Genomic DNA, 111,317 nt, shown 5'->3' with positions numbered 1-111,317 from the left:
CACGTGCTCAGGTGCTCCGCCGTAGGTCAAACGAAGAAAACTGCCCGGCGGTTCAGCGGCGAACCACGGTCGTCCCGGGAACACCACGACATCACGCGCCGCGGCGGCCGTCGTCAGCTCCAGGTCGTCCACGCCGTCCGGCAACGTCGCCCACAGGTGCAGGCCACCGGACGACTTCGCGAGCTCGAACTCCGGCAGGTGTTCACCGATCGCGCGCGTCAGAGCGTCACGCCTGGACCTCAAGGACTGCTGGAGCGTGCGCAGGTGCCGCCGCCAGACCGGGGACGTCACGAAGTCGATCGCCGCCTCCTGCAACGGCCCCGCGACGTACAGGTCCTGCCGGGACCGGGTGTTCTTCAGCCGGGTGCCCGCCGGGCCGCGCGCGCCGATCGCGGCGACGCGCAGTCCGGGCGCGGCGACCTTGGTGAGCGAGCGGACGTAGACGACGTGACCGTCGGTGTCCTGCGAGACCAGCGTCGGCGGCGCGGTGCCGTCGATGGTGAAGCCGCGCGCCCAGTCGTCCTCGACGAGGAACGCGCCCATGCGGCGGACGATCCGCATGACCTCGGCACGACGTTCGTCGGAGAGCACGGCGCCGTGCGGGTTCGCGTGCAATGGCTGGCAGTAGAAGACCTTCGCGCCCGTGCGTTCGAAGGCGGCCTGGAGCAGGTCCGGCCGCACGCCGTCCTGATCCGCCGGTACCGGCACGACCTTCAGTCCGGCGTCACGGGCAGCCGCGATCGCGCCGAGGTAGGTGGGCGACTCGACCAGTACAGCGTCGCCACGGTCACCGAGCCCGCGGAACACCGTCGCGAGTGCTTCCTGGGCGCCCGCGCACACCGTGATGTCGCCGGCTCTCAGGTCACCGCCGGCCTCTTTCGCGAACCACGCCCGCAGCTCTTCCTTGCCCTCGACGGGAACGCGCCCCCACGAGGCCGGTCGGCGCGCCGCGCGGCTCAGCGCGGCACCGAGTGCGTCGGTGGGCTGCAGTTCGGGGTCGAGATAGCCGCTGGTCAGCGGGATGGCCTCGGGTTTCGGCACCGCGACGAGGTTCGCCACCAGGTCCTCGCCCGGCCTGCCCTCGCCGAGCGCGACGGCCTGCCACGACAGGTCACGGCCGGCCGCGGTCGTGCGCGCGGCGACGTAACTGCCGCGGCCGGGCCGCACCTCGACCAGTCCCTCGGCGGCGACGCGCTGGATCGCCTGCTGGACCGTCGCGGGCGAGGCCCGGTGCCGCGCCATGAGATCGCGCACCGAGGGCATGCGGTCTCCGGCCCGGCCGGAACGTGCCGCTGCTCTCAGCTCCTCGATAACGCGGACGGCTGCGTTATCCTCATTCATGAGAGCCAAGAGTAACGTTATCCTTCCGGCGGGGGTAACACTGGGCGCGCTCGGCGTCCTGGGGTTCAGCTACTCCCTGCCCGCGACCCGCCTGGCAGTGGCGGGACTGGACCCGTGGTTCGTCGCATTCGGACGGGCGCTGGTCGCAGGCGTCCTGGCGATCGCCTACCTGGCGTTATCGCGAGCGCCGCGCCCGTCGGCATCGCAGATCCGCCGCCTGGTCGTCGTGGCCGCGGGCATCGTGATCGGCTTCCCGCTCTTCACGTCGTTGGCGCTCACCACCCAGACCTCGGCCCACGGCGCCGTCGTGATCGCCGTGCTGCCGATGTCCACCGCGATCTGGGCCGTCCTGCGCGCTTCCGAACGTCCGCCCATCGCGTTCTGGCTCGCCAGCGGCGCCGGCCTGCTCGCGGTGCTGGCGTTCGTGGCCACCGGCGGCGGCCTCTCCGGTTCACTCGGTCTGGCCGACGTCTACCTACTGGTCGCCGTTGTGTTGTGCGGCCTGGGTTACGCCGAGGGAGGCGCGCTCTCCCGCGAACTGGGCGGCGCCAGGACGGTCTGCTGGGCGCTGGTCGTCTCGTTGCCCGTGACGATCCCGGTTTCCTTGTACACAGCGGACTTCTCGCGTGCTGACGGCGTCGTGTGGCTCAGTTTCGCCTACGTGTCACTGATCTCGATGTTCCTGGGCTTCTTCGCCTGGTACGCGGGCCTGGCCGCGGGCGGAGTGGCCAAGATCGGCCAGATCCAGCTGGCCCAACCGGTTCTGACGCTCATGTGGTCCGCGCTGGTCCTGAGCGAACCGGTCGGCTGGCAGGCTCTCGCCACCGCGGCCGTCGTGCTCGTCTGCGTCGTGCTGACCCAGCGCAGCCGCGTGCCCAGCAGCCGAAAATTGTCAGACCCTCCTGCCATCCTCGACCCATGCCGATCGAAGTCGCCAGCAAGCGACGCAAGCTGAAGCGCCCGGACGCGGTGGTCGTCGACGTGACCTCCCGCGGCCCCGATCCGTGGGTGCGCTTCAGCCCGTTCTACCCGCACGGGCAGATCCCGGTGCCGTTGTCGCCCGGCGTGACGAGCGAGTCCGTCGAAGGCCTTTGGCAGGCCCTGAAGGTCTTCGAGGGCACCGATGTCGATCCGTCGAAGCTCGCGGTGACGTCGATGAAGGGCCTGAAGCGCACGGTCCGCCGCTTCGGTCAGGTCCGGGGGCATCGTGCGGGCCTGGCCGGCGAGCGCCTGCTCGACTACCGCACGGCCCGGCAGGAGATCTACTTACCTGCCTACCGCTGGGTCCTGGAGCACCGGCTGCGGGAGGAAGTCGCGCGGCTGCACGAGTTGGCCGAGTCCTCCGACGTCGTGCTGCTCGACTACACGACCAACGGCGACGTCGAGGATCTCAGCACGCCGCTGTCCCACGCCGCCCTGATCGCCGACCACCTGAGGAGGCTCACCGCGCACGCGTCCTGAAAGCCGGATTTATACTTTCCGCTCTTCGGCTTTGGGGGTCGGCAGTGGCGACAACGAACAAGCAGCTCTTCAAGACCTTGGACGGGCTCCCCGAGGTGCAGCGGTCGTCCGGGCAGCAGTACGACTCGTTCCGCGTGCGGGGCAAGTTGTTCGGCTACTACTGGCCGCGCACGCAGACGGTCGGGCTGAAGCAGACGCTGTCCGAGCAGCTGGCGCTGGTCGCGGAACGGCCAGACGTGTTCGAGGTGCAGTTCACGGCCGGCGGCTTCGGCTGGGTCGTGGTGTACCTCGAAGGCATCGAGGCGGACGAGATGAGGGAACTGGTCTTCGAGGCGTGGCGGTTGTCGGCGCCGGAGGAACTCGTCGCCCAGGTGCCCGATCTCGCGCGATGATCAGGGTCAGGTTCGAGCTGCCCGCCGGCGACCTCGGGCGGGATCTCGCCGAGTGTCGACTCAGGACTGACGGCGTACGGCGAGCGACGAGCCGTCCGCGAACGTCAGCCTGACGACCGGCCGTGCGGGCAGGCTTGCTCCCACGTAAGGGGTTTCCAGCGATCGCACGGCGTTGCGAGGGATTTCGGCGAACGTCGTGAACACGCTGGAAGGCTTGGCCTCGAACAGATGCGTCGGGTAGACCACGGCCACGCGCTGGTCGCTCACGGCGAGTCGGGCGTTGCCGCGGCTGAAGGCGAAGTGGTCCGCCAGCGACACGGCGAGGCTCGAGGCGGCGGACGCGTCGACCCAGTAGCCGAGCGTCGGGTCGTCGGTCCAGTCCTGCGGTGACGGGGGAGCGGGCAGCGGCCACCGCTGCTTGTCCAGTTCCAGCGCGGGCATCGGGCTCGAAGCGGTCAGCGGCAGCTGCACTGAGCCGGCGACGACACCGCCCACGTAGCCGATGACCGGGGGCAGGCCGAGCACGAGGCGTTCGCCGGGGCGCAGCCAGAACTTCGTCAGCTCCGAGACGACCACCTCGTCGTCCGCGACAGCAGGGGTCTCCAGCAGGAACTCGAAGCCCGAGCCGTCCACGAACGTCACCCGGCCAGGCTCGACCGAAGCGATCTGGGCGCGCGGGAACTCCCCAACGACCCGGTAGTCCGGTACGGCGACGGGCTCGCCCTCCACGTGCTCGCCGTACTTCCTGCGGTTGTCGGCGAGGATCTTGCCGACCTCGCGGCCGAACCCGATCGCCTTGCCCAGGAACGACTTCTCCGCAGCGACGACAGGCGCGACGTGCCGCTCGGCGATCACCAGCCGGGAGGAGGTCAACGCCCACAGGCGATCCACGCGCGTGCCGGGCTCGAACCGCGACATCGCCGACGCGGCCAGGGAACCGGAAGAAGCCCCGAACACCAGGTGGTCGGCGGCCGGAGCCTTGTCGTCGCCCGAGTCGCCACCGCCGCCCAGCACCGTCAGCGCGAAGTCGCCCACCCCGCGCCCGACGGCGGAGGCACCGCGGGCGAACAGCGAACGGCCCGGTGTGCCGAGCTGGTCGAGGCCGTCGACGGCGTAGTAGAAGGTCCGCCGGTACATCGCCCACACCAGCGCCTCGCCCGCCCGGCAGACCTGCTGCCGGGCGACGTGGCCGGGGCCCAGGGGCTCCGCGAAGATCACTCGTACTCGAATCCTCGGTTCATCGCGTCAGCACGGTCCTCGTCGGAGGACGGGTCCTGACCCTTGTTGTAGCCATATTTGATGCCCTGCTCGACGGCGAGGCCGGGAGCATTCTCCATGACACCGTTGGTGATGGCGGTCGGCACGTGGGTCGTGCCGCTCAGGCCCGCCGTGCGCAGGCCGGCCTCGGTGAGGTTCGTCGTCAGCGAGTCCGAACCGGGGCCGTCGACGCCGAACCGGCCGGCGAAGCGGTTGCCGGTCTTGGACGCCATCGTCGCCGGGTCGGCCTTGGTGACGATCTTGGCCAGCGGGTTCGCGTCGATCTTGCGCATGAGCCACTTCTCGGCCATGTTGCCGTCGCGCAGGCCCTCGGCCTTCTCGACGAGCTTGCGCAGCGGACCCTTGCGCAGCGCCTGCAGCAGGTCCTCCAGCTTGTCGATCAGCGGCTTGAGCTTGCCGAGCAGCTGCTTGACCTTCAGGCCCAGGCGCGCCATCGTGCCGCCGACCTGGGCGGTGGTGGCGACGCCCGCGGCGGCCATCGAGGCACCGGCGGTGATCCACGAGGCGGCCAGCGCGGCCAGCCACTCGATGATCAGGCCCATGACCAGCTCTTGCAGGATGTCGATGCAGATCTCGACGAACGCGTCGAACAGGTCGGCGGCGAGCTCCAGCATCTGCTGCAGGCCGCGGATCTCGTTCGAGAACGCCTCCGCGCCCGCGCCGAACTCGTCCATCTGCTTGCGGAACCTGTCGCCCGCCTGCCCGGTCCACGGCTCCGACGTCGCGGCGGCACGGGTCTTCTCGTGCTCGCCGGTCTGCTTCACCCAGTCCGCGACCTTGCCCCAGCCGGCGCCGGTGCTGCGCATCTGCTCCGGGTCGCCGATCGCGGGTTCGAGCACGAGCTCGACGATCGGGCTGATCACGATGCCGATCAGGAACCCGAGGCCGTTGTCGATGAACGACTGGCCGGGGCTCATCACGAACTGCAGCTGTTCCATGCGCGCGTTGACCGCCGCGATGGCCACGTCCGGCGGGCTGCCGGCGCGGGAGATGTCGCCGCTCGTGCTCACCCACGAGCTGCCGTAGCCCGCGTTCTGCTCGAAGTCGCTCTTGCGGTTGCCGTTGCCCGCGCCGTTCAGGTCCGCGAGCGAACCGGGGCCGCCACTGCTGAACTGCTGCAGCCCCTGGTGGATCGCTTCCTCGACGTCGCGGTAGGTCTGCGCCGTCTGGTCGGTGCGCTCGGCCACGCCCTCCAGGAAACCCTTGGCCTTGTTGGCCATCTCCTGGCATTCCTGCAGGCCCTCGAAGTACTTGAACGCCATCAGCTCGCCGAGCGGACCGAAGCAGTCGTCGCTCACGCGTGCCTGGTCGAGCAGGGTCGCCAGCTGTCCGAAGTGGCCTGCGGCCTCCCGCGAACCCTGGCCGTGCGCCGTCAGCGCACCGCCCTGCACCTGGAATCCCGTCATGCCCCCATCACCTCAGGATCGAGTTGCCGCCGAAGTCGTCGTCGTCTGAGACCGGCCTCGGCCTCGGACGGTTCCCGGCAGGCGGTGCGGGCGGCGTCACGTTCTGCGGCACGTACGGCGCCGCGGGAGGCGCGGCATGAGGTGCGGGAGCGTCCGGCACCATCACGGCCGAGTGCGCGCTGAACGCGTCCTTGAACCGCTCGGCCTGATCACCCAGCACCGGCGTCACGGTGTCCTGCAACGCCTGCGCGGCCTGCTGCGTCGCCGCCCTGATGGTGGCGAGGATCTCCTGCTGCAGCTGCGTGTGGCTGTACCTCATCGCGGTCGGCGACAGCTGCAACCCCAGCACCGCCCCCGACGGCGCGACGGTCACGGTGACGGAGCCGTCGCCGCTGCGAGCCTGGCCGCGCAGCTCCGCGATCTTGTCCTTGAGCTGGCCCGCCCTGGCGGCCTGCTCCTGGAAAGAGCGGATCTTCTGCTCGATCTGTGCCCTTCTGTCCGGCACGGCGACCCCTTCCCCAGTGTCTGAACAGGTCGCTCACCACCGTAGCAACGCGGTCTGACACCTCACTGACGCTTCAGCGGAAGAGGATGCGGGTGATCTCCGTGTCCGTGGCGCGGCCCTCGTCGTAGGCGCCCTCGCCCTTGAGGTTGTTCATGATCGCGAGCGTGTACCGCGCGTCCTGACCGACGAACCCGACCGAGTTCATCACCCAGCCGCCCTCTTCCTCCGACCAGCCGTTCTTCGCGCCGGAGTCCGGTCCCCAGACGCCCCACTGCTGCACGGCGCCGACCTGGCGCATCTGCCCGACGATGTACTCGCGGTCGTCGGCGGGGACGGTGTCGAGGATGTAGTTCATCAGGCGGTCGAGGTCGTTCGCCGTGCACTTCTCGAAGCCCCAGTACGGGAACGTGGCCGTATATCCCTTTTGTGGCACCAAATCGGTCATTCCGTACTTGCCGAACGCCGCGTTGAACGTCGCGCCGTTGTACTTCTTCCACAACGAGTCCGCCGCGTCGTCGTCGGACGTGTGCAGCATCGCGTTCATCAGCGAGCGGTCGTCGCTGCTCAGCTTGATCTTGCCGGCGCGGTGGCGCTCCAGCAGGTTCACGACCATCGCGAGCTTGATCGTCGACGCGGTCCACGTCATGTCGCCGGCGTGGTCGTTGCGCCAGGTCGCGCCGTTCTTGCGGTCGCGCAGCACGAAACCGACGGATCCCGGCCTGGTCTCCGCGTAGTCCTGGGCGGCCTTGAGGCGCTTCTGGAAGTCGCACTCGAACCCGCTGTCGGGCAGCGGGCAGACCTCGGGCGTCGCGACCAGAGGCGCTGCCGCGGGGGTGTGGGACGGCGGCTGCGTGCGTGCGGCGGCGGGAGGTTCCGCCGTCACTGCGTGGCCACATGCCGTGAGGGCAAGCGCGCACGCAACAAGGATCGGACGGAGCATGCGCCGCACGCTAATGGGTCCGATCGGAGGTAGTCGACCGCCATACGGACGCGTTGATCACGAAAAGGTTAAGTCAAAGATGTTTGACACGATGTCTGCTTCGCTTTACCTTGGTGATGTCAGGTTTCTTTGACATCAGGAGCGGGACCATGGCGTTCGAGGAGAAGCGGGCGTGGGCACTGGCGGTCATCGCCGTCGCTGGTTACGCCGTGTATGTCGGGCTTGTCCTGACTGGAGCGGCAGGGCGTCCGCTGGTCGAGGCGCCCTACATCAGCGCGATGGTGTGGACGATCTCACTCGGGATCGTCGCCGGCATCGTGTCGGGCATCTGGTTCGGCATCGCCTCGCGCAACGACGGACTGCAGGCCGACGAACGGGACCGCGAGATCGGCCGGATCGGCGACGGCATCGGTCAGTCGTTCGTCGTCATCGGCGGTGTGTCCGCGATGGTGCTCGCGATGTTCGAGGCGCCGTACTTCTGGATCGCCAACGTGCTCTACCTGTGCTTCGTGCTGTCCGCGGTGCTGGGCTCGCTGGCGAAGCTCGCGATGTACCGCCGAGGGATGCTGTGAAGCCGACGAAAGTCACGAACTCCATCCGCGCCCTGCGGTTCGCGCACGGCGAGATGAAGCAGTCCGATCTGGCCACGGCCATCGGCGTGACGAGGCAGACGCTGATCGCCATCGAGCAGGGCAAGTACTCGCCCTCGCTGGAGGTGGCTTTCAAGATCGCACGCGTGTTCAAGGTGTCGCTGGAAGAGGTTTTCCAATACCCGGAGGAGGAAGAGCTGTGAAGGCTGTCGTGCAACGAAGATACGGATCGGCGGTGCCAGGTGACCTCGATGTGCCTGTGCCTGGGAACGGTGAGGTTCTGCTGGAGGTGCGGGCGGCGGGCGTCGACATGGGCGTCTGGCACCTGCTCACCGGGAAGCCGTACCTGGTGCGCTTCCTCGGGTTCGGGTTCCGCGGGCCGAAGTCGCCGGTACCGGGCAGGGACGTCGCCGGTGTGGTGAAGGAGATCGGGCCCGGCGTCAGCGAGTTCGCGGTCGGCGACGAGGTGTTCGGCACGTGCGAGGGGTCGTTCGCCGAATACGCCGTCGCGCCGGCCTCACGGCTGGCTCGCAAACCGGAAGGCATCTCCTTCGCGGAGGCGGCCGCGATCCCGATCTCGGGCGGGACCGCGCTGCAGGGACTGCGCGGAGTCCGGCCGGGGCAACGCGTTCTGGTGCTCGGCGCCGGTGGTGGCGTCGGCTCGTACGGGGTCCAGATCGCGAAAGCCCTTGGCGCACATGTGACTGCGGTGTGCAGCACGCGCAAGGTCGAGCTGGCCAGGTCGCTGGGTGCCGACGAGGTCTTCGACCACACGGTCGCTGACTTCACCGGCACGTACGACCTGATCCTGGACTGCGGTGGCGCCAGGCCGTTGTCGAGGTTGCGCGGGGCGACGAACGAGGGCGGCCGGATCGTGCTGGTCGGCGCGGAGACCGGGGGATCGATCACGGGAGGGTTCCACAAGTCGATCGGCGCGTTGCTCCTGAACCCGTTCTCGTCCAGGAAGTTCGTGCCGTTGATGTCGAAGGAGCTCGGCGTCGTCTTCGACGAGCTGCGCGTCATGGTCGAGGCGGGCACGCTGAAAGCACCGGTGGACAAGGTCTTCCCGCTGTCAGAGGCGCTGAACGCGGTGGACCACGTCTACTCGCGACGGTCGGTCGGCAAGACGGTCGTCGCGATCTGACCACCTATCACCACGGTCGTCACGTGGTGCAACGCCGTGATGTCCCGCATGGGATCTCCTTGCACGGCAATGATGTCAGCATCCCAGCCAGGCCTCAGCACGCCCTTGCTGACGCTCAGCGCCTTCGCCGCCTGGCTGGTGGCACTGGCGAGCACGACCGCGTTCGGAACGCCCGCCTCGATCATGTGACCGAGGGCGTGGGCGGTGATCCCGTGCGGTTTGCCCGCCCCGATCCCGCCATCGGTGCCGGACACCGCCCGAACACCGCGGTCGTGCATGCGGCCCAGGATGTTCAGCTTCGCGGCGATGCTCATCCCGGCGCGTTCGAACGCCTCCTGGACGTGCGGCGGTGGATCCTGCGTGTTGCCGAGGGTGTGGCAGACGGCGATGTCCGCCTCGGCCAGCGCGTCCATCAGTTCCACCGGCATCCGCATGCCTCGATCGGTGAGGCACGTGCAGTGCTCGATGCCGTCCACGCCCGCGGCCACGGCCCGTTGGATCGCGGCCAGGCTGTGCGCGTGGGCGGTCACCGGTAGGCCGTGGGAGTGCGCTTCCTCCACGACCACGCGGAGTTCGTGTTCGGTGAACTGACAGTCGTCGACGGCGGTGCCGGGCGTCGCGAACCCGCCGCTGGCCATGATCTTGACGACGTCGGCCCGCCGTTCGGCCCGTTCCCGCACGGCACGGCGGAGCGCGTCGTCGCCGGTGGTCTCGCCGCCCATCGACCAGCAGTGCCCGCGCGGGGAGGTGATGGGCGGGCCGGAGGCGAGAACGCGCTGGCGGTGCCGGGAACGCTGGTCGAGCACCGACCAGTTCCGGTCGCCGAGATCGCGGACGGTGGTCACGCCGGCCCGCAACTGGCGGCCGAGGCTGTCCTCGATCACCGCGTCCAGGTGTTCGGCGGTGAACTCGGGCAGCCGGTCCAGCGCGCCGTCCTCGCTGTCCGCTCCCAGGTGGACGTGGGTGTCGATCAGTCCGGGCAGGACGGTGGCGGTGCCGAGATCGACGACCTCGGCACCGGCGACGTCCGGATGCCCCTGCTCGACGGCCTTGATCGTCCCGTTCTCGGTGATGACCGTGACGGGTCCCGCGATCGACCGTTCACCGTCGAACGCACGCCCTGCCCGCAGCGCCAGCATCGAGACATTCTGAGCGCCACATGCTGGGAAAGCAATGGTCAGCGCGCGTGCGGCAGGGTGGTGAACTCGTCGACCTGAGGCAGGTCGTGCCCGAGCCGGTCGCGCTTCGCCGTCAGATAGGCGATGTTGTGGACGTTCGGGGTCATCAACGACGGCACGCGCGCCGTCACCGAAATTCCGTGGGACTCCAGCGCCGCGATCTTGTCCGGGTTGTTGGACATCAGCCGCACGGACTGCACGCGCAGATGCTTGAGCACGCGGGCCGCGGGGGTGTAGTCGCGCACGTCGACAGGCAGGCCGAGGGACGTGGCCGAGTCCAACGTGTCCATTCCGGCGTCCTGCAGCACGTGCGTGCGAATCTTCGACACCAAACCGATTCCGCGCCCTTCGTGCCCGCGCAGGTACACGAGGATGCCGTTGCCCTCACGCACGATGGTGTTCAGCGCGGCGTCGAGCTGCTCGCCGCACTCGCAACGCATGGCGGCGAAGATGTCGCCGGTCATGCACTCGGAGTGGATGCGCACGAGGACGTTCTCACGCAGCTTCGTCTTGCCGTAGACCAGCGCCATGTGCTCGTGACCGTCCGCGCGGAACGCGACTGCGCGGAAGGTGCCACGCCGTGTCACCAGATCGGACTCCGCAACGTCTTCCTCGTTGAAGGCCTGTTCGAACATCTCCGGTCCCCTTGTCGCCAGGCGCCTTCCGAACGTGCAGCTACGCTCGGATGGAGGTCGCACCGTAACCCGACCGCACAGCGGAGGTCATCCTGTTCAGCATCACCGTCCGCGATCACGTGATGATCGCCCACAGTTTCCGCGGCGAAGTCTTCGGTCCGGCACAACGTCTGCATGGAGCAACGTTCCTGGTGGACGCAACGTTCAAACGTGCTGAGCTCGATTCGGACAACATCGTCGTCGACATCGGACTCGCCACCCAGGAGCTGAACAAGGTCCTGGCCGCCTTCAACTACCGCAATCTGGACGAAGAACCCCAGTTCGCGGGCATCAACACCTCCACGGAGTGGCTCGCGAAACACATCGCGGACCAGCTCGCGGACAAGATCTCCGAGGGCTCTCTGGGTGAGGGCGCTCACGGGATCGATGCGATCGCCGTCACACTTCACGAGTCCCATGTGGCGTGGGCCGGCTACGAACGTGCACTTCGTCCTTCCGCCTGACGTCGAGGATCCGGGCAGTCCCAGCGGCGGCAACGTCTACGACCTGCGCGTGAGCGCGGGCCTGAACCGCCTGACCGTCGCTGGTGACTGGCCGCGTCCGAGCGACACCACCGCGTTGCGGCAAACGCTTGCGGCGATCTCCGACGGCGCTGTCGTGCTCCTCGACGGCCTGGTCAGCTGTGGTGTACCCGAAGTTGTGGTCCCTCACGCCGAACGGCTCAGACTCGCCGTGCTCGTGCACCTGCCGCTCGCCGACGAGACAGGTCTGGACCCCGAGACCGCACGCGTCCTCAACGCCTGCGAAGGGCAGGTCCTGAGGGCCGTCGACGTGGTCGTCGCGACCAGCCCGACGGCCGCGCGCGACATCGAGCGAAGGCACGGGCTCGACCACGTCCACGTCGTCGTCCCCGGTACCGATCCGGCGCCACGGGCGCGGGGCACGGACGGTGTCCACCATCTGCTCTGCGTCGCGTCCATCACACCCCGCAAAGGCCACGACCTGCTGGTCAGCGCGTTGCGGCGGATCGAACACGACTGGCGGCTGACGTGCGTGGGCCCGCACCGGCCGTTCCTGCGCGAACTCCCGCGAGACGACCGCGTCAGCTTCCCGGGAGCACTCGCCGGCGAGGCTCTGACCAGCGCATACGACCGCGCCGACCTCTTCGTGCTGGCCTCCAGGAACGAGACCTACGGCATGGTCGTCACCGAGGCCCTCGCCCACGGTCTGCCGGTCATCGCGAGCGCGGTCCCGGACGCACTCGGCGACGGCGGTCTGCTCATTCCCGCCGGGGACGAAAATGCATTGGAAGCTGCACTAACGTGCTGGTTCCAAGATCAGGACTTCCGGGCCGAACTGCGTTCCAAATCGCTCGCCCGGCGGGCTGTTCTGTCCACTTGGGACGAATCCACAGAGGACCTGCGGAGGGTGCTGGCTACGCTCCGGCCATGACCTTCGCCCCGGAATGGCTGGCACTGCGGGAAAACGCCGACGCACAGGCACGCTCGACCGAGCTCGCCGACGTGGTCCGCGAAACTCTGGTGAACCGAAACCCCCTGACGATCCGTGACCTCGGTTGTGGAACGGGATCGATGGGACGATGGCTCGCCGGGAGGCTCGGCGGCGTGCAGCACTGGGTGCTGCACGACCGCGACCCCCGGCTGCTCGGGCTGGCCGAGGCCGGCATGAGCGCCATGGAGAACGTCACCGCCGAGACGCGTGAGGGCGACCTCACGTCCCTCAAAGCCGCCGACATCGCGGGCGCTGACCTGGTCACTTGTTCCGCGTTGCTCGACTTGCTCACTACTAACGAGATGAACGCTCTGGCGGTTGCATGCGTAGAAGCACATGTGCCCGCTCTGTTCACGCTCTCGGTGGCAGGCCGGATCGACATCGATCCGGCCGAGCCGCTCGACGCCGCCTTCCAGGACGCGTTCAACGCTCACCAGCGCCGCGTCGTGGACGGGCGCCGTCTGCTCGGACCTGATGCTCCAGCCGCTGCCGAAGAGGCATTCGTGACAGCCGGCGCTTCGGTTCGGACGGCTCAGAGCCCCTGGCGGATGCACGGCGACGCCCTGCAGTCCGAGTGGCTCAGGGGCTGGGTCGACGCCGCGGTGGAGCAGGAACCCACACTCGCCACCGAGGCTTCCGAGTACCTGCGCCGCAGGTCAACGGCCTCCGTGACGGTCCACCACGTCGACCTGCTAGCGATACCGAGGTCTGTCTGATGAAGAAGTTCTGGCCGTGGCTTCGCCTGGTGCTGGCGTTGGCGATCCTGGTCGGCCTGGGCGTGCGCCTGGGCACCGGGGCGTTCCTCGACGGACTGCGCGCGATCGACGCGTTCTCCGTCGCCGCCGCACTGGCGATCGGGCTCGTGACGACGGTGCTCAGCGCGGGACGCTGGGTCCTCGTGGCGCGTCGCCTCGGCCTGTCGCTGTCCATGAAGTCCGCGGTCAGCGACTACTACCGCGCCCAGCTCGTCAACGCCGTGCTGCCCGCCGGCGTGCTCGGCGACGTGCACCGCGCGGTCAACCACGGTCGTGAGTCGGGCGACGTCGGACGGGGCGTGCGCGCCGTGTTCTTCGAGCGCTTCGCCGGTCAGATCGTGCTCATCGGGATCGGGCTCGCGGTGCTGCTCACGCACCCCGCGCCCGGCCTCGACCTAGCGCCGGACGGCACCACCGCCGGGCTCGTTCTCGCCGGTCTGGCCATCGCCGCGGTGGTCGGCTGGCAGATCGGGCCGGTGCGCCGCGTGCTGGTCAACACCCTCGCCGACGGCATCAGGCTGCTGTCCTTCCGGACCTGGCCCGCGGTCATCGGACTGTCGGCCGCCACCGTCGCCGGGTACGTCGCGATGTTCCTGGTGGCCGCCCGCGCCGCCGGGTCGAACGCCACGATCGCCCAGCTCGCGCCGGTCGTCGTGCTGGCGCTGCTGATCATGGCCATCCCGGTGAACATCGGCGGGTTCGGCCCGCGCGAGGCCTTCCTCGCGGTCGCGTTCGGTGCCGCCGGTCTGGGCGCCGCGCAGGGCTTCACCACGGGCATCGTCTACGGCGTGCTGGCGCTCATCGCCGCGCTGCCGGGTGCGGTCGTGCTCTTCCTGTCACGCCGGAAGACCGAAGAGGTCCAGGTAGTGGCGGAACGACTCGGCCAGTCCCGCGAGCAGGAGCTCGCCCTTGCGCGCTGACGCGAGCGAGGGCCGCCCGATGACGCCGGAGGACGTGTACGGCGCCAGACCCAGGGTGAGCATGTGCCGCCGGTCCTCCGCCAGGTGGTCAGAGCCTTCATAGCCAGGACGGATCAGATCGGGGTGCGCGTGCAGCAGGATCGAGGTCTCCAGTTCGCCGGCGTGCATGTCGCTGTAGGCCGAGGTCTCGATGCCGGACTTCTCCCGCGCGAACGCCCAGTCGTCCCGTCCGGGGAACAACGCCAGACCCTCGCCCTCCTGCACGATGTTCGACAGCACGTAGTTGCCGCCGTGGCCGTTGACCAGCACCAGGTTCGTGACACCGTTGCGCCGCAAGGACTCCGCGATGTCCGTGACCACTGAGATCAACGTGCTCGCGGAGATGCTGACGGTCCCCGGCCAGTCGGCGTGCTCCTGCGAGCACGAGAACTGGATCGGCGGCAGCAACCGGACCTCGGGGTGCTTGGCCGCGATCTCCGACGCGATGGTCCAGGCGATCACCGCGTCCGTGGCGAGCGGCAGGTGCGGGCCGTGCTGCTCGGTGCTGCCGACCGGGAGCACGGCCACGCTCTTACCCCGGACGTCGACCGTGGTGTCACTCGGGAACATGAGCCTGACCGTAGTCAATCCGGTGGCACAGCGCCGGAATCTCGCCGTCCGCGAGCTTCGGCATCACGTCCGGGAGCTCCTCGAACGCGCTGTGGCCGGTGATCAGCGCGTCGAACCTGGCGTCGGCCAGCAGATCCAGCGCGACCGCCATGCGTTCGGCGTAGCTGCGGTCGGGACGGCCGACCGTGCCGACCTGGCTGCTGCGGATCGTGAGCCGGCGCGAGTGGAAGAACTCGCCCAGCGGCACGGAGATCTTCCTGTCGCCGTACCAGCTCAGCTCGATCACGCGGCCCTCCGGCGCGAGCAGGTTCAACGCCGTGGTGAGGCCGGGCTCGGTCGCACTGGCGTGGAAGACCAGATCGCAGCCGTCGAGAGCGTTGCCCGGCAAGGCGAATCCGACACCGAGCTCGCGGGCAACCGTCTCCCGGGCCGGATCGGCGTCCACGAGCTCGACGCGGGCACCGGGGAACGTCGCCAGCACGGCCGCGATGCTCGACCCGACCATGCCGCCGCCGACCACCGCGATCCGGTCGCCGATCAACGGACGCGCGTCCCACACGGCGTTGACCGCGGTCTCCACCGTGCCCGCCAGCACCGCCCGTTCGGCCGGAACCGCCTCCGGCACGAGCGTGACCGCGGTTTCCGGTACGACGTAACGAGTCTGATGTGGATAGAGGCAGAACACCGTGCGCCCGCGCAGGTTCCCGGTTTCCACGACGCCGACGTTGAGGTACCCGTACTTCACCGGCCACGGGAAGTCGCCCTCCTGGAAGGGGGCCCGCATGACCGCGTACTGGTTCTCCGGCACGCCACCGCGGAACACGAGGGTCTCCGTGCCGCGGCTCACGCCGGAGAACAGCGTGCGCACCTCGACCTCACCGGGACCGGGCTCGGCCAGTGTGACCTGCCGAACTTCCCCTTTTCCCGATTCATTGAGCCAAAAGGCACTCGCCGTACGTGTCACTCACAACACCTCCGCCGCACGAAGTTCGTTAGGGGCACCTGATGATCACACTTCAGCACACCAGGACGGCACCCGTCCTGCGGGAGCCTGCCATCTGGGCAGGGCTTCAGGTCCTCGCGCTGGGCGTGGTCGGTGCCACAGCCGGTCTCGGGCCGCTCGGCTGGGCCGCCGGTCTGGCCTACGGGTTCGCCACGTGGGCGTTCCTCGGCTACGGCATGCAACGGCACCGCACCTCGGCGTTGGGGCCGGCTGACCGCGTCACGCTGGCCCGCGGCCTGATGGTCGGCGCCGTGACCGCGCTGGTCGCTGACCGCGCAGGGCAGGACGTGCCGGTCGCGCTGGTCGTGACGCTGGCGGCCGTCGCGTTGTCACTCGACTGGGTGGACGGTCAGGTCGCTCGCCGCACGGGCACCTCGACCGCGCTGGGTGCCCGGTTCGACATGGAGGTCGACGCGTTCCTGATCCTCGTGCTCAGCGCGTACGTCGCCGTGCACCTGGGTCCGTGGGTGCTCGCGATCGGGCTCATGCGGTACGTGTTCGTGGCCGCTTCCTGGGGTCTGCGCTGGATGAACGCGCCGCTGCCGGGCAGCTACGCCCGCAAGGTCGTGGCCGCGGTCCAGGGGATCTTCCTCGTCGTGGCGGCCTCGGGCCTGCTGCCGTACGCGGCCGTCCTCGTCGGTCTCGCGCTGGCATCGCTGGTGTGGTCGTTCGGTCGCGATGTGCTCTGGCTGTGGACCAACGCCGCTGTCCGGGTGGGACAATCCCGCCATGTCTGAGCAGACCTCGACAACGGCGAAGATCGGCAACATCGTCGTCTGGATCCTGCAGATCGTGCTCGCCGTGCAGTTCGTGATGAACGGCTACGCGTTGTTCACCGACTCGTTCGTCGCCAAGTTCGACGACATCGGCTTCGGCCAGTGGTTCCGGTACTTCACCGGTGTGCTGGAGATCGCCACCGCGATCGGCCTGCTCATCCCGCCCATCTGCGGCCTCGCGGCGCTGGGCCTCGCGGGCATCATGGCCGGCGCGGCGCTGACGGAGCTCACGCTGGTCACCAACGGCGGCTTCGACGACGCGCTGATGCCGCTGATCTTCATGGTGTGGGCGCTGGTGATCGCGGTCTACCGCCGCGAGCAGATCTTCGGCGCGCTCAGGCTCGTCAGGAAGTGACTTTCGGGAAGTAGCGGAGCACCGCGACGTCCCCGACTTTCGTGACGTCCTCCAGGTGGAATCGGCGTGCCGGTCCACCGGGGAATTCGGCGGGATTCACGAAACGCGGGGCCGTCGCCTGTCCGATCAGCATCGGTGCCACCGCCACCCTGATCTCGTCGGCCAGTCCGGCTTCGAGGAACGCCGTGTGAATGCTCGTGCCGCCTTCGACCATGAGCTTTCTCACTCCACGCGCGCCGAGATCGTCCAGGATTTCTGAAAAATCGCTGAAGGTCCTCGTTTCGGCGAGGTGCCCGACCGTGGTCTCGGCGCTGCGCGAGTAGACCAGCCGGTCGCCGCCGCAGTGCCAGAACCGCAGGTCAGGGTCCAGTTGGCCGCTGCGGGTGACGGTGACTCGCAGCGGGAACTCGGGTTTGCCGTCCGCTATTCTCCGCGCACGTCGTTCGTCGCTGTAGACGAGCAGTCGCGCGTTGTCGCGGCGCAACGTCTCGGCCCCGGCCAGAATCGCGTCCGACTCCGCGCGCATCCGGTCGACGTGATCGAAGTCCTCGTCGTTGGAAAGCGGAAACCTCTCGGTGCCGCGATCGTCGATGTGGCCGTCGAGGCTGACGGCGACGCTCAGCAGAACGTGCGGGCGGGTCACGAGAACCGATCGTAGAGCAGGTGAACCGTTCGCGGGCCGCGCCGCGTTTACCTCATAGGGCCTGGAAAGGGGAGTCTCGGTGAGGATGTTGCTGCGGCGGACGGTCACGGTCCTGGCAGGGCTGTTCGTGTTGTTCGTGCTCATCGCACCGAGCGACCTCGAGAAGTTCTCCTTCGAGGCGTTCCTTCGGGTGCCGCTCGAAGGCCTCATCGGCGTGATGGTGCTGGTGCTGCTGCCGGACCGGTTCCGCAAGCCCGCGGCCATCGCCGGTGGCATCGCGCTGGGCCTGTTCACGGTCGTGAAGATCATGGACATCGGCTTCGACATGGTGCTGTACCGGCCGTTCGACCTCGTGCTGGACTGGCCGCTGCTGGTGCCCGCCATCGACTTCGTGGACGTGACGTTCGGCCGCTTCGCCTCCGTGCTGGCCGTGGGTCTCGCCGTCGCGCTGGTCGCCGGGATCGTGTTCGTGGCGGCGGCTTCGGTGCAGCGCCTCAGTTCTGTCGCCGCCGGGCGGCGCCCGATCGCGATCCGCGCGGTGGCTCTGCTCGCCGTCGCCTGTGTTTCCCTTGCCGTGCCCGGGGTTCCGGTCTACTCCGACGCCGCCGCCACGTCGCTGGTGGATCACGCCCGGCGCGTGCAGGCGGGTCTGAACGACAAGGAGGTGTTCGCGGCGGAGGCTTCGGTCGACGCGTTCCGCGGGCATCCCGGGCTGCTGTCCTCGTTGCAGGGCAAGGACGTCGTCTTCACGTTCGTGGAGAGCTACGGCAAGTCGGCGCTCGACATGCCGGACGTCGCGTCGAAGCTGGCTCAGGGCGATGATCGCCTGAAGGCGGCCGGCTACTCGGCTCGTTCCGCGTACCTGACCTCGCCGACCGCGGGCGGTGGCAGCTGGATGGCGCAGGCGACGTTGCTGTCCGGGCTGTGGATCGACAACCAGCAGCGCTACCGCAACCTCGTGGCCTCCGACCGGCTGACGCTGCCGCGGGCGTTCCGCGAGTCGTCGTGGCGCTCGGTCGGTGTCGTCCCGGGCATCACGCAGGCGTGGCCGGAAGGCGACTTCTTCCACTACAACCAGATCTACGCGGCCCAGGACCTCGGCTACAAAGGCCCGCGCTTCGGCTACGCGACGACACCCGACCAGTTCACCTTGGAGTCGTTCCAACGCAACGAGCGCGCGAAGGCGCACAGCCCGGTGATGGCGGCGATCCCGATGGTGTCCTCGCACGCGCCGTGGTCACCGACGCCGGACTCCGTGGAGTGGGACAAGCTCGGTGACGGCTCGATCTACTCGACCATGCCCGCCTCGAACGACCCGCCGGAGTCGATCTTCGGCCGCGACCCGGCGGCCGTGCGCGCCGACTACGCGCACTCCATCTCGTACTCGCTGGAGTCCGTGCTCTCCTACCTCGAGAAGTACGGCGACGAGAACCTGGTGATGGTGTTCCTGGGCGACCACCAGCCCGCGCAGATGGTGACCGGCGAAGGAGCGTCGCGGGACGTGCCGATCACCATCGTTGCCAAGGACCCGGCCGTCATGGAGCGGGTCGCGGACTGGAAGTGGGACGACGGGATCAAGCCGGGAGGATCGGCCCCGGTGTCGCGGATGAGCGACTTCCGGGACCAGTTCCTCTCGACCTTCAGCCCGCCCAAGCCCTAGCCCATGGTCTTCTGACCGTCGATCGTCTCGCGGATGATGTCCGCGTGGCCCGCGTGCTGCGAGGTCTCGGCGACGATGTGCACGAACACGCGTCGCGCCGACCACGTCTTGCCCTCGGGGAACCACGGGGCGGACGGCAGCGCGTGGGAGAGGTCCATGTCGACCGTCTCGACCAGCTTGTCGGTGTAGGCCGCGACCTCGTTGTAGCGGGCGATGATGCTCTCCAGCGTCTCGCCGGGAGCCATCCGGAAGTTCGCCTCGTGGTTCTCGTAGTCGGTCGACTCGGGGTCGACCTCCATCGCCGAGGTGCCCTGCTCGATGAACTTGACCCAGTTCTCCTCGACCGACGCGACGTGCTTGATCAGGCCGCCGATGCTCAGCGCGCTGGCCGTCGGGCTCGACGCCGCCTGCTCGTCGCTCAGACCCTGAGCGGTGAACGTCAGGAACCAGCGGTGCTGCCTGAGGGTCTCGAGCAGGTCCGCGCGCTCGCCGGTGAGGGTCTCGGTGGTGGTCATCGCTTCTGTCCTTCGCTCGTTTGTCCCGACATGAACGACTCTAGGACCACTTGAGGTCAGCTTGTGTCCTAGACGATGGGCCGCTCTAGCGAAACTTGAGCGCCGTTCAAGCGATACGCAGCTGACCTGTGGTCACTGTCCGTGAATCAGTCGAAAGTGCTTTGTTCGGGCCCGAAGTCGAGCATCATCTCGGGATGCGTCTGGCCCTGTCCCTGTTCCTCGTGCTGACCGCGTGCTCGACCACGCCTGCGGACCCGGTGGCGCTGCTCCGGGAGTGGCAGCAGACCGCCCAGAGGCAGGGGTCGGTGCGGTTCGACGTCAAGATCGAGGTCGAGGGCAAGGATCCGCGCCGACAGACCTATGCGGGCGTGCTCCACGTCGGCAGCGGCGGTGCCACGACGCAGGAGGACGTGACCGCGCATGTCGAGAACAGGTACCGCACCACCGACTACCGCTGGGTGACCGTGGGCGATGACGGGTATCTGCAGCACAGCGGGCTCACCATGCCGCCGGGCAAGACCTTCACCAGCATGGGGCTCAACGACGCGCCCTGGGTGGGGCCGTACTCGCGGGACCTGTCGATGGCCACGCAGGACTACCACCCCGGCAACCTGTTCGGAGACGTCGACCGCGACACCCTCCGCCTCACCGAACGGGACGGCGGCCGGTACGTGTTCAGCGCGGGCGGAGTGCCGCACTCGGGCGGCTACACCAACGGCGACGTCCGGCTCGTCGTCGAGGTGGACGACGAGAACCGGGTGGTCCGGGTCGAGCAGAACACGCCGTCACCCGACAAGCAGCAGGCGCGCCTCACCGCGGTGTACAGCCAGTGGGGCACTGCGCCGGACGTGCTGAGGCCTCCACAGGAGACCGTGGCGAAACCGAAGGAAGTCGTCGCCGTCCAGCGTTAGTGTCGAAGCCATGATTGCCGAGGACCTCCAGCGCTATCTGCAGGCTTCCCGCGACTCGATCGTGTCCTCTTTGGACGGCCTCACCGAGCACGACGTCCGGCGACCACTCGTGCCCAGCGGCACCAACCTGCTCGGCCTGGTGAAGCACCTGATCGGCATCGAGTTCGGCTACCTCGGCGACAGCGCGGGCCGGCCGGCCCCGGTCACGCTGCCGTGGAACGAGGACGGCTCGGTCTGGGAGAACGGCGACATGTGGGCCAAGCCCACCGAGAGCCGCGAGTACCTCGTCGACCTGTACCGCCAGGCCTGGAAGCACTCCGACGAGTCGATCGCGGAACTACCGCTGGACGCGCCCGCCGAGGTCCAGTGGTGGGCCGAGCACAAGCGGCAGACCACGTTCGGGCACCTGCTCGTGCGGGTCACGGCCGAGACCGCGCAGCACGCCGGGCACTGCGACATCGTGCGCGAACTCGTCGACGGGCGGTCCGGCGCGGACAACCCCGACGGCTACTACGACCTCGTCCTGAGCATGGCGAGCGCGCCGACCACCGGCCCCGGTACGAGCAGCAAGAACGCGTAACGCCAGGTCACGACCTCGGCGAGCAGCGGAACGAGCTGGATGCTGACCACGGTCAGGCCGAACCCGACGGCGGTCAGCGCGGTGAGGGCCGTCCCGACGTAGCGCGGGTCGGCGACCTCGCTCAGCGACGCCGAGAACACCCCGGAGTCCGCGATCACCGCGGCGCCCCACACCGCGCAGAACGCGATCAGCAGCGGCGTGCCCCAGACCAGCGGCGAGAGCAGGCAGCAGAGTCCGCTCACCGTCAGCGCCCCGACGGCGGCGGGCGCGCGACCGAACCTGTCCGCCGCCCAGCCGCCCACCAGGCAGCCGGCGAACCCCGCCACGCCCATCGTCAGGAACACGGTGAGGCCGACGGGTTCCCGCGAGCTCAGCAGGAACGTCGGCAGCCACGTCCACAGCGCGTACAGCTCCCACATGTGGCCGAAGTAGCCGAGGTTCACCAGCCGGGGCTTGCGCTCGCGGAACATCTGCACGGCATAACGCGGGTTGAGCTGCGCGGTCGTGCCACTCACGAACGGCCCCGGCCGCACGAACAGAAGCGCGACCACGGCACCAAGGAACGCGATCAGCGCGGCAGCGACGAGCACCTCGCGCCACGGCAGCCGCCCGAACACGTGGGGGAGCGCCGACCCCAGCGTCAGCGCCCCGATCAGCACCCCCAGCGCACGGCCGCGGGTGCGGGTCTCCGACCAGGACGCCATCAGCTTCATGCCCACCGGGTAGACGCCCGCGAGCGCCACGCCGGTCAGGAAACGCAACGGGATCGCGGCGGCCAGCCCGTCCACGAACAGTCCGAGCACCAGCGTGAAGGCCGCACCCAGGGCGGCCGAACCGGCGATCAGCAGGTGCGGGCGGACGCGGTCGGCCAGGTTGAGCACCGTGGCCCCGACCGCGCCCACCACGAACCCGAGCTGCACGGACGCGGTCAGCCACACCGCCGCGCCCGCGCTGATGCCCCACTCGACCCGCAGGGAGGGAACGACGGCGGACATCGAGAACCACACGGCCAGGCCGAGGACCTGGACGAGTGCGATGGCCGCCCGTCTCATCAGCAGACCGAGTCGCTCGGCTGCGGGTTCGCGAGCCCGAACAACGGCCGCAACCTCAGCCCGATCCACGTGCCGCCCAGCGCGAACACGCCCCACAGCCACCCGTGCAGCGACCCGACGGAGATGCCGCCGAGGTACGCGCCGATGTTGCAGCCACCGGCGAGCCGAGCGCCCACGCCCATCAGCACACCTCCCAGCACCGCCGCGAGCGCCGTCCGCCACGGGATGCTGCTGTGAATCTTCCACGCTCCGGCCGCCGCCGCAGCGATGGCGGCGCCGATCATGATGCCGATGTTCGTCAGCGACGTCTTGTCCGTCCAGATCGGAGCGGCGAGCGCCTTGGCGTTGGCCGGCGTCTGCCAGAACTCCCACGCCTCGGGGTGCAGCCCGAGCAGCTGCACGACCTTCGCGCCCCACAGCGCGAACGCGAACGTGACGCCCCAGATGCCCCCGGACACCAGGAACACCGCCGCCGCCAGCACGCCCAGCACCAGCGCGCCGACCAGCAGCGGCCACGAACCACGGATCACGCGGGCGAACCCATGCGCGGTCGGCACCACGTCGGCGGGCGGCGGGTTGCGACGGGCCTGCACCAGCCGCGTCACGAAGAAGATGGCCGTGAGCGCCGTGATCGTGATCAGCCACGAACCCCACCAGCCGACGTGCTCGGACAGCACCACGGCGGGGAACGCGGGCCAGCCGTCGAACAGCGGGAACGCCCAGGTGTAGAGCACGGACCCGGTGATGAAACCGAACAGCGTCAGCACGATCGTCGACTGCCCCGACCCGACCGCGAACAACGTGCCGGACGCACAGGCCCCGCCGAGCTGCATGCCGATCGCGAACAGCACCGCGCCCACCAGCAACGCCAGGCCCAGAGGATTGCCCACGGCCTTGGGCACCGACCCGAAGAGCCCGGAACCGGTCGAGATGATCAACGCGATCAGCGTGGCCGCCGTGCCGAGCAGCACGGTGTGAGCGCGCAGGCCCGCCCCGTTGCCGACGGCGATCAGCTGCCGCCACGCCGAGGTGAAACCGAAGCGGGAGTGGAACAACGCGAGGCCCAGCGCCAGGCCGAGCGCGAGCAGCACGCCCTGCTTCGCGCCGTAGGAGGCCCACACGAACCAGGTCAGGCCGACCGCCAGGAGCCCGGCGACGACCAGCGGGACGGTGCGGACCGGTTCCTCCGGAGAGGGGACCGGGGCCGCGCACGATGTCGGGAAGTACTGCGTCGTCACCGGGAACTCCTGAACGGGACTAGTTGGGGATGATGAAGTTGGGGGCCTTGACCACGGACTCGACCAGCCCGAAGACCGGGACGCCGAGCGGCGCGAAGGTCCACTTGTTGTTGAGGTCACTGGTGTCCGGCTTGTCCACGACCACCGGGTCGGCGAACGCGGGCGAGGCGAAACCGGCGAGCACGGCACCGCTGAGCACAGCCGCCGCAACGATCTTCTTCATGGAACTTCCTTTCCTGGAGGGAAAAATCAGCCGCCGACGAACTTGAGCAGTTCGAAGATCGGTGCCAGAGCGGCGGGAACGCCGATCGTCGGGTCGAGCACGGAGCCCAGGTCGAGTCCGGGCAGGACCCAGATCGGCACGGACTCGGTGAGGAACTGCGTCGCCATCTCTCTCCTTCACGACAGCACCGGACTGACCGGTACGACGGTGGCTTTCGGGACCCATTGCCCCGCCAGCTCTTCCTGCATGGGCATGCCGGGACCGTGCGCCTCGCCCGGTCCCATCGGCATCGCGGTCACCTGCGCGACCGCGTAGATCTGCACCTGGTCGCCGGCGGACTGACCACCGAGCCAGGACCGGAAACCGGCGGGCGTCGGGTTCGTGCCGCCGAACTCGTTGCCGATCTCGATCGCGTAGCCGATCGGCAGTTGTTCGCGCGGGTCGAACCGCAGAGGCACGGCCAACGTGGTCACCGAGGTCGCGATGGGGGTCGTCAGCAACCACGGCGCGACGTACAGGCCGTGCGGGTAGACCGGGCTTTCCGCCTGCTCGACGCCCGCCCGTGACAACGCCTTGTATCCGTCCGACCAGCCGGACAGCACCACCAGCGCGTCGCCGGAATCGCTCACCGGCAGGGAAGAACGCACCAGCGCGGCTGCCCGGACGCCGCGCGGTGTGCCGTCCTCGACGAGCTTGACGCTGGTGACGCCCTTGTTCTTCAGGAACGTCACCAGCTTCGCCAGCGAGTCCGCGTCCTCAGTGGACAGTTCGTCGGCCGGGCACGACGTGAGCACGTCCCGCCGGCCGCTGACCAGACCACCGAGAGCCGCGGACGCGCACTCCTCGCCGGCCGCCGGACCAGGCGCTGTTCCGGTGTCGAACGAGACCCCGAAGTCGTCCTCGCCCGTGACCACCGTGATCTCGCCACGCCCGGCCGGCAGGTCGACCAGGGCCCACGTGCCGTCCGCGCCCGCCGAGGGCACGGCCGCGATCTCCGGCCCGTCCCCGACCTTCACCCGGTGGTTCCCGGACGGGAAGTGCACCAGGTTCTGGCCGGGCCGGTGCGGGCTGATCAGCACCGGAACGCCGCCCGCCGACGCCAGCACCGGGACACCGGGAATCGGGAGCTCCTGCGGCGAGGGAATCGCGGCCAGCCCGCTCCAGGCGAGCAGCGAGGCCGCGACCACAAGAGTTCCGAACCGGCGAATCCTCAGTGCTGCCAACGGAAGCAGCACCACGACCACGAGCCCGATGCCGAGCACCGTCTCGTAGATCCGCCGGTCGAACGCGAGCCCGGACGACACCAGCCGCACCAGGCCCGCCAACGCCAGCACGACACCCAGCGACAGCGCGTGCTGCCGGAAACGAGCGCCTGGAGCCAGCGTCAGCGCCACCCACGCGACCGCACCGGCCACGTAGACGGTGTTGGCCACCAACAGCAGGCCGGAGTCCCCCACGGAGGTCTCGATCACCAGCAGCAACGTCAGCGCGGCCGCCACCCACCGGACAGCGGGTTTGCCCAGCAGCACCGGCACAAGCACCACCAGCACGCCGTGCGCCACCGCGCCGAGCACGTGCGCGTCGAACGCCACGAGTGACACCGCGACGAGCCCGGCAGCGACCGCCGCGAGTGCGAAGTTCGCGGCCCTCACCCATTTCGGGACCGTGACCGCGAGGCCGGAGCCCGCGATCAGGGCCGACACGAGCAGCAGTGCGAGCCGCACGACGACGACCCAGACCGAGACGCCCTCGGCGGCGTCGAAACCTCCGTGGGGATGATCCATTACTTCACGTCCGCATCCGCGATCACGAACAGCTCGGAGTGCGGCTTCGCGTTGCCGAACGGGCCGTGCGGCCAGTCCTTGCGGTTGAAGTTGATGCCGACCTGACCGGAGAACTCGTCCTTGAACGACGTGTCCAGCGTGAGCTGGCCGTTCGGGCCGATCTTCACGATGTTGACCTTGTGGTCACCGTCGAGACCGGTGCGCGCGACGAAGTAGTTCGACACCGCGATGCGCTTCGGCGAGGTGATCTCGCGGTAGAAGCCGTCGGAGCCGAGCTCGAAGTTGTCGTACGCGCCCCAGTGCGGACCCGCGGCGGGCGTGCCTGGGTTGATCGGGACGGCACCGGCGAGCGACGGGCAGTCGGTCTCGGCGCCACCGTTCTGCGCCTCGGCCAGCGTGTCGATGCGGCACTTGAAGTTCGTGCCCGCCGCCAGCAGCTTCTCGATGTTCAGCACGTACACGCCACCGGTGGTGCCGGGGTCGTTCGGGCCGAGCGCGCCCTTGCCCCGTCCGGAAATGGCGCGGTAGAGGTACTTGTCGTCGGGCGAGGTCTGGATCCACCCGCCGTTCGAACCGCCGCCGTTCGAGTCGTTGCCCGCGTGGATCGCCTTGCCGGCCGATCCGTCGTCGAACACCTCGTACCAGTGCGGCTCGGCGGCCGTGATGTCCGGCGTGTAGTGCACCGCGCCGCCCTGCATGGTCTGGGCGAACGCGCCCTTGTGACCCGGCAGGTTCGTCACCGTCGTCTCCATGACCGCGCGGCTCTCCTGGTGCAGCGGGTCGGCGGGATCGGAGCGGGGACCGTTCTGCAGGTAGCTCACTGCCCTGAGCTTCGGGTTGTTCCGGTCGGAGATGTCCCACGTGCGCACCGTCGGGCGACGCAGGTAGGGCGAGGGCGCCTTGACCGGGTCGAGAATGATGTTGCGGGGCTCGGCGTAGTCCGACGTCACGAGGATGTTCAGGTCCTCACGGGCCTGGATGCCGTGCGGGTTCGCACACGACGGAGCGCCCAGCCGCGGCAGGTTCGCGCACAGCTTCGGGTCGTCGCCCTGAGGTGTCGCCGCCGACACCTGGGAGAGCACCTTGCCGTTCTTGTCGAACCGCAGCAACGCGCCGGGCGAGCCCGCGAAACCGTTGCCCACCACCGTTTGCCCGTTGCCGTAGATGTACGGGCCAGGCACCACGGGGCCGCCCATGTAGGTGCCGTAGGCCGTGCCGTCCTTCAACGTCCAGTAGGCGTCCGGAACCGAGCCGCCGAGCGTGTTCGTCGGCAGGCTGATGCCCTTGAGCTTCAACTGGGGCAGTGCGCTCACGTCGAACGCGTAGGTGGCCGCCGCGAAGAGCGCGCCCGCGTAGATCGTGTCGCCCTTGTGCCACACGTACTGCATGTGGTGCGGCTCGTTCTCGACCAACGGCCCGACGGTCGCGGTGTTCACGACCTTGCCGTAGTCGGGCGAGCCCTCCGTCGCGTCGATGACCGCGAGGAAGTCAGGTCCCGGCAGCGCGTTGGTGACCTTGCCGAGCCCGCCGGTCAGCGATCCCGGCAGATTCTTGAGGTCCTTGACGAGCGTGTCCGCGATGTTCTCGTCTCCAGCCCAGACGAGAAGCCACTTCTTCCGTTCGCCACTGCTGCTGCGCGTTTGTGCCTGCGGGGTGAGGTGGTTCTTCACCCAGTACTGCTTGCCGTCCGACGCGGTCTTGCTGTCCACGAACGTCTGCACATCGGCATAGGCGGGGGAGTTGTCCCCGCTGGCCGTGACCACACCGGCCGCGAGTACCGCAACAGCGGCTCCGGCCAGAGTTTTTCGCCATCGCATTGCGTTGTTCTCCTTGTTTCGGGCATGCCGAATTCGCCGGGTGAACGGTTGCGACACGGCAACCGGCCCGGACGTGTCAATACAAATGCGGAGAGGTGCTCAGAAGGAGCGACAGAGTGCGCTGGCCTGGTGACCCAGGTCCACGTGAAGGCGTCCTACCAGGACGACACCGGTGCGCATGGCGCTGAGGATCTCGATAGTCGGCCGATGTTGTCAATCTGGTGACCACAGGATGAGAAGCCGCTCGGCGGTGTTCTCCTTCAGCCTTTCGGCGCAGCACACTCACGCATGGTGAGGAAAGACGAATATCGGTGAAGGATTATCTCGGTCACCGATGAATCGCCTTTGTCATGTCATTTGTAGCACGTAGTCATGAGGAGTGCTCAGTGTCGGAAAACGGAGTGAAGTTCGCTTACTGGGTGCCGAACGTGAGTGGCGGACTCGTGGTGAGCGGTATTGAACAGCGCACCGACTGGTCGTACGAGTACAACCGCGACCTGGCTGTTTTGGCGGAGAACAACGGTTTTGAGTACGCGCTCTCACAGGTGCGTTATCTGGCTTCGTACGGCGCCGCGTACCAGCACGAGTCGACGTCGTTCTCGCTCGCCCTCCTGCTGGCGACGCAACGGCTGAAGGTGATCGCCGCCGTGCATCCGGGCCTCTGGCAGCCGGGTGTGCTCGCGAAGCTCATCGCCACCGCCTCTCACCTGTCCGGGGGACGGGCCGCGGTGAACGTGGTCTCCGGCTGGTTCAAGGGCGAGTTCACCGCCTTGGGTGAACCGTGGCTGGAGCACGACGAGCGCTACCGGCGGTCCGAGGAGTTCATCCGGGTGCTGCGCGCCTCCTGGGACACCGGCGAGTTCCAGGGCGACTTCTACCGCCTGCACGGCTACGACCTGAAGCCGAAACCCGTGGGCGCGCCCGAGATCTTCCAGGGCGGCAACTCCACGGCCGCCCGTGCGATGGCCGGCCGCGTGTCCGACTGGTACTTCTCGAACGGCAAGGACTTCGACGGCGTCTCCGAGCAGATCGCCGAGGTGTCCAAGGCGGCGCAGGACAACGGCCGCAGGGTCCGGTTCGGGCTGAACGGCTTCATGATCGCCCGCGACACCGAGAAGGAGGCGCGGGAGACGTTGCGCGAGATCGTGGCGAAGGCGGACGTGCCCGCGGTGCAGGGATTCCGCGACGCCGTGCGGCAGGCGGGCGCGTCGACCGGGGACAAGCGGGGCATGTGGGCGGACTCGTCGTTCGAGGACCTGGTGCAGTACAACGACGGCTTCCGCACGAAGCTGATCGGCACGCCGGAGCAGATCGCCGAACGGATCGTGGAGTACCGGCGGCGCGGCGTCGACCTGCTGCTGCTCGGATTCCTGCACTACCAGGAGGAGGTCGCGTACTTCGGTGAGCACGTGCTGCCGATCGTCCGCGAACTCGAAGCCGACCTTGTCGAAAGTTAGGTCCGATCGGTTCCGAACGGCAGGGGCGCCGGCACCGCGGCCTTCGTAGGTTCGGCTGGGTGACCTGGCTGACTGTGGGTACCGACGCGGTGCTCGGTGTGTTCGCGCTGATGTTCTTGTTGTTGTGGTTCAAGCACAAACTGCGGGCGTTCCTCGCCGGCGCGGGTGTGGTGGTGGCGTACGCGATCAGCGAGGTGATCAAGCTGATCGTGCAGGAGGACAGGCCCTGCCGGACGCGGCCGTCGATGGCGGAGTGCCCGGAGGTGGGTGACTGGTCGTTTCCCAGCAACCACTCGGTGATCGCCGGTTCGTCCGCGATGGCGATCTGGGCGCTGCGCCGCACCTACGGCTGGATCGCGGCGGTCTGCGCGATCGCGGCGGCGTCGTCGCGCGTCATCGTGGGTGTCCACTATGTACACGACGTCATGGCCGGCTTGGCGCTCGGAGCGTTGGTGTCGTGGGGGATCGCGGTGGTGCTGAAGAAGAGGCAGCAGGCGGCGCTGCGCGGGCAGGACGCGCCGACGGTGGTGCTGCAGCGACTGCGATGATGGGGCCCGTGTGGGAGGTTCTGCTCTACCTGGTCCTGTTCGTGGCCGCTTTCGCGGTCGTGCGCAACCGGCCCGCGGTGGCTCTCGGGATCGCGCTGGGAGCCTGGCTCGTCTGCTACCTGGTCAGCGTGGAGTTCGACGTCCGCGTGATCGCGCTCGCTCCCGCACTGGCGCTGGTCAGCTTTCTCGCCGGCCGCAACGCCCCGGATCCGCGGCCGACGGCGATCGCGCTGGCAGTCGCCGAGGTCGCGGGCGTCGTCGTCGCACTGACCGAGCGCGGCGGCTCCGACACCGCGCTCGCCGTGACCTCCGGCGTCGGCGTGCTCGGCGTCGTCCCCTGGGCCTTCGGGCGGTTCCGCCGCCGGTACTGGGAACTGCAGGAGGTCGGCTGGGAGCACGCCTCCTTGCTGGAACGGGACGTCGACAACGCGCGCAACGCCGAACGTGCCCGGCTCGCGGGCGAGATGCACGACCTCGTGGGCCACGAACTCGCCCGAGCCGCGCTGCTGACCGGTGCGCTGGAACTGGAACCGACGCTCACCGCACAACAACGCGAAGCCGCCAAGACCGCCCGTGCGAGCGTCACGGCCGCCGCGGAACGGCTGGCGGACGTCATGCAGGTGCTGCGGGCCGACGAGGACGAACCCGTCGCGACGATCGAGGAGGTCGTTGCCAGAAGCGGACTCGACGCCGACCTCACCAACGGCCGCACGACGCCGATCGACGGCATCATCGCGCGGACCGTGCACCGGGTGGCCGCCGAGGCGCTGACGAACGTGATCAAGCACGCCCCCGGCGCGAAGGTCACCGTGACTCTCACCGCGAACCTCGAGCTGCGGATCACGAACGGCCCGGCGCCGAGGACCCACGCGGTCGGCAGCGGGAAGGGACTGGTGGGTCTCGCCGAACGCGTCGCTCTCGTCGGCGGCTGGTTCGAGGCGGCGCCCTCGGACGACGGCGGGTTCGAGGTCAGGGCGAAGCTCCCGGAACGCCCACGTGCGCGGAACACGCCCACGCACGTGCGTCGCGAACGCACGGAGAAGGAGCTTCGCAAGAGCGCACGCCGGACCGTGCTGATCACATCGGTCGTGTGCGCGGGAATCGCGATCGGTGTGCCGGGCTACATGGTGTTCGACGCGGTGACGTCCGTTCTCACGCCGCAGCAGTTCGAACGGGCACAACTCGGGCAGAACGAGGACGACATGGACCTGCCGCTGCGCACCCGCGTCGACAACCCGCTCGGCGTCACCGCGCCGCCCGGCACCGAGTGCCGCTACTACAGCACGCACCCCAACCCGTTCGACGGCGACCGCCACGACCTGCACCAACTGTGCTTCCGGGATGATCGGCTCGTGTCCAAGCAGTGGCTCGCCAGGAGGAGCGGTTGATCAGGGTCGTGCTCGCGGACGACGAACCGGTGGTCAGGTTCGGCGTCAAGGCCGTGCTCGCGACCGCGGGAGACGTCGAGGTGGTCGCGGAGGCCGAGAACGGCAGCCAGGCGATCGACCTCGTCGCTCGGCACCGGCCCGACGTCGCCGTGCTCGACATCCGGATGCCCGTGTTCGACGGCCTGGACGCGGCCAAGGTGATCCGCGAGTGCCATCCGGGCACGAAGACGCTGGTGCTGACGACGTTCGCGGACGACGCGTACATCAGCCGGGCGCTGGGGGAGGGCGCTGCCGGGTTCGTGCTGAAGACCGGCGACCCGCAGGAGATCATCTCCGGCGTCCGCGCGGTCGCGAGCGGCGGCGCGTTCCTGTCTCCCGTGGTGGCCAAGCGAGTCGTGGACCAGCTCTCCCGCGTACACCCGCGACCGCTTGCGACGCAACGGATCGAGGTGCTCACGGCACGCGAGCGCGAGGTGCTCGGCCTGGTCGGCGCCGGCCTGTCCAACGCGGAGATCGCGGCCCGCATCCACGTCGTCGAGGGCACCGTGAAGGTCTACGTCAGCACGATCTTCCGGCAGCTCGGGGTCAGGAACCGGGTGCAGGCCGCGATCATCGCCCACGAGTCGGGGATCATCCCCGCCGGATAAGTCCGAAGTGGGGTGAATGTTCTTGCGGCACAAGAGAAATCACTCGCATGTGCCGCAGGTCACCGTACACTTCGGACCTTCATTCGAACGAGAGATCCGGGGGCCGTGATGAGCGGTGTCAAGGTGCTGGTGGCAGGGGCGAGCATCGCGGGACCCGCGCTGGCCCACTGGTTGCTGCGGCGCGGAGCCGAGGTGACCGTCGTGGAACGGGCGCCGGGGCTGCGTCCCGGTGGTCAGGCGGTGGACGCGCGCGGCGTGGCCAAGGAGGTCATCGCGCGGATGGGGCTGGACGCGACGATTCGCGCGGCCTGCACCGACACCGCCGGAGCGCACACCGTGGACGTCGACGGGACCGTGCTGGAGACCTACCGCGCCGAGGACGACGGCGGCGACGGGTACATCGCGGACATCGAGATCCTGCGCGGAGACCTGTCCCAGGTGCTCTACGACGACACCCGCCAGGAAGTCGAGTACGTCTTCGGCGACCGGATCGCCGAGCTCACCCAGGACGCGGACGGCGTCGACGTGACCTTCGTGAGCGGCGAGCGGCGCCGCTTCGACCTGGTGGTCGGGGCGGACGGGCTGCACTCGTCGTTGCGCGGGATGGTCTTCGGGCCGCGCGAGCAGTTCCTCCGCCACCTCGGGCTCGTGCTGGCCTTCTACACCGTGCCCAACGAGTTCGACGTGGACGGCTGGATGGTCGACTACCAGGACCAGGCGTCCGGGCGCTCCGCCGGTCTGCGGCCGCTCAAGGACGCGAGCAAGGCGATGGCGATGTTCTCGTTTGCGGCGGCCGACTTCGACGTCGACTACCGCGACATCGAGGGCCAGAAGCGCCTGCTGCGCGAGCAGGTCGGCGATCTGGGCTGGCTGGCGCCGCGCATCCTCGACCACGTCGACGACAGCCCGGACTTCTACCTCGACCAGGTCGCCCAGATCGTGATGGACCGCTGGACGGACGGACGGGTCGGGTTGATCGGCGACGCCGCGTTCAGCTCGTCGCCGATGTCCGGTGGCGGCACCGGACTGGCCCTGGTCGGTGCCTACCTGCTGGCGGGCGAACTGGCCGCCGCCGACTGGGACCCCAAGGCCGGGTTCGCCGGCTACGAGGAGCGGATGCGCCCGTTCGTCGAGGCCAACCAGGAGATCGGCCGGCTGCACGTGGCCAGCCGCCGGCCCGACGCCGAGCCGCCGCAGGAGGCGGACATGGAGGCGCTCATGGCCGTGGTCGACCGCGCGATCAACGGCGTCGACCTGCCCGACTACACCGAACTGCCCGACTCCAGGGCCTAGAGGTGATCAGGTGCGGGCGCCGATGCCGGAGATCGCCCGCACCTCCATCTCGGCGGCCTTGGCGGTCATCTCCGGCTCGCGCTTCGAGAAGATCGTGGCGAGGAACCCGCACAGGAACGAGAACGGGATCGACACGATGCCGGGGTTGCCGAGCGGGAACCACGCGAAGTCGATGTCCGGGAAGATCGACGTCCTCGCGCCGGACATCACCGGCGAGAAGATGATCAGCACCAGGCACGAGCCCAGGCCGCCGTAGATGCTCCACAGCGTGCCGATGGTGTTGAAGCGCCGCCAGAAGATCGTGTAGAGGATCGTCGACAGGTTCGCCGAGGCGGCCAGCGCGAGCGCCAGCGACACGAGGAACGCGACGTTCTGCCCGTTCGCCGCGATACCGCCGATGATCGACAGGATGCCGACGACGACCGCGGTCAGCCGGGCGACCCTGATCTCCCTGCGCGGCTCCGCGTTGCCGCGCTTGATCACGTTCGCGTAGACGTCGTGGGCGAACGAGGCGGAGGCCGCCAGGGTCAGGCCCGCGACGACCGCGAGGATCGTGGCGAACGCGACGGCGGACACGATGCCGAGCAGCACCGCGCCACCGATCTCGAACGCGAGCAGCGGCGCCGCCGAGTTCTCGCCACCCGGTGCCGCGGCGATCTTGTCCGTGCCGACCAGTGCCATCGCGCCGAAGCCGATCACCAGCGTGCACAGGTAGAAGATGACCATCGTCCAGGTCGCCCAGACGACCGAGCGACGGGCCTCGGAGGCGTTCGGCACGGTGTAGAAGCGCATCAGCACGTGCGGCAGGGAGGCGATGCCCAGCACCAGTGACAGCGCCAGCGAGACGAAGTCCAGTTTGGACATCGCGCTGAAGCCGTACTTCGCGCCGGGGTCCAGCACCGCTTCGCCGAGCTTGTTGTTCTCGGTGGCCTGCTGCATGATCGCCGACAGGCTGAACCCGAACTTGCCCAGCAGGAACACGCTCATCAGCGTCACGCAGAGCAGCAGCAGGACGGCCTTGATGATCTGCACCCAGGTCGTGCCCTTCATGCCGCCGACCAGCACGTAGAGCACCATCACCATGCCCACCAGCGCGATCAGGATCGCCTGGCCCCACTTCGAGGTCACGTTGAGCAGCAACGCGATCAGGCCGCCGGCGCCCGCCATCTGCGCGATCATGTAGAAGAACGAGATCACCAGCGTCGCGTTCGCCGCGGCCGCGCGGACCGGGCGCTGCCGCATCCGGAACGCCAGCACGTCGCCGACGGTGAAGCGGCCGGTGTTGCGCAGGCCCTCCGCGATCAGCAGCAGGCCGACGAGCCACGCGACGACCCAGCCGACGGAGTAGAGAAAGCCGTCGTAGCCGTGCGCCGCGATACCGCCGGAGATGCCGAGGAACGACGCGGCGGACAGGAAGTCGCCGGACAGCGCCACGCCGTTCTGGGCGCCGGTGAACGAGCTGCCGGCGGCGTAGTAGTCCGACGCCGTCACGTTCCGGCTCGAGGCGCGGTAGACGATGTAAAGGGTGATCAGGACGAACACCGCGAAGACGCTGAGGTTCAGCACCGGGTTGCCGGTGGTGGGCATGCCTTACTCCTCGACGCCTGTCATCTCTGCGAGCAATTGACGCTGCGGGTCAAGCCGTCGCTTTGCGTAACGGGCATAACCGAGCGTGATGATGATCGAAGTCACAAACTGTCCGAGGCCCAGCAGGATCCCGAGGTTGATCACCCCGATCACCTTGGTGCTGACGAAGTCTTTCGCGTACGCGGACAGCAGTACGAACGTCAGGTACGACGAGAGGAAAAGCGCGGTCATCGGGAAGATGAACGTCGTGAGTCGTCGACGCAGGACGCGGAATTCGTCGGTCTGCCGAATGAGCTCGAACTTCGGGTTGCCGTCGGAATCGACGTACGACAAAGTCTCGGGGTCGTCGAACGACGCGAAACCCCGGATTTCCCGGTACTCGTGCTGCGCTTCGCCAGGCGACCTCATCGCCTTGGTCATGTACCCCTGCCCCTCGTGTGCGGCGCCCACTGTAGCGCTCTCACGTGTGCAGTCAACGTCGCGGAGCTCCCGGAAACGGACGAAACCGGACCAATGCCGGGCGCAGATCGGACTGTAACCGGACTGAAAACTCGGGTGCACATTCGTCTCAAATGGTACGTCCCGTGCTTTGTCTCAAGTGGAGTGTCCCAGGTTGCGTCGTGTGCAACACCTGAAGCCTTGGTCAAGCCCGTTGTCGCACGTGTGCACCTGGCCTAGGATCGATCGGTCCGCGTTATTGGTGACGGTTGGGGATAAAGTGGGGTTCTTAGCGCGCGAACGCCAAGTCGCGCCTCCCGGATGGAACCGCTGGCTCGTTCCGCCCGCAGCACTGGCGATTCATCTCTCCATTGGTCAGGCCTACGCCTGGAGCGTCTTCAAGACGCCGCTGGAGAAATCTCTCGGCATCACCGGAACGCAGTCCGCACTGCCGTTCCAGCTCGGCATCGTGATGCTCGGGCTCTCCGCGGCCGTGCTCGGCACGACGGTCGAGCGCAGGGGCCCGCGCTGGGCCATGCTCATGTCGCTGATCGCCTTCTGCTCCGGTCTGCTGATCTCGGCGGTCGGCGTGTGGGCAGGCCAGTACTGGGTCGTCGTCGTGGGCTACGGCCTCATCGGCGGCATCGGTCTCGGCATCGGCTACATCTCGCCGGTCTCCACGCTGATCAAGTGGTTCCCCGACCGTCCCGGCATGGCCACCGGCATCGCGATCATGGGCTTCGGCGGCGGAGCGTTGATCGCGTCACCGTGGTCGACCTCCATGCTGACCGCGTTCGGCGCCACCTCGACGTCGGGCATCGGCAAGGCCTTCCTCGTGCACGGCATCGCCTACGCGGTCTTCATGAGCCTCGGCGTGCTGCTGATCCGCCTGCCCTCCAAGGAGTTCACGGCGGAGAAGGAGGCGCTGCTCAAGGACAAGCCGAAGGCCACGGTCGCGCACAACGTCTCCGCCAACAACGCGATCAAGACGCCGCAGTTCTGGCTGCTCTGGGTCGTGCTGTGCTTCAACGTCACCGCGGGCATCGGCATCCTGGAGAAGGCCGCGCCCATGCTGGTCGACTTCTTCAAGGAGTCGTCGACGCCGGTCGCGACCGCGGCGGCCACCGGTTTCGTGGCGTTGCTGTCGGCCGCGAACATGGCGGGCCGCATCGTCTGGTCCTCCACCTCGGACCTGGTGGGGCGCAAGAACATCTACCGCCTCTACCTGGGCGCGGGCGCACTGCTGTACCTGCTGCTGCTGACCATGGGCTCGTCCAGCGTGCCGCTGTTCGTGGTCGCGGCGATGGTGATCCTGTCGTTCTACGGCGCGGGCTTCGCGACCGTCCCGGCGTACCTGCGCGACCTGTTCGGCACCTACCAGGTCGGCGCGATCCACGGTCGCCTGCTGACCGCGTGGTCGGTGGCGGGCGTGCTCGGGCCGCTGATCGTCAACGCCATCGCGGACGCGGGCAAGAAGGCCGGGCACGTCGGCCCTGACTTGTACGCGACGTCGTTCTACATCATGATCTCGCTGCTGGTCGTCGGTTTCGTCGCGAACGAGTTGATCCGCCCGGTCAACCCGAAGTTCCACGAGCCCAAGGCGGCCGAGGAGACCGAGAAGCCCTCGCCCCAGGGCGATGACGAGGCCACGGTCGCCAAGTGGAACGAGGCCGAGGCCGCCGACGTCGCAGAGACGGCTGCTGACAAGGAAGACGCGGAAGGTGTGGTGAAGAAGTGAGCTCACCCCTGGAGAACCGTTCGAGCACACTGCTGCTCGTCGGTGCGTGGCTGTGGGTGGGCTTGCCGCTCGCGTACGGCCTGTACCGGCTCTTCCTGAACGCGGCCAAGCTCTTCGTCTGATGTTCAACGCGCTCGTCAACTGGCGCAACTGGCGCCTGCCGGTGAAGCTCGCCGCGGTGTTGATCGTTCCGGTCACCATCGCGGTGGGCTCCGGCCTGTTGCAGATCAACTCCCAGATCGACCGCGCCGAGTCCTACGCGGCGCTCCAGCGACTGGTGAAGGTCCGTGCCGCCCTGATCCCCGTGATCGAGGGGGTGCAGGCGGAACGGCGGATCGTCGCCGAGGGCGTCGGCCCGGAGCTCCTCTCCGAGCAGAGCAAGCGCACCGACGACGCCCGCGCGGTGCTGCGCGACCAGATCGGCAGGACCTCTGTCAGCGAGGTCGTGACCGCCCGCCTCAGCGACGTCCAGAACCGCATCGGCGACCTGACGGTGTTGCGCGACCGCAGCAGCAACGACATCCCCGCGGTGATCAAGATCTACACCGAGCTCACCGACTCGCTGCTCGACGTCGACGAGGTGATGGCCAGCGAGTTCGGCGACGCCGCCCTGCTGCGCACCGCGATGGGCCTGCACCACGTGGTGCACGTCCGCGACCAGGTGCTCTACCAGCAGGCCGTCGTGCTGTCCGGGCTCACCCGCGGCCAGCTCACCAACGCCGAGGTCCGCGCGCTGGTCGAGTCGAACGTCAAGCTCGGCTACATCGCGGACGAGTTCGCGGCCCTCGCGACGCCCGACCAGATGAAGGTCTACGGCAAGAACTTCAGCGGCCCGGACACCGAGGCCCAGCGCACGATGCTGGCCGCCGCCGTGCTGCACCCGACCTCGGACGTGCCTCCCGCCGGGCCCAACCGGCCCAAGCCGTTGCCGATCGCGAAGCAGGACTGGACCAACGCCACTGGTGCCGTCGTCTCGGCGATGGAAAGCGTGGTCACGGGTCTGCAGGACGACCTGCGGAACACCGCGAACCGCCTGCGCGACGAGTCCAGCGACGCTGCCGGAACGGCGTCCGCGATCCTGTTCGCCAGCGTGATCCTGGCCGCCACCATCGGGTTCGTCGTCGGCCGCTACCTGCTGCGTTCGCTGAACGCGCTGCGCCGCTCCGCGCTCGACGTGGCCTGGGAGAAGCTGCCCGAGATGGTCGCGACCGGGCGCGGCAGCACCGAGATCGAACGCGTGCCGGTGCACACGACCGAGGAGTTCGGCCAGGTGGCGCGCGCGTTCGACGAGGTGCACCAGCAGGCCGTCAAGTCGGTCATCGAGCAGGCCGGCATGCGCGCGAACATGCGCAACATCTTCGTGAACCTGTCGCGGCGCAGCCAGAGTCTCGTCGAACGCCAGCTCAAGCTGATGGAGGAGCTGGAGAAGTACGAGGAGGACCCGGACCAGCTCGCGAACCTCTTCAAGCTCGACCACCTCGCCACCCGCATGCGCCGCAACAACGAGAACCTGATGGTGCTCTCCGGCGGCGACGTGGCCCGGCGGTTCCACAAGCCGATCCCGCTCACCGACGTGCTGCGCGCGGCGGCCGCGGAGATCGAGCAGTACCAGCGGGTCATGGTGCACACGGCGCCCAACGCCGAGGTCGTCGGCTACGTGGCGAGCGACCTGGTTCGATTGCTGGCCGAACTTCTTGACAACGCAACGGCTTTCTCGCCGCCGCACACCCAGGTCTCGATCAGCGCGTCCATCGAGGCGGGCGACATCGTGCAGATCGACGTCGTCGACCAGGGCATCGGCATCGACCCCGAGGCACTCACGGGCGTGAACGAGCGCCTGGAGGCCGCGGGGGAGGGCGTGGACGTCCAGGTCTTCCGCGAAATGGGGCTGTTCGTCGTGGGAAGGCTCGCCGCACGCCACCAGATCGTGGTACGTCTGGACGCCAAACAGGGCCAAGGGACTCGCGCGATCGTGTTGGTTCCGGCCGAACTGGCACCAAGGCGGGAAGAGTCCTGGGAGTCTTTCCGAGGGGAGACGATCGATCGGCAGCAGGCTTCGTGGTTCCAGCAGACGACGCCGGCCGCCGCTCCGCCGCCTCCCCCCGCACCTGTACGTCAGACGCCGGAATCGGCCCGGGGCTTCCTCGACGCCTTCCAGCGTGGTGTGCAGCGCGGCCTTCCCGACCACCAGGAGAGTCGATGAGCACGCAGGTGGACCAGTTCGGCTGGCTGGTCACCAACTTCGCCGAACGCACACCCGGCATCGAGCACGCCGTGGTGATCTCGGCCGACGGCTTGGTGTTGATCTCGTCGTCGAAGTTGCCCGAGCACGTCGCACCGCAGTTCGCGGCGATCGTGGCGGGCGTGGTCTCGCTGGCCGACTCCGCGTCGAAGTGCTTCGCCGGTGAGTCGGTCGTGCGCACCGTCGTGCAGATGGACCGGGGCGTGATGCTGCTCTCGGCGATCAGCGACGGCTCGGTCCTCGCGGTGCTGGCGTCGTCCTCGGCGGACGTCGCGCAGATCGCGTACGAGATGACCGTGGTCGTGCGGCAGGTGGGCCAGCTGCTCACGCCGGAACTGCGGGCAGAGCTGGCATGAGCAGAGAGCCTGACGATCAGGTCAACTTCGGCGACCTGATCAGCGGTTTCAGCTTCGACAGCGAACGGATCCGCAAGCGGGGCCGCAAAGCCCAGCGCGCACCGGAACCCCCGCCGGAGCAGCCGGACCCGTACGCCACGGCACCGTTCGAACCGGTCCCGCCGCTGCCGTCGATCGAGGACGACGCGTCGTCCTCGATCGTGCGCGCCTACGCGTGGACCGGCGGCCGCACCACGTCCGACGTGCATCTGGAGATCGAGACCCTGGTCTCGGTGAACGAGTTCTCGGCCACCGCCGTGCGCCCGGAGCACCAGGACGTGCTGGCCCTGTGCTCGCAGCCGCGGTCGGTGGCGGAGATCGCCGCCCTGCGCGGGCTGCCGCTGGGTGTCACCAAGGTGCTGCTCGGCGACATGGCCGGGCACGGGCTGATCGACGTGCACCGGACGGCGTCGTCCTACGGCGGCGACCGGCCGGACGGGATGCTGCTCGAACGCGTGCTGGCGGGTCTGCGCAGGCTCTAGCCCCCGGACGGGCGGCGGCCGCTGATACGGTCGTGGCTCGACTATCTGGGGGTAGCGATGGAGTTCCAGGACGTGGTCCGCCGCCGGCGCATGGTGCGGAAGTTCACCGACGAGCCGGTCAGCGACGAGAGCGTTCAGCGGATCATGCGCAACGCCGTGCGCGGCCCGTCCGCCGGGTTCTCGCAGGGCCAGGGGTTCCTGGTGCTGCGGGACGAGCCGTTGCGGCGGTTCAGCGAGAAGTTCGAGTGGTGGGGCGGGGAGGACGCGAAGACGGCGCCGGTCGTCGTCATCCCGTTCTCGGCCAAGGACGTCTACCTCGACCGGTACGCGCAGGCCGACAAGGGCTGGACCGACCGCGCCGAGGACCACTGGCCGGTGCCCTACTGGGACATCGACACCGGCATGGCGTCGCTGCTGATCCTGCAGACCGTCGTCGACGAAGGCCTCGGCGCCGTGTTCTTCGGGACGGACAAGGACACCTGGCCGGAGCTGCGCGCGGAGTTCGGCGTGCCGGACATGTACGTGCCGATCGGCGTGATCGCGATCGGGCATCCCGCCGAGGAGGGCATCTCCGAGGGCGCCTCCCCGCGCACCCGCAAGCGCCTGCCGTTCGACGAGGTCGTGCACTGGGGTCAGTGGAAGTGAGGTCGTTCGGCCTGCTCGGGCCGTTGGACGTGGTGCTCGACGGGCACCACGTCCACATCCCGCCCGGCAAACGCCGGGTGGTGCTCGCCGCTTTGTTGCTGAGGCCGGGGCAGGTGGTCCCTGTCGACGAGCTGGTCGAGCTCGCCGGCGGTTCGCGCAACGCCCTGCAGACCACCGTCGGCCGGCTCCGCGAGGCCCTGCCGGGGCTGGTGCTGACCAAGCCGGGCGGGTACCTGCTGGACGTGCGGCCCGACGAGGTCGACGTCCACCGGTTCGACCGGCTGGCGCCGCGGGAGGCGCTGGCGCTCTGGCGGGGCCGCCCGTTCGCGGACATCGGCAGTGACGCGCTCGAACGCGACCACGTGCCCGCGTTGACCGAGAAGTACCTCGCGACGTTGGAAGCGCGGATCGAGGCCGACCTGCGCGCCGGCGAGCACGAACGGCTGGTGCCCGAACTGCGCTCGCTCACGAGCCAGCACCCGACCAGGGAACGGATGTGGGCCCAGCTGATCGTGGCGCTGCACCGCTGCGACCGGCAGACCGAGGCGTTGCAGGCCTACGACGACATCCGCGGCAGACTCGCCGCGGAACTGGGCCTCGACCCCGGCAAGGACCTGCAGAAGGCCCACCAGCAGGTGCTCACCGCCGACAACCGTCCGCGCGCCCGCAACGACCTGCCCGGCGACATCGCCGACTTCGCGGGCCGCGCCTCCGACCTGGACGAGATCCTCGCCGCCGTGCCGTCCGGCTGCGTCGCGATCACCGCGATCGACGGCATGGCGGGCATCGGCAAGACCACGATCGCGGTCCGTGCCGCCCACCGGCTGGCAGCCCGTTTCCCGGATGCACAACTGTTCGTGGACCTGCACTCCTACACAGCGGGCGTCGAACCGCGCACCCCGTCCGACGCACTGCTGGCGTTGCTGACCGCACTCGGCGTACCGGCACAGGACATCCCGGACGGCTTGGACGCCCGCGCCGCCCGGTGGCGGGCGGAAATGGCGCACCGCAAGGCACTCGTCGTGCTCGACAACGCGGGCAGCACCTCCCAGGTCCGCCCGCTGCTGCCCGGCACCGGCCTGGTGCTCGTCACCAGCAGACGCCGGCTCGTCGACCTGGACGCCGCGCACACGATCTCGCTGGACGTGCTGTCCGAAGAGGACTCCCTGAACCTGTTGGCGAGCATCGTCGGCCGCGCGAAGCTCGACCAGGACGTGGACTCCGCACGCGAGATCGTCCGGCTCTGCGGCTACCTGCCGCTGGCCGTCCGCATCGTCGGCGCCCGCTGGCGCACCAGACCGGCGTGGTCCGCGCAGGACCTGACCCGCCGCCTCACCGGGCAACGGCTGAGCGAGCTGACCGCGGGCGAACGCAGCGTCGAGAGCGCGTTCTCCCTGTCCTACCAGCAACTCACGGCCGAGCAGCAACGCCTGTTCCGGCGGCTGGGTCTGCACACCGGCGAGGACTTCGACGCCCACCTGGCCGCCGCGGTGATCGGCACGACGCGTGCGGAGGCCGAACGGCTGCTGGAAGAACTCCTGGACGCGCATCTGGTGCAGCAGAAGGAGAACGGCCGCTACCGGTTCCACGACCTGTTGGCGGACCACGCGAAGGCCAGCGTCGAGGAGGACGAGAAGGCCGAGGCCATCACCCGCCTCCTCGACCACTACCTGCGCAACGCGGCCGAGGCCGCGGACGTGCTGAACCCCGGCCGGCCGCGCATCGACATCGTCGTCCAGTACGAACCGGCCGGCCCGCTGCGGTTCGCGACGCACGCCGACGCGGTGGTGTGGCTGGAGAAGGAGCGGCTCAACCTGAAGGCGGCCGTGTACCTAGCGGCCTACCAAGGGCACTACCGGCACGCGTGGCAGATACCGCACCTCATCGCGTACTTCCTGCTGATGCGAGGCTACGGCCGCGAACGGGTGGCGCTGCAGAGCCTCGCCCTGGCGGCCGCTCATCAGCTCGGTGACCTGAAGGCCCGCGCGGAAGCGTTGCGCGGGCTGGGATCGGCGTACATGGAGGACAGCGACCCGCGTGCGGTGGAACACCTGCACCAGGCGCTCGACCTGATGCGGCAGATCAAGGACCTGCGCGGTGAGGCCTCGACGCTGGGCATTCTCGGCAACATCGCGCGGGAGCGCCGGGAGCTGGACAAGGCGATGGTGTACTTCCAGCGCGGTCTCACGCTGATGCGTCACATCGGCGCGAGAACGGGCGAGGCGAACGCGTTGCACAACATCGGCATCGTGTACGCCGAGCGGGGCGAGAACGACCAGGCCCTGGTCCACATCCAGAAATCGCTGGAGTTGCTGACGGAGCACGGCGACGTGCGGTCGTGCGCGGTGGTCCTGCACGACATCGGCTACGTGCACTACAACGAGTTCAGGGACGAGGAGGCCGTCGAGTTCATCGAACGGACCCTCGCCGTGTACCGGGAGTCGGGCGACTGGCGCGGCGGGGCGATGGCCATGGCCGACTTCGGCTACCTGTTGTACGCCATGGGCAGGCTCGACCAGGCCCGCGAGATGATGCGCGTGATGCTCCGGCAGACCCGCGAGTCGATGGGCCGGCCGGACGACGAGTCCGTCCTCGCCGCCATGGAGGACGTCAGGGATCATCAGGGCGGGATCGCGATCCTGATCTCCCTCGCCCTCGACGCCGAACTGGACGGACGGCTGAGCGCGGCGGCGGGATACGCCCAGCGGTGCCTTGAGATGGTCCGCCGCAACAAGCGGGGCTGGGGTGAGGCGCGCCTGCTCATCCAGCTGTCCGGCCTGCACCACGCGCTCGGGGACACCGCCGCCGCGATCCGCTGCGGCGAGGAGGCGGTGCAGGCCGCCGAACGCCTGTGCCAGCGGCGGACCATCGACCGCGCGAAGCAGGCACTCGCTACAGCGTCAGCCCCAGCGCCACCAGCGTGATCACGGCCGCCGCCAGCACGGCGAAGGCCACCCACTGCCGCACCCTGTCCCTGGTCGTACGCATCCCCAGCTCCCCTCGGTGGTGTCGCCACCGAGGGTCGTGAAGCCCGTCCCCACCTCGTCCCCACCGCGATCACAGGGCCGTGAACCTGCGCGAATTCTGTGTGAGACTGAATTCCCCTGACTGGTCCCCGGCGGAAGGGAGCGACGTGCAGACCGCGCTGTTCCCCCGCCCGCACCAGCTTCCCGCCGCCGTCGCCGACTTCGTGGGACGCGAGGAGCTGCTCCAGTCCGTCGTCGACCGGATCATCCCGTTTCCGCAGGTCGTGCTGCTGACCGGACCGGTCGGCACCGGCAAGACGACGCTCGCGGTGCACGCCGCGCACCGGGTCGCGAACGGCCACTTCCCGGACGGTCAGCTGTTCGTGCGGTTGCGCGGCACGACCCCGTACGAGGTGCTCGGCCGGTTCCTCACCGCGTTCGGACTGCCCGCTCCCGGCGATTTCGCCGCCCGGCTGAGCGCCTATCGAGACGCTGTCGTGCGCCAGTCGCTCCTGCTGGTGCTGGACGACGCGACGAGCGTCGACCAGGTGAAGCCGTTGCTGCCGCACGCGCCTGGATGCGCGGTGCTCGTGACTTCGCGGCACACCTTGAAGTTGCCGCACGTCGTCGAGGTCGGTCCGCTGGAACCCGCGCAGGCCATGATGTTGCTGGGCAACCAGATCGGCCCCGACCGGCTGGCCGCCGAGGACGCCGGAGAACTGGTGGCCGCTTCGGACTGCCTGCCGCTCGCGGTGCGGATCGCCGGCGCGGTGCTCGCGGCGCGTCCGCACTGGCCTCTCTCCCTGCTGACCGGTCAGCTGCGCGAATCGCGGCTGGAGTCCCTGTCGCACGGCGGTTTGTCGGTGCGGGCGAGGCTGGAGGAGACGGCGGGGGACCTGAGCCCGCACGCCCGCCGGTTGCTGGGCCTGCTCGCGGACGTGGGCGTGCGGCGGCTGCCGTCCTGGGCGCCGGTGGCGGCGTTCGGCGACGTGCGCGGACAGTCCGCTGTGGACGAACTGGTGTCGGCGCACCTCGTTTCGGTCAGGGCGGACGGCTACGCGGTGCCAGGGCTGGTGCGGGAGTTCGCGGCGGGCCAGTCCGCCGCCGGCGAGGCCCTGCGCCGCGTGCTCGGCGGCTGGCTGTACCTGCTGGACCAGGCCCGCACGGCGGTGTACGGCGGCGACTTCTCCGTCGTGCGCGGCTGTTCCGCCCGCGAGGTGGTGCGACCGGAATGGCTGCTGCGCAACGATCCGCGGGAATGGCTGGAGTCCGAACGCGAGAGCCTGTGCGACGCGGTCGAGCTGGCCGCCGCGGCCGGCCTGGACGAACCGGCCTGGGAGCTGGCGCACCGGCTGGTGACGTTGTTCGAGACGAGCAGCGGCTTCGAAGGCTGGCAGCACACGCACGACATCGCGCTGGCGGCGTGCGAGAAGGCGGGCAACCGGCGCGGTGCCGCCGTGCTGCACTGCTCGCTCGCGTCGTTGCACATCAGCCAGAGCCGCTACGACCTGGCGCACGAGATGACCTTGCTGGCCAAGGACTTCTTCGAGGACCACGACGACCTCGCCGGGCTCGGGCTCGTCTACCGCAACCTCGGCATCGTCGCCCGCTCGTCCGGCGAGCTCGTCGCCGCCCGCCGGTGGTACCAGCGCGCGCTCGCGGTCTACGAGCGCTTCAGCGACCCGGTCGGCGAGGCGTCCGTGCTCCAGAACCTCGCCCAGATCGACCTGTACGACGGTGACCAGGCCGGTGCCAGGGAACGCCTGAGCACCGCGCTGGCCGCGTGCGACGGCACCGGCCCGGCACGGGTGCTGGCGCAGATCAACTACCGCCTGGGCAAGCTGCTGGCCGTGGACGGGCGGCACGACGAGGCGTTCGACGTGCTGACCACCGCGCTCGACCTGGCCCGTGCCGCACGGGACCGTCGTGGTGAGAGTTTCGTGCTGTACGCGTTGGGACGCAACGAGTTCGTGCGCTGCCGGCTCGACCAGGCGCGCACCCTGCTGCGTGAGGCGGCGGTCATCTGCGAGGCGAACTTCGACCTCGTGGGTGCGGCCAGGGCCCGCCTGGAGCTGTCCCGCGTGCACCGGGCGTGCGGCGAGGTTCAAGCCGCCGACGAGTTGGAAGCGGCGGCCCGTGCGGTTTACTCGGAATTCGGCCTGAAACCCGTGCTCGGTGATTTGATCTTTCAGCCGTGAGACTGGTGTGAGGTATTGCTCCAACCGAGTGCTTGGCTCACCCGTAAGATTCCGTTAGGGTCGCATTCGCGGGCAATTGGCAGGGCGGACGACGTTATCAAAAATCGCCCGAAAATTGATCAAAAATTAGTCACTTGTTCGTTTGCAACCATGATGCTGCTCCGTCCGGGTGGTGCCTTCCACGGCAGGACCAGCCGCTGCTCACCCTGCGGGACGGTGTTGACGGAGACGTGTGCGTGCAGTGGTGCGGGGTCGGCCAAAAGGGGCTTGCGAGTCGTGAGAATCGGACCAGTCTTGTCTAATGGCATCGCCGGGATCCGTCCGGCGGACAGTGGCCTCGACACGGGGGTGGAACGCACCATGGGTGGTGTCCCTACGTTTCCCCACGGCAGACCACTGACGTGGGCGGACCTGGAGGCGATGCCTGATGACGGGCACCGTTTCGAACTCGTCGACGGGGTGCTCGTCATGAGCCCCTCACCCCGCCCCGTGCACCAGCGGGTGGTCGCCCGACTGCTGGTGGCGCTGACCGCTGTCTGCCCACCGGAGCTGGAGGTCCTTCCCGCTCCGGTCGACGTCGTGCTCGCCGACGACACGGTCTTCATCCCCGACCTGGTGGTGGGCCGCCGCGAGCAGTTCTCGAAGCAGGCGCTCATCGGACCGCCGGTGCTGGCGGTCGAGGTCCTGTCGCCGCGCACGCGACACGTGGACCTCGAACTCAAGCGGGCGAAGTTCCAGGAAGTCGGCTGCGAGAACTACTGGATGATCGACTACGACAGTCCGTGGCTGCGGTGCCTGCACCTGGAGAACGGCGTCTACGTCGAACAGGCGCGCTCCGACGGCGAAGAGATCATCGAACTGCAGTTCCCGTTCGCGGTGAAGCTGAGCGCCCAGTCACTGGTGCGCTGAGTGTTCGCCGGTCGGAATCGACTGGGCTGAACGGGCGACGTCGATCTACGAACGTGTGGATCAACGTTTCACCATCTGGCGTCCTCGCGCGGAGGGCTGGTTGCGTGCAACGCGACACGTCCACCGCGCGGAGGTTCACACCACATGCAGCCGTTCCAGCTGCCGGAGTTCTACACGCCCCATCCGGCCAGGCTGAACCCGAACCTCGAACGCGCCCGCGTCCACACACGGGCCTGGGCGCACGAGATGGACATGATCGACGTGCCCCAGCACGGGACGGTGATCTGGACCGACGACGACCTCGAGTCGCACGACTACGCGTTGCTCTGCGCGTACACCCACCCCGACTGCGACGGTGAGACGCTCGACCTCGTCACCGACTGGTACGTGTGGGTCTTCTACTTCGACGACCACTTCGTCGAGCTCTACAAGCGCAACCCGGACATCAAGGGCGCGCAGGCCTACCTCGACCGGCTGCCGTTGTTCATGCCGGTCAACGGCGTGATCACCGAGACGCCGACCAACCCCGTCGAGAAGGGCCTCGCGGACCTCTGGCGCCGCACGGTCGGCAAGCACTCGCTCGACTGGCGCGAGCGGTTCGCCGCCAACACCAAGCACCTGCTCGACGAGTCGATGTGGGAGCTGCACAACATCAGTGCGAAGCGGCTCAGCAACCCCATCGAGTACATCGAGATGCGCCGCAAGGTCGGCGGAGCGCCGTGGAGCGCGAACCTGGTCGAGCACGCGGTCGGCCTCGAGGTGCCGGCGTCCATCGCCCTGTCCAGGCCCATCGGGGTCCTCCGGGACACGTTCAGCGACGCCGTGCACCTGCGCAACGACCTGTTCTCCTACGAGCGCGAGGTGCTCGACGAGGGCGAGCTGTCCAACGGCGTGCTGGTGTTCGAGAAGTTCCTCGACCTGCCGACCCAGGACGCCGCGGAGGCCGTCAACGACCTGCTGACGTCCCGGCTGCACCAGTTCGAGCACACGGCGCTCACGGAGGTGCCGATCCTGCTGGACGAGCACGCCATCGACCCCATCGGCCGCGCGGCCGTCCTGGGCTACGTGAAGGGCCTGCAGGACTGGCAGGCGGGCGGCCACGAGTGGCACCTGCGGTCGTCGCGGTACATGAACATGGGGCTCGCTCCCGAGGCAACACCGTTCGGCATGTCCGCGGCGAACATCCTCGGCTCGTACGCCAAGACCATGCCGCAACGGCTCAAGCAGTTCAGCAGCACGCCGAAGGTCGTCGAGCCGTACACGCTGCCCGAGTTCAGGACGCCTTACACGCTGACCCTGTCGCCGCACCTCGACCAGGCCAGGGACGACGTCGTCGCGTGGGCCGTCGAGCACGGCATGACCGGCGAGGGCATCTGGGACGAGGGGAAGATCCGCGGGTTCGACTTCCCGCTGTGCTCGGCGGGCATCGACCCGGACGCGACGCCGCAGGAGCTGTTCCTGTCGGGCTGCTGGCTCACCTGGGGCACGTACGCCGACGACGCCTACCCGCTCTGGTTCGGCCAGACCCGCAACCTGCTCGGGCTGAAGACGCAGACGGCCCGGCTCAAGGCGAGCATGCCGCTGGACCTCGTCCAGACCGTCGTCCCGGCCAACGCGATGGAGGTCTCGCTCGCGAACCTGTGGCAGCGGACCGCGGGCCCCATGACCCCGGCGTTCCGCGCCACGTTCCGCGAGACCATCGACGCGATGCTCGACGCGTGGGTGTGGGAAGTGATCAACATGCACTTCAACCGCATCCCCGACCCCGTCGACTACGTGGAAATGCGGCGCAGCACGTTCGGTTCCGAGCTGACGACGTCGCTGTCGCGCTTCTCGCATTCCGCGACCGTTCCGGCGGAGCTGTGGGGAACGCGGGTCGTGCAGACCATGGAACGGTCGGCCATGGATTACTGCACGATGCTCAACGACGTCTTCTCGTACTTGAAGGAGATTCAGCACGAGGGCGAAGTGCACAACATGGTCCGCGTCGTCGAGAACTTCCTCGGGGTGTCCCAGGAACGTGCTTTCGAGATCACCTACGCGTTGATGGACGCCCGCCTCGACCAGTTCGTCAGGTCCGTCGACACCGACATGCCGAAGATGTTCGACGACCTCTCCCTCGACGCCGGCGCGCGCGAAGGGCTGACCCGGTACGCCGACGAGCTGAAGGACTGGATCGTCGGGATCATCCACTGGCACGAGGAGACCAGCCGCTACGACGAGGCCGGCGAGATCCCGGTGGTGTTCCACCAGGGCGCGTCGGGCATCGGCACGTCGGCCGCCCGGCTCCTCGTCCGGTAAGCCGCTGTCAGGCGCTGACCGCCGATGGTCAGTGGACGGTCAGCGCCTGCCCGCACCTTGTGAGCAACACCGACTCACAGGGGGCAACACCATGAAGAACGTCCTGATCTCCGGCGCCAGCATCGGCGGACCCGCACTCGCCTACTGGTTGCGCCACCACGGTTTCGACGTCACGGTCGTGGAGCGGGCCCGCGGCATGCGGCCCGGCGGCCAGGCCATCGACGTGCGCGGCCCGGCCCTGGAGGTCATCGAGCGCATGGGCCTCGGCGACCAGCTGAAGTCGTTCAGCACCAACATGCGCGGCATGAACGTGGTCGACGCCGACGGCAACGAGCTGTACCGCTCGACCACGCACACCCTGAGCGGCGGCGACCTGTCGAGCCCCGACGTCGAACTGCTGCGCGACGACCTCGCCCGGATGATCTTCGACGCGGTGGACGGCGTCGAGTACCTGTTCGACGACACGATCACCGCGATCGACGGCACCCGCGTCACGTTCGAAAAGGCGGCACCGCGCGACTTCGACGTCATCGTCGGCGCCGACGGCCTGCACTCCAACGTCCGCAAGCTCGCGTTCGGCCCCGAGTCGGACTTCATCACGCACCTCGGCATGAACCTCGCCGTCTTCACCGCGCCGAACTTCCTCGGCCTCGACCACTGGCAGACGTTCCAGCAGGGCGAGGTCGTCGGCGGCGGCATCATGAGCGCCCGTGCCAACGCGGAATGCCGTGTCTACATGGGTTTCAACGGTGTGACCGAGTTCGACTACCGCGACGTCGACGCCCAGCGCGCCCTGATCGCCGAGAAGTTCGCCGACGCCGGCTGGGCCTGGCCGACCGCGCTCAAGCACATGTGGGAGGCGCCGGACTTCCACTTCGACTCGATGAGCCAGATCCGGATGGACTCCTGGTCGCGCGGCAACGTCGTGCTGCTCGGCGACGCCGGCTACTGCGGTTCGCCGTTGTCCGGGCAGGGCACCAGCATGGCCCTGGTCGGCGCGTACGTGCTCGCCGGCGAACTCGCCAAGGACCCGTCGACCGCCTTCCAGCGCTACGAGGAGATCCTGCGGCCGTACGTGGTCGCCAACCAGGACATGGCGCTGAAGAACCAGGCCAACGGCGGCGCGCCCACCGACGAGTTCGCGGAGGTCGTCAACAGCCTCACCCTTCCGGCCTACTGACCAAGTCACGAGCAAAGAATTGGCTCAGACCATTGACGACAAAAGGGATGTTTGAGCAGGCTGGAGGCAGGGTCGCCGCCCCCGACTCGTGAGGAGGAGTCGTGAGAACTCGCGTTCTCGCCGCGGTCATCGCTGTCACGGCAGCGTTGTCCGTCAGCGCGCAGTCGCAAGCCGCGGAACCACTGCAGAGCCTGGTGCCGGTCCCGGTGTCGGTGCAGGCCAGGAGCGGTGTCACGCACACCCTGACGGCAGCCACGAAGATCTACACGGCCCCGGCCGCACGCGACGTCGGCACCTTCCTCGCCGGAGTCCTGCGGCCCTCGACCGGCTACGCCCTGCCGGTGTCCGACACGACGGGGACGCCGGCGGACGGCATCTCGCTCCTGCTCTCGGGCGCACCCGGCACGGTCGGCGACCAGGGCTACCAGCTCGACGTCGCCGCGAACAGCATCGTGTTGCGCGCCAACACGTCCGAAGGATTGTTCACGGGCGTACAGACGTTGCGGCAGCTGTTGCCCGCCAAGGTCGAGAGCACGACCGCGCAGGCCGGTCCGTGGACCGTGCCGGGCGCGTTGATCGTCGACTACCCGCGGTTCTCCTACCGCGGCGCGATGCTCGACGTGGCCCGTCACTTCCACCCGGTCTCGACGGTCAAGCGCTACATCGACCAGCTGGCTCTCTACAAGATCAATTACTTCCACCTGCACCTGAGCGACGACCAGGGCTGGCGGATCGTGATCGACAGCTGGCCGCGGCTCGCGACGTACGGCGGCAGCACGCAGGTCGGCGGCGGCCCCGGCGGTTACTACACCAAGGCGCAGTACAGCGAGATCGTGCAGTACGCGGCCTCGCGCAAGATCACGGTGATCCCCGAGATCGACCTGCCCGGCCACACCAACGCGGCACTGGCCTCCTACGCGGAGCTCAACTGCAACGGCCAGGCTCCGCCGCTGCGCACAGACATCGAGGTCGGCTACTCCTCGTTGTGCGTGAGCAAGGAGATCACCTACCAGTTCCTGGACGACGTGATCCGCGAGATCGCGGCGCTCACGCCCGGCCCGTACTTCCACATCGGCGGCGACGAGGCGCACTCGACGCCGGACGCCGACTACCAGACGTTCATGAACCGCACCCTGCCGATCGTCAAGAAGTACGGCAAGACCGCGCTCGGCTGGCACGAGTTCGTGAAGACCACGACCGACACCACCGCCATCCCGCAGTACTGGGGCACCACCACGTCCAACGCCGTGGTGCAGGCAGCGGCGGCACGCGGCCACAAGGTCATCATGTCGCCCGCGAACAAGGCGTACCTGGACATGAAGTACAACTCCAGCACGCCTTTGGGTCTGTCGTGGGCCGGTCTGATCGAGGTCCAGACCGCGTACGACTGGAACCCCGGCACGCACCTGAGCGGTGTGCCGGAGTCCGCGGTCCGCGGCGTCGAGGCTCCACTGTGGAGCGAGACGCTGGTGACCGGGCGCGACATCGAGTTCATGGCGTTCCCGAGGCTCGGCGCGATCGCTGAACTGGCCTGGTCGCCGTGGTCGACGCACAACTGGGACCAGTTCAAAGTTCGCCTGGGCAACCAGGGCCCGCGCTGGACGACCATGGGCATCAACTTCTACAAGTCCACCCAGGTGCCGTGGGACACCGGCGGCCCCGGTCCCGGCCCGTGCACGCAGCCGGCGTGGGAGCGCGACAAGGTCTACGTCGGCGGCGACGTGGTCTCGCACAACGGCCGCAAGTGGAACGCGCAGTGGTGGACGCGGGGTGAGGAACCAGGCACCACCGGCCAGTGGGGAGTCTGGCGCGACGCGGGCGTCTGCTGATTGAGTTGTGAGGGCCGCGGGACTCTTCCCGCGGCCCTCACGACGTTCCACGGGGGTCCTGATGCGCGTTCTGGTCACCAACGACGACGGCATCGACTCGCCGGGGCTCTACGCACTGGCCCGCGCGGCCTCGTCGCTCGGCTGGGACGTGCTGGTCGCGGCACCCGCGCAGGAGGCGAGCGGAACCGGCACCAGCGTCGCCTCGCACTCCGGCAGGGGCAGGATCGCGATCGAACGCCGGCAGACGGAGGGGTTCGAGGCGCTGGCCGTCGCCGGGCACCCCGCGCTGATCTCGTTCGTCGCCTGCCAGGGCGGCTTCGGCGAACGGCCTGACCTGGTGCTGTCCGGCGTGAACCTCGGTGCGAACACCAGCACCGGGATCCTGCACTCCGGCACGGTCGGCGCCGCACTCGCCGCGGGCGTCCGCGGGGTCTCGGCGATGGCGGTGTCGCTGGACGTGGCGTGGGACGGTACGACACCGCTGTGGGACACGGCGACCGACGTCGCACGGGCGGTGTTGCCGATGCTCGCGGAGATGCCGGCCGCGACCGTGCTCAACCTCAACGTGCCGAACACCGCCGCGGTGCGGGGCATCGAGTGGGCGAGCATCGCGCCGTCGAGTCCCTACGAGGTGCAGTTCGAGATGAACGGCGACGAACTGAAGGTGCGGGGCGCCAAGACCGGACTCGAACCCGTTCCCGGCACCGAGGTCGCGTTCCTGGCCGACGGTTACGCGGCGTTGACGCCGTTGCTCTCCGTCACCGCGGGCTCTGCCGAGGGCCTGCTTTCGCCGGCCTGGCCAGCGTGATCAGAAGCCCGATCAGGGCCGTCCGCACCTCGAGAAAACTTTCGGTCGTCACGTCGTTGAGCGAGAAAGCCAGCATCCCGAACGACAACAGCAGAAGAATCCCGTACATCCGCGCGAGGTCGAGCCGCCACGCCATCGCGACGCCCAGCGCCCCGACGCCGATCTGGATCACGTGGTAGTTCGGGTCCAATCCGAACACGTCGAACCATCCGAACGCGAGCTGCAGCAACCCTGCCGTGAGGGTGAGCGCCTGCGGCCTCGTGAACTCGAACTGATCGTTCAGCAAGGCCATAGGTCTCTACCCTTCGGATCGCCGCCAGACCGCGTCGTACTGAGCTTGTCGCTCGCGGTCCCGCACGGCGTTTCGATCCCGGCGACCCTGAGTCGCCGCCCCTCGTGGATACCCGTACTTCGTGAGCCGGTAGTCCACACTTTCGGGTGCGTAGGAGAGCGCGAAGTACAGTCCTACAACGAAACCGAGCGCTCCGCACGCAATTGCGAGTGGCCACGCCGAGCCGAGTCCGAAGACCAGTGCCAGCGTGATGGCCGTCGTCAGCGGCGTGACCTGCACGAGACTGCGCACCGTGAAGCGCATCAACCACTTCGGACCGGTCACGTCCTCGAAGACGAACTCCCGGTACTTCTGCGGGAGCCTGCCGCCCGCGTAGTACCAGAGCTTCAGCGCGGGGTTCATCGGACGGCCTTGGCGATCACCTTGTGCAGCACCTGGTTCAGCTGCGCGAGCTCTTCGAACGTCATGTCGAGCTGCTCCACGACCTTGAAGGGAATCTTCAGCGCTTCCTTGCGGAGTTCCTGCCCGGCCTCGGTCAGGGTGAGCGCGAGCGCGCGTTCGTCCGCCTTGTCCCGCTGCCGCTCGACGTACCCGACCGCCTCCAGCCGCTTGAGCAGCGGGCTGAGGGTGCCGGGGTCGAGTTGCAGGACGTTGCTCAGGTCCTTGACGGTGCGCGGCGACCGTTCCCAGAGCGCCAGCATCACCAGGTACTGGGGATGCGTGAGGTTCAGCGGCTCCAGGATCGGGCGGTAGACCGCGATCACCGTCCGGCTGGCCACGGCCAGCGCGAAGCAGACCTGCCGCTCCAGTTCGAGCGGGTTCTCCGGAATACTTGGTGTACTAATCATTGGTGTACACACTAACTCGGAGGCGCGTTCGGATCCAAGAGGTGTGGTGCAGGGCTCAGAGGTGGACTACTTCAGGGTTTCGGCGAGGACCTCTGCGGTGACGGCGGCGCCCGCGCGGGTCATCACGGTGCCGCCGTGGTCGACCTCGTTGATCAGCACGGGTTCGCGCAGCACGGGCAGGGCCGCGCGGAACTCCTGCGCCTGCTCGACGGAGTAGGCCGGCGGGCTGTCCGGGCCGGTGCTCCACTCGGCGTGCAGGAACCAGGTGGGCACGGTCAGTTCCCGCCAGCGCGACTTGCCGAAGATGACGTCGGTGGCGTCGGCGATCAGCGTGTCGGCCGGGAGCCGCAGGTGGCCGTCGGCGGTCAGGTCGTGGGCGAAGTAGTCGCGGACCAACGGGTCGGTGGCGTCGATCAGCGGGTTCGCCGCGGCCTGGACGGCGAGGTACTCGTCGACGGTCCAGGTGCGTTCGCGCGCGGCCACCTGTGGGGCGAACGCGGCCGAGAGCAGTTCCTCGGTCATCTGGGCGTGGGCGGGCATGGGGAAGCCGCCGTCCACGAGCACGAGCGAGCGCACGCGGTCCGGGTGGCGCACGGCCAGGTCGACGGCCACGTACGCGCCCATCGACATGCCGCACACCGTCACGGCCTGGAGGTCGAGGGCGTCGAGCACGCGGACCATGTCGTCGGCGTGCTGCCCGATGCCCGCGCCGGGGACCTCGAAGCTGTCGCCGCGACCGCGCAGGTCCGGGGCGATGAGGGAGAAGCGGTGTGCGGCCACCCAGTTCCACAGCTCACGGCTGCCGCTGACGCCGTGAATGGCCAGCACGGGCGGAGTGTCGCCGTCGTGGATCTCGACGGCCAGGTCGCCACCGTCTACCGGAACGAACATGCGGACTCCTTAGGCCTTGCCGGGGTTGAAGAGGTTCAGCGGGTCGAGCGTGTGCTTGATCGCCTGCTGCACGGCGTGGGCGCCGGGGCCGAGTTCGCGGATCATGCCGTCGCGCTTGAGCAGGCCGACGCCGTGCTCGCCGGTGACGGTGCCGCCGAGCGCCAGCGCCTGGTCGATGATGTCCTCGAACGCCGCCTGCGCCGCGATCCTGGCGTTGTCGTCGCCGGGCGGGGTGATCAGCAACGGGTGCAGGTTGCCGTCGCCGGCGTGGGCGATGGTCGCGATCCGGACCTGGTGGCGCGCGCCGATCTCCTCGATGTGCGCGAGCATCGCGGGGACCGCGGACCGGGGCACGCAGACGTCCTCGGTGAGCAGCGGGCCCAGACGTTCGAGCGCCGGGTAGGTGAGGCGGCGGGCGGCGAAGAGGGCTTCGGCCTCGGTCGAGTCGGTGGACCGCTCCGTCCAGACGGCGCCCGCGTCGGTGAAGGCCGCGACCAGGCCGTCGGCGTCGTCGGGCGTCTCGGCGCGGGCCAGCAGCATGGCCTCGGTGTCCGGCTCGATGCCGAGGTGCTTCCAGTCCTCGACGGCCTGCAGGCACGCGCGGTCGATCAGTTCCAGCGCGGCGGGTTGCAAGCCTCGGCTCGTGCTCAGCGCAACGGCCTGACCTGCGGCGACGAGGCTGTCGAACGCGCCGACGACGGTGCCGGCGGGACGCGGGGCCGGGCGCAGGCGGACGGTGATCTCGGTGACGACGCCGAGCGTGCCCTCGGAACCGACGAGCAGGCTGGTCAGGTCGTAGCCGGCGACGCCCTTGGTCGTGCGCCTGCCCAGGCGCACCGCGGTGCCGTAGTCGACGGGGCCACCCAGCACGGCTTCCAGGCCGAGCACGTAGTCGCGCGTCACGCCGTACTTCAGACAGCACAGGCCGCCCGCGTTCGTGGCGACGTTGCCGCCGATCGTCGACCACGGCGAGCTGGCCGGGTCCGGTGGGTACCAGAGCCCTTGCGCGGCAACGGCTTTCTTGAGGTCGTCGTTGACGACGCCCGGCTGCACCACGGCGAGCAGGTTGTCCCGGTCGATCTCGAGGATCCGGTCCATCCGGCTCAGGTCGAGGACCAGGCAGCCGTCCGTCGCGTTGGCGCCGCCGGACAGACCCGTGCCCGCACCTCGCGGCACGATCGGGACGTTGTGCTCGGCGCACGCTTTCACGGCCTGCTGTACGTCCTCTGTGGACTGTGGCCGCAGCGCCGCGTACGGCGTGCCCGCCGGTGCCCACTCGGCCTCGTCGTGACTGAGGCCGGCCAGCGTGTTCGGGTCGGTGATGAGGTTCGGCAGCTTCATGACCGCTCCAACGCGCCGTGCGCAGCCTTGTGCGCGACCCGTTCCAGTTCCGCGCCCCATTCGGCGGGCGTGGTGCCGGCGTGGATCGGGACCGCGCCCATGCCCGCCACCGCGAACCGGGCGAAGAGCACCAGGTCGAAGGCCTGGTCGGGGGAGGCGAGCGGGGGAGTCAGGATCGTCGCGATCTGCGCGGCGCCCGTGTTGAGCTCCTGCGTGCCGGTCGCGATGAGGTCCGGTTCCCTGACGATCACCGCGCGGCGGCCGAGTTCCAGCGCCCACTGCTCGGGGGTGATCGTGTCGATGGCCGTGCGCACGGCTTTGCTCAGTGCGGCAACGGGATCCGGGTCCGGGGTGAGGGCGCGGACGACCCGGCTGAGGAACGCGTCGTACCAGAAGATCGCGGCCTTGGTGCCGAACGTGCGGAACAGCGTGCGTTCGGAGACGCCCGCGCGGTCGGCGATCGCCTTGGTCGACGTGGCGGCGAAGCCCTGGTCGAGGCACAGGGCGATGGCCGCCTCCTGGATCGCGAGGCGGGTGCGCAGGTCCTTCGCGGCGCGCGTGGTCAAGGTGTCCACGTCGCCACGGTAGCGCGAAGTGTCAGTTACTGCCAGAAGTTCTGGCAGTAACTGACACTTTTTGGTGCTTTAGAGTGCGCGGACGGCCGCGCCGAGGCGGGTGATGCCCTCGTCGATCTGCTCCGGCGTGACGCCCGAGAACGCGAGGCGGAGGGCGTTGTCGCCGCCCTCGAGCAGGAAGTCCGAGCCCTTCACGAACTCGACGCCGTGCTCCTTGGCGACGGGCACCAGCTTGTCGATCGACACGCCCGGCAGCTCGACCCACATGAAGTAGCCGCCCTGCGGCGCGGTGAAGATGGCCTCCGGCAGCTCGCGCTGCAGCGCGGCGACGAGAGCGTCCCTGCGGGCGCGCAGCGCCGTGCGGACGTTCACGACCGACTCGTCGAGACGACCGGAGCGGCAGTACGAGTTCACGATCGACTGCGCCACCATGTTCGGCGAGATGTACGTGGTGGTGGCGATGTCCTGCACGGCCTTGATGACGGCCTTCGGGCCCACCAGGTAACCGCAACGGATGCCGGGCGCCATGGTCTTCGAGAACGACGACGCGTAGACGACCTTCTCGTTCTTGTCCTGCGAGAGCATCGTCGGCAGCGGCTCGCCCTCGAACCGCACCTTGACGTACGGGTCGTCCTCGAACAGCACGAAGTCGTACTTGGCCGCGAGGTCGAGCAGACGCGCGCGCTTCGCCTCGGACAGCGTGTAGCCGGCGGGGTTGTGGAAGTTCGGGATGATGTGCGCGAGCTTGGGGCGCACACCGCTCTCCAGCAGCTTCTCGAGCGCGTCGACGTTGATGCCGTCGGTCTCCAGCTCGATCGCGTGGATCTTGGCGCCGCGCTGGCGCAGGTTCAGCAGCGTGCGGTCGTAGGTCGGAGCCTCGACCACGACGTCGTCGCCCTGCTGGACGAGCAGTTCGAACAGGAACGCGTCGGCCTGCATCGAGCCGTTGGTGACGAGCACCTGCTCCGGCGCGACGCCGTGCTGCTCCGCGAGCCAGGTGCGCAAAGGCACGTAGCCGACGCTCGTGCCGTACGCGAAGGTGCCGCCGGGGTCGTCCGTGAAGGCTTTCTGCGCTGCTTCGCGCAGGCCTTCCTGGTCGATGATGTCGAGAGAGGGCGCTCCGCGCGTGAACAGGATCGAGGCCATGCGCGGAGCGTACAACTCCCACAATCTGGGCTACGGCCTATATACGTATGAGTTGAGCAGGCTCACCGCCGCCTGGGCATTGCCCAGGTGATAAAGATCGACTGCCAGGAAGTTCGGCTTCTTGCGCGCCGCGGGCTGGCAGAACTGCTGCGCGCGGTTCGCGAGCTTGCCGTTGTCCGTCGTGGCCGTGCTCGTGAACGGAACGTCCCGGAAGTGGTTCATCACGAACAAAGGCTGGAAGCTGCCCGTCGCGGTGAGCGGTTTTTCATCCCATCGGCTGTAACAGGACCAGTCGGAACTGCCCAGGCCCGAACCCATCGACCAGTAGTTCTCGACCGTCCAGTCCTTCTGGTAGAGCACGCCCGAGTCCTCACGCCCGTCCTTGCCGTGGTCGGTGAAGATGATCAGCCGCTTGTTGCTCGCCTGCAGCTGACTGCGCGTGGGCCACCCGTTCTGCTGCACGCCTTCCGCCCGGTACAGGACGTCGTTCAGCCCCTGCACCTTGCGCAGTTCGGCGCGCAACGTGTTCGCGTCGACGTAGTCCTCCAGGAAGACCGTGATGATCTCGCCGCGGTTGTTGCGCAGGAAGTCCACGATCCGCTGGACGTCGACGTTGAGCGCGACCGGCTTGCTCACGAGCGTGCAGCTGTTGTGGCACAGGATCGCGCCGTCCGAGGTCTGGTGAATGTCCAGCATGAAGCCCCGGACGCCGTCACTCAGCTGCTGCACGATGCCGCGCGTCTGGTTCTTGGCGAGGTCGATGAACGGCGGCGCGAACCCGCCGTCCACCCCGTTCGCATAGGCGTTGTGGGCGGTCAGGAACGTCATCTGGTCGAGCCGCGGATCCGCCGGCATCGCCTCGGTCTGACCGCTGACCGGCGTCAGGTACCAGCGCGACTCGCCATTCAGGCTGAAGAATTCCCATTGATCACCGAACTGACGGGGCTCGTGAACCGTATCCCCTTGTGAACACGAACCCATGGTGAGCTGACGGGTGATGCACTGACCCGGCGAGTCGGTGTTCTCGAACCTCCCGTCGCTCAGCCGCCACTGCTGGCGGTCCTCGTTGCCTTTGGGGCGGTGCAGCGCCAGTCCACTGCCGCTCTGGGCGACGTTGAGTCCGGTCCTGACACTGGTGACGTAGAACGTGCCCGCGGGAGCCGCGTCGGCGGTGGCGGGCACCAGGGGAAGTAGCAGCAGGGCTGCGATGGCAGGGAGGTATCGCATGGTGACCAGAGTCATCCATCGGGGTGAAACATGAAACGCTTTCAAGGGTGTGGACGTTTAACACTGTGGGTATCCCCAGCATCGTGAATCGCTCTTAACGGGCAGGGACACCAGGCGGGAACCGCCACCAGCACGTCGCAGGACAACTCCACGGCAGCCGTCGCCCAGCCGAAGGGTTAGGGCCGGTACTCGGGCGCCGCCTTCACAAGCCGCGCAGGGTTCGACTCCCTCGGTTGCCACTTGCTCCGGGTGCTTCCCGTGAGCGCGCGTCGTCGACATCCCGCGGCGGCAAGGCAGGCGTCGTGGCCGACGGGCCGCGGCGCCTGTGTCGTTTCAGAACGGCGGTTCGCCGCTGAACGTCGTGCCGGCGTCGCGCGGGGTGGTGCGGGATTTGCCCAGTGCGCGCAGCTGATCGCCGACGTGTCTCAGGCCCTCGCGCAGTTGGTCCTTGCTCGCCTCGGCCCGGCGGTCGACGCCCATGACGCCGTTCAGTTCGCTGTTGACCGCGCCGGGATAGCGGCCGGTCTCCGTCGCCAGCAGGAAAGCCGCCTTGTTGAGGGACTTCCGCAGGCTGTGCGAGGTGGTGGTCCTGGGCGCGGAGCGGCTGGGGCGCCAGGGGAAGAGCGCGGCCCCGCGTCGGGGGAGCGCAGACGCCGCCCGGTCCCGCCGTTCGCGGTTCGCACGGCAGGTCGTGCGTTCGGCCGGGGTCAGGTGGGCCCAGCACGCCATCGGGTCCGCGGTGGGATCGGCGGGGTCAGGTGCGCCCCAGTCCGCCGCGCGGGCCTCGCAGCGGCGGCCGTCCCTGCGCTGCCGGACGCACTGCCGCGCCGTCACCGCGCGGCCTGCTCGCGCGGCAGGCGATCGCGGCGTTCAGGGCAGCGTGAAGCAACGGAACACATGGGCGGTACCAGGCCTTTCGGTCGTCGTGGCTCTCCAAACGAGCTGATGTGTCCACGATGACAGAGGGGTCTGACACTCCCGAAAACCGTCCGGGTACAAAAGAAGCCCGCCCGGCACGAAAGCCGAGCGGGCCCCAAGAGCTGAATCAGATGGCGCGGACGTCCTGCGCCTGCGGCCCCTTCTGACCCTGGCCGATCTCGAACTCCACGCGCTGCTGCTCTTCCAGCGACTTGAAGCCCGAGCCGGAGATCTGCGAGTAGTGCACGAACACGTCCGGACCGCCGCCGTCCTGCGCGATGAATCCGAAGCCCTTCTCGCCGTTGAACCACTTCACGGTGCCCTGCGCCATACCGAATGCTCCCTAGATGTTGGTCCCTCGCCAAAGCGAGGTGCGCGGGCAGTCTGCCAGTCGACGGTCTCTCTCACATCGTGGTTAGCCCGGTGGTGTGACGAAGTAAGTTGAACGTGGTACCCCGAGAGGAGCAGGAATGACGAACTGGCTGGACGTCGCGCACGAGGTTGCGGCGACGCTCAGGTCCGACGCGGCGGACAGGGACCGGGCGAACCAGCCACCCACCAAAGAGGTGGAACTGCTCCGGCAGAGCGGCTTGCTGAACGTCGGCGACTGGACTCAGCAGCAGCGGATCGGCCGGATCATCGGGGCCGCCGACGCCAACGCCGGACACCTCCTCGGGTACCACTACCTGCAGATCTGGCGCAGCGGGCTGTTCGACGCGCCGTTCAGCGTCCGGCCGGACCAGTTCTGGGCCGGCGTCAGCAACCCGCTCGACGCGGCGCTCGAACTCAGCCCCGCCGCAGATGGTTTCGTCCTCAACGGTCGCAAGACCTTCGCCACCGGAGCCGCCGTCGCCGACCGCCTCGTGGTCAGTGCGACCCGCACGGACAACGGCGAGAAACTCACGTTCCTGCTCGACGGAAAAGCCGACGGAATCACCTACTTGGACGATTGGGACAACATCGGCCAGCGCCTCACCGCGTCCGGTGGTGTGACCTTCGAGAACGTCGCGGTCTCCGAGGTCCTCGGCGTCCAGCCGGCCAACGAGGACCCGCGCATCAGCCTCGCCGCGATCGGCTTCCAGCTCGTGCTGGCCCAGCTCTACGTGGCCATCGCGGAAGGCGCCCTGCACGAGGCCGCCGACTACACCCGCACCAAGACCCGCCCGTGGTTCGTCAGCGGCGTCGAGGCGGCCACCGAGGACCCGTACGTCGTCGCGGCCTACGGCGAGATGGTGTCGCAGACCAGGGCCGCGGGGCTGCTCGCCGACGAGGCCGCGCGGCAGCTCTGGGAGGCGTCCGAACTCGGCAGGCACCTGACCCCCGCCAAGCGCGGCGAGGTCGCGGTCACGATCTCCGAGGCCAAGGTCGTCAGCACCAAGCTCGTCAACGAGGTCACCAGCCGCATCTTCGAGCAGGTCGGCGCGCGCGGCACGGCGGCCAAGTACGGCGTGGACCGCTTCTGGCGCAACGCCCGCACGCTCACGCTGCACGACCCCGTCGTCTACAAGGCACGCGAGGTCGGCGAGCACTTCCTCACCGGCGCGCGCCCCGCGCACACCGGGTACAGCTGATGCAGCCGGTCCTCGCCGACTCGGTGAAGCTCACCGACGACGGCGTCCTGATCCTCGACCGGCGGCAGTTCCCGTTCGAACGGAACTGGGTGCTCTGCCGCACGGCCGAGGATGTCGCACGGGCCATCGAGGACATGGTCACCCAGTCCTCCGGCCCGTACTTCGCGGTGCTGTTCGCCATGGTGCTCAAGGCACGCACCCTCGAAGGCCTGCCGTTCGAGCACGCCCGCGCGCAGCTCGCGGACACCGCCCGGATGCTCGAGAACACCAGGCGCACCAACAACGCCCTGCGCAAGGCGACCAAGATCGTCCTCGAACACGTGGACGCCGCCCAGGACATCACGCACGCGTTGGGCGGCGCGGAGGAAGGCGACCGCCGGTACCGCGCCAAGAGCCAGGCGCTGGGCGAGCACACCGCGAACCTGCTGCCCGCCGACGCCACGGTCATGACCCACTGCTGGGCCGACCTGTACCTCACCGAAACGGTCAAAGCCGCGCAGGCGCAAGGCAAACGGCTCAGCTTCTTCTGCACCGAGACCAGGCCGTACCTGCAGGGAGCCCGGCTCACCGCGGAGACGTTGATCGAGATGGGCGTCGACACCACGCTCATCACGGACGGCATGGGCGCCGCCGTTCTGCAAAGCGGACAGGTCGACGCATTGGTCACGGCGGCCGATCGCGTCACCATGGACGGGCACGTCGTCAACAAGGTCGGCACACTGGGGCTGGCCGTGGCGGCGCACGCGTTCGGAGTACCGTTCCACGCCCAAGTGCAGGCACCCGATCTGCTGGCGCCGACGACGGAGCACGTCGAAATCGAGTACCGCGACGGCTCGGAAGTGTTGCAGGTCCTCGGCAGGCCCAGTGCCACGCCGAGGGTGAAAGGGCACTACCCGGCGTTCGACGTGACACCGCCGCGCTTCGTCACGACCGTGGTGACGGACCGGGGTGTCTACGACGCCGGTGCGCTCGACGAGTACTACGAGGGAGAACAGCGGTGAGCAAGTGGGTCGTGCTCGACATCGAGGGCACGCTGAGCGCGACGGACCAGGTGCTGGTCGTCCTCTACGACTACGCCCGCCCCCGGCTCGGGCCGTGGATCGAGCAGCACGGTGACGACCCGGTGGTCGCCGATGCCGTGCAGCAGATCAAGGAGCTCGCGGGCCACGACGACGTTGTCAAAGCACTGCACGACTGGATGGACGCCGACCAGAAGGTCACGCCGCTCAAGACGTTGCAGGGCCTCATCTGGCAGCAGGGCTACGCACAGGGCGACCTGGTGGCGGAGTTCTTCCCGGACGTCGTCCCCGCGATCCGCAAGTGGCACGACGACGGCGTGAAGCTCGCGATCTTCTCGAGCGGCTCGGTCGCGGGCCAGGTCGCGTTCTTCCAGCACACCACCGACGGCGACCTGACCCCGTTGCTGGAGCACCACTTCGACACGGTCAACGCCGGCCCGAAGCGCGAAGCCGCGTCGTACCAAAAGATCGCGGAGACGCTCCAGAGCGACGACATCACCTTCTACAGCGACGTTCCGGCCGAGCTGCACGCCGCGCAGGAGGCGGGCTGGAAGACGGTCGGCGTCGCCCGCGCGGGTGAGCCGTACGGCAACGCCGACTTCACCCCGCACCCCACGGTCTGGGAGCTGTCGTGACGGCGGAACTCGCCCGCGAGTGCGTCCGGTACGCCCAGATGGGCTGGATGCGCGGCACTTCGGGGAATCTCTCCGTTGTCCTGCAACGTGACCCGCTCCGGCTCGCGGTCACGGTCAGCGGCGTCGACAAGGGCGAGATCACCGCGGACGACAGCGTGGTCATCGACGTCGACGGCAACGCGGTGGACTCGCCGAAGGTCCCGAGCGCCGAGGCGGGCCTGCACGCGCGGATCGCTCACGTCGCCGGAGCGGGCGCCGTCGTGCACGTCCACGCGCTGGCAGCCGTTGTCGCGGCGGAACACTGGCCAGACGGCGTGGTGCTGCGAGACCTCGAGATGCTCAAGGGTTTCGGCCGCTACGACCACGAAGAGGTCGTCATCCCGGTCGTGAAGAACTCCCAGGACATGCTCGAACTGGGCGACGCCTTCGAGAAGGGCTTCGACCCGAAGGTCCCGGCGCTGCTCGTCGCACGTCACGGCGTGTACGTGTGGGGCGAGGACCTCATGCAGGCACGGCACCGCCTGGAATGCCTGGAGTGGTTGCTGCGCTTCAAGGTGGAGACGCGAGACATCTTTACGGGGAGGCACTCATGACGCTGTTGACCGTGTGGCCGGAAACCGGCCCCGAGGAGACCGTCCTGCGCACCACCGACGCCGAGGAGATCGCCACCGCGCTCAAGGAGCACGGCGTGCGCTTCAGTCGCTGGTCCGTTGTGGACGGTGTCACCGCCGAGAACGCCCTGGAGATCTTCGAGAAGGACATCGCCCGCGTCAGCGAGACGGAGGGCTACGGCTACGTCGACGCGATGGAGATGACCCCGGCCGACACCGACGAGTACCGCGCGAAGGCCGTCGAGTTCCGGAACAAGTTCCTCGCCGAGCACACCCACGACGACGACGAGGACCGCTACTTCGCCCGTGGCGCAGGGGTTTTCTACCTGCACATCGGTGACAAGGTCTACGCGGTGTTCTGCACGGCCGGCGACCTGCTGAGCGTTCCGGCGAACACGACGCACTGGTTCGACATGGGCACGACCCCGGATTACGTCTCGGTCAGGTTCTTCCACGACGACGACGGCTGGATCGGGAACTTCACCGGAAGCGACATCGCGACGAAGTTCCCGACGTTCGACGAGCTCCGTTCAGGAATGCCAACTTCTCGGCCTTGAGCCGAGTCGCGTTCCTCGTCCACCGCTGGCTGCGATGTGCGGGCCGCATCTACCTGCAACTGTTCAGGCAGTTGCAGGTAAGGGCACGTTGGCGAGTACCCACGCACGCCGCGCCCGATCACGGACGTTCACGGCTGCGACGACGTCGGCGGGCCCAGCGAGGCCGCACCGGCGACAAGAGAACCAGTCTCTGGAAGGGCGATTCGAGCGAGAGGTGTGCTTGCACCTGGGGCACATCTGCGAGGTGTAGCGGGCGTCCACCAGCAACACCGGCACGCCAGCCCGGCGGGCTTTGTAAGTGATGTGCTGTTCGAGTTGGTAGAACGGCCACGAGGATTGTGTGGCTCGCTGGTGCCGGGCGACCGTGACCCGGTCGCGGATGCCGTGGAGTTCCTCCAAAGCGATACCGCGACCGGTGCGTTCGGCAACAGCCACAATGTCCTTGGCGATGCGGTGGTTGACGTGCGTGGCGTGACGCGCCTCTTTGCGCGCACGCTCCTTCAGCCGACGGTTCGCTGACTTCGTCCGCTTGGCCTGAAGTTCGGCGCGTTTGCGGGCATGCCAACGGCGGTACCGGCTGAGGCGGTTGCCCTGGAAGTTGTCCAGATCCGAAGTGGTGGCCAGATTGACGATGCCACGATCGACGCCGATCCAGTCGCCGGGTTCGAATGGGGGTGGCTCGGCCACGTCGCAGGTGGCGATCAGGAACCACTTGCCGTCGCGGAACAGCAGATCCGACTCTCCCCGGCGGTGAGCGCGCAGCATCGCGTGCTGGTCAGCGGAGCTCGCGAACCTGAGGTTCTTGAGTCGTCCGGCTTTGGTCCAGATCGACACCGAGTGCGCGTCGTATTGCCACGAGAGGCACCGATCGTCGAACGGCTGTGCCGCCGTTTCCCGGAACACGATCGGCTTCGACTCTGCCTTGAGCCTGCGCTTGGATCCTGCGCTACCGAGGTTTCCCGCTCGGATGGCGGCGTGCATGGTGGTGTAAGCATCGACAACTTTCTTCACGACTCGTACCGCGGGCTGGGCTGACAGTCCGAACTGATCTTTGATCTCGCGGTAGCAAAGTCTCTGCAACTCGTTGCGCGACTTCACGTTGCGCTCGAAGGCGAGCCGCGATGTGTGGTTCGCGGCCTCATTGCAGGCGTGCAGGGTTGCCGCAAGTGCCTTCGCCTGGAGTGGCGTCGGCAGGAGCTTCACCTGCACCGCGAGTTTCATGCCGACAACCGTACCGAACGTGTGTTCGAGCGACTCCGCCACCTCGCATTCATCAGTGGTCACGGATTCAGGAATGTGAAAAGTTCGCCCATCTGAACATTGTTCCGGAATTTGAACGAAGTATTGATTCCCTCCGGCCTCTGACCTCACAGTGGTACAGACCACTTATCGAAGGTCGGAGGGATTCATCGTGGAAACCCCTGCACTCCACACGCGACGATCCGTGCTCGCCCTCGCGTTGACCGCACCCCTGCTCGTTGCCCCGGCGGCTCAGGCCCTCGCTCAGCCGCCGTCCGCGCAGTGGGTCTCGGCGCCGTACACGTACACCGTCCAGAAGCCGTACAACCTGGCGCTGAGCAGCCGTTACAAGCTCGAGGGCGGCGTCCACACGATGTGGGTGTACGACTACGACCAGCCGCACACCCAGGGCAGCCCGACGGATCCGCGCACCGAGATGCGCTTCAACCAGGAGTACTCCAGCGGTTCGCGCGCCTGGGAGGGTGAGATCTACATCCCGGCCGGCGTCAGCGGCCCGACGGTCGTGCAGATCCTGCGCGGCAGCCGTCCGGACGGCACCCGCGCCACCGACGTGATGCTCAACGTCGCCAACATCAACGGCGGCACCCTGCGCAAGGACAGCGACCAGGTCATCGCGACCGGCATTTACAACAAATGGTTCAAGATCCGCGTGGAACACACCGCGGTCGCGGGTGGCCGGGGCACCGTGAAGACCTACTACAACGGTGCTCTGAAACTGACCCATCAGGACGAGGGCCCGGCGACGCGCTATTTCAAGAACGGCGTCTACCACCACGGCAGCGGCCGCGCGGAGGCCCGTTTCCGCAACATCACCTACTGGCGTCAGTGACCCTTCTCCCGAGGCGACCCTAGAGTGAGCCCATGAGCTCACAGGTGGCGGTGGCATCGCTCGGCGGCACGATCACGATGACGGGCTCCGGTGCGGTGTCACCGACCCTGGGCGCCAAAGACCTGGTCCAGGGCCTGGAAGTGGGCGAGATAGCCACCCTCGCCACGATCCCAGGCGCCTCGCTCACGTTCACCACGCTGCTGGACGCCTTCGACTGGGCCGACAAGCAGGTTTCCCAAGGCGCGCAAGGCGTCGTGATCATCCAGGGCACCGACACCCTCGAAGAGACCGCGTACCTCTTCGACTGCCTGTGGCCGCACGAGGAACCGGTCGTCGTCACCGGCGCGATGCGGCACCCCGGACTCCCCGGCGCGGACGGCCCCGCCAACCTCGCCGCGGCCGTTTCCGTTGCGGCCGCTCAGAACTCGCGCGGGCGCGGAGCGTTGCTCGTGCTGAACGACGAGATCCACGCCGCCCGCTGGGTCCGCAAGACGCACAGCAGTCTGATGAACGCCTTCACGTCGTTCCCCGGCCCGCTCGGACTCGTCGTCGAAGGCGCGCCGCGGTACTTCCACCCCGCCCACCGGCTGCCGGCGTTGCCACGACCTCTCGAAGCACCAGCGGTTCCGCTCATCGAGGCCACTGTGGACGATGACGGTTCCGTCCTGGACTGGCTCAACGTCAAAGGCGCCGTCGTCGCGGCCGCGGGCGTCGGTCACGTGTCGGCCGGCATGGCCGAAGCCATCTCGCGGGCTCAGTTCCCGGTGGTGGTCGCGACTCGGACGGGCGCGGGCACGACGTTCCGCGACACCTACGGCTTCACCGGATCCGAGTCGGACCTGATCCGGCGCGGCGTGGTCATGGCCGGGTGGTTGTGCCCGCGCAAGGCACGCGTGCTGCTGCGGCTCGCGCTCGGCTCGCAGAGTCCGATCGAGGACGTGTTCGCGGCCCGCGGTGGCGTCTTCTGAGCTTGGTGCGGGACACGAAGAACGCGAGCGGTGCGGCACTCGCGTTCTCCACCCTTGCCTTGATTCAACTCGCCCTGACCACCGAGGTGTTCGCCGTCTCGACCGTCACCCGGACGGTCTGAGGCGCGAGCGACTGCAGGTACTGCGCGTGGTCCGAGCCGATCGTGTCGCTGAACGCGATGAACGCCAGGCGCGGCAGCTCGAACGCGGTCGTGGCGCAGAACTCCTCCAGGCGGTCGAAGCCGCGCCGGATGCCGGTGGCGTCGAGGCCGAACACGGCGTGCTGGTCGAGCTTGGCGGCACCGATGTCGAGCAGGTGCAACGCGTGCATGGCGTGCGTGAACGCCATCGCGCACACCTCGATGCGCGAGCACGACATCAGCAGCGTCCGCACCATCGACGGGTGCAGCGACTTGCCGGACGTGCGCAGGACCACGTCGATCCCGGCGGCGCGGAACAGTTCGACGATCTCGAACAGGCCGGGGACTCCCAGCGGTTCCCCGCCTCCCAGCGTGACGGTCTCGGGGCGCATCGAGATGAGCGCCTGTGCGATGTGCAGCATTCGGTCGTGGCTGAGCCGCGCGTGTGCGACGTCCCAGGTGATGTCCATGCGATCGGGCCCCCTTCGGCGGATACGCCGATCCAAACGAGGGCGAAGTCCCGCCGTCAGGTGACCGGTGTCCCGACTTAGGAGGGACTTCCCAGCCCGGCCTCACGAGCGCGGACGATGGCCTGCGCCCGGTCGGCCACCTGGAGTTTGGTGAAGATCGCGGACACCCGGTTGCGCACGGTCTTGCCCGACAGCGAGAGCCGATGCGCGATCGACGGGTTGTCGAGCCCGGACGCCATCAGCTCCAGCACGTCCCGTTCGCGGTCGGTGAGCTGCGGGAACAGCACCGCCTTGGACGAGGAGATCGCGGTGAAGTAGCCCATCATGCGCTGGGCGATGGTCGCGCTGAAGATCGCCTCGCCGGCTCCTATCGCCTGCACCGCGCGCACGATCTCGTCGTCGTCGGTCGTCTTGACCAGGTAGCCACGTGCGCCGGCCTTCATCGCCGCGAACACGAGCTCGTCGTCCTCGTGCATGGTCAGCACGAGGACGCCGATGTCCGGCAACACCTCACGGATCTGCTTCGCGGCCTCGACGCCACCCAGCACGGGCATGTGCAGGTCCATCACGACGACGTCCGGTTCAAGATCCAGGACGACCTTCACGGCCTCCTGGCCGTCGGCGGCGTCGCCGACGACTTCGAGGCCGTCCTCGCCGTCCAGCAACGCTTTCAGGCCGCGCCGGAACACGGGGTGGTCGTCTGCGATCACAACCCGGGTCACTGGGCCTCCAACGGGATCCGCGCCACCACCCGAGTGCCGTGTGGTTCCGCGGGTCCTACTGTGCACGATCCACCCAGCTCCGCGCACCGTTCCCGCATCGAGTCGAGGCCCACGCCCGGCTTGGAATCGGCCGCGACGCCGCACCCGTCGTCCACGATCTCGACGATCAGGTCGCCGTCGGCCCGCACCGTGATCACGCAGGTCGACGCGCCCGAGTGGCGTGCGGTGTTGGTCAACGCCTCCGCGACGATCCGGTAGGCCGCGACCTCCACGGCCGCGGACAGCCCGTCGATCTCCTCTGCCTCCACCTGAACCCGCAGGTCGCCGTTGAAGCGCGCGGCCTCGTCGCGCACGGCCAGGGCCAGGCCCTGGTCGAGGATCGGTGGCCGCAGGCCGTCCACGAGGCTGCGCACCTCGCCGGCGGTCGAGTCGACGTCGCCCAGCACCGGGTCCAGCACGTCGCCCAGCGAGCGGCGCAACGCCTTGAGCTGCAAGCGGATCCCGACCAGTGCCGGTCCGACGCCGTCGTGCAGGTCGCGCCGCAACCGCAGCCGTTCCTCCTCGCGGGCGCGCACGAGCCGTTCGCGGGCGAGTTGGAGATCGGCGGTCAGCTTGATCGACTGCGCGGCCGGGGCGGTGGAACGGGCGAGGTCGACGAGCAGGCTCAGTTCCTGGTCGCTCAGCCGTTCGTCCGGCGCCCGCGGCTCCACGACGAGATCGCCGACGGCAGAACCCCGGTACGTCATGGGAAAGCGCAGCTGCGGCCATCCGCGACTGCGTCCGTGCTCGGCCAGCACCGATCCGCCGCGAATCGCCACGTACGGCAGCTTCAACGACTCCGCGACGGTCTGCGCGACCGTCGGCAGCACGTCCTGCGAGCGTTCGAGCTTCTCGCTCAACGTGGAGAGTGTCGCGTAAGGATCAGAGCGCTGGCCGTACAGCCAGTGGTCGAGCTTGCGTTGCACCCAGCTGCGGATCGGCGCGAACGCAAGACCCGCCGCGACCACACCGATCACCTCGGCGTCGTTGGTGAACAGCTCGCCCGCGCCGACCATCACGCCCAGGTAGACGAGCAGCAGCACCACGGTCAACGTGCCGTAGAGCAGCGACCGGTGGATCAGCAGGCTGATGTCGTACAGGCCGTACCGCACGATCGCGATGACCGCGGCGGCCGGAAACGCAAGCACGCCAACGATCCACGCGATGTGCCCGTCGGTCGTCTCCACGACGGTCGCCACACCGGCCAGCGTCAGCAACGCGAACGCCCAGACGAGCAGCCGGCGTTCGTCCCCTTCAGCCCTCCGCCACCGCAGAGCCAAGGACATCACGGCCGCCAGCACGGAGACCCCGGCCGCGAGCACGGCGACCAGCGTGATCGTCTTCGCGAGCCCGCCGCCGCTGCTCTGCCAGAACGAGGCGGGATCGCCCCACGACGCCCAGGCGATCCCGATCGTGCCGGCGACAGCGCTGAACAGCGACGCGCCGATGGCGATCCACCAGCGGTTGCTCAACGGCCTGCCGTTCGGGAAGACCAGTGCCACAGCGGGCAGCAACGCGTACGTGGGCCACCAGACCCACGCCTCGACCCATCGGGCGGGATGGTCCGCGGGTTGACCGGCGACGGCGACGGCGACACCGCCGAACACGCCCATGGCCAGCAGCAGCCACCCGACGGACGACCTGCGGACGTGGCCGATCACCCGCACCCCGAGCAGGGTGCAGGCGAACGCGACCAGCCAGTTCCGCGGATGCGAGACCGCGCCGGTGACCGCTGTGTGCACGACGGCGTAGAGCACACAGGCGGCCACCAACGCGCCAACGACTCGGGCGAGGGTGACCTCGCGCCGAGTCAGTCGCTGAGCCAGTGCCACAGGTTGTGGAACGGAGAACCGGCGTCGAGGGTGGTGAGCCCACCCGGCCAGCCCTGGAACGTCATGATCCGCTGGCGAAGCTCTTCGACCGTCACCGGCTTGGCCGGCTGGTGAGCGTGATCGAAGTCGACGTCCCCAGGCGGCGCGTTCATCGCGCGCGCCTGAAGCTCCGCGTACCAGGCGAGGAGCTCTTCGTCGGACATGTGCGAGAAGTACGGCGGTACTTCTACGTTCTGCCGGGATTTCGACATGCCTGGAAGGAGTCATGGGCACTCGTCTGGATACACGAGTGCCCACGAACTTCTGAGAACTTTCTCGGATCAGCTCACGGCAGGACCTGGATCTTGCGGCCCTTACCTGCCTTGAACTGGTCCAACGCCCCCGCGTAGTCGGCCAGCGGCACCCTGTCACTGATGAAGATCTCGGGGTCCAGTACTCCGGTCGCGAAGAGGTCTGCCGCCCGTTCGAACGAGTGCAGCACCGCCATCGAGCCGGTGATGGTGATCTCCTGGTTGTAGATCTTGTACGGCTCAATGGTCACGCGAGCCGAGTAGTCCGAGACGCCGAACTGGAGGAACGTGCCGCCCTTCGCGACCCGCCCGATCCCGTCCTGGATGGCCTTCTCGTTGCCGGTGGCGTCGATGACGACGTCCCAGCCCTGCGGCCGGTCCAGCTCGTCGGCTGAGGACGCGACCGCCGTGACGCCGAGCTGACGGGCCGTTTCGAGGCGTTCCGCGTTCAGGTCCACGACCTCGATCGACGACGCGCCGGTCAGCTTGCCGAGCTGCAGCATCATCAGGCCCATCGTGCCCGAGCCGTAGATCAGCACCCGTGACGCCATCTGTGACCGCAGCACGTCGTAGCCGCGCACCGCGCACGACAGCGGCTCGATCAGCGCCGCGTCCTCGGTCCGCACGTGGTCCGGCAGCTTCACGCAGTTCGCCACCGGGGCCTTCGCGAACTCCGCCGCGCCACCGGACGTCGTGACGCCGATGGCCGCCCAGCGTTCGCACAGGTTGTTCTTGCCGGAACGGCACATCCGGCACTCGTGGCAGTAGAGCGACGGGTCGACGGCCACGCGGTCGCCGACCTTCAGCTCGTTCACCTGCGAACCGATCTCGACGATCGTGCCGGCGAACTCGTGGCCAGGCACGACCGGCAGGGTGGGAGCGAACTCGCCCTGCAGGATGTGCAGGTCCGTGCCGCACAACCCGCAGGCCGCCACGTCGACGACCACTTCGCGGGGACCGCAGGTGGGATCGTCCACAGTGGTCACTTCGACGGACCCGACGCCGGTGATCACTGCTGCTTTCACTTGACTGCTCCCAACGAGAGGCCCTGGACGAGCTTGTCCTGGGCGGCGAACCCGGCGATGAGCACCGGCAGAGAGACCACGACCGCCGCGGCGCAGACCTTGGCCAGGAAGAGGCCCTGCGACGTGACGAACCCGGTCAGGTACACGGGAGCGGTACCGGCGACGACACCGGTGAGCACCCGTGCGAAGAGCAGCTCGTTCCAGCTGAAGATGAAGCAGATCAACGCCGTCGCCGCGATGCCGGGCATCGCGATCGGTGCCACCACCCGGCGCAGGGTCGTGATCAGCCCCGCGCCGTCGATCGAGGCCGCCTCGAGGATCTCCTTGGGGACCTCGGCGAGGAACGACCGCATGAGCCACACCGCGATCGGCAGGTTCATCGAGCAGTACAGCAGCGTGAGGAACGAGATGTTGTCGAGCATCCCGGAGAACTGCGCGATCAGGTAGATCGGCAGCAGCGCCGCGACGACCGGCATCATCTTGGTGGACAGGAAGAAGAACAGGACGTCCGTCCACTTCTCCACCGGCTTGATCGACAACGCGTACGCGGCCGGGATCGCCAGCAGCAGCACGATGATCGTCGATCCGATCGACGCGCTGAACGAGTTGATCAGCGGCGGCCACGCGCCGGCGTCGAAGAACTCCGCGTAGCCGTCCAGTGTCAGCGGCGCCGCGATGGACGGCGGGTTCGTCGCCGCGTCCGACTCGCTGTGCAACGAGGTCAGGAACATCCAGGCCACCGGTGCGAAGAACACGATTCCGGAGAACCAGGCGAGCACACCCCAAATCCTGCTCATCGCTTCTCCTCCTTGAACAGCGACGACACCGTGCGCAGCGCGAACGTCGCGATCAGGATCGACCCCGCCACCACGATGACGCCGGCCGCGGAGGCCTCGCCGTACTCGTGGGCCTGGTAGAAGGTCTGGTAGATCATGTACGGCAGGTTCGCCGTGCCCAGACCGCCCGACGTGATCGTGAAGACCGCGTCGAAGTTCTGCACGATGTAGATCGACCCGAGCAGCCCGCCGAGCTCCAGGTACTGGCGCAGGTGCGGGAACGTCAGGTACCGGAAGATCTGGAACGACGACGCGCCGTCGATCGTGGCCGCCTCGACGGGTTCGATCGGCTTGGACTGCAGGCCCGCCAGCAGGATCAGCATCATGAACGGCGTCCACTGCCACACCAGCGACAGCACGACGGCGCTCATCGGCATGGTGGAGATCCAGTCCGGCTGGGCGTCGAAGCCCAGCCAGTTCAGGATTCCGTTGAACAGGCCGTACTCCGGGTTGTAGAGCACGTGCTTCCAGATCAGCGCCGCCGCCACCGGGACCACCAGGAACGGCGCGATGAGCATGGTGCGCACGAACCCGCGGCCCTTGAACTTCTTGTCCAGCAACAGCGCCAGCCCGAGTCCGAGGATCAGGCTGATCAGCACCACCGACGCGGTGAGCACGATCGTGTTGACGACCGAGGACCGCAGATCGGGGTCGGTGAAGACGTTGACGTAGTTGTCGAAGCCCGCGAACCCGCGGCTGTTCGGGTCGAGCGAGTTCCACTTCATGAACGAGATGACCAGCGTCGCCACGAACGGCAGCTGCGTCACGATGATCAGGAAGATGAGCGCGGGCAGCAGAGGTGCCCGCCTCGTCCACTTCGAGTAGTTCCTGCGGGGGACGGGGGGCGGCCGGTCGACGACCGACCGCTCCTCTCGCGTCAGGACCGCCATGTCACTGCCCCTTGTACTTCGCTGCGACCTTCTCGGCGAGCCCCTGACCGTTGTTCAGCGCGTCGTCCACGGACGTCGCACCCGCGATGGCGGAGCTGATCTGCTGCGACACCTGGGTTCCCAGGTCGGTGAACTCGGGGATGCCCACGAACTGGATGCCGGGGGCCGGACGCGGCTGCAGACCGGGGTCGTTCGGCTTCGCGCCCTTGATCGCGGCCTCGGCGGCCGCGGCGAACGATCCGGACGACTGCTTGTACTCGGCGCGCTGGTAGGTCGAGGAACGCTTGCCGTCAGGCAGCTTGGACCAGCCGAGGTTCTTGCCGACGAGCTCCTCGTAGCCCTTGCCGGACGCCCACGAGATGAACTTCCAGGCGTTGTCCTGCTTCTTCGACGCCTTCTGGATGCCGAACGCCCAGGTGTAGAGCCAGCTTGAGGTGTCGGTCTTCACGACCGGCGCCTGGGTGAAGCCGAGCTTGCCCTTGATGGGGGAGTCGTCGGCTTCGAGCAGGCCGGCGGCGACCGTGGCGTCGTACCACATCGCGACCTTGCCCTGCGTCATGTTGTTGAGGCACTCGGCGAACCCGGCCTGCGGAGCGCCCGCCTCACCGTGGTTGCGGACGAGGTCCACGTAGAACTTGGTGGCCTCCTTGAACTCCGGCGCGTTGACCTGCGCCTGCCAGTCCTTGGTGAACCACGTGCCGCCGAAGGTGTTCACGACGGTCGTGAGCGGCGCCATGACCTGGCCCCAGCCCGGCTGGCCGCGCAGGCAGATGCCGCGGACCTCGGGCGTGGCGACCTTCGCGGCGGCGTCGGCGACCTGCTGCCAGGTCGGCTTGTCGGGCAGCGAGACGCCCTTGGCCTCGAAGATGTCCTTGCGGTACATGAGGAACGACGACTCGCCGTAGAACGGCTGCGCGTAGACCTTGCCGTCGGCCGCGGTCAGCGACTGCCTGATCGGCTCCAGGATGTCGGCCTGGTCGAACCCGCTGTCCTTGGACACGAAGTCGTCCATCGGCGCGAGCCAGCCGTTCTTGGCGTACATCGGCGTCTCGTAGTTGGAGATCGTCGCGACGTCGTACTGGCCGGCCTGGCTGGAGAAGTCCTGGCTGATCTTGTCGCGGACGTCGTTCTCCGGCAGCACGGTGAAGTTCACCTTGATGCCCGTGTCCTTGGTGAAGTTGTCCGCGGTGAGCTTCTGCAGGTCCTGCATCTGCGGGTTGTTCACCATCAGGACGTTCACCGAGTTCTCACCACCACCCCCGCCACCGGCACCCGAACAGGCGGACGCGAGCAGCAACACGGCGGTGGCGGCCCCGAATGTGCGAAGTGGTGTGCGAATCGACGGCATCGTCGGTTCCTTTCAAGGGTTTTTGGGCGCGTCAAAGAGGGGGATACGCCCAAAGGGGGGAGGGCGTTCAGTGCCCGAAACGATCAGGCGCGGATGACCTTGGGGCCTAGCAACGTGTAGCGGTGGGCCTCGTGGGCGGACAGGCCGCTGTCCGTGACGACCGCCTCCAGATCGGAGACCTCGGCGAACCGGTGGAAGCTGGAGACGCCGAACTTCGTGTGCGTCCCGACGAAGATCTTGCGCCGGGAAGCGCTGAGCGCCTTGGCCTTCACCGCGCCGACCGCCGGGTCCGGGGTGGTCAGGCCGTGCTCGCGGGAGATGCCGTTCGCGCCGATGTAGGCGAGGTCGATGACCATCTCGCCGAGCATCCTGGTGGTCCAGTGGTCCACAGTGGCCAGTGTGTGGCCCCTGACGCGACCGCCCAGCAGCAGGACGGTGCACGACGGGTGCTCGGACATCGCCGCCGCGGTCGGCAGCGACGCGGTGATGATCGTGAGGGGGTTGGTCGTGGGCAACGCCTCCGCGACGAGTTGTGGCGTGTAGCCCTCGTCGATGAAGACGGTCTCGGCGTCGTCGAGCCGTTCGGCGGCGGCCTTCGCGATGCGGCGCTTCTCCGGGACGTGCGACCCGGCGCGGAACCGGAGTCCTGTCTCGAAGCCCGCGCTCTCGACGGGGACACCACCACCGTGCGTGCGGCGCACGAGGCCGTGTTCGTCCAGTACGCGCAGGTCACGCCGGACCGTTTCGGGCGCGACGTGCAGTTCCTGCGCCATCTCCACCACGTCGACGCGGCCGTCGGCGCGGGCCCTGGCCAGGATGCGCCGCTTGCGTTCTTCGGCTCGCATGTCACCTGCCCACTCGGCTCTTGGGTTGCCCGTTCGGGCCGTGCATAGATGAAACACCCTCGAAACATTGTGGTGGGTGCCACAACAAGGTGGAATCCTGCCCGATTTATGCCCGGCTCGCAGTGTGTAACGGTCTGTTCACGCAGGTCGAGCAGAGCGGGCACGCCCGAATCCGGCCAGCGCTGTGCCCGTATTGCCCCCATGTGGGCAAAATGAAGGAGCGGTTGTGGTCACAGTTCGACCACAACCGCTCAATGGTTCTCAGTTCGTTCCTAGTGGTGTGGCTCGGAGCGTTGCCGGGGGAATTCGCGGTCAGACGGGTGCGTCGTGGTGTCGCCCCCACGTTCTCGTACTGGTTGTACGGGGGCGTGGGGGCGGCGCCGCGAGGTGCCCTGCCGAGCGTGGATTACCTCGCCGACGTGCCGAGACGCACCACTAGCTCAGCCAGGCCGCTGCGTCCTTCGGGAGCCTGCCGTCTTCCAGCGGGACGCTTGACAACGTTGGCACGCTCGGCAGATCGATCGGCTCGTCCGACAGGTTGACGACGCACGTGTGGTCGCCGCGCTTGAACGCCAGCACGTTCTCGCCGAGGTCGAGCCACTCCAGGTCGCCGTCGATGCCGCGGCGCTGCGCGAACACCTGGCGGTACAGGGCGAGCATCGATTCAGGGTCGTCGGACTGGACCGCGACCGAGAAGTCCTGCCAGTTCCCCGGCTGCGGCAACCAGCTCGGGCCGTCCTCAGTGGACCAGGGGAGCGGCACGCGGCAGCCGTCGCGGCCCCGGTCGGTGAAGCCGGAGCGGTGCCACACCGGGTCCTCGCGCAGCTCGTCCGGCAGGTCCTCGACCTCCCAGAGACCGAGTTCCTCGCCCTGGTAGACGTACACGCCACCGGGCAGCGCGGCCGTCAGCATGATCGCCGCACGAGCGCGGCGGGTGCCCAGTTCGAAGTCGGTCGGGGCGCCGTGCTGCCTGTCCGCGAAGGAGAACCCCGTCTTCTCGCGGCCGTAGCGGGTCACGTGCCTCGTGACGTCGTGGTTGGAGAGCACCCAGGTCGGTGGTGCGCCAACGGGTTCGTGCGCGGCGAGCGTGCTGTCGACGACCTTGCGCAGTTCGTCGGCGTTCCACGGGCAGCAGAGGAAGTCGAAGTTGAACGCGCTGTGCATCTCGTCCTGGCGGAGATAGCGGGCGAACCGGACCGGGTCCGGCAGCCACATCTCGCCGACGAGGATGCGGTCGCCGTCGTACTCGTCGACGATCTGCCGCCACCTGCGGTAGATCTCGTGCACGCCGTCCTGGTCGGAGTAGGGGAGATCCGCGTCGGGCTTGCTGAAGTCCTTGACCAGGCCGTCCGCCACGTCGATGCGGAAGCCGTCGACACCCCGGTCGAGCCAGAACCGCAGGATGTCCTCGAACTCGTCGTGGACGACCGGGTTCTCCCAGTTGAAGTCCGGCTGCTCGGCGGCGTAGAGGTGCAGGTACCAGCGGCCGTCCTCGAGCTTGCTCCAGGCGGGGCCGCCGAAGCGCGACTGCCAGTCGTTCGGGATCTCCTCGGTGTCACGGACGTGGAAGCGGTCCCACAGGCCGTCCTTGAACCACGGGTGCTGGTCGCTGCTGTGGTTCGGGACGAGGTCGATGATGATCCGGATGCCCAGGCCGTGCGCGTCCGCGATGAGCTTCTCGGCGTCGGCGAGCGATCCGAACACCGGCTCGATGTCGCGGTAGTCCGCCACGTCGTAGCCGCCGTCGGCCAGCGGGCTCGGGTACCACGGGTTCAGCCAGATCGCGTCGAAGCCGAGGCTCGCGATGTGCTGGAGCTTGGCGCGGAGGCCGGCCAGGTCGCCGATGCCGTCTCCGTTGCCGTCCGCGAAGCTGCGCAGGTAGACCTGGTAGATGGATGCGTTGCGCCACCAACTCATCTGGTGTCCTTTCAGCCTTTTACGCCGCCCGCGGTGAGCCCCGCGAGGATGTGCCGCTGGAACGCCAGGAACAGCGCCACCATCGGCAGGCTCGCCAGCACGAGGCCCGCGAGCAGGAGGTTGATCGGGGTGTCCGGAGCGAAGCGTTGAAGCGCGACGCTGAGCGTCTGCTTCGCCGGATCGGGGAACACGAGCAGCGGCCAGATGAAGTCCTTCCACGCCGCCACGACCGCGAAGATCGAGACGACGGCGAGGATGGGGCGAGAGATCGGCAGCACGATGCGGACGAGGGTCGTCCACGTTCCCGCGCCGTCGATCCTGGCCGCTTCGAGGAGCTCTTCCGGGATCTGGTCGAAGAAGCGCTTGAGCAGGTACACGTTCAGCGCGTTCGCCGCGGCCGGCAACCAGATGCCCGCCGGGTTGTTCAGCAGGTCGAGGTCGGTCAGCGTGAGGTACACGGGGACCAGCACGGCCGTCGACGGCAGCATCAGCGTCGCCAGCATCATGCCCATGATCGCGTTGCCGAAGATCGGGCGGAGTTTGCTGAGCGCGTAGGCCGCGGGCACGATCACGGCCATCTGCACGGCCCACGCGCCGATCGCGACGACGAACGTGTTGAGGAAGAACCGGCCGAGGTCCATGTAGTTCCAGGCGTCGACGTAAGCGCCCGGCTCCCAGGTCTCCGGCAGGATCGTCGGCGGTTGCTGCGCCAGTTCCGCCGGCGGCTTGAACGCGCCGATCAGCACCCAGACCAGCGGGAGCAGGAACGCCGCGGTGAACAGGACCAGCGTGCCGGCGAGGACGATCCAGTACGCCGGGCCCGTTCCCCTGGTGAGAGTCCTCATGCGTCGGCCTTCCGGGTGATCTTGAGGTACAGGAAGGAGAAGACGCCCAGCACCGCGAAGAGGATGAGGCTCAGCGCGCTCGCGGTGCCGAAGTCGTTGTAGTAGAAGGCGTAGCGGTACAGCAGCAGGAGCACGGTGACCGTGGACTCCTCCGGGCCGCCGCCGGTCATGATGAACGGCTCGGTGAAGATCTGCATCGTCGCCACGACCTGGAGCAGCAACAGCATCAGGATCACGAACTTGGTCTGTGGGATCGTGACGTGCCAGACCTTCCTGACGATGCCGGCGCCGTCCAGGTCGGCGGCCTCGTACAGCTCACCGGGGATGGTCTGCAGCGCGGCCAGGTAGATCAGCGTGGCCGAGCCCATGTTCGCCCAGGTGATCACCAGGACGAGACTGATCATGCTGGTGCTCGCGGAGTCGAGCCATTGTGACGTCGGGAGCCCGAGTCCTCGCAGGATCGAGTTGAACAGGCCGGGTCCCGGGTCGTAGAACCACTTCCACAGCAGGGCCGTGACGACCGGCGGCAACATCACCGGCAGGTAGACCAGCAACCGGAAGTAGCCCTTGGCGTGCCGCAGTTCGTTGAGCACCACGGCCGTCAGGAACGGGACGCCGAAACCCAGGACCAGCGCCAGAAGCGTGAAGTACAGCGTGTTGCGCCACGCCACCCCGAACAGCGGGTCCGCGAAGAGTCGCTCGAAGTTCTCCCAGCCCACCCAGTCGGGACTCGTGACGAAGTTGACCTGCTGGAAGCTCAGGACCACCCCGCGCACGATGGGGTACCAGGAGAACACCGCGAAGACGACCAGCGCGGCACTCAGGAAGCCGTACGCGGTGACGTGGCGCCGCACTTACTTCACCTGCGCCAGAACGGCGTTGACCTTGGTCTCGGCATCCTTGAGCAGTGCCGAGTGGTCAGCGTCCTTGTTCGTCAGCACGGCCTGCACGACGGTGTCGAGAATCGCGTAGACCTGCTGCGCCTGCGGCGGTTCGAGCGAGCCCTTGGTGGACTCCGAACCGTCCACATAGGCCTGGAAGTTCTTCACCGGCATGGTGGCGTACTTGGCCTTCAGGTCTTCCTGCTGCTTGCGCGGCTCACCGGTCCAGATGTCCGCGATCGGCGGGATCGGCAGTCCGACGGGCTGACCGCGGTCCTTGTACTTCTGCAGGTTGCCCTCGAGGCGGTCCGGGTTCAGGTACTTCCACTGGATCCACTTCAGGCCCGCCTTGATCTTCTCCGGCGTCGCCTTCGGGTTGATCATGTAACCCTCGCCGCCGAGCAGGGTGCCCTTCTGCTCCGGGATCGCGGCCAGGCCGTAGTCGTCGTACTTGCCCTTGAACTGGTTGACGATCGCGGCGACGTTGTCCGGCGCGGCCAGGTACATGCCGAGCTGCCCGGCGCCCATCATGTTCTGCACGTCGCCGATCTCCAGGAGCTGCTTCTCGCCCATGGAGTTGTCGTCCCAGCGCATCTCCTTGAGCCTGCGCAGGACTTCCTTGCCCTTGTCGTTGTTGAAGTCGGCCTTGTAGGTGTCGCCGTCCTTGCGGGCGATGTCACCACCGACGGACTTCATCCAGGTGGTGAAGTGCCAGCCACCCTGGTTGCTCTTGCTGTACTCGGCGAACCCGGTGACACCGGCGTCCTTGAGCTTCTTGGCGGCGGCGCGAACCTCGTCCCACGTCTTCGGCGGGGAGTCGGGGTTCAGGCCGGCCTTGGTGAAGTTGGTGCGGCTGTAGAGCAGGCCCATCGTGTAGTTCGCGGTGGGCAGCCCGTAGACCTTGCCGCCGACCGTGAAGACGTCCTTCAGCTCCTGCTTGAGGTCGCCGTAGTGCGGGACGTCCTTGACGTAGTCGGTGAGGTCGGCGGCCTGTTTGCGCGCGATGAGCGCCGCGGGATCGGTGAAGTAGACGTAGAAGACGTCTTCGAGCTGACCGCCGGCGAGCTTGGCGGAGAACGTCTTCGGGTCCATGAACCCCTCGTGCGGCACGAGGTCGATGTCCGGGTTCTTGCTCTCGAACTCCGCGACGTCCTCGTCGAAGACCTTGCGGTCGAACGCCTGAGTCTGCGGCGGCTGACCATTGATGTTGATCGTGACCTTGCCGCCGGGCTCAGTCGTGGAACCGCTCCCACAGGCGGCGGTGCTCAGAACGAGGACACCGCCTAGCAGCACGGCAGCGGACTTCTTCATGGTGGGGCCGCCCTTCTCGCGAGCGCGTCGATGTGACGGCGACCATAAGTCCCCGTTACATCTGAGCGCAATATCCAGACGAAAACTCGCAAGAAGACGACTGTGCCTGTTACCTCACCGGCGCACTGGACGCCCGCACCACCAACTCCGGCTCGAACAGCAACTCGTCCGGCGCCACCGCGTTGCCGGAGATCTGGTTGGCCAGCAGCTCCACGGCCGCCCGCCCCATCGCCTCAATGGGCTGCCGCACCGTCGTGAGGGGTGGATCGGTGCAGGTCATGAACGCCGAATCGTCGTACCCGATGATCGACACGTCCTTGGGCACGTCCAGCCCGGCCCGCCGGACGGCCCGTATGGCGCCGAGTGCGAGCGGGTCGCTGGCGCAGATGATCGCCGTGACGCCGCGCTGCACGAGCTTCATCGCCGCGGCCTGCCCGCCCTCGAGGCTGAACATCGCGTGCTCGACATCCGCGCCACCGCACTTGTCGATGGCCTGCATCTTCCGCTGACTCGGCACGTGGTCCGGCGGCCCGAGCACCGCCCCGATCCGCTTGTGCCCGAGCGACGTGAGGTGCCCGTACGCCTGCTCGACGGCCACCGCGTCGTCACACGACACCCGCGGGAACGCCAGGTCGTCTATGGCGGCGTTGACCAGCACCGCAGGCAGCTTTCGCGCCATCATCTGCTGGTAGTGACCGTGACTCGCGTCCTTCTGTGCGTACAGCCCGCCCGCGAACACGATCCCGCTGACGTGCTGCTCGAGGAGGAGCTCCAAGTACTCCGCCTCCGTCACCCCGCCGGCCGTCCGCGTGCACAGCACGGGCGTGAAGCCCCTTTGCGCCAGCGCGTTCCCGACCACGTCCGCGAACGCGGGGAAGATCGGGTTCTGCAGCTCGGGCAACACCAGCCCGACCAACCGCGCCCGTTCGCCCCGCAGCTGTGTGGGCCGCTCGTAACCCAGCACGTCAAGTGCAGTGAGCACCGCACTCCGCGTGGCGTCCGAGACCCCCGGCTTGCCGTTCAGCACCCGGCTGACGGTGGCCTCGCTGACCCCGACCTTGGCCGCGACCTCGGCCAGCCTCCGTTGCGTCATGGCGCAAGTGTACGCAATTTCTTGCGCTCGCTTGCAGCACCACGCTCACCCTCCTGGCAGGCGCCCGCCGGGGCACGTCGTGGCTAGGCTCCAATGCCATCCGCAGGCGAGGGAGACCGAGATGGCCACCGACCCGCTCAAGCCCGTCCCCGTGCCCGTTCCGCACGAGCCGAAGGACACCTGCTGGCCGCAGAACCCGGTGCGCGGAGTCGACTGGTTCCGCCGCATGCCGACGGGCGGAGGCACGGTCTACGTGAGGCCGGCGGACTGAACGGTCAGCCGCGGGCTTCGCGCCACAGCAGCGCGACGCCGTGGCCCGGCAGCATCCACGACCGCACGTCCAGGTCCCCGAGCTCGTCCGCGCGCAGCCACTGCGCCGCCTCCGTGCCGGACCGGAACGTGAACGGCATGATCCGGAACTCGTGGCCGGGGGAGTGGTCGACCGCGAGCTCGGTCGCGTCGAAGCTGATCGTGTCCACATAGGACGGATACGGCGACTGCCAGTACGCGAAGCCGTCGTTGGTGCGCTGCAGCGAACGCGACGACACGGTCAGGCCCAGGATCGCGCGCACGACGTGGTCGTCGGCGATGCCGCTGAGGTCGCACTCCAGGATGCGCAGGTCGCTCATGTGGTCCAGCGGGCTGAGCTTGGGGAGCGGGGCCATCGCCTCGCGGAAGAACGTCAGGTAGTTCGCCCACTGGTCGAACCTGACCTCGATCGGCGGGATCTGGCTCGGCTCGGCCGAGCGGCTCTGGCCGTCGTGGTCGAGGTAGTCGATGGTGATCTTGGTCGAGTCGCGGATGTCGTCGACCGAGTCGAGGAACAGCGACGCGTCCGGCATGAAGTAGAGCTCGAACAGGGGATAGCGGCAGGCGGCGCTGATCGTGTCGCGCAGGGTGGCGTTGCTGGTGGCGAAGATGACGAACCTGTCCACGGGGACGCTGTGCCGGAAGTGGTGGGTCTGCGTCGTGGTCAGGTGGTAGGTCTTGGTGTCGACGCCCTGCAACGCGAGCCGGACCGTGGTGCGGGTGCTGATCGTCAGGTCGTCGCCCTTGGGGCGCATGCCGTTGCCGCCGAGCACGCCCGACACCACGTCGTCGTTGCGCTGGCCGGTGCCGTAGATCCTGGACAGGAACGCCTTGAGCACCTCGCTCGGCAGCAGGTGCTCGACGATGCCGGGGCCGGAGATGCGGCCGAGTTCGCTCACCAGCCGCTGGTGCAGGAACAGTTCGTAGGTGCCCAGCAGGAAACCCGCCAGCGCCGGCAACGGCCACAGCACGACCAGCACGTCGTGCAGCACGCTGCGTGAGGCGGGTTGCCACAGGAGAACGGCGGTCAGGTCGACGGCCGCGACGACGACCAGAAGGATCGCGACGGCGAGCGCTTGCCTGTGCCTGCGCGCCATCGCCACCTGGTCGCCGCCCCCTCACTCCACCGGTTGTCCATACATGGTGGGAGTGAAGGGGGATCAGCGCCAGACCCTTTCGGTCCTTGTCGTATCAGCAACGCCTCAGCGCGGCTTGCCCCAGATGGGGTTGTCCGACACCCCGACGTAGGTGCTCAGCGACGCCCGCGGCTGGGTGTCGTCGGCGGCCACGTCGTTGTACAGCCCGAGCAGGTGGGTGGTCATCGCGCTCTTCGCGCCCACCTCGTCGTGCCGGCGGAGGAACCAGATCACCTGTTCGTGCTCGTTCGCTGAACGGTTGTGCACCTCGCGGGACGGATGCGCGTGCCGTTTGCAGTCCTGCAGACCGGGCACGAGCACCTGGTACATCTGCTCCAGCAGCTCGTTGTGCGACGCGCGGATCAGCGCCGAGTGGAACTCCTCGTCCGACTCGATCACCTCCTGCATGTCGTCGATCGGCGCGCGCTGGTAGCGGCGGTTGAGCTTGGCCAGTTCGTCCAGCTCACCGTCACCGGCGCGCACCGCGGCGAGCGACGCGGCGGTGGTCTCCAGCGCGATCCGCACTTCCAGCAGGTCGGTGTGGGAGAACTGCCGCGCGGCGAGCCTGCCCTCGAGGTGCTCCTCGACGGCGGCGAGATCGGTGCGGCGGACGTACCAGCCCAGGCCACGGCGGACCTCGACGATGCCCTGCAACTGCAGTCGCTGCAGCGCTGTACGCAACGACGACCGGGCGACATCCAGTTTGCGGGCCAGTTCCGGCTCGGTGGGGAGACGGTCACCGGCCTTGAGCGTGCCGCCGATGATCTGCTCCCGGAGCTTCTGTTCGATGAGTTCCGGGAGGGGCCGTCGCGAATCAGGCGAGAGCGACCAGCTCTCGCCGAAATGGACGTCGTCGGCGGGCATTGGTCCAGGGTAGGCCTGTTGCCTGTCAGTTGCAACTTGTCTGGCAACCTGGCGACCGTTGACAGACAACCTACAACGCGGGACCCTGAATATCAGGCGAGACGCCCAGGACCGCCCACACCTGGGAGCACGGGCTCGCTAGTCGGGAGGGAACGAGATGTCCACAGGGAGTGCACTCGGAATCGCCGGAGCCGTCGCAGTCGCCGTCACCGCCATCGGATGGCGCACCGTGCTCACGATGGTCGCTGTCTCGATCATCGCGCTCGCCGTCGTCGGCTTCGTGAACGTCACCAGCATCATGTTCAGCTGATGAGCAGACCAACCTGAAACGTGCCCCGGACGTGTCTCCCACAGGACGCGGCCGGGGCACCGGCATTTTGTAGGGACATCCAATGTGTTCTGCACGGTCGCGCTTGCTCTACAGTTGCGCCGCATCAGGGCCGCGCTGATGTGGCGGGGCCATGACTCCACGGCGTCGGGGGACGTGAGTTACGGGGTCTTCGCTGATGGGTTCGCCCACCGTGAGCACGCATGTGGTGCATGCGGCGCTGGTTCCTGCGCCCGTTCTGGTGGACGAGAGACGCACCCTGTACCGCCTCGCGGCCGAGATGTTCACGCCCGGGACGGAGTTGTCCGACAACCTCGCGGATCACCCGATCGTCCGATACGAGATCGGCAGGGCGCTCGCCGGCCACGGTGGTGTGGATCCCGCGGAGCTGACTCGGGTCGCCTCGATGAAGGTGCGTGACGTCGGCGTGCTGGTGGCTTCGGACCCGGCCGCGGCCGAGGTGCTCGAAGCGCCGTTGCGCATCGTCGCCCCGCCCGGAGTGCGTCCAGAGCCGCTGACCGAAGCGGATGGCGAACGGTTCGAGCGTGCTCTGGCGATCGTGGCGGAAGGCGTCCTGCTGCTGGGCAAGTTCGCGCCGGACATGGCGGAGGACCTCCTCGCCCACGTCTCGATGCTCGCGGTGCTCAAGCGGGAGACCTCTGGCGGGCTCGTGTCGGCGTCGTCGCGGTACGTCCCCGGCATCGTGTTGATCGACGAACCCGTCCTTCCGATGGACGTGGCCGAAGCGCTGGTTCACGAAGGAGCGCACGAAAAGTTCTTCGACCTCGCCATCGCGAAAGAATTTCTTGACGTGAACGCTGAGGACGCGGATTATTTCGAGACTTCGTGGTCGCGCGTACGATGGCCACTGGAACAGACCTTCGCGGCTTGGCACGCCTACAGCTGCCTCGCGCAGTTCAACTTGTCGATTGGTGCCGAACAATGCGGCGCCGACTCATTGCTGGCGAAAGCAAGTGGCCGTGCCGGCGAGATCGGCACGTGGTTGCTCGCCCACGAGAACGACCTGTGCGCGGACGCGCGCCGGCTCCTTCACGCCCTGATGGGCGGCTCGGTTGAACTCAGTGGTGAGGCTGTTGCGCGGTCCCAAGTGGACGGTGTCACACTATCCCCTGAGATTTCGCAGGACCTCCACTTCAACCTGCTCCCGGACGTGCGTTACAAACGCGCGGCCTCAGGTCGAATGGTGGCGGGTAGGGCATCACAACCGCCCCAGATGTTCTGGCTCGACGATGATGCGAGCTGGACTCTGGACCAGTGGCGTAACGATAGGGCGGCGAAAACGTTCGGGTGGATGATCACCCGAGCCGTCGAGGAATGGCAGGTCGACGCCGCTGTGGCGGCTGTTCGGCTTCGAACGGCACTCGATTCACTGCAGAGCTCTTCGATCGTCGGGTCGCCCGAAGCACATTGAATACGTCTCCCGAGTAAGCCTCCCGAGAAGGAACAATGACCTCCCCGAACCAGCCTTCACGCCTGCCGCAGTTCCCGCAGAACGCCGGCATGCCTGTCGCTCACCCCGTGCCAGGGGTGGGCCCGGTGATCGGTCAGCCGGTCACCCCCGTTCAGTGGTTCAGGCGTATGCCTACCGGGGGAACGGTCTACGTGAAGCCCGCAGAGGGCTCGCAGAGCTGATCTTCGCGTTGATCTTCGAACGCCGCACGGGACCGCAATCCGGCCCCCGTGCGGCGTTCGGTCGTTTGGGGATGGGACTTCACAGAGCAGTAACAACTCGGCCACAGGGATCACTGTTGATCGTCATGTAACCCGATTGGGGGACGTCGATCGTCTTAGATCGCGGCATCCGCCGCGATCCACGGAGTGACCCCGATGCGTTTGACGCCTCACAGACGTTCTGGCCTGCTCGCTTCGGCCGCCCTGGCCGCTGTCGCCTCGCTCGTGCTGGGCACCAGTGCGCTCGCGGACGGGGTGAGCACCGATGACGCGCGTGCGCAGCCCTTTCTGCAGTTCGTGGACTTCAACCACCCCGAGGCCTGCACCGTGGGCGGGCTGACCGGGACGCCGATCCACCCCACCAAGTTCACCTACACCGGTGGTGACAACCAGCAGAACCTGGACATCACCGCTCTGCCGGCGGACTTCAAGGTGACGGGCATGGTCGTGCGGGCTGGGGACGTGTTCAACGTCTACCTCGCCGGCAAGCTCGGTGAGGCGTTGCCGTGGAAGGGGCTGCGGGCCCCGGTCCTGGGCGACTCGACCCTGCCGGAGATCGGCGAGTGGTTCGGGTGTGGTGTGGCCGTCGAGAAGCCTCCGGTCACGACGACGACCACCACGACCACGACGACGACTGCGAAGACCTCGACTCAGTCCCCGACGTCGACCACCGCCCCGACGTCGTCCGCGGAAGTGGTCGTGCCCACGACCACGACCACCGAGGTGCCGGTCGCCCAGGTCGCTCAGACCGGTGGACTGGCGGCCACCGGGTTCGGGTCCGCGTGGCTGCTAGGCCTTGGCGCCGCGCTCGTGGCCGCCGGTGGTGCCGTGCTGCTCGTGCTGCGCAGGCGGAAGGTCTAGGAATTCTCCATCAGCAGGCCCCAGAGCGTGCCGAAGAGGATTCGCACCTCTAGTTGGAACTCCACGTCCGAAGTAGCCGCCCCACCGCCGTAGACGTCCACGGCGCGTTGGGCGGCTTCTTTGCCCCTGGCGCCTGCCAGACAGGCCAGGTCCCAGCCGATCGGGCCGCGCCAGGTGTCCTCGAAGTCGTTCCAGACCGGGCCCGCCGGGGTCATCAGCAGGTTGCCGTAGTGCGAGTCGCCGTGCAGCGGCTGGACGTCGTTGTAGTGCGCGTCCCACTCGGACAGGAGTTCGGCGCGGCGGGAGCGGAACTGGTCCAGGTCCGGCACGCCCAGGTCGTCCAGGTAGGTCAGGGTGTTGTCGACGTCGTCGATCGGGCCGCGCGTGGGCAGAGCACCGTCGTAGTGGCGAAGTTCGGCGTGCAGTTCGGGCAGGAGCTTGAGCACCTCTGGGCGGGTCAGCTCGGCCGAGGGGTCGTGCGGGACGTACGTGCTGAACGTGAACACGAAGCCATCGCGCGTGTGAGGTCCGGGAGGAAGCTCCTCCGAAGGAGTCACGACCGGTACGCCGCGTGAGGCCAGGAACGCCGAGATCGACAGGTCGCGCGCGAAGTGGTCACGGACGGTGGGACGGACCAGAGCCGTGCGTGCGGCGATTCGGGCCACGACCGGGGCCGGGCGCAGGTGCACGATGACGTTGCTGCCGTCCTTCAACACGACGGGGTCGGTGGAAACCACGCCGTGCGAGGCCGCCAACGAGACTGCGGCGCGCACGCCTTCCAATGCACTCACGGCTAGAAGGCTGGCATCAGCCCTGAGGGAGAAGCGACTCCATTTCCGCGATCTCCTTCTCCTGGTGGCCGACGACGTCCTGGGCGAGCTTGCGGGTCTCGGGGTCGGTGCCGGCCGAGAGGTGCTTCTGCGCCATGTCCACGGCGCCGCGGTGGTGCTGGATCATCAGCGACAGCCACTGGCGGTCGAAGTCGGTGCCGTCCAGCTCCGCCAGGTTGCCCAGCTCGACCATGCCGTGCGACTCGGCGTGGCCGTGCGCGGTGTGCGACGACGCCTGCACCGGCGCGTTCCACGTGCGAAGCCAGCCGTTCATGCGGTCGATCTCGGGCTTCTGCGCGTCCGCGATGCGCTTGGCCAGATCGATCACGTGCGGGTTCTCCGTGCGCGACGCGACGAGGCCGGACATCTCCAGCGCCTGTTCGTGGTGCGGGACCATTCCCCGCGCGAACTCGACGTCCGCGGAGTTGTGCGTGGCGGGAGAGCCGCAGGCGGCCAGCAACAGGACAGAAGCGACAGCGAGCAATCGGAGCACGGCGGCAGGATACGTGTGACGTGCGCTACGCCGCTGGCCACCGGCCATGGCCCACCCGAATGGAGCTGATCGTCGCCGTCTAATATCCCGGGGAGTTTCCCGAACGAACTGGTCCCACCAAGGCCTGGAGGCACCGTGACGGCCGTAGCCCCGCAGCCGATCGCAACGCGTCCTTATCCGACGCGCACTGCGGTCAAGGGGTCCTTCCTGCTGCGGATGTTCCGCACCACGGACCACAAGCAAATCGGCATCATGTACCTGGTCACCTCGTTCGCCTTCTTCATGGTCGGCGGCGCGATGGCCATGCTGATGCGGACCGAGCTGGCCCGGCCCGGAATGCAGTTCCTCTCGCAGGAACAGTTCAACCAGCTCTTCACGATGCACGGCACCGTGATGCTGCTGCTGTACGCGACGCCGATCGTCTTCGGCTTCGCGAACTTCGTGCTGCCGCTGCAGATCGGTTCGCCCGACGTGGCGTTCCCGCGTCTGAACGCCTTCTCGTACTGGCTCTACCTCTTCGGTGGCCTGATCGTGATGGCGGGCTTCATCACCCCCGGTGGTGCGGCTGACTTCGGCTGGTTCGCGTACACGCCGCTGAGCAACGCGATCCACTCGCCCGGCGTCGGCGCCGACCTGTGGATCTCCGGCCTGGTGGTCGGTGGTCTCGGCACCATCCTCGGCGCGGTGAACATGATCACCACCGTGGTCTGCCTGCGCGCGCCCGGCATGACGATGTTCCGGATGCCGATCTTCACCTGGAACATCCTGGTGACGTCGGTGCTGGTGCTGCTCGCGTTCCCGATCCTCACCGCGGCCCTGCTGGGTCTGCTGGCGGACCGGCATCTCGGCGCCCACGTGTTCGACCCCGCCAACGGCGGCGTGATCCTGTGGCAACACCTCTTCTGGTTCTTCGGGCACCCGGAGGTCTACATCGTCGCCTTGCCGTTCTTCGGCATCGTGTCGGAGATCTTCCCGGTGTTCAGCCGCAAGCCGATCTTCGGTTACAACGGCCTGGTCTACGCGACGCTCGGCATCGCGGCCCTGTCCGTCGCCGTGTGGGCGCACCACATGTACGCGACCGGCGCCGTGCTGCTGCCGTTCTTCGCCTTCATGACGTTCCTCATCGCGGTCCCGACCGGTGTGAAGTTCTTCAACTGGATCGGCACGATGTGGAAGGGGCAGCTGACGTTCGAGACGCCCATGCTGTTCAGCATCGGCTTCATCGTCACGTTCCTCTTCGGTGGTCTGTCCGGCATCCTGCTGGCCGCGCCCGCGATCGACTTCCACGTGTCGGACACGTACTTCGTCGTCGCGCACTTCCACTACGTGCTCTACGGCACGATCGTGTTCGCGACCTTCGCGGGTATCTACTTCTGGTTCCCGAAGATCACCGGCCGCTTCATGGACGAGCCGCTCGGCAAGCTGCACTTCTGGACGACGTTCCTCGGCTTCCACGCGACGTTCCTCGTCCAGCACTGGCTGGGCAACGAGGGCATGCCGCGCCGGTACGCCGACTACCTCGCGTCCGACGGCTTCACGACGCTGAACATGATCTCGACGATCGGCGCCTACATCTTGGGCGCGTCGACGCTGCCGTTCATCTGGAACGTCTTCCGGAGCTACCGCTTCGGTGAGGTCGTGAAGGTGGACGACCCGTGGGGCTACGGCAACTCGCTCGAGTGGGCCACCTCGTCCCCGCCGCCGCGGCACAACTTCACCGAGCTGCCCCGGATCCGTTCGGAGCGCCCGGCGTTCGAGCTGCACTACCCGCACATGATCGAGCGGATCCGGAACGAGGGCCACGTGTCCTTCACCGGCAAGACGATCGCGCACAAGGACGCGAAGGCGGCTCCCTCGGAGCTCGCTGCAGCGGCCATCAAGTCTGGTACGGCCTCCGAGAAGGAAGATCCGAACCACGACAAGTAACCTGCCAGTAACAGGTTCAACGCTGAGCCCCGGCTGCTTACTCGCGGTCGGGGCTCTTCGCGTCCTACGAGGAGACGACGACGTGAAAACGCCCGTGCTCATCACCGTGACCGGCCCCGACAAGCCTGGTGTCTCCTCCGTGCTGTTCGCCGTGCTGACACGGCACGGTGTCGAGGTGCTGGACGTGGAACAGGTCGTGATCCGGGGCCGGCTGGTGCTCGGCGCGCTGGTCTCGACCGACCATGACCCCGAGGGCCTGCAGGAGTCGGTCGAGCAGGCCATGGCCACCGTCTCGATGCACGTGGAGATCGAGATCGGTGCGGACTCGAAGCGCACCGCGCGCCTGGAGTCGTCGCACGTGCTGATCGTGCTCGGCCGCCCGGTGACCGCGAAGGCGTTCACCGAGGTCGCGCGCCGGCTGGCGTCGCTCGGGGTGAACATCGACGCGATCCGCGGCGTTGCCGACTACCCCGTCACGGGCCTTGAGCTGCGCGTTTCGGTCGCGGACGACACGATGGAGAACGACACGCAGCTGCGGTCCGCGCTCGCCGAGGTGTCGGTGCGGGTGGGCCTCGACATCGCGGTCGAGCGCGCCGGCCTGACGCGCCGGGCCAAGCGCCTGGTGGTGTTCGACGTCGACTCCACGCTGATCCAGGGCGAGGTGATCGAGATGCTGGCCGCGCACGTCGGGTGCGAGGAGCAGGTGCGCGAGATCACCGAGGCCGCGATGCGCGGTGAGCTCGACTTCGCCGAGTCGCTGCGGCGCCGGGTGGCGTTGCTGGAGGGCCTCGACGAGAAGGTGCTGGAGGAGGTCGGGGCAACGCTTGAGCTCACGGCCGGTGCGCGCACGACGATCCGCACGTTGAAGCGCCTCGGCTTCTACTGCGGTGTGGTGTCCGGCGGCTTCACGTCGGTGATCACGGGCCTCGCGGACGAGCTGCAGCTGGACTTCTGCGCGGCGAACACGCTGGAGGTCGTGGACGGCAAGCTGACCGGCCAGGTGATCGGCGAGATCGTCGACCGGCCGGGCAAGGCCGTGGCGCTGCGCCGGTTCGCAGAGGAGGTCGGCGTGTCGCTGGCGCAGTGCGTGGCGGTCGGTGACGGCGCGAACGACATCGACATGCTGAGTGCGGCCGGTCTGGGCATCGCGTTCAACGCCAAGCCGGCGCTGCGCGAGGTGGCCGACACGGCGCTGTCGCACCCGTTCCTGGACGCTGTGTTGTTCATCCTCGGTGTGACGAGGGCTGAGGTGGAGGCCGCGGACGCCGCGGACGGCTTGGAGCTGACTCGGCTGTGATGATTCTCGACCTGATCGCCTCCCGGAACTACGCGGAGGAGTCCGAAGTCCGCGCGATGCCGATGGTGTTGCGCATCGAACGCGTTGATCCGCCGTCCCGGACGGCGTTGCTGGAAGCCGCGGCCGCTTCGGCGGTCGCGGTGTGTCTCGACCCGCGCGCCGACGTCGATGGCGAGTGGCACGAGGCCGTGCGGGCGTGGGTGGCAGGACGGATCCGCAAGGTGTCGCGGCGGGCCCGTGGCGTGCAGTGGGAGGCCGTGCAGGACCTGCCGGGCGTGACGATCACCGTGGACGGCGCGTCGGTCCGATCGTTGCTTCCGGTGCTGGTGACCGAGACTCCTCGGGAGGTCACCAAGCTGCAGATCTCGGGCTCTGACCTGCCTCCTGACGAGCCAGGAGCGGTGCCCGAGGGTGCGCGGCTGCTGTACGTGAACCCGCGTGTCGAGATGTCCGCCGGGAAGCTCGCGGCCCAGGTCGGGCACGCGTCGATGCTGCTCGCGCCGCGCCTGTCCGAGACCGAGCTCAAGGCGTGGGCCTTGCTGGACTACCGGTGTGCCGTGCGGACGCCGTCCGTCGCGGAGTGGGACGCGCTGCTCGGTCGCGACGACGTCGTGGCGGTGCGGGACGCGGGTTTCACGGAGGTCGAGCCGGGCACCACGACGGTGCTCGCCGTTTAGAAGCGGGCGAAACGGGTAAGTGCCTCTCGTGGGCTTACTCGACGTTCTTGACGCCCGGCTCGGAGACGGGCTGGAGAACATGCTGTGCTCGCACCACACGCGTCGGTTGCGGCGGCTGGGGTGGGGCGATGTGCTGTCCGGCGACAGCAAGGGGTCGTTCACCCCGCGCCGGCCGGTGCAGCACGGCAACAAGATCGAGATCCTGATCGACGGTGCCAACGCGTTTCCCGTTGTGGCGCAGGCGATCGAGAACGCGCAGAAGTACGTGCACATCGCGAACTGGCACGCGTCGCCGGACTTCCAGCTGACCCGCGAGCCGGGCGCCCCGCAGTTGCGCGAGCTGCTTTCGGCTGCCGCGGAACGGGTTCCGGTGCGCGTGCTGCTCTGGGCCGGTCCGCCCTTCCCCATGTTCGAACCGACGCGCAAGCGTGCTTTGGCCGCCCAGAAGGCTTTCTGGGAGTCCGGTGCCGTCCGGTGCGAGCTGGACGCGCGCGAGCGGACCCTGCACTGCCACCACGAGAAGATCGTGATCGTGGACGACGTGGCGTTCGTCGGCGGCCTCGACATGACCGCGGTGGAGGGCGACCGGCACGACTCGCCGGAGCACCCGCCGCGTGACCTCGGCTGGCACGACCACGTGGCCAAGCTGCAGGGTCCTGTCGTGGCGGAGGTGGCCGCGCACTTCGCCGCGCGCTGGCTGGAGATCGCGGGGGAGACCCTGCCAGCGCCCGTCGTGCCACCCGAGGCCGGGTCGTCGTCGGTGCAGCTGGTGCGGACGATTCCGGAGAAGACCTACTCGTTCTCGCCGCACGGCGACTTCAGCCTGCTCGACTCGTACCTGCGGGCGCTGCGGTCCGCGGAGTCGTTGATCTACGTGGAGAACCAGTTCCTGTGGTCGCCGGAGATCACCGAGGTGCTGCTGGAGAAGCTGAGCAACCCGCCGACGCCGGAGTTCCGGATGGTGTTGCTGCTGCCGCAGAAGCCCAGCAACGGCGCCGACACCACCCGAGGACAGCTGGGCCGGTTGATCGACGCGGACACGGACAAGCGACTCGTGGCCGCAACCCTTGTCTCCCATGGAGACGCACCGGTCTACATCCACGCGAAACTGGCCATTGTGGACGATCGGTGGCTCACGGTCGGCTCGGCGAACCTGAACGAGCACTCGCTGTTCAACGACACCGAGGTCAACGTCGTGACCGACGACCCGGAGGTGGCCCGGTCGACCCGTCTGCGGCTGTGGACCGAGCACCTGGGCGCGGACGTCTCCGGGCCCGCGCACGTCGTGGTCGACGAGATCTGGCGGCCTGCTCTGGAGCGTCCGGCGCGGGTCACGCCGTTGCCCGGTGTGTCCCGCCGTGCCGGAAGATTGCAAGGACCGTTACGTGGATTGCTGGTCGACGGCTGACCTGCGCCGCTAGCGTGGCGGCGTGGCCAACGAGGTGACGATCCCGCTGCTGCCGTGCGCCTCCATCGACGAGGTGGCCGAGTTCTACGTGATGCTCGGGTTCACGGTCACGTATCGGCAGTACCGGCCGAACGCGTACCTGTCGGTGCGTCGGTCGGAGATCAACCTGCACTTCTTCGGCATTCCGGGCTACGAGCCCGCCGAGTCCTACAGCTCGTGCCTGATCCAGGTCGAGGACCCGCGGGAGCTGTACGAGGCGTTCGCCCACGGCATGCGCGCGGTCTACGGGCAGGTGCTGCTCACGGGCATTCCGCGGATGACGCGGCCGCGGCGGGACGGGTTCCTGATGGTCGATCCCGGCGGCAACTGGATCCGGGTGGTGCCGGCCGTGCGCGAGCGTGAGGCCACGCGCAACGGGCTGACCAGGGCGTTGACCAACGCGGTGACGCTGGCGGGATCGCACGGGGCCGAGCGGCAGGCGTTGAAGATCCTCGAAGGGGCGCTGGTGCGGGAGGTGCACGCTTCGGAGGAGGAGCGGGCGTCGGCCTTGGAGTTTCGCGAAGAGCTGCTTGAACGGCTTAATCTACATAGGTAGTCTTAGTGGCGTGGAGCCACTGCAACGCATCGGCAAGGCCACCGTCGACGTGCTCGAGGTGCTGCTCGGCGCCGACGAGCCGCGCTGGGGCCTGGAGATCATCAAGCTCACCGGCAGGCCGTCCGGCAGCGTCTACCCGTTGCTGGACCGGCTGGAACGGGCGGGCTGGGTCACGTCCGCGTGGGACGACGACGCGGAACGGCGTGGGCCACGCCGACGGATGTACCGGCTGACCGGCGAGGGTGCCGCGGAGGCTCGTCGAGTCGTCGCTCGGGCGGCTCCTGCGCCTCGGTTCGTGCCGAGGACGGCGCAATGAGAGTCGCGTTGTTGTTGGTGCGGTTCGCGGCTTTGGTCGTGGGTGATGAGCGCTATCGCGAGCAGTGGGAAGCGGATGTTGTCGGCGCGCGCGAACTGGGCATGTCGCCGTTCGGAGTGGCGTTCGGGGCTGTGCGTGCCGCTGTTGTCATACCTTCGAAAGGGGCTGTCGTGGCTGGTATTGGTCCGTTGGGGATCGCCTTGAAGCACGCGGGGACGTCGCGTGGGCGAGTGCTCGTGATCGCTGTGGTGTCGGCGCTGTTGTTGGTCGGCGGAGTGGTCATGCTGTTCGCATGAGCAAATAGCTCCGTGTCGTTTTGGCTGATCCGGGCTTAGCTTCGGGCGGTGGCAAACGAACTGACTATTCCGCTCCTGCCCTGCAAGGACATCGACGAAATCGCGTCCTTCTACGAGATGCTCGGCTTCTCGATCACTTATCGGCAGACGCGGCCGAACCCGTACGTCTGCATGCGGCTCGAGGACATCAACCTGCACTTCTACGGCATGGATGTGCACGTTCCGGAAGAGTCGCACAGCACGTGCGTGGTCATCGTGGAGGACACCGGGCCGCTGTATGAGGACTTCGCGGCCGGAATGCGTGCTGTGCACGGGAAGGTGCTCATCGCCGGCATTCCGCGGATGACCCGGCCCCGGCTGCGCAACGACCGGTACACCGGGTTCGCCGTCGTCGATCCGGCCGGCAACTGGATCCGGATCAACAAGGCCACCCAGGAACCCGAGGCTCGGACGAAACTGGCCCGTGCCATGGAGAACGCGGCACGGCAGGCGGACGCGCGCGGGAACGAGCAGCAGGCGTTGAAGATCCTCGAAGGCGCGCTGAAGCAAGCCGACGGTTCCGAACCGGAACTGCCGGACGTCCGGGCCTACCGCGACGAACTGATCGAGCGGATCAGCGGGGCTGAGCCTCGTCCAGGCGCTTGAGGGCGCCGCGGACCACCTCTGGGTCGTAGGTGGTCCAGAACGGGGGGAGTGAGGCCCTGATGAATCCGCCGTAGCGAGCGGTGGCGATGCGCGGATCGAGGACGGCGACCACGCCCTTGTCCGACATCGACCGCAGCAACCGGCCCGCGCCCTGGGCCATCAGCAGGGCGGCGTGCGTGGCGGCGACGGTCAGGAAGCCGTTGCCGCCGCGTGAGCTCACCGCCTTCTGGCGGGCGGAGGCCAACGGGTCGTCCGGCCTGGGGAACGGGATCCGGTCCATGATCACGAGTTGGAGGCTCGGTCCCGGCACGTCGACGCCCTGCCAGAGCGACAGCGTGCCGAACAGGCACGTGCGCTCGTCCTCGGAGAACTTCTTGACCAGCAGGCCCGTCGCGTCGTCGCCCTGGCACAGGATCGGGTACTCGAGCTTGTCCCGCAGCGCTTCGGTGGCCTGTTTCGCCGCGCGCGTCGAGGAGAACAGGCCGAGCGCGCGGCCGCCCGCCGCGTTCACCAGGCCCTCGATCTCGTCGAGGTACTCCTGCGGAAGGCCGTCGCGCCCCGGCTGCGGCAGGTGCCTTGCCACGTAGAGGATGCCGCTCGTGCCGTGCTGGAACGGCGAGCCGACGTCGAGGCCGGACCACTTCGGACCGTCGATGTCCTTGTCCGTCGCCGCGCCCTCGATCTTGCGGACCTTCTCCGACGGCGGCAGGCCCCACTGGCGCGCCATCGTGTCGAAGGCGCCGCCGAGCGTCAGCGTCGCGGACGTGAGAACGGTGGTGCGCTTGGCGAACAGCCGTTCCCTGAGCAGCCCGCCCACGCCGAGCGGCGCGACCCTGATGGACGGCGCCTTCTGGTTGAAGTCGCCCGACACCCACACGACGTCGCGTTCCTCGTCGAACGCCTCCAGCACCCGCACCGCGCAGTCGTGGACCTCCTCCAGCAACGCCAGCGCGAGCTTGCGCGCCGTCGCCCCGTCCGGGTCCTCCTTGCGTTCCGACCCCATGGCCGTCATGCAGGCGTGCGCCGCGTCGCGGGTGGCCGCCAGCGCGCCCGCGAGAGCCCTCGGCAGCGCGTCCAGCCGCCCGGACGGCATGTCCTCGAGGATCATCGCCAGCCCGTCACTGGCCTCGGCCAGCCGGTCCGCGATGTCCTGGTCGATGAGACGCCCGCACCGCCGCGCCGCCATCGAGACGCTCGCGCCGCTCAGTTCTTCCGTGGCCACCGACGTGATGCGGTCGACCAGGTCGTGCGCCTCGTCGATCACCACCACGTCGTGGTCGGGCAGAACCTGGTAGCCCTCCAACGCGTCGATGGCGAGCATCGCGTGGTTCGTGACCACCACGTCCGCCTTGCCGGCCTCGGCCCGCGCCCGTTCGGCGAAGCAGTCGGCCCCGATCGGGCACTTCGACACCCCGAGGCACTCCCGGGCCGTGACGCTGACCTGCCGCCACGCCTGCTCGCTGACGCCGGGCACCAGCTCGTCGCGATCCCCGGTCTCGGTGTCCGACGACCACTCGTGCAGCCGCTTCACCTCGCGCCCGAGCTTCGACACCGCGAACGGGTCGAACAGCGCGTCCTCCTCCGGCTCGTCCGGAGCCCCGTTGTGCACGCGGTGCATGCACAGGTAGTTCCTGCGCCCCTTGAGGATCGCGAACGTGGGCTCTCGCCCCAGATCCTTCTTCAACGCCTTGGACAGCCGCGGCAGATCCCGGTCGACCAGCTGCCGCTGCAACGCGATCGTGGCCGTCGAGACCACCACGGTCTCGGCCTCGGCCACCGCGTGCCGGATGGACGGCACCAGGTACGCCAGCGACTTGCCGGTACCCGTGCCCGCCTGCACCGCGAGATGCTCGCCCGTGCGGATCGAGTGGTCGACGGCCTCGGCCATCTCCACCTGACCAGGACGCTCCGCGCCACCCACGGCGTGGACGGCGGTTTCGAGCAGGCTCAGGGTGGGGGGAACTTCAGGCACGAGACAGACCGTACCCGGCAGGTCCGACAGTCTCGGTCAGGAGTCGCTGACCGGTCCGCGCCACCGGTAGATCGACAGGTGGTAGCCGCTTCCGGTCAGACTGCTGACCAAGTCCCCGTCCGGGGCGGCGAAGCGAACTTCCCGGATCTCGTCGTTGCTGAGGTACGCGCGCTCGACGGGAAAAGCGGTGCCTTCGCGGTCGATGCGGCTTGCCAGTTGGCCACCCAGATATTCGGCCAGGCTGTTCCGGACCCCGATGCCCACGCCGCCGAGTACTTTGCCCAGCTGCTCCGCGAGGCCGGGGTGAGCGCGTTCCAGCTTGATCGCGAGCTGGTAGGCGGTCATGTAGGGCCGGCCGTCCTGCCGCAGCGCCGCCGTCACCTTGGGCAGGAGGTCGTGCTCGTCCCACTTGCTCATGCCGCGCCTGTCGGGTTCGGCGCTCAGGCCGTTACGACGTCAGTCGCCGCCGCCTCCACCACATCCGCCGCCACAGCCGCCGCCTCCGCAACCACCACCGCTGTCGCCCGACGAACAGCCGCTGTCGGACGAGCAGCCGCCCCCGCAGCTGCTGCTGGTCGTCGTGTCGCGGCCGGGCAGCGTCGCGATCATGACCGCGCTGAGGCCGAACATGCCGGCGACCGCGACCCCGCCGATCCTGCCGCGCAGGCCGCGTGTGGCGACGGCGCCGACCGGGTCCTGCGCGCTCACCCGGCGCTTGGCCCGTTTCAGCAGGACGTAGCCGGCCCTGGTGCGCAGGCGGCCCGGCTCGCGGGCCTTCAGGACCAGGGCCCAGACGAGCGCTACCGCCGCGGCCGCGAAGAAGTACCAGAACGGGAACTCGGTCAGCGGCGGGCCGAAGTCCAGGAACTCCACCAGGAGGTGCGGAGCCACGGCGCTCATCACCCCGGCGATCATGAGCACGGGTGCCGCCAGGAACAGCCACGGGTAGAGGCGGGGGCGTATCGAGCGGCGGCGCCGGAGCAGGCCGCGGTTGATCAGGTGCGCGCGCAGGCCCTCCGCCTCCGGCGAGCCGAACGCGCCGAGGATGACGTCGTTCAGGTGGCGGCCGTGGCGGAGGCCTTGCAGGATCTGCGCCTCCAGCGGGGTCGCCGGGCGGGCGCCGGGCACGTGGACGGCGCTCAGCAGGCCCTCGCGCGAGACCCGGACGAGGCCGACCTGGATCAGGCGGGCCAGGGCCACCTCGGCCGCGCGGGCCGGGCCGCCTGCCAGGCAGCCCAGCTCTTCGGGGGTATGCGTGGTCACGCGGATTTCTCGGCCGCGGAGGTCAGGGTGTTACGTCGGCCAGGATCCGGTCGAACAGAACGAGGGTGGCCTGGGCGTGCGCGACCGTCAGAGGCACGTCCGCACCCTGCCGGGAGGACATCAGGTCGAGGATCGGCAGGTCGGGCCAGCGGGCGGCGGCCAGTTCGCCGGCGCGGGACTTGCTGACGATCTCGCCGGTCCGGATGGTGTGCCACAGCCGGGCCGGGCCGAGGCCCACCCACAGCACCGAGTCACGTGGGATCGGTGCCTGGAGGTCCAACGAGGGAAGCACTTCGCGAAAGCGATCGAAGTCGGGCTTCCAGTAGCTCACGAGGTTGTCACGGCAGTACGCCTCGACGTCAGCAGCAGTGCCGGGACAGGTGGGGCGTGGGCCGCGCACGGTCTGGCCGACGGTGCGCAACTGTTGCCACAGCACGGGAGTGATCTCACCGGCCAACGGCGTCACGTCGAAAACCGGCTTCTCCAACGAACCTGCCAAAACCACCGCGACATCGGCGCCGTCCATCGAAGGCACCTCGGCGGCCGACGAAAGCTCGATCACGACGTCCAGGTCCGAGTCGAAGACGACGTCCTCCAGCACGGCCGACCCATGAAGATGCGCGCCTGCCACAAGACCCGGCAGACGCGCATCCAAGAACGACAAGTACTCCCCAGGTGTCACCACCCGGTCCAAACTACCGGCGGCGCACGAGGGCCCAGGCTCCCGGCAGCACGCCCGCGGCCAGCGCGATCTTCAGCGCGTCACCGATCAGGAACGGCAGCACGCCCACGGCCAGGGCCTTGCCGAACGACATCCCGGTCATCGCCATCAGCCACGGCACGCCGACGGAGTAGATCGCCAGGTTGCCCAGCGCCATCGTGCCCAAGGTGCGCAACGGCGTGCGGTCGCCGCCGCGGCCGGCCAGGTAGCCCACGAGAGCACCCGCGAACACGAAGCCGACGACGTAACCGAGCGAGACCGGAACGCCGGACGAGCCGCCCTGGAACCACGGCACGCCAGCGACGCCCGCGATCAGGTACAGCAGCATCGAGGTCGCTCCGCGCTGCCAGCCGAGGGAAGCGCCGACGAGCAGGGCGGCGAACGTCTGGCCCGTCAGCGGAACCGGGCTGCCGGGGATCGGCAGCGCCACCTGGGCGGCGAGACCGGTGAAGGCGGCACCGGCGACGACCAGCATCAGGTCGCGGGCCAGGGCGCCCGGCACGAAGTCGGCGAGCACGGTGCGACGGGGCGCGAGTGCGAGAGCCACGTTCCCTCCCAGACGGAATCGAGTGAACCGAGGTTAACCACGGAAGCTCGAGAACGTCTTTGTTCGATCTCTACAAAGTGACCGGTCACACACGCTCGTCACACGTCGAGCGCGACCTTGCCCGCCACCCGGTCCTCGTTGCGACGCGTTTTGGTCCAACCGTTGTTGCCGCGCACCAAACGGATCAACGCGCGCCACGACGTGATGTAGAAGGTGTAGATGTACAGCGCGTAGCCGAATCCGTACGCAACGGACTTCCAGAACCCAACGGGCACACAGCGTGCGCGGTACACCGGTCCCCACAGGACGAACGGCATGAGCCCGAACGCGCCGTACACGGTGAAGAGGATCCAGGCGCCGTCGAAGAACCACGACACGACTTCGGTGGGGGACACCGCGAACTGGTACGCCATCATCGCCATCGGAATCGGGTAGATGAGCGTGCCGAGCAACTGCATCCACGGTTGCGCGAGGTAGTACATCATCTCCGCCGCGCCCAACGTGGTCAGGTGCTCGGAGTCCCAGATGCGCCGCAGATAACGCATGCACTGCATGGTTCCCTGGCCCCACCGCGTGCGTTGCGCCAAGAAGCGCCGCAACGAGTACAGCGCCTCCTGGTTCACGTGCGTGTCCAACGAGAAACCGGTGTGCCAGCCCGCGGTCAGCAGGTGCACGCCGAGTTCGAAGTCCTCCAGCAACGAGCCGCGCCACGGGCTTCCGGTCGGTCCCGCGATCGAGTCCAAAGCGGACAGTCGGGTGAACTGACCGTTGCCGCCCATGGAGATCGTGCCGGTGGCGCCGCGCGACATCTGGATCGCCGCGATGGCCGTGCGGAACTCCAGGTCCTGCATCCGCACGAGCCCGGCACCGAACGCGCGCCGCCACCACGTCACGCCCGGCTGCCGCTGACCGGCGTTGATCATCCGCACGTCCACCTGGACGGCGCCGATCCGCGGGTTGCCGAAAAGATGGCCGGCCGCACAGACTTCCAGGCAGTTCGGCGCCGGGCGGCCGTCCGCGTCCACCACCACGACGATCGCGCGGTCGGCGTCCGCCCGCCGGCCCATCCACATCTTCAACGTGCGGTACGCGTCGTTCAGCGCGTTTCCCTTGCCGGTGCGGGCGTACGGGCGTTGGCGTTGCACGAGGTGGATCTGCGGGTCCCGGATACCGCCGTTGCGCTTCAGCGTCCGCACGACTCCGGCGGTGCGGTCGTCGGAGTCGTCGTCGATGACCCACACGTGCGCGATGGGGAAAGTGCCCCGCAGGTATCGGATCGTGTCACCGATGACGGCTTCCTCGTCGCGGCACGGCACGAAGAAGTGCCACTCCAGCGACGAAGGTTCACCGATGGGCGCGGGTTTGCGCCGCAGGTACGGGATCACGATGACGAACACGTACGTCACGAAGGCGACGCTCATCGTCAGGGCGAGCGCCTGCGTGAACCCGAGAACGAGGTCGAGGCTCACTTGCGCGTGGCCAGCCAGACGAACGCGACCAACGCCGCCGCGCCACCGAACACGCTCACCATCGAGCCGAGCAGGGTGTGACCCCAGTAGTAGCCGGTGTCGACGCCCAGCCACTGCACCAGACCCACGAGTGTCAGCACGCGGAACTGGTTGACGATCACGACCGCCAGCGCGGCGACCCCCAGCGCGAACAGCACGCGGTTCTGGATGCGCGGACGCAACGCGATCATCACGGCGCCCACCACGATCAGCGGCAGCACCAGGAACGCGGACGTGCACTCCGGCGTCATCCGCAGGCCCAGCGGGGTGTCCGAGCCCAGTCCGAAGTAGACGGTCTGGCGTTCGGGGATCACGTCCACGCCGTAGGAGCTGATGACGCTCAGGACGGCGCCGGACAGCGAGATCTCGGCCGTGCGGTACAGGCGGTGTGCGAACACGAGTCCCGCGGCTACGGCGAGCAGGACGACCACCGTCACCCGGCTCGGGAATGTGGCGCGGCGCAGGGCAAGCGTCACCCGAGGATCCTTTCCACCGATGAGGGAGCGCCCAGACGGGCTACTTGACGTTCCATCGGTAGACGCAACGTCATCCCTCACCCCCGGATCGGGTGACGCCGTAACCGGAAATTGATCAAAAAAGCCACGATGGGTGGCGCCGACTGGGCGAGTCGAGTGGTCGTGTCGCCCGATACGGGGAGTAACCCTCAGTTCCCTCGAAATAACGCCGATGCCGGTAATTGCCCCCGGAAAGCGTGAAACCACATTGGTATCAACGTGCCCTGGGGCCGGAGGAATCAAGGGAAGGAGTTTCATGCGTGTCCGAATGACGGGACTGGCTGGAGTCATCGCGATTGCCGCACTCCTGGTCGGTGCCGCACCTGCTTCGGCCGCTCCGGGGGACGCCTCGGCCTACGGTGCGAGGCTCAACGTGACGCTGCTCGGCAGCCCCGCGGTCAACGCGGAGCCTTTCGCCGCAGCCAATGCGAACGGTCCGACGCAGAACACGTTCGCAGGCGTCGACCTCACCGGGATCCTGAAGACCGGTGTCATCAACGCTTCTGCGTCACGAGACGAGAAGTCCGGCGGCGTCTACTCGCGGGCGAGCACCGCGGACGTCCGGGTCGACCTGCTGTCCAAGGTCACCGGCAAGATCTCCGCCGAACTGGTGGAGGCGGAGTGCACGGCGACCCAGAAGGGCCTCGTCGGCAAGTCCAAGCTCGCGGGCGTGAACCTCGGCAAGCTCGGCCAGGTCAACGCCGATCCGGCGGCCAACACCAAGCTGGACGTCCAGCTGGCCGGAATCAAGATCGCTGAAGTGATCTTCAACGAGCAGATCAAGAACGACGACGGCAGCCTCACCGTGAACGCGATTCACATCAAGCTGCTGCAGGGTGTGCTCGGCGGCATCGGCACGGGCGACGTGATCCTCTCGTCCGCCACGTGCGGCCCCGCGGGCCTGCCCATTCCGATGGCGTCGGGGGCGGGCCTGTGGATCGGCCTCGGCCTGCTCGGTGTCGTCGCCGCTCCGGTCGCGTTCGTGGCGCTGCGCCGTCGCGCGTCGCTGAACCCGGCCTGATCGAGGAGAGCGGCGGATGTACAAGGTCCCCGGTACGGGCGTTGGTGTCGGCACGAGCGTGGGCGCCCTCGCGGTCACCGGTGCGGACGTGACGTGGTGGATCGTCGTCGGCGTCGTGCTCTTGCTCGCTGGTGCGCTCCTCATGCACAGCACGCGCAAGAAGCGCCGAACGGCCCCGATCCAGGTCAGACCGAACCGAGCTGGCTGACATGGTCCGCCTGGGGTTGCCCCCGGCCCCAGGCGGACCTCCCGGTCTCCCCGAGAAGAGGACAACGGTGAGGAAAGAAGTTCTGCTCGTGGCCGGCACCCGGCCGGAAGCACTGAAGATCGCCCCGGTCGCCATCGCGCTGAAGGGACACCCCGGCCTCCGCCCCACGGTCGTCCACAGCGGACAGCACGCCGACATGGTCGACCAGGCGCTGCGCGCGTTCGACCTGGAACCGGACGTGCGGCTGGACGTTCCGCGCGTCACTGGGACGCAGGCCGAGCTGGTCTCCCGGTTGCTGCCCGAGTTCGACGCCCTGCTGGAGGAGCGGGACCCGGCGGTCACCCTCGTGCAGGGCGACACCACGACGACCCTGGCCGCGGCGCTGGCCTCGTTCTGGCGCGGAATCCCCGTGGCCCACCTCGAAGCCGGTCTGCGCACCGGCGACCTGTACGGCCCGTTCCCCGAGGAGGGGAACCGGCAGATGATCTCCCGCATCACGTCGCTGCACCTCGCGCCGACCGACGACGCCGCGAACGCGCTGAACACCGAATCCCTGCCGGACAGCCACATCGTCGTCACCGGCAACACCGTCGTGGACGCCGTGCAGCGCGTCGCGTCCCAGGACCTGCCCGCGGCCAGCCCGGACGTCGTCGCCCTGGAGCGCTCCCTGGACGCCACCGGCGGCCGCCTCATGCTCGTCACCGTGCACCGCCGTGAGTCGTGGGGCCGTCCGCTCATGCGCGTGCTCAACGCCGTGCGCGCCATCGCCGACCGCCACCCCGACCTGCACGTGCTGATCCCCGCGCACCCGAACCCCGGTGTGCGCGAACAGGTCGTGTCGCTGCTGGGCGGTCACGAGCGCGTCGTGATCACCGACCCGCTCGACTACCCGGACCTGGTGCGCGTGCTGCGCCGCTCGGCCCTCGTGCTGACCGACTCCGGCGGCATCCAGGAGGAGGCGCCGACGTTCGGCGTGCCGGTGCTGGTGCTGCGCGAGACCACCGAACGCATGCTCGCCGTCGACGCCGGGTGCGCCTGGCTCGTCGGCACCGACACCACCCGCATCCTCGCCGAGGCGGGCTGGGTGCTCGGTTCCCGGCTGCGGCTTCCCCTGGGGCGCAACCCGTTCGGCGACGGGCGTGCCGCCGTGCGGGTGTGCTCCGCGTTGGAGAGGCTGGCCGGCCTCCCCACCGCCCTGCCGCGCCGGGAGCCGTTCGCCACGCTGGCCGGGGTTCGTTAGGCCTCCGTGCCGGCGGTGAGATTCCGGTCAATTCCAGTGGCGAAAGCGGGTGATCCTCAGCTTAATCGTGACTTCCTTTGGTGACGAACAGCTCGCCAGTCACCGGTTCGGGTAATTGCGAATTCACGAACGGGTGACATGGGGTGCCGAGCTGCCGTCATCACGGGACAGCACCACGATTATCGGTCGGTGGAATCGAACACCAGGCGAGAGGACTTGAAGTGCGCAGGAGTTTGATCGCCGGAGCCGTGATCGCGTTGACGTGCGCGACAGCGGCCCCCGCGTTCGCCAGCAACCCGCCGGGCACCGCGTCGTCGGGTTCCGCCGACTTCGCCAAGGCGGACCAGACGTTCAAGGTCGCCCCGCTCGCGGTGTGCGACGTGAATCCGGACGAGGCGGGCACCGTCACCGGCGCCAGCCCCGCCGTGAGCAGGACCGGGCTCAAGATCGGTGAGACCAGTTCGTCCTGCGCGACCGAGGTCGTGGACGCCTCCCAGTTCCTCACCAGGACCAAGTCGGTGGCCAAGGGTGCGGGCTTCGACCTGTCCGCGCTCGCCGGGCTGTCCGGCGGGAACAAGGGACCGCGGCTCAAGATCGCCGAGTGGACGATCACCTGTGACGCCACCGAGAAGGGCACCAGCGCCGGCTGGGAGCTCAAGGGCATGTCCGGGTGGACCGGGCTGCCGCAGAACATCACGCCCGGCTACGTGCACGACGTCAAGGCCACCAACGGAACCGTGCTCGCCAAGGCCAAGTTCACCGACACGGTGTTCCCGGTGCCGAACGACGGCAGCATCGCGATGACGCTGTTGAAGATCACCTTCGAACCGTCGTCCGGCTACACCGGCAGCATCACCGTCGGCACGGTGGCCTGCTCGCCGACTCCGTAGAGGACTCAGACGACACCGACACCCGCGGCGAGCAGTTCCTCAACTGCGGCGTCGCGGGTCGTCGGTGAGACCGCCGCGGTGAGGTCGACGAGGACCGTCGTGCGGAAGCCGTTGCGCTGCGCGTCCAGGGCCGTGGCGCGGACGCAGTGGTCGGTCGCGATGCCGACGACGTCCACATCGGTCACGCCGTTGTCCGTCAGCCAGCCCGCGAGGTCGTTCTCCGCCTCGAAACCCGAGTAGGCGGCGGCGAACCGGCCCTTCGAGAAGACCTGTTCCAGGCGTGCGACGTCGAGCTCCGGGTGGAACGACGCGCCGGGCGTGCCCGCCACGCAGTGCACCGGCCACGAGTCGATGAAGTCCGGCGTCAGGGAGAAGTGCGAGCCGGGATCCACGTGGTAGTCGCGCGTCGCCACGACGTGGTCGTACGGCGTGGTGGCGATGTGCTGCGTGATGGCCGCGGCCACGGCCGCACCACCGTTGACGGCCAGCGAACCGCCCTCGCAGAAGTCGTTCTGGACGTCGACGACGATCAGTGCCTTGGTCATGTCAGCCTTCCAGGTAGATCGTCGGGATCGCGGGCTCACCGCGCGAGAGCTTGAGGCCCTCCCACGGCACGCTCACCAGCGCCGCGCGCAGGCGTTCGCGGTTCTGCTCCAGCGTGGGGACCTCGTCGGTGATCTGCCCGCCACGCATCAGTGGAATCTGCACGAGCCTGTCGTACGGCCCGAGCTCGGGTTCGGCCGAGGCCTGGAACACGACCTCCTCCAGCGCAGTGCCGGTGTCCTTGTGGCGGCGCAACGCCTTCTTCCAGCCGCCGCGCGACTGCTTCGACGTGCTGCGCTTCTCGACGTGCCTGCCGTCGACCTCGACCAGCTTGTAGACCATGCCCGCGGTCGGCGCGCCCGAGCCGGTCACGACCGACGTGCCGACGCCGTACGCGTCCACGGGCTCGGCGCGCAGGGCGGCGATCGCGTACTCGTCGAGGTCGCTGGACACGACGATCCGGGTGTTGCGGGCGCCCAGCGAGTCGAGCTGGTCGCGGGCCTGCCTGGCCATCACGCCCAGGTCGCCCGAGTCGATCCGGATCGCGCCGAGGTCGGGACCGGCCACCGCGACGGCCGTCTTGATGCCCTCGCTGATGTCGTAGGTGTCGACCAGCAGCGTCGTACCGACACCCAGCGCTTCGACCTGGCTGCGGAAGGCCTCTTCCTCGGAGTCGTGCAGCAACGTGAACGCGTGCGCGCACGTGCCGGCCGTCGGGATGCCGTGGCGGCGGCTCGCCTCCAGGTTGGAGGTCGCGTGGAAGCCCGCCAGGTACGCCGCGCGGGCGCACGCCACGGCGGCTTCCTCGTGCGTGCGGCGCGAACCCATCTCGATCATGTGGCGGCCGTTCGCGGCGGTCACCATGCGGGCGGCGGCGGACGCGATCGCGCTGTCGTGGTTGAGGATCGAGAGCGCGAGCGTCTCCAGCACGACGCCCTCGGCGAACGACGCGCGGACCGTCAGCACCGGCGAACCGGGGAAGTACAGCTCGCCCTCGGGATAGCCGTCGATCTCGCCGGAGAACCGGTAGTTCGCGAGCCATTCCAAGGTGGAATCGTCGACCACGGCGTTGCGGCGCAGCTGGTCGATCTCCTCCTCGCCGAAGTGGAAGGCCTCGATCGCGTCGAGCAGCCTGTTCGTGCCCGCGACCACGCCGTAGCGCCGTTCGTTCGGAAGCCTGCGGGCGAACAGCTCGAACACGCACGGACGGTCACCAGTGCCGTCACGCAGCGCGGCCGCGAGCATGGTGAGCTCGTAGTGGTCTGTCAGCAACGCCGTCGAGTTCATGGTCACCAACCCTAAGGTCGCATCCGGTTTACCCGCACGCGGTCTCCGTCACTGCGGCGAACATGACACCATTGGCGGTATGACCACGCCCGTCGAACAGGAACGGACGCAGCCGGAGGCCGTCGGCGAGGAGATCGCCGCCGAGGACCGACCGTGGCAGACCGTGGTCTGGAACGACCCGGTAAATCTGATGTCCTACGTGACGTACGTGTTCCAGAAGCTGTTCGGGTTCAGCAGGGACCATGCGACCAAGCTGATGCTCGACGTGCACCACAAAGGCAAGGCGATCGTGACATCGGGCACCAAGGACAAGGTGGAGGCCGACGTGGCGAAACTCCACGCGGCAGGGCTCTGGGCGACCATGCAGCGGGCCTCGTGAAGAGGTGGATCCGCGACGGCGACGTCGTCGTCGGCAGGCTGGATCGGCAGGAGGCCGCGGTCGTGCGCGGTCTGGTCAGCCAGATCCAGGACATGCTGCTGGCCCGCGCCGAGGACGCGCCGCAGGACGAACTCGCGGAGCTGACCGGCATCAGGACGGGCCCGTCGGAGGCACCCGACGATCCGATCCTGGGCAGGCTGTTGCCCGACTTCCACCGCCTCGACGACGACGCGCCCGACCCGGACGAGGTCAACTCGGCGTCGGCGCTGCGCTCGTTGCACGAGCCGGAGCTTCTGGACCACAAGACAGCCGCGGCCGAGACCGTGCTGAAGACGTGCTCGCCCGACGGCGGTGAGCTCCGGCTGACCATCGCCGAGGCGGAGGCCTGGATGGCGTCGCTCAACGACGTGCGCCTGGCCCTGGGCACCGCGCTGGACGTCACCGAGGACATGCCGGACGAACTGCCGCCGGAGGACCCGCGCTCGCCGCACCTCGGCGTCTATCACTGGCTGACCTGGGTGCAGGACACGCTCGTCGAAGCGATGATGCCGTGATTCCCGGCGTCCTCGTCGGCCACCACCACCGCGTCGAACCGGGCTGGGCGACGGGCACGACCGTCGTGCTGGTGCCGGCCGGAGCGGTCGGGGCCGTCGACGGACGCGGTGGCGCGCCCGGCACCCGCGAGACCGACCTGCTGGACCCGTCGAACCTGGTCCAGCAGGTGCACGCGATCTGCCTGTCCGGTGGCTCCGCCTACGGGCTCGCGGCCGCGGACGGCGTCATGCGCTGGCTCTCCGAACGCTCGATCGGCTTCCAGGTGGGCGCCCAGCCGCACCACGTCGTGCCGATCGTGCCGGGAGCGGTGATCTTCGACCTGCCGATGTCGGAGTGGGGCAACCGGCCGGACTCCTCGTTCGGCTACGCGGCCTGCGAGGCGGCCTCCCCGGACTTCGAACTGGGCTGCGTCGGCGCTGGTGCCGGTGCGCGGGTCGGCTCGTTGAAGGGCGGCGTCGGCGTCGCCTCGACCACGGTGGGCGCGCACCGGATCGGCGCGCTGGCCGTGGTGAACGCGGCCGGTGAGGTCGTCGACCGCGCGTCGGGCCTGCCGTGGCTGCCCGCGCTCGGGACGTCCGCGGTGGCGTTGCCCGAACGCAAGCCCGACGGCCTGAACACCACGATCGGCGTCGTCGCGGTGGACGCGGACCTGTCCAAAGCGGAGTGTCGGCGGCTCGCGATGGCCGCGCAGGACGGCCTGGCCCGCGCCGTGCGGCCGGCGCACTCGATGTTCGACGGCGACACGGTGTTCGCGCTGGCCACCGGTGCCGTTCCGCTGGCAGAGCCGCGGGTGTTCGCGCTGGACGCGCTGTGCGCCGCGGCCGCCGAGGTGTTCGCGGACGCCGTGGTGTCCGGTGCCCGTGAGGCCACTTCGCTGAACGGTGTGACGGCGTTCCGCGACCTCTGAGCGGTGGTATCTCGCATACCGAGACAACTCCGGCCAGCCCGTAGGATTGAGCGCGTGCTGGTGATTCGCCGTGACCTGGTGGACGCGATGGTGGCCCACGCGCGCCGCGACCATCCCGACGAGGCGTGCGGGGTGATCGCCGGGCCGTTCGGGTCCGATCGCCCTGAGCGCTTCATCGAGATGGAGAACGCCGAGCGGTCGCCCACGTTCTACCGGTTCGACGCGGCCGAGCAGCTCAAGGTGTGGCGCGGGATGGACGCGAACGACGAGGTGCCGGTGGTCATCTACCACTCGCACACCGCGACGGAGGCGTACCCGTCCCGCACCGACATCTCGTTCGCGGGCGAGCCGGAGGCGCACTACGTGCTGGTCTCCACGCGTGACCCGATCGAGCACGAGCTGCGGTCGTACCGCATCGTCGACGGTGTCGTGACCGAGGAACCGGTCAAGATCGTCGAATCCTGAGTTGCACCCGTTTCCCGGAGGTAGAACCACCATGGCAGTCACCGTGTCGATCCCGACCATCCTGCGCACCCACACCGGGGGCGAGAAGTCGGTGTCCGCTGCCGGTACGACGCTCGCCGAGGTCATCGACGACCTGGAGAACAACCACGGCGGCCTCAAGGCCCGCCTGGTCAAGGAGGGGACGCTGCACCGCTTCGTCAACGTCTACGTCAACGACGAGGACGTGCGCTTCTCCGGTGGCCTCGCGGCCGAGGTGAAGGACGGCGACAACGTCACCATCCTCCCGGCCGTCGCGGGCGGCTGATCTTCTCCATGGCCCGCTACGACTCGCTCCTGGACGCGCTCGGCGGAACACCGCTGGTGGGCCTGCCGCGCCTGTCGCCGTCCGAGAACGTGCGCATCTGGGCGAAGCTCGAGGACCGCAACCCGACCGGCTCGATCAAGGACCGGCCAGCGCTGGCCATGATCGAGGCGGCGGAGCGGGACGGGATTCTGCGTCCCGGCGCGACGATCCTGGAGCCGACGTCCGGCAACACCGGCATCTCGCTCGCCATGGCCGCGAAGCTCAAGGGCTACGGCCTGGTGTGCGTGATGCCGGAGAACACCTCGACCGAGCGCAAGCAGCTGCTGCAGGCGTACGGCGCGCGCATCGTGTTCTCGCCTGCCGCCGGCGGGTCGAACCAGGCCGTCGCCACGGCGAAGGAGATCGCGAAGCAGAACCCGGACTGGGTCATGCTCTACCAGTACGGGAACCCGGCGAACGCGGAGGCGCACTTCCGCGGCACGGGCCCGGAGATCCTCAAGGACCTGCCGGAGATCACGCACTTCGTGGCCGGTCTGGGCACGACGGGCACGTTGGTCGGCGTCGGCCGGTACCTGCGCGAGGCCAAGCCGGACGTGCAGATCATCGCCGCCGAACCCCGGTACGGCGAGCTGGTCTACGGGCTGCGCAACCTCGACGAGGGCTTCGTGCCGGAGCTGTACGACGAGTCGGTGCTGACCGGGCGGTACTCGGTCGGTTCCTACGACGCGTTGCGCCGCACCCGGCAGCTGCTGGAGACCGAGGGCATCTTCGCCGGCATCTCGACGGGCGCGATCCTGCATGCCGCGCTGGCCGTGGCGCAGAAGGCCGAGGTGGCGGGGAAGGCGGCGGAGATCGTGTTCGTGGTGGCCGACGCAGGGTGGAAGTACCTGTCCACCGGCGCCTACGCAGGAACCCTGGACGAGGCGGCCGCCAAACTCGACGGCCACCTCTGGGCGTGAGCAGTTCTCTCAGACAGCGCCCTTCCAGGCCAGGTCCTCACTCATTTCGCATCCCCCAGAATGCTCATTGAACGACGGTGAACCGACAAGTGATCTTAACTTGCCGGTCCACCGTCGTACGAGTGATTTGCGCAGCTCTAGCCGTTGAACGCGACGCTCGGCACGCCCTGGCCGACGCCGGGCAGCACCAGCACGGAGCCGTTGAGCTGCCGGTCCATCAGCGTCTGGTCGGACAGACCGGAACGGGCGGACGTGACGTAGAGGTCGGTGAAGTCCTGGCCGCCGAAGCAGCACGCGGTCGGGTTGTCGACCGGCAGTTCGATCTCGCGGTCGAGTTCGCCCTGAGGCGTGTAGCGGCGCACGGCGTGGCCGCCCCACAGCGCGACCCACACGCACCCGTCGGCGTCCACGGTGAGCCCGTCCGGCCAGCCGTCGGTGTTGCCGACGTGGGTGAGCGGGCGGCGGTTCGCGACGGTGCCGGTGGCGTTGTCGAAGTCGAGGACGTCGATGCGGCGGGTCGGCGTGTCGATGAAGTACATGAGCTTCGCGTCCGGGCTCCAGCCGACGCCGTTGCTCGTGTTCACCTTGTCCACCATGACCTTCGCGGCGCCGTCGCCGGTGATCCTGGCGAGCCAGCCCTCGTCGGCGGCCTGGTCGTAGCGCATCGTGCCGGCCCACAGCCGGCCCGACGGGTCGATGCCCGCGTCGTTGCCGCGCACGCCCTCGCGCGCCCAGTAGACGAGCCAGCTCTTGGCACCGTCGCGGTCGATCAGCGCGATGCCGTCCCGCAGGTTGCAGACGATCCCGCCCTGCGCGCGCGGCTTGGCGGCACCCACGTGCTGCGGCACCACGAGCACCGCGTCGTCGTCCCGCGAGGGTGCGTACCGGTGCACCTCGGAGGCGAGGATGTCCAC

At 68.3% G+C, this 111,317-nt stretch carries 119 protein-coding genes and 1 pseudogene (2 of these 120 running past the window's edge); 62 read left to right on the top strand and 58 right to left on the bottom strand.

The window, feature by feature from the left end:
- Positions 1-1,341 carry the 5' portion of a PLP-dependent aminotransferase family protein gene (locus ACH413_RS36875; RefSeq protein WP_360039859.1) on the bottom strand. The gene continues 54 nt to the left of window position 1, outside the view, so 1,341 of the gene's 1,395 nt are visible here — the first part of the coding sequence; it begins with the start codon at positions 1,339-1,341; its stop codon lies beyond the left edge, outside the window.
- On the opposite strand from ACH413_RS36875, the gene ACH413_RS36870 reads away from it, so the two are divergent.
- From ACH413_RS36870 to ACH413_RS36860, 3 genes are read left to right on the top strand one after another with little or no spacing between them, the layout of a single operon-like run.
- Positions 1,340-2,296, top strand: a complete 957-nt coding sequence (locus ACH413_RS36870; protein ID WP_360039861.1) for a DMT family transporter — start codon at positions 1,340-1,342, stop codon at positions 2,294-2,296. The genes ACH413_RS36875 and ACH413_RS36870 overlap by 2 nt on opposite strands.
- Positions 2,260-2,802 carry a DUF6939 family protein gene (locus ACH413_RS36865; RefSeq protein WP_360039864.1) on the top strand — a complete coding sequence of 181 codons (543 nt, stop codon included), beginning with the start codon at positions 2,260-2,262 and terminating at the stop codon, positions 2,800-2,802. The genes ACH413_RS36870 and ACH413_RS36865 overlap by 37 nt, the downstream gene beginning before the upstream one ends.
- A gap of 44 nt (positions 2,803-2,846) precedes the next feature.
- A complete protein-coding gene (locus ACH413_RS36860; protein WP_360039867.1) occupies positions 2,847-3,194 on the top strand; it encodes an MmcQ/YjbR family DNA-binding protein in 348 nt (115 codons plus the stop codon).
- Between the two features lie 60 nt (positions 3,195-3,254).
- Here ACH413_RS36860 and ACH413_RS36855 read toward each other — a convergent pair whose 3' ends face one another.
- The 4 genes from ACH413_RS36855 to ACH413_RS36840 all read right to left on the bottom strand — a co-directional run bounded on the left by ACH413_RS36855 (position 3,255) and on the right by ACH413_RS36840 (position 7,266).
- Positions 3,255-4,412, bottom strand: a complete 1,158-nt coding sequence (locus tag ACH413_RS36855) for a hypothetical protein (RefSeq protein ID WP_360039870.1) — start codon at positions 4,410-4,412, stop codon at positions 3,255-3,257.
- Positions 4,409-5,878, bottom strand: coding sequence for a WXG100 family type VII secretion target (locus ACH413_RS36850; protein WP_360039873.1), 1,470 nt, complete (start codon positions 5,876-5,878; stop codon positions 4,409-4,411). The genes ACH413_RS36855 and ACH413_RS36850 overlap by 4 nt, the downstream gene beginning before the upstream one ends.
- Positions 5,879-5,885: 7 nt before the next feature.
- Positions 5,886-6,383 carry a YbaB/EbfC family nucleoid-associated protein gene (locus tag ACH413_RS36845; RefSeq protein ID WP_360039876.1) on the bottom strand — a complete coding sequence of 166 codons (498 nt, stop codon included), beginning with the start codon at positions 6,381-6,383 and terminating at the stop codon, positions 5,886-5,888.
- A 73-nt stretch (positions 6,384-6,456) separates the two neighbouring features.
- The gene (locus ACH413_RS36840; protein ID WP_360039879.1) at positions 6,457-7,266 is read right to left on the bottom strand and encodes a tat pathway signal sequence; all 810 of its coding nucleotides are present in this window, start codon (positions 7,264-7,266) and stop codon (positions 6,457-6,459) included.
- Positions 7,267-7,472: 206 nt separating this feature from the next.
- Here ACH413_RS36840 and ACH413_RS36835 point away from each other — a divergent pair, with 206 nt between their 5' ends.
- From ACH413_RS36835 to ACH413_RS36825, 3 genes are read left to right on the top strand one after another with little or no spacing between them, the layout of a single operon-like run.
- The gene (locus tag ACH413_RS36835; RefSeq protein WP_360039882.1) at positions 7,473-7,895 is read left to right on the top strand and encodes a hypothetical protein; all 423 of its coding nucleotides are present in this window, start codon (positions 7,473-7,475) and stop codon (positions 7,893-7,895) included.
- Positions 7,896-7,948: 53 nt separating this feature from the next.
- Entirely contained in the window at positions 7,949-8,116 is a 168-nt protein-coding gene (locus ACH413_RS36830) for a helix-turn-helix transcriptional regulator (protein ID WP_360040302.1), read from the top strand.
- A gap of 50 nt (positions 8,117-8,166) precedes the next feature.
- Positions 8,167-9,057, top strand: coding sequence for an NAD(P)-dependent alcohol dehydrogenase (locus ACH413_RS36825; RefSeq protein ID WP_360039885.1), 891 nt, complete (start codon positions 8,167-8,169; stop codon positions 9,055-9,057).
- Here ACH413_RS36825 and ACH413_RS36820 read toward each other — a convergent pair.
- Together ACH413_RS36820 and ribA are read right to left on the bottom strand one after the other, a co-directional pair.
- Entirely contained in the window at positions 9,015-10,196 is a 1,182-nt protein-coding gene (locus ACH413_RS36820; protein ID WP_360039888.1) for an amidohydrolase family protein, read from the bottom strand. The genes ACH413_RS36825 and ACH413_RS36820 overlap by 43 nt on opposite strands.
- A 38-nt stretch (positions 10,197-10,234) precedes the next feature.
- The gene (gene ribA, locus ACH413_RS36815) at positions 10,235-10,870 is read right to left on the bottom strand and encodes a GTP cyclohydrolase II (RefSeq protein WP_360039891.1); all 636 of its coding nucleotides are present in this window, start codon (positions 10,868-10,870) and stop codon (positions 10,235-10,237) included.
- Between the two features lie 92 nt (positions 10,871-10,962).
- Here ribA and ACH413_RS36810 point away from each other — a divergent pair, with 92 nt between their 5' ends.
- The 4 genes from ACH413_RS36810 to ACH413_RS36795 are packed head-to-tail and all read left to right on the top strand — an operon-like array spanning position 10,963 to position 14,057.
- Positions 10,963-11,373, top strand: a complete 411-nt coding sequence (locus tag ACH413_RS36810; RefSeq protein WP_360040305.1) for a 6-carboxytetrahydropterin synthase — start codon at positions 10,963-10,965, stop codon at positions 11,371-11,373.
- Positions 11,327-12,322: a glycosyltransferase family 4 protein gene (locus ACH413_RS36805; RefSeq protein ID WP_396425437.1), complete on the top strand. Its 996-nt coding sequence runs from the start codon at positions 11,327-11,329 to the stop codon at positions 12,320-12,322. Before ACH413_RS36810 ends, ACH413_RS36805 begins: the two co-directional genes overlap by 47 nt.
- Entirely contained in the window at positions 12,319-13,098 is a 780-nt protein-coding gene (locus ACH413_RS36800; RefSeq protein ID WP_360039897.1) for a class I SAM-dependent methyltransferase, read from the top strand. Before ACH413_RS36805 ends, ACH413_RS36800 begins: the two co-directional genes overlap by 4 nt.
- Positions 13,098-14,057 carry a lysylphosphatidylglycerol synthase transmembrane domain-containing protein gene (locus tag ACH413_RS36795; RefSeq protein ID WP_360039900.1) on the top strand — a complete coding sequence of 320 codons (960 nt, stop codon included), beginning with the start codon at positions 13,098-13,100 and terminating at the stop codon, positions 14,055-14,057. The genes ACH413_RS36800 and ACH413_RS36795 overlap by 1 nt, the downstream gene beginning before the upstream one ends.
- On the opposite strand, the gene ACH413_RS36790 is transcribed toward ACH413_RS36795, so the two are convergent.
- Together ACH413_RS36790 and ACH413_RS36785 are read right to left on the bottom strand one after the other, a co-directional pair.
- A complete protein-coding gene (locus tag ACH413_RS36790) occupies positions 13,974-14,666 on the bottom strand; it encodes a creatininase family protein (protein ID WP_360039902.1) in 693 nt (230 codons plus the stop codon). The genes ACH413_RS36795 and ACH413_RS36790 overlap by 84 nt on opposite strands.
- Positions 14,653-15,630: a zinc-binding alcohol dehydrogenase gene (locus ACH413_RS36785; RefSeq protein ID WP_360039905.1), complete on the bottom strand. Its 978-nt coding sequence runs from the start codon at positions 15,628-15,630 to the stop codon at positions 14,653-14,655. The genes ACH413_RS36790 and ACH413_RS36785 overlap by 14 nt, the downstream gene beginning before the upstream one ends.
- Before the next feature lie 41 nt (positions 15,631-15,671).
- Between ACH413_RS36785 and ACH413_RS36780 the strand changes: the two genes are divergently transcribed.
- Positions 15,672-16,406: a CDP-alcohol phosphatidyltransferase family protein gene (locus ACH413_RS36780; protein ID WP_360039908.1), complete on the top strand. Its 735-nt coding sequence runs from the start codon at positions 15,672-15,674 to the stop codon at positions 16,404-16,406.
- On the top strand, positions 16,399-16,800 hold the full coding sequence (locus tag ACH413_RS36775; protein ID WP_360039911.1) for a DoxX family protein: 402 nt from the start codon (positions 16,399-16,401) through the stop codon (positions 16,798-16,800). Before ACH413_RS36780 ends, ACH413_RS36775 begins: the two co-directional genes overlap by 8 nt.
- On the opposite strand, the gene ACH413_RS36770 is transcribed toward ACH413_RS36775, so the two are convergent.
- A complete protein-coding gene (locus tag ACH413_RS36770) occupies positions 16,790-17,551 on the bottom strand; it encodes a RibD family protein (RefSeq protein WP_396425436.1) in 762 nt (253 codons plus the stop codon). The genes ACH413_RS36775 and ACH413_RS36770 overlap by 11 nt on opposite strands.
- Between ACH413_RS36770 and ACH413_RS36765 the strand changes: the two genes are divergently transcribed.
- Positions 17,529-19,103, top strand: coding sequence for a sulfatase (locus ACH413_RS36765; protein WP_360040308.1), 1,575 nt, complete (start codon positions 17,529-17,531; stop codon positions 19,101-19,103). The genes ACH413_RS36770 and ACH413_RS36765 overlap by 23 nt on opposite strands.
- Here the strand turns inward: ACH413_RS36765 and ACH413_RS36760 are convergent.
- Positions 19,100-19,618, bottom strand: a complete 519-nt coding sequence (locus tag ACH413_RS36760; RefSeq protein ID WP_360039917.1) for a DinB family protein — start codon at positions 19,616-19,618, stop codon at positions 19,100-19,102. The two genes, ACH413_RS36765 and ACH413_RS36760, sit on opposite strands and share 4 nt — an antisense overlap.
- Positions 19,619-19,812: 194 nt before the next feature.
- Between ACH413_RS36760 and ACH413_RS36755 the strand changes: the two genes are divergently transcribed.
- Together ACH413_RS36755 and ACH413_RS36750 are read left to right on the top strand one after the other, a co-directional pair.
- Positions 19,813-20,529, top strand: a complete 717-nt coding sequence (locus ACH413_RS36755; protein WP_360039920.1) for a hypothetical protein — start codon at positions 19,813-19,815, stop codon at positions 20,527-20,529.
- 10 nt (positions 20,530-20,539) lie between these two features.
- Complete coding sequence (locus tag ACH413_RS36750; RefSeq protein WP_360039923.1) at positions 20,540-21,109, top strand: DinB family protein; 570 nt, start codon at positions 20,540-20,542, stop codon at positions 21,107-21,109.
- Here ACH413_RS36750 and ACH413_RS36745 read toward each other — a convergent pair.
- The 6 genes from ACH413_RS36745 to ACH413_RS36720 are packed head-to-tail and all read right to left on the bottom strand — an operon-like array spanning position 21,040 to position 27,223.
- Positions 21,040-22,161, bottom strand: a complete 1,122-nt coding sequence (locus tag ACH413_RS36745) for an MFS transporter (RefSeq protein WP_360039925.1) — start codon at positions 22,159-22,161, stop codon at positions 21,040-21,042. The genes ACH413_RS36750 and ACH413_RS36745 overlap by 70 nt on opposite strands.
- Entirely contained in the window at positions 22,161-23,399 is a 1,239-nt protein-coding gene (locus tag ACH413_RS36740) for a YeeE/YedE family protein (RefSeq protein WP_360039928.1), read from the bottom strand. The genes ACH413_RS36745 and ACH413_RS36740 overlap by 1 nt, the downstream gene beginning before the upstream one ends.
- Positions 23,400-23,418: 19 nt before the next feature.
- On the bottom strand, positions 23,419-23,622 hold the full coding sequence (locus ACH413_RS36735) for a hypothetical protein (protein WP_360039930.1): 204 nt from the start codon (positions 23,620-23,622) through the stop codon (positions 23,419-23,421).
- A gap of 26 nt (positions 23,623-23,648) precedes the next feature.
- Positions 23,649-23,789, bottom strand: a complete 141-nt coding sequence (locus ACH413_RS36730) for a hypothetical protein (protein ID WP_360039932.1) — start codon at positions 23,787-23,789, stop codon at positions 23,649-23,651.
- 9 nt (positions 23,790-23,798) lie between these two features.
- A complete protein-coding gene (locus tag ACH413_RS36725; RefSeq protein ID WP_360039933.1) occupies positions 23,799-25,406 on the bottom strand; it encodes a hypothetical protein in 1,608 nt (535 codons plus the stop codon).
- Positions 25,406-27,223, bottom strand: a complete 1,818-nt coding sequence (locus tag ACH413_RS36720; RefSeq protein ID WP_360039936.1) for a hypothetical protein — start codon at positions 27,221-27,223, stop codon at positions 25,406-25,408. The genes ACH413_RS36725 and ACH413_RS36720 overlap by 1 nt, the downstream gene beginning before the upstream one ends.
- A 386-nt stretch (positions 27,224-27,609) precedes the next feature.
- Between ACH413_RS36720 and sfnG the strand changes: the two genes are divergently transcribed.
- From sfnG to ACH413_RS36695, 5 genes are all read left to right on the top strand, one after another.
- Positions 27,610-28,680 carry a dimethylsulfone monooxygenase SfnG gene (gene sfnG / locus ACH413_RS36715; protein ID WP_360039938.1) on the top strand — a complete coding sequence of 357 codons (1,071 nt, stop codon included), beginning with the start codon at positions 27,610-27,612 and terminating at the stop codon, positions 28,678-28,680.
- A 59-nt stretch (positions 28,681-28,739) separates the two neighbouring features.
- Positions 28,740-29,228 (top strand): phosphatase PAP2 family protein, encoded by a 489-nt coding sequence (locus tag ACH413_RS36710; RefSeq protein ID WP_360039940.1) that lies wholly within the window; start codon positions 28,740-28,742, stop codon positions 29,226-29,228.
- 8 nt (positions 29,229-29,236) lie between these two features.
- Positions 29,237-30,616, top strand: coding sequence for a histidine kinase (locus ACH413_RS36705; protein ID WP_360039943.1), 1,380 nt, complete (start codon positions 29,237-29,239; stop codon positions 30,614-30,616).
- Complete coding sequence (locus ACH413_RS36700) at positions 30,613-31,263, top strand: response regulator transcription factor (RefSeq protein WP_360040311.1); 651 nt, start codon at positions 30,613-30,615, stop codon at positions 31,261-31,263. Before ACH413_RS36705 ends, ACH413_RS36700 begins: the two co-directional genes overlap by 4 nt.
- Before the next feature lie 108 nt (positions 31,264-31,371).
- Positions 31,372-32,556 carry an FAD-dependent monooxygenase gene (locus ACH413_RS36695; RefSeq protein ID WP_360039946.1) on the top strand — a complete coding sequence of 395 codons (1,185 nt, stop codon included), beginning with the start codon at positions 31,372-31,374 and terminating at the stop codon, positions 32,554-32,556.
- A 6-nt stretch (positions 32,557-32,562) separates the two neighbouring features.
- Here the strand turns inward: ACH413_RS36695 and ACH413_RS36690 are convergent, their stop codons facing one another.
- Positions 32,563-34,143 (bottom strand): cation acetate symporter, encoded by a 1,581-nt coding sequence (locus ACH413_RS36690; protein WP_360039949.1) that lies wholly within the window; start codon positions 34,141-34,143, stop codon positions 32,563-32,565.
- Between the two features lie 3 nt (positions 34,144-34,146).
- The gene (locus ACH413_RS36685; RefSeq protein WP_093598522.1) at positions 34,147-34,563 is read right to left on the bottom strand and encodes a DUF485 domain-containing protein; all 417 of its coding nucleotides are present in this window, start codon (positions 34,561-34,563) and stop codon (positions 34,147-34,149) included.
- A gap of 298 nt (positions 34,564-34,861) precedes the next feature.
- On the opposite strand from ACH413_RS36685, the pseudogene ACH413_RS36680 reads away from it, so the two are divergent.
- From ACH413_RS36680 to surE, 13 genes and pseudogenes are all read left to right on the top strand, one after another.
- Positions 34,862-36,190: pseudogene (locus ACH413_RS36680) on the top strand (OFA family MFS transporter); the annotation flags it as partial.
- A gap of 125 nt (positions 36,191-36,315) precedes the next feature.
- Positions 36,316-36,441, top strand: a complete 126-nt coding sequence (locus ACH413_RS36675; protein ID WP_275676943.1) for a hypothetical protein — start codon at positions 36,316-36,318, stop codon at positions 36,439-36,441.
- Complete coding sequence (locus tag ACH413_RS36670) at positions 36,441-38,522, top strand: nitrate- and nitrite sensing domain-containing protein (protein WP_360039955.1); 2,082 nt, start codon at positions 36,441-36,443, stop codon at positions 38,520-38,522. The genes ACH413_RS36675 and ACH413_RS36670 overlap by 1 nt, the downstream gene beginning before the upstream one ends.
- The gene (locus tag ACH413_RS36665) at positions 38,519-38,917 is read left to right on the top strand and encodes a roadblock/LC7 domain-containing protein (protein WP_093598531.1); all 399 of its coding nucleotides are present in this window, start codon (positions 38,519-38,521) and stop codon (positions 38,915-38,917) included. Before ACH413_RS36670 ends, ACH413_RS36665 begins: the two co-directional genes overlap by 4 nt.
- Positions 38,914-39,438: a DUF742 domain-containing protein gene (locus ACH413_RS36660; RefSeq protein ID WP_360039958.1), complete on the top strand. Its 525-nt coding sequence runs from the start codon at positions 38,914-38,916 to the stop codon at positions 39,436-39,438. The genes ACH413_RS36665 and ACH413_RS36660 overlap by 4 nt, the downstream gene beginning before the upstream one ends.
- 57 nt (positions 39,439-39,495) lie before the next feature.
- Positions 39,496-40,083: a nitroreductase family protein gene (locus ACH413_RS36655; RefSeq protein WP_360039961.1), complete on the top strand. Its 588-nt coding sequence runs from the start codon at positions 39,496-39,498 to the stop codon at positions 40,081-40,083.
- Positions 40,074-43,007, top strand: a complete 2,934-nt coding sequence (locus tag ACH413_RS36650) for a BTAD domain-containing putative transcriptional regulator (RefSeq protein ID WP_396425435.1) — start codon at positions 40,074-40,076, stop codon at positions 43,005-43,007. Before ACH413_RS36655 ends, ACH413_RS36650 begins: the two co-directional genes overlap by 10 nt.
- A gap of 209 nt (positions 43,008-43,216) precedes the next feature.
- Positions 43,217-45,247 (top strand): tetratricopeptide repeat protein, encoded by a 2,031-nt coding sequence (locus ACH413_RS36645; protein ID WP_360039967.1) that lies wholly within the window; start codon positions 43,217-43,219, stop codon positions 45,245-45,247.
- A gap of 360 nt (positions 45,248-45,607) precedes the next feature.
- A complete protein-coding gene (locus tag ACH413_RS36640) occupies positions 45,608-46,156 on the top strand; it encodes a Uma2 family endonuclease (RefSeq protein WP_093599297.1) in 549 nt (182 codons plus the stop codon).
- A 144-nt stretch (positions 46,157-46,300) separates the two neighbouring features.
- Positions 46,301-48,457: a germacradienol/geosmin synthase gene (locus ACH413_RS36635; protein WP_360039970.1), complete on the top strand. Its 2,157-nt coding sequence runs from the start codon at positions 46,301-46,303 to the stop codon at positions 48,455-48,457.
- A gap of 91 nt (positions 48,458-48,548) precedes the next feature.
- Complete coding sequence (locus ACH413_RS36630; RefSeq protein ID WP_360039973.1) at positions 48,549-49,637, top strand: FAD-dependent monooxygenase; 1,089 nt, start codon at positions 48,549-48,551, stop codon at positions 49,635-49,637.
- A 101-nt stretch (positions 49,638-49,738) separates the two neighbouring features.
- The gene (locus tag ACH413_RS36625) at positions 49,739-51,466 is read left to right on the top strand and encodes a family 20 glycosylhydrolase (protein ID WP_396425434.1); all 1,728 of its coding nucleotides are present in this window, start codon (positions 49,739-49,741) and stop codon (positions 51,464-51,466) included.
- 61 nt (positions 51,467-51,527) lie between these two features.
- Positions 51,528-52,274 (top strand): 5'/3'-nucleotidase SurE, encoded by a 747-nt coding sequence (surE, locus tag ACH413_RS36620; RefSeq protein ID WP_360039976.1) that lies wholly within the window; start codon positions 51,528-51,530, stop codon positions 52,272-52,274.
- On the opposite strand, the gene ACH413_RS36615 is transcribed toward surE, so the two are convergent.
- The 10 genes from ACH413_RS36615 to ACH413_RS36570 all read right to left on the bottom strand — a co-directional run bounded on the left by ACH413_RS36615 (position 52,225) and on the right by ACH413_RS36570 (position 59,843).
- Positions 52,225-52,566, bottom strand: a complete 342-nt coding sequence (locus tag ACH413_RS36615) for a hypothetical protein (RefSeq protein ID WP_360039979.1) — start codon at positions 52,564-52,566, stop codon at positions 52,225-52,227. The two genes, surE and ACH413_RS36615, sit on opposite strands and share 50 nt — an antisense overlap.
- 6 nt (positions 52,567-52,572) lie before the next feature.
- The gene (locus tag ACH413_RS36610) at positions 52,573-52,968 is read right to left on the bottom strand and encodes a DUF5313 family protein (protein WP_360039982.1); all 396 of its coding nucleotides are present in this window, start codon (positions 52,966-52,968) and stop codon (positions 52,573-52,575) included.
- On the bottom strand, positions 52,965-53,414 hold the full coding sequence (locus ACH413_RS36605; protein ID WP_319978024.1) for a MarR family transcriptional regulator: 450 nt from the start codon (positions 53,412-53,414) through the stop codon (positions 52,965-52,967). The genes ACH413_RS36610 and ACH413_RS36605 overlap by 4 nt, the downstream gene beginning before the upstream one ends.
- A gap of 66 nt (positions 53,415-53,480) precedes the next feature.
- Entirely contained in the window at positions 53,481-54,305 is an 825-nt protein-coding gene (locus ACH413_RS36600) for an alpha/beta hydrolase (protein WP_360039986.1), read from the bottom strand.
- Positions 54,306-54,314: 9 nt separating this feature from the next.
- The gene (locus ACH413_RS36595) at positions 54,315-55,646 is read right to left on the bottom strand and encodes an FAD-linked oxidase C-terminal domain-containing protein (protein WP_360039989.1); all 1,332 of its coding nucleotides are present in this window, start codon (positions 55,644-55,646) and stop codon (positions 54,315-54,317) included.
- Complete coding sequence (locus ACH413_RS36590) at positions 55,643-56,221, bottom strand: helix-turn-helix domain-containing protein (protein WP_360039992.1); 579 nt, start codon at positions 56,219-56,221, stop codon at positions 55,643-55,645. The genes ACH413_RS36595 and ACH413_RS36590 overlap by 4 nt, the downstream gene beginning before the upstream one ends.
- Before the next feature lie 69 nt (positions 56,222-56,290).
- Positions 56,291-57,367 carry a PLP-dependent aminotransferase family protein gene (locus ACH413_RS36585; protein ID WP_360039994.1) on the bottom strand — a complete coding sequence of 359 codons (1,077 nt, stop codon included), beginning with the start codon at positions 57,365-57,367 and terminating at the stop codon, positions 56,291-56,293.
- A 30-nt stretch (positions 57,368-57,397) separates the two neighbouring features.
- A complete protein-coding gene (locus ACH413_RS36580; protein WP_360039997.1) occupies positions 57,398-58,594 on the bottom strand; it encodes a PI-PLC domain-containing protein in 1,197 nt (398 codons plus the stop codon).
- Positions 58,595-58,927: 333 nt separating this feature from the next.
- A complete protein-coding gene (locus ACH413_RS36575; RefSeq protein ID WP_360040000.1) occupies positions 58,928-59,428 on the bottom strand; it encodes a hypothetical protein in 501 nt (166 codons plus the stop codon).
- 211 nt (positions 59,429-59,639) lie between these two features.
- A complete protein-coding gene (locus ACH413_RS36570) occupies positions 59,640-59,843 on the bottom strand; it encodes a cold-shock protein (protein WP_030479286.1) in 204 nt (67 codons plus the stop codon).
- Between the two features lie 139 nt (positions 59,844-59,982).
- On the opposite strand from ACH413_RS36570, the gene ACH413_RS36565 reads away from it, so the two are divergent.
- Genes ACH413_RS36565 through ACH413_RS36545 form a run of 5 tightly spaced genes read left to right on the top strand, consistent with a single transcriptional unit; the run spans position 59,983 to position 63,905 of the window.
- On the top strand, positions 59,983-61,083 hold the full coding sequence (locus tag ACH413_RS36565; RefSeq protein ID WP_360040004.1) for an acyl-CoA dehydrogenase family protein: 1,101 nt from the start codon (positions 59,983-59,985) through the stop codon (positions 61,081-61,083).
- Positions 61,083-62,084: a s-methyl-5-thioribose-1-phosphate isomerase gene (locus ACH413_RS36560; RefSeq protein WP_360040007.1), complete on the top strand. Its 1,002-nt coding sequence runs from the start codon at positions 61,083-61,085 to the stop codon at positions 62,082-62,084. The genes ACH413_RS36565 and ACH413_RS36560 overlap by 1 nt, the downstream gene beginning before the upstream one ends.
- Positions 62,081-62,737: an acireductone synthase gene (mtnC, locus tag ACH413_RS36555; protein ID WP_360040010.1), complete on the top strand. Its 657-nt coding sequence runs from the start codon at positions 62,081-62,083 to the stop codon at positions 62,735-62,737. The genes ACH413_RS36560 and mtnC overlap by 4 nt, the downstream gene beginning before the upstream one ends.
- Entirely contained in the window at positions 62,734-63,330 is a 597-nt protein-coding gene (mtnB, locus tag ACH413_RS36550) for a methylthioribulose 1-phosphate dehydratase (protein WP_360040013.1), read from the top strand. Before mtnC ends, mtnB begins: the two co-directional genes overlap by 4 nt.
- Positions 63,327-63,905, top strand: coding sequence for a cupin (locus ACH413_RS36545; protein ID WP_360040016.1), 579 nt, complete (start codon positions 63,327-63,329; stop codon positions 63,903-63,905). The genes mtnB and ACH413_RS36545 overlap by 4 nt, the downstream gene beginning before the upstream one ends.
- A gap of 63 nt (positions 63,906-63,968) precedes the next feature.
- Here ACH413_RS36545 and ACH413_RS36540 read toward each other — a convergent pair whose 3' ends face one another.
- Entirely contained in the window at positions 63,969-65,189 is a 1,221-nt protein-coding gene (locus ACH413_RS36540; protein WP_360040019.1) for a transposase, read from the bottom strand.
- Between the two features lie 127 nt (positions 65,190-65,316).
- On the opposite strand from ACH413_RS36540, the gene ACH413_RS36535 reads away from it, so the two are divergent.
- Positions 65,317-65,994: a polysaccharide lyase family 7 protein gene (locus ACH413_RS36535; RefSeq protein ID WP_360040022.1), complete on the top strand. Its 678-nt coding sequence runs from the start codon at positions 65,317-65,319 to the stop codon at positions 65,992-65,994.
- A 32-nt stretch (positions 65,995-66,026) separates the two neighbouring features.
- Positions 66,027-66,962, top strand: a complete 936-nt coding sequence (locus ACH413_RS36530; protein WP_360040025.1) for an asparaginase — start codon at positions 66,027-66,029, stop codon at positions 66,960-66,962.
- A 64-nt stretch (positions 66,963-67,026) separates the two neighbouring features.
- On the opposite strand, the gene ACH413_RS36525 is transcribed toward ACH413_RS36530, so the two are convergent.
- The 14 genes from ACH413_RS36525 to ACH413_RS36460 form a co-directional block, all read right to left on the bottom strand.
- Positions 67,027-67,572 carry a radical SAM protein gene (locus ACH413_RS36525; RefSeq protein WP_360040028.1) on the bottom strand — a complete coding sequence of 182 codons (546 nt, stop codon included), beginning with the start codon at positions 67,570-67,572 and terminating at the stop codon, positions 67,027-67,029.
- Positions 67,573-67,649: 77 nt separating this feature from the next.
- Positions 67,650-68,294: a response regulator transcription factor gene (locus ACH413_RS36520; RefSeq protein WP_093599306.1), complete on the bottom strand. Its 645-nt coding sequence runs from the start codon at positions 68,292-68,294 to the stop codon at positions 67,650-67,652.
- Positions 68,291-70,165, bottom strand: coding sequence for an ATP-binding protein (locus tag ACH413_RS36515; protein ID WP_360040031.1), 1,875 nt, complete (start codon positions 70,163-70,165; stop codon positions 68,291-68,293). The genes ACH413_RS36520 and ACH413_RS36515 overlap by 4 nt, the downstream gene beginning before the upstream one ends.
- On the bottom strand, positions 70,144-70,416 hold the full coding sequence (locus ACH413_RS36510; RefSeq protein ID WP_360040034.1) for a hypothetical protein: 273 nt from the start codon (positions 70,414-70,416) through the stop codon (positions 70,144-70,146). The genes ACH413_RS36515 and ACH413_RS36510 overlap by 22 nt, the downstream gene beginning before the upstream one ends.
- A gap of 74 nt (positions 70,417-70,490) precedes the next feature.
- Positions 70,491-71,480, bottom strand: a complete 990-nt coding sequence (locus ACH413_RS36505) for a zinc-dependent alcohol dehydrogenase family protein (RefSeq protein WP_360040037.1) — start codon at positions 71,478-71,480, stop codon at positions 70,491-70,493.
- Positions 71,477-72,277, bottom strand: coding sequence for a carbohydrate ABC transporter permease (locus ACH413_RS36500; RefSeq protein ID WP_360040040.1), 801 nt, complete (start codon positions 72,275-72,277; stop codon positions 71,477-71,479). Before ACH413_RS36500 ends, ACH413_RS36505 begins: the two co-directional genes overlap by 4 nt.
- Positions 72,274-73,206 carry a sugar ABC transporter permease gene (locus ACH413_RS36495; RefSeq protein WP_360040043.1) on the bottom strand — a complete coding sequence of 311 codons (933 nt, stop codon included), beginning with the start codon at positions 73,204-73,206 and terminating at the stop codon, positions 72,274-72,276. Before ACH413_RS36495 ends, ACH413_RS36500 begins: the two co-directional genes overlap by 4 nt.
- A 1-nt stretch (position 73,207) precedes the next feature.
- Complete coding sequence (locus ACH413_RS36490; RefSeq protein WP_360040046.1) at positions 73,208-74,554, bottom strand: sugar ABC transporter substrate-binding protein; 1,347 nt, start codon at positions 74,552-74,554, stop codon at positions 73,208-73,210.
- Positions 74,555-74,637: 83 nt separating this feature from the next.
- The gene (locus ACH413_RS36485; RefSeq protein ID WP_030479266.1) at positions 74,638-75,399 is read right to left on the bottom strand and encodes a DeoR/GlpR family DNA-binding transcription regulator; all 762 of its coding nucleotides are present in this window, start codon (positions 75,397-75,399) and stop codon (positions 74,638-74,640) included.
- Positions 75,400-75,834: 435 nt separating this feature from the next.
- A complete protein-coding gene (locus tag ACH413_RS36480; protein WP_360040049.1) occupies positions 75,835-77,316 on the bottom strand; it encodes a glycoside hydrolase family 13 protein in 1,482 nt (493 codons plus the stop codon).
- Between the two features lie 11 nt (positions 77,317-77,327).
- Complete coding sequence (locus ACH413_RS36475) at positions 77,328-78,161, bottom strand: carbohydrate ABC transporter permease (RefSeq protein ID WP_360040052.1); 834 nt, start codon at positions 78,159-78,161, stop codon at positions 77,328-77,330.
- On the bottom strand, positions 78,158-79,015 hold the full coding sequence (locus ACH413_RS36470) for a sugar ABC transporter permease (RefSeq protein WP_360040055.1): 858 nt from the start codon (positions 79,013-79,015) through the stop codon (positions 78,158-78,160). The genes ACH413_RS36475 and ACH413_RS36470 overlap by 4 nt, the downstream gene beginning before the upstream one ends.
- On the bottom strand, positions 79,016-80,353 hold the full coding sequence (locus tag ACH413_RS36465; protein ID WP_360040058.1) for an extracellular solute-binding protein: 1,338 nt from the start codon (positions 80,351-80,353) through the stop codon (positions 79,016-79,018). It abuts the gene before it with no gap.
- 109 nt (positions 80,354-80,462) lie between these two features.
- On the bottom strand, positions 80,463-81,446 hold the full coding sequence (locus ACH413_RS36460; protein ID WP_360040061.1) for a substrate-binding domain-containing protein: 984 nt from the start codon (positions 81,444-81,446) through the stop codon (positions 80,463-80,465).
- 121 nt (positions 81,447-81,567) lie between these two features.
- Here ACH413_RS36460 and ACH413_RS36455 point away from each other — a divergent pair, with 121 nt between their 5' ends.
- Positions 81,568-81,717: a hypothetical protein gene (locus ACH413_RS36455; protein WP_360040064.1), complete on the top strand. Its 150-nt coding sequence runs from the start codon at positions 81,568-81,570 to the stop codon at positions 81,715-81,717.
- A gap of 4 nt (positions 81,718-81,721) precedes the next feature.
- Here ACH413_RS36455 and ACH413_RS36450 read toward each other — a convergent pair whose 3' ends face one another.
- Together ACH413_RS36450 and ACH413_RS36445 are read right to left on the bottom strand one after the other, a co-directional pair.
- Positions 81,722-82,852 carry a hypothetical protein gene (locus ACH413_RS36450; protein WP_360040067.1) on the bottom strand — a complete coding sequence of 377 codons (1,131 nt, stop codon included), beginning with the start codon at positions 82,850-82,852 and terminating at the stop codon, positions 81,722-81,724.
- Between the two features lie 105 nt (positions 82,853-82,957).
- The gene (locus tag ACH413_RS36445; protein WP_360040070.1) at positions 82,958-83,755 is read right to left on the bottom strand and encodes an FCD domain-containing protein; all 798 of its coding nucleotides are present in this window, start codon (positions 83,753-83,755) and stop codon (positions 82,958-82,960) included.
- 157 nt (positions 83,756-83,912) lie between these two features.
- Here ACH413_RS36445 and ACH413_RS36440 point away from each other — a divergent pair, with 157 nt between their 5' ends.
- The 3 genes from ACH413_RS36440 to ACH413_RS36430 all read left to right on the top strand — a co-directional run bounded on the left by ACH413_RS36440 (position 83,913) and on the right by ACH413_RS36430 (position 86,636).
- The gene (locus ACH413_RS36440; RefSeq protein WP_360040073.1) at positions 83,913-84,065 is read left to right on the top strand and encodes a hypothetical protein; all 153 of its coding nucleotides are present in this window, start codon (positions 83,913-83,915) and stop codon (positions 84,063-84,065) included.
- 211 nt (positions 84,066-84,276) lie between these two features.
- The gene (locus tag ACH413_RS36435) at positions 84,277-85,515 is read left to right on the top strand and encodes an aKG-HExxH-type peptide beta-hydroxylase (RefSeq protein ID WP_360040076.1); all 1,239 of its coding nucleotides are present in this window, start codon (positions 84,277-84,279) and stop codon (positions 85,513-85,515) included.
- A gap of 416 nt (positions 85,516-85,931) precedes the next feature.
- Positions 85,932-86,636 carry an LPXTG cell wall anchor domain-containing protein gene (locus ACH413_RS36430; RefSeq protein WP_360040079.1) on the top strand — a complete coding sequence of 235 codons (705 nt, stop codon included), beginning with the start codon at positions 85,932-85,934 and terminating at the stop codon, positions 86,634-86,636.
- Here the strand turns inward: ACH413_RS36430 and ACH413_RS36425 are convergent.
- Together ACH413_RS36425 and ACH413_RS36420 are read right to left on the bottom strand one after the other, a co-directional pair.
- Complete coding sequence (locus tag ACH413_RS36425) at positions 86,633-87,427, bottom strand: phosphotransferase (protein WP_360040082.1); 795 nt, start codon at positions 87,425-87,427, stop codon at positions 86,633-86,635. The two genes, ACH413_RS36430 and ACH413_RS36425, sit on opposite strands and share 4 nt — an antisense overlap.
- A gap of 16 nt (positions 87,428-87,443) precedes the next feature.
- The gene (locus ACH413_RS36420) at positions 87,444-87,959 is read right to left on the bottom strand and encodes a DUF305 domain-containing protein (RefSeq protein WP_360040085.1); all 516 of its coding nucleotides are present in this window, start codon (positions 87,957-87,959) and stop codon (positions 87,444-87,446) included.
- Between the two features lie 135 nt (positions 87,960-88,094).
- Between ACH413_RS36420 and ctaD the strand changes: the two genes are divergently transcribed.
- The 8 genes from ctaD (at position 88,095) to ACH413_RS36380 (ending at position 95,119) form a co-directional block, all read left to right on the top strand.
- The gene (gene ctaD / locus ACH413_RS36415) at positions 88,095-89,885 is read left to right on the top strand and encodes a cytochrome c oxidase subunit I (RefSeq protein ID WP_360040088.1); all 1,791 of its coding nucleotides are present in this window, start codon (positions 88,095-88,097) and stop codon (positions 89,883-89,885) included.
- Positions 89,886-89,967: 82 nt separating this feature from the next.
- Positions 89,968-91,182 (top strand): phosphoserine phosphatase SerB, encoded by a 1,215-nt coding sequence (gene serB, locus ACH413_RS36410; RefSeq protein WP_360040091.1) that lies wholly within the window; start codon positions 89,968-89,970, stop codon positions 91,180-91,182.
- A complete protein-coding gene (locus tag ACH413_RS36405) occupies positions 91,182-91,859 on the top strand; it encodes a peptidyl-tRNA hydrolase (RefSeq protein WP_360040094.1) in 678 nt (225 codons plus the stop codon). The genes serB and ACH413_RS36405 overlap by 1 nt, the downstream gene beginning before the upstream one ends.
- A 28-nt stretch (positions 91,860-91,887) precedes the next feature.
- Positions 91,888-93,267 (top strand): phospholipase D family protein, encoded by a 1,380-nt coding sequence (locus tag ACH413_RS36400; RefSeq protein ID WP_360040097.1) that lies wholly within the window; start codon positions 91,888-91,890, stop codon positions 93,265-93,267.
- 22 nt (positions 93,268-93,289) lie between these two features.
- A complete protein-coding gene (locus ACH413_RS36395; RefSeq protein ID WP_360040100.1) occupies positions 93,290-93,862 on the top strand; it encodes a VOC family protein in 573 nt (190 codons plus the stop codon).
- 10 nt (positions 93,863-93,872) lie between these two features.
- Positions 93,873-94,178 carry a helix-turn-helix transcriptional regulator gene (locus ACH413_RS36390; RefSeq protein ID WP_360040103.1) on the top strand — a complete coding sequence of 102 codons (306 nt, stop codon included), beginning with the start codon at positions 93,873-93,875 and terminating at the stop codon, positions 94,176-94,178.
- Positions 94,175-94,474, top strand: a complete 300-nt coding sequence (locus ACH413_RS36385; protein ID WP_360040106.1) for a hypothetical protein — start codon at positions 94,175-94,177, stop codon at positions 94,472-94,474. The genes ACH413_RS36390 and ACH413_RS36385 overlap by 4 nt, the downstream gene beginning before the upstream one ends.
- A 48-nt stretch (positions 94,475-94,522) precedes the next feature.
- Positions 94,523-95,119, top strand: a complete 597-nt coding sequence (locus ACH413_RS36380) for a hypothetical protein (protein WP_360040108.1) — start codon at positions 94,523-94,525, stop codon at positions 95,117-95,119.
- On the opposite strand, the gene ACH413_RS36375 is transcribed toward ACH413_RS36380, so the two are convergent.
- From ACH413_RS36375 to xrtP, 7 genes are all read right to left on the bottom strand, one after another.
- Positions 95,088-97,007: an ATP-dependent DNA helicase gene (locus ACH413_RS36375; protein WP_360040316.1), complete on the bottom strand. Its 1,920-nt coding sequence runs from the start codon at positions 97,005-97,007 to the stop codon at positions 95,088-95,090. The two genes, ACH413_RS36380 and ACH413_RS36375, sit on opposite strands and share 32 nt — an antisense overlap.
- A 120-nt stretch (positions 97,008-97,127) precedes the next feature.
- Positions 97,128-97,508 carry a hypothetical protein gene (locus tag ACH413_RS36370; RefSeq protein WP_360040111.1) on the bottom strand — a complete coding sequence of 127 codons (381 nt, stop codon included), beginning with the start codon at positions 97,506-97,508 and terminating at the stop codon, positions 97,128-97,130.
- Positions 97,509-97,547: 39 nt separating this feature from the next.
- The gene (locus ACH413_RS36365; protein WP_360040114.1) at positions 97,548-98,354 is read right to left on the bottom strand and encodes a TIGR04222 domain-containing membrane protein; all 807 of its coding nucleotides are present in this window, start codon (positions 98,352-98,354) and stop codon (positions 97,548-97,550) included.
- Positions 98,355-98,376: 22 nt separating this feature from the next.
- Positions 98,377-98,955, bottom strand: a complete 579-nt coding sequence (locus ACH413_RS36360) for a hypothetical protein (RefSeq protein ID WP_360040117.1) — start codon at positions 98,953-98,955, stop codon at positions 98,377-98,379.
- A 94-nt stretch (positions 98,956-99,049) separates the two neighbouring features.
- Entirely contained in the window at positions 99,050-99,550 is a 501-nt protein-coding gene (locus ACH413_RS36355; RefSeq protein WP_360040319.1) for a biotin transporter BioY, read from the bottom strand.
- A 170-nt stretch (positions 99,551-99,720) separates the two neighbouring features.
- Positions 99,721-101,043, bottom strand: a complete 1,323-nt coding sequence (locus ACH413_RS36350; RefSeq protein WP_360040322.1) for a glycosyltransferase family 2 protein — start codon at positions 101,041-101,043, stop codon at positions 99,721-99,723.
- A 44-nt stretch (positions 101,044-101,087) separates the two neighbouring features.
- Entirely contained in the window at positions 101,088-101,606 is a 519-nt protein-coding gene (gene xrtP / locus ACH413_RS36345) for an exosortase P (protein WP_360040120.1), read from the bottom strand.
- Between the two features lie 295 nt (positions 101,607-101,901).
- Between xrtP and ACH413_RS36340 the strand changes: the two genes are divergently transcribed.
- From ACH413_RS36340 to ACH413_RS36325, 4 genes are all read left to right on the top strand, one after another.
- The gene (locus ACH413_RS36340) at positions 101,902-102,666 is read left to right on the top strand and encodes a choice-of-anchor P family protein (RefSeq protein ID WP_360040123.1); all 765 of its coding nucleotides are present in this window, start codon (positions 101,902-101,904) and stop codon (positions 102,664-102,666) included.
- A gap of 16 nt (positions 102,667-102,682) precedes the next feature.
- The gene (locus ACH413_RS36335) at positions 102,683-102,874 is read left to right on the top strand and encodes an LPXTG cell wall anchor domain-containing protein (RefSeq protein WP_360040126.1); all 192 of its coding nucleotides are present in this window, start codon (positions 102,683-102,685) and stop codon (positions 102,872-102,874) included.
- A 67-nt stretch (positions 102,875-102,941) separates the two neighbouring features.
- Positions 102,942-104,114, top strand: coding sequence for a non-hydrolyzing UDP-N-acetylglucosamine 2-epimerase (wecB, locus tag ACH413_RS36330; RefSeq protein WP_360040129.1), 1,173 nt, complete (start codon positions 102,942-102,944; stop codon positions 104,112-104,114).
- Between the two features lie 221 nt (positions 104,115-104,335).
- The gene (locus ACH413_RS36325; RefSeq protein WP_360040132.1) at positions 104,336-105,004 is read left to right on the top strand and encodes a hypothetical protein; all 669 of its coding nucleotides are present in this window, start codon (positions 104,336-104,338) and stop codon (positions 105,002-105,004) included.
- A 5-nt stretch (positions 105,005-105,009) separates the two neighbouring features.
- On the opposite strand, the gene ACH413_RS36320 is transcribed toward ACH413_RS36325, so the two are convergent.
- On the bottom strand, positions 105,010-105,549 hold the full coding sequence (locus ACH413_RS36320) for an isochorismatase family protein (RefSeq protein ID WP_360040135.1): 540 nt from the start codon (positions 105,547-105,549) through the stop codon (positions 105,010-105,012).
- 1 nt (position 105,550) lies between these two features.
- Complete coding sequence (locus tag ACH413_RS36315) at positions 105,551-106,834, bottom strand: nicotinate phosphoribosyltransferase (protein ID WP_360040325.1); 1,284 nt, start codon at positions 106,832-106,834, stop codon at positions 105,551-105,553.
- 79 nt (positions 106,835-106,913) lie between these two features.
- Here ACH413_RS36315 and clpS point away from each other — a divergent pair, with 79 nt between their 5' ends.
- Genes clpS through ACH413_RS36285 form a run of 6 tightly spaced genes read left to right on the top strand, consistent with a single transcriptional unit; the run spans position 106,914 to position 110,403 of the window.
- A complete protein-coding gene (gene clpS / locus ACH413_RS36310; RefSeq protein WP_093598701.1) occupies positions 106,914-107,213 on the top strand; it encodes an ATP-dependent Clp protease adapter ClpS in 300 nt (99 codons plus the stop codon).
- On the top strand, positions 107,210-107,767 hold the full coding sequence (locus tag ACH413_RS36305; protein WP_360040138.1) for a DUF2017 domain-containing protein: 558 nt from the start codon (positions 107,210-107,212) through the stop codon (positions 107,765-107,767). Before clpS ends, ACH413_RS36305 begins: the two co-directional genes overlap by 4 nt.
- Positions 107,764-108,675 carry a P1 family peptidase gene (locus tag ACH413_RS36300; protein ID WP_360040141.1) on the top strand — a complete coding sequence of 304 codons (912 nt, stop codon included), beginning with the start codon at positions 107,764-107,766 and terminating at the stop codon, positions 108,673-108,675. The genes ACH413_RS36305 and ACH413_RS36300 overlap by 4 nt, the downstream gene beginning before the upstream one ends.
- 54 nt (positions 108,676-108,729) lie before the next feature.
- Entirely contained in the window at positions 108,730-109,140 is a 411-nt protein-coding gene (locus ACH413_RS36295; protein WP_360040144.1) for a M67 family metallopeptidase, read from the top strand.
- Positions 109,141-109,171: 31 nt separating this feature from the next.
- The gene (locus tag ACH413_RS36290; RefSeq protein ID WP_030479225.1) at positions 109,172-109,444 is read left to right on the top strand and encodes a MoaD/ThiS family protein; all 273 of its coding nucleotides are present in this window, start codon (positions 109,172-109,174) and stop codon (positions 109,442-109,444) included.
- Positions 109,445-109,452: 8 nt separating this feature from the next.
- Entirely contained in the window at positions 109,453-110,403 is a 951-nt protein-coding gene (locus tag ACH413_RS36285; RefSeq protein WP_360040147.1) for a cysteine synthase, read from the top strand.
- 137 nt (positions 110,404-110,540) lie between these two features.
- Here the strand turns inward: ACH413_RS36285 and ACH413_RS36280 are convergent, their stop codons facing one another.
- Positions 110,541-111,317, bottom strand: the 3' portion of a protein-coding gene (locus tag ACH413_RS36280; RefSeq protein WP_360040150.1) for an SMP-30/gluconolactonase/LRE family protein. It continues 84 nt past the right edge of the window; 777 of the gene's 861 nt are visible here — the last part of the coding sequence; its start codon lies beyond the right edge, outside the window; it ends in the stop codon at positions 110,541-110,543.

The organism is Lentzea sp. NPDC020367 (assembly GCF_044387305.1).
In the GTDB taxonomy this organism is placed as follows: domain Bacteria; phylum Actinomycetota; class Actinomycetes; order Mycobacteriales; family Pseudonocardiaceae; genus Lentzea.
Note: the sequence above shows the minus strand (reverse complement) of the source record. Positions and strands in the feature narration are given on the sequence as shown.

What these genes read in the sequence shown, in the direction of transcription:
- ACH413_RS36780 (WP_360039908.1), top strand. Translation starts at nt 15,672, where the DNA reads ATGATCACACTTCAGCACACCAGGACGGCACCCGTCCTGCGGGAGCCT.
- ACH413_RS36565 (WP_360040004.1), top strand. Translation starts at nt 59,983, where the DNA reads ATGACGAACTGGCTGGACGTCGCGCACGAGGTTGCGGCGACGCTCAGG.
- ACH413_RS36480 (WP_360040049.1), bottom strand. Translation starts at nt 77,316, where the DNA reads ATGAGTTGGTGGCGCAACGCATCCATCTACCAGGTCTACCTGCGCAGC.
- ACH413_RS36610 (WP_360039982.1), bottom strand. Translation starts at nt 52,968, where the DNA reads ATGAACCCCGCGCTGAAGCTCTGGTACTACGCGGGCGGCAGGCTCCCG.
- ACH413_RS36655 (WP_360039961.1), top strand. Translation starts at nt 39,496, where the DNA reads ATGGAGTTCCAGGACGTGGTCCGCCGCCGGCGCATGGTGCGGAAGTTC.
- ACH413_RS36820 (WP_360039888.1), bottom strand. Translation starts at nt 10,196, where the DNA reads ATGCTGGCGCTGCGGGCAGGGCGTGCGTTCGACGGTGAACGGTCGATC.
- ACH413_RS36765 (WP_360040308.1), top strand. Translation starts at nt 17,529, where the DNA reads ATGTTGCTGCGGCGGACGGTCACGGTCCTGGCAGGGCTGTTCGTGTTG.
- ACH413_RS36730 (WP_360039932.1), bottom strand. Translation starts at nt 23,789, where the DNA reads ATGGCGACGCAGTTCCTCACCGAGTCCGTGCCGATCTGGGTCCTGCCC.
- ACH413_RS36340 (WP_360040123.1), top strand. Translation starts at nt 101,902, where the DNA reads ATGCGTGTCCGAATGACGGGACTGGCTGGAGTCATCGCGATTGCCGCA.
- ACH413_RS36750 (WP_360039923.1), top strand. Translation starts at nt 20,540, where the DNA reads ATGATTGCCGAGGACCTCCAGCGCTATCTGCAGGCTTCCCGCGACTCG.
- ACH413_RS36735 (WP_360039930.1), bottom strand. Translation starts at nt 23,622, where the DNA reads ATGAAGAAGATCGTTGCGGCGGCTGTGCTCAGCGGTGCCGTGCTCGCC.
- ACH413_RS36795 (WP_360039900.1), top strand. Translation starts at nt 13,098, where the DNA reads ATGAAGAAGTTCTGGCCGTGGCTTCGCCTGGTGCTGGCGTTGGCGATC.
- ACH413_RS36530 (WP_360040025.1), top strand. Translation starts at nt 66,027, where the DNA reads ATGAGCTCACAGGTGGCGGTGGCATCGCTCGGCGGCACGATCACGATG.
- ACH413_RS36440 (WP_360040073.1), top strand. Translation starts at nt 83,913, where the DNA reads ATGTCCACAGGGAGTGCACTCGGAATCGCCGGAGCCGTCGCAGTCGCC.
- ACH413_RS36725 (WP_360039933.1), bottom strand. Translation starts at nt 25,406, where the DNA reads ATGGATCATCCCCACGGAGGTTTCGACGCCGCCGAGGGCGTCTCGGTC.
- ACH413_RS36870 (WP_360039861.1), top strand. Translation starts at nt 1,340, where the DNA reads ATGAGAGCCAAGAGTAACGTTATCCTTCCGGCGGGGGTAACACTGGGC.
- ACH413_RS36745 (WP_360039925.1), bottom strand. Translation starts at nt 22,161, where the DNA reads ATGAGACGGGCGGCCATCGCACTCGTCCAGGTCCTCGGCCTGGCCGTG.
- ACH413_RS36290 (WP_030479225.1), top strand. Translation starts at nt 109,172, where the DNA reads ATGGCAGTCACCGTGTCGATCCCGACCATCCTGCGCACCCACACCGGG.
- ACH413_RS36285 (WP_360040147.1), top strand. Translation starts at nt 109,453, where the DNA reads ATGGCCCGCTACGACTCGCTCCTGGACGCGCTCGGCGGAACACCGCTG.
- ACH413_RS36760 (WP_360039917.1), bottom strand. Translation starts at nt 19,618, where the DNA reads ATGACCACCACCGAGACCCTCACCGGCGAGCGCGCGGACCTGCTCGAG.
- ribA (WP_360039891.1), bottom strand. Translation starts at nt 10,870, where the DNA reads ATGTTCGAACAGGCCTTCAACGAGGAAGACGTTGCGGAGTCCGATCTG.
- ACH413_RS36570 (WP_030479286.1), bottom strand. Translation starts at nt 59,843, where the DNA reads ATGGCGCAGGGCACCGTGAAGTGGTTCAACGGCGAGAAGGGCTTCGGA.
- ACH413_RS36450 (WP_360040067.1), bottom strand. Translation starts at nt 82,852, where the DNA reads ATGGCGCGCAGGCACAGGCAAGCGCTCGCCGTCGCGATCCTTCTGGTC.
- ACH413_RS36775 (WP_360039911.1), top strand. Translation starts at nt 16,399, where the DNA reads ATGTCTGAGCAGACCTCGACAACGGCGAAGATCGGCAACATCGTCGTC.
- ACH413_RS36320 (WP_360040135.1), bottom strand. Translation starts at nt 105,549, where the DNA reads ATGACCAAGGCACTGATCGTCGTCGACGTCCAGAACGACTTCTGCGAG.
- ACH413_RS36355 (WP_360040319.1), bottom strand. Translation starts at nt 99,550, where the DNA reads ATGCTGGTCGTCGCCGGTGCCGCCTTCACCGGTCTCGCCGCCCAGGTG.
- ACH413_RS36830 (WP_360040302.1), top strand. Translation starts at nt 7,949, where the DNA reads ATGAAGCAGTCCGATCTGGCCACGGCCATCGGCGTGACGAGGCAGACG.
- ACH413_RS36350 (WP_360040322.1), bottom strand. Translation starts at nt 101,043, where the DNA reads ATGAGCGTCGCCTTCGTGACGTACGTGTTCGTCATCGTGATCCCGTAC.
- ACH413_RS36460 (WP_360040061.1), bottom strand. Translation starts at nt 81,446, where the DNA reads ATGACGCAACGGAGGCTGGCCGAGGTCGCGGCCAAGGTCGGGGTCAGC.
- ACH413_RS36635 (WP_360039970.1), top strand. Translation starts at nt 46,301, where the DNA reads ATGCAGCCGTTCCAGCTGCCGGAGTTCTACACGCCCCATCCGGCCAGG.
- ACH413_RS36720 (WP_360039936.1), bottom strand. Translation starts at nt 27,223, where the DNA reads ATGCGATGGCGAAAAACTCTGGCCGGAGCCGCTGTTGCGGTACTCGCG.
- ACH413_RS36835 (WP_360039882.1), top strand. Translation starts at nt 7,473, where the DNA reads ATGGCGTTCGAGGAGAAGCGGGCGTGGGCACTGGCGGTCATCGCCGTC.
- ACH413_RS36605 (WP_319978024.1), bottom strand. Translation starts at nt 53,414, where the DNA reads ATGATTAGTACACCAAGTATTCCGGAGAACCCGCTCGAACTGGAGCGG.
- ACH413_RS36695 (WP_360039946.1), top strand. Translation starts at nt 31,372, where the DNA reads ATGAGCGGTGTCAAGGTGCTGGTGGCAGGGGCGAGCATCGCGGGACCC.
- ACH413_RS36525 (WP_360040028.1), bottom strand. Translation starts at nt 67,572, where the DNA reads ATGGACATCACCTGGGACGTCGCACACGCGCGGCTCAGCCACGACCGA.
- ACH413_RS36790 (WP_360039902.1), bottom strand. Translation starts at nt 14,666, where the DNA reads ATGTTCCCGAGTGACACCACGGTCGACGTCCGGGGTAAGAGCGTGGCC.
- ACH413_RS36430 (WP_360040079.1), top strand. Translation starts at nt 85,932, where the DNA reads ATGCGTTTGACGCCTCACAGACGTTCTGGCCTGCTCGCTTCGGCCGCC.
- ACH413_RS36640 (WP_093599297.1), top strand. Translation starts at nt 45,608, where the DNA reads ATGGGTGGTGTCCCTACGTTTCCCCACGGCAGACCACTGACGTGGGCG.
- ACH413_RS36665 (WP_093598531.1), top strand. Translation starts at nt 38,519, where the DNA reads ATGAGCACGCAGGTGGACCAGTTCGGCTGGCTGGTCACCAACTTCGCC.
- ACH413_RS36335 (WP_360040126.1), top strand. Translation starts at nt 102,683, where the DNA reads ATGTACAAGGTCCCCGGTACGGGCGTTGGTGTCGGCACGAGCGTGGGC.
- ACH413_RS36800 (WP_360039897.1), top strand. Translation starts at nt 12,319, where the DNA reads ATGACCTTCGCCCCGGAATGGCTGGCACTGCGGGAAAACGCCGACGCA.
- ACH413_RS36375 (WP_360040316.1), bottom strand. Translation starts at nt 97,007, where the DNA reads ATGGCCGAGGCCGTCGACCACTCGATCCGCACGGGCGAGCATCTCGCG.
- clpS (WP_093598701.1), top strand. Translation starts at nt 106,914, where the DNA reads ATGACCACGCCCGTCGAACAGGAACGGACGCAGCCGGAGGCCGTCGGC.
- ACH413_RS36630 (WP_360039973.1), top strand. Translation starts at nt 48,549, where the DNA reads ATGAAGAACGTCCTGATCTCCGGCGCCAGCATCGGCGGACCCGCACTC.
- ACH413_RS36465 (WP_360040058.1), bottom strand. Translation starts at nt 80,353, where the DNA reads ATGAAGAAGTCCGCTGCCGTGCTGCTAGGCGGTGTCCTCGTTCTGAGC.
- ACH413_RS36865 (WP_360039864.1), top strand. Translation starts at nt 2,260, where the DNA reads ATGCCGATCGAAGTCGCCAGCAAGCGACGCAAGCTGAAGCGCCCGGAC.
- ACH413_RS36850 (WP_360039873.1), bottom strand. Translation starts at nt 5,878, where the DNA reads ATGACGGGATTCCAGGTGCAGGGCGGTGCGCTGACGGCGCACGGCCAG.
- ACH413_RS36660 (WP_360039958.1), top strand. Translation starts at nt 38,914, where the DNA reads ATGAGCAGAGAGCCTGACGATCAGGTCAACTTCGGCGACCTGATCAGC.
- ACH413_RS36600 (WP_360039986.1), bottom strand. Translation starts at nt 54,305, where the DNA reads ATGTTCGTTCCGGTAGACGGTGGCGACCTGGCCGTCGAGATCCACGAC.
- ACH413_RS36455 (WP_360040064.1), top strand. Translation starts at nt 81,568, where the DNA reads ATGGCCACCGACCCGCTCAAGCCCGTCCCCGTGCCCGTTCCGCACGAG.
- ACH413_RS36405 (WP_360040094.1), top strand. Translation starts at nt 91,182, where the DNA reads ATGATTCTCGACCTGATCGCCTCCCGGAACTACGCGGAGGAGTCCGAA.
- ACH413_RS36560 (WP_360040007.1), top strand. Translation starts at nt 61,083, where the DNA reads ATGCAGCCGGTCCTCGCCGACTCGGTGAAGCTCACCGACGACGGCGTC.
- ACH413_RS36500 (WP_360040040.1), bottom strand. Translation starts at nt 72,277, where the DNA reads ATGAGCAGGATTTGGGGTGTGCTCGCCTGGTTCTCCGGAATCGTGTTC.
- ACH413_RS36545 (WP_360040016.1), top strand. Translation starts at nt 63,327, where the DNA reads ATGACGCTGTTGACCGTGTGGCCGGAAACCGGCCCCGAGGAGACCGTC.
- surE (WP_360039976.1), top strand. Translation starts at nt 51,528, where the DNA reads ATGCGCGTTCTGGTCACCAACGACGACGGCATCGACTCGCCGGGGCTC.
- ACH413_RS36315 (WP_360040325.1), bottom strand. Translation starts at nt 106,834, where the DNA reads ATGAACTCGACGGCGTTGCTGACAGACCACTACGAGCTCACCATGCTC.
- ACH413_RS36370 (WP_360040111.1), bottom strand. Translation starts at nt 97,508, where the DNA reads ATGAGCAAGTGGGACGAGCACGACCTCCTGCCCAAGGTGACGGCGGCG.
- ACH413_RS36615 (WP_360039979.1), bottom strand. Translation starts at nt 52,566, where the DNA reads ATGGCCTTGCTGAACGATCAGTTCGAGTTCACGAGGCCGCAGGCGCTC.
- ACH413_RS36755 (WP_360039920.1), top strand. Translation starts at nt 19,813, where the DNA reads ATGCGTCTGGCCCTGTCCCTGTTCCTCGTGCTGACCGCGTGCTCGACC.
- ACH413_RS36585 (WP_360039994.1), bottom strand. Translation starts at nt 57,367, where the DNA reads ATGGCCTCGATCCTGTTCACGCGCGGAGCGCCCTCTCTCGACATCATC.
- ACH413_RS36490 (WP_360040046.1), bottom strand. Translation starts at nt 74,554, where the DNA reads ATGCCGTCGATTCGCACACCACTTCGCACATTCGGGGCCGCCACCGCC.
- ACH413_RS36580 (WP_360039997.1), bottom strand. Translation starts at nt 58,594, where the DNA reads ATGCGATACCTCCCTGCCATCGCAGCCCTGCTGCTACTTCCCCTGGTG.
- ACH413_RS36475 (WP_360040052.1), bottom strand. Translation starts at nt 78,161, where the DNA reads ATGAGGACTCTCACCAGGGGAACGGGCCCGGCGTACTGGATCGTCCTC.
- ACH413_RS36690 (WP_360039949.1), bottom strand. Translation starts at nt 34,143, where the DNA reads ATGCCCACCACCGGCAACCCGGTGCTGAACCTCAGCGTCTTCGCGGTG.
- ACH413_RS36685 (WP_093598522.1), bottom strand. Translation starts at nt 34,563, where the DNA reads ATGACCAAGGCGATGAGGTCGCCTGGCGAAGCGCAGCACGAGTACCGG.
- ACH413_RS36510 (WP_360040034.1), bottom strand. Translation starts at nt 70,416, where the DNA reads ATGTCGAAATCCCGGCAGAACGTAGAAGTACCGCCGTACTTCTCGCAC.
- ACH413_RS36445 (WP_360040070.1), bottom strand. Translation starts at nt 83,755, where the DNA reads ATGCCCGCCGACGACGTCCATTTCGGCGAGAGCTGGTCGCTCTCGCCT.
- ACH413_RS36595 (WP_360039989.1), bottom strand. Translation starts at nt 55,646, where the DNA reads ATGAAGCTGCCGAACCTCATCACCGACCCGAACACGCTGGCCGGCCTC.
- ACH413_RS36485 (WP_030479266.1), bottom strand. Translation starts at nt 75,399, where the DNA reads ATGCGAGCCGAAGAACGCAAGCGGCGCATCCTGGCCAGGGCCCGCGCC.
- ACH413_RS36805 (WP_396425437.1), top strand. Translation starts at nt 11,327, where the DNA reads ATGTGGCGTGGGCCGGCTACGAACGTGCACTTCGTCCTTCCGCCTGAC.
- ACH413_RS36385 (WP_360040106.1), top strand. Translation starts at nt 94,175, where the DNA reads ATGAGAGTCGCGTTGTTGTTGGTGCGGTTCGCGGCTTTGGTCGTGGGT.
- ACH413_RS36670 (WP_360039955.1), top strand. Translation starts at nt 36,441, where the DNA reads ATGTTCAACGCGCTCGTCAACTGGCGCAACTGGCGCCTGCCGGTGAAG.
- ACH413_RS36495 (WP_360040043.1), bottom strand. Translation starts at nt 73,206, where the DNA reads ATGGCGGTCCTGACGCGAGAGGAGCGGTCGGTCGTCGACCGGCCGCCC.